A 109,040-nucleotide genomic window follows, 5' to 3' on the forward strand; every position below is an offset into this window, starting at 1 on the left:
CAGGGGGAAGTTGCCCGGAATGGCGACTAGCGGGCGGGCGGTCTTGTCGGCGCCGGGAAGCGGGATCGAGCGGAAGAGCGCCTGCGTGTAGGGGTGGCGCATCCGGTCGAAAACGTCCGCCACCGAGCCGCGCTCGACTGCTTCGCCCGAGTACATGACGCAGATCCGGTCGCATGTCTCGAGGACCAACCCCAGGTTATGACTGATGAAAAGCATCGAGGTGCCGTACTTGCGGCCCAAGTCCTTCACGAGGTCGACGACCGCGGCTTCGACGGTCACGTCGAGGGCGGTGGTGGGTTCGTCGAGGATCAGGAGCGAGGGTTTGGACATCAGCGCCATGGCGATGACGATGCGCTGCTGCTGGCCGCCGGAGAGCTGGTGAGGATAGCTGTCGAGCACCCTTTCGGGGTCGGGGAGGCGGACGTCGGTGACGACTTCCAGGGCGCGTTTGCGAGCCTCCTTCTCGCCGATGCCTTCGTGGATCATGGGGACTTCCATGAGCTGCCGGCCGATCTTCATGGCTGGGTTCAGGGAGGCCATAGGCTCTTGATATATCATGGCAATTTCGCTGCCGCGGATATCGCGGAGCTGCGCGTCGGTCATGTCGTTCAGGTTCTTGCCCTTGAACTTGATGGTTCCGCCGACGATGCGGCCGTTGACGCCGAGATCCTGCATGACGCCAAGCGCCACGGTGGATTTGCCGCAGCCGGATTCACCAACGAGGCCAAGGGCTTCGCCGGGCATGACGGTGCAGGAGAAGTCCATCACCGCGGGAATTTCGCGGAGGCGGGTGAAGAAGCTGATCGAGAGGTTGTCGATCTCGAGGATGGGGCCGTCGGTCGCCGGATCGGTCATGTTCGGCCTTTCGGTATCACGTCGGTATTGCGTCGGTATCGCGTCGGTGCACCGCACCGGGGGCAGGCCCGGTGGCGCGGTGCGTATTTGGGGCAAGATGAAGCGGCATCAGTCCCTCAGGCTTTCTTCGCGGAGCCCGTCGGCGAGGAGATTGAGGCCAAGGACGAGGCTCATCAGCGCGAGCGCGGGGGCGAGTGCCGGGTGGGGGTAGATCGACAGGAGCTTGCGGCCGTCGTTGATCGTCGAGCCCCAGTCCGGGCTTTCGGGCGAGAGACCGAGGCCGAAGAAGCCGAGGGTGCCGAGGAGGATCGTGGTGTAGCCGATGCGGAGGCAGAAATCGACGATCAGGGGACCGCGCGCGTTGGGCAGGATCTCCCACAGCATGATGTACCAGGGCCCCTCGCCCCGCGTCTGGGCGGCGGCGACGTAATCACGCGTCTTGATGTCGAGGGCGAGGCCCCGGACGATGCGGAAAACCGTAGGGGCGTTCACGAAGACGACCGAGACGAAGACGACGAGGAGGTTCGGCGGGAAGTCGATGATGCCGAGCGGGTCGGCGTCCCAGGCGATGCCGAGGTAGAGCCACAGCCCGATGGCGAGTGCGATGGTCAGGTAGATCGCGTCCTTGCGGAGGTCGGTGAAGTGGCGCGAGTGGATCAGGACTGCGACGAAGACGATCGGCAGGAGGAACAGCACCGCCGCCATGTAGGTGGGCAAGCCGGTCTGCACGATCTCGGGCGTGACGAGGAGGTAGAACAGCAGGATCACCGGGAAGGCCAGGATCAGGTTCGCGAGGAAGGTGAGGAAGGTGTCGAGCTTGCCGCCGTAGTAGGCCGCCGGGAGGCCGAGGGTGATGCCGACCATGAAGGCGAAGAGCGTGGCGAAGGGCGCGATGCGGACCACGACCCAGGCGCCCTTGACCATGCGGCTGAACACGTCGCGGGCGAGGTTGTCGCCGCCGAGGAGGTAGTAGGGATAGACGCCCTCTTGCGTGACGGCCGAACCGGGCACCGCGTTCTTCATGCCCGACAGTTGTGCCAGTGGGTCGTGCGTCACGATCAGGTCCATCGCGCCGAAGATCGCGGTGAAGACCCAAAACATGACGATGGCGAAACCTGCCATGCCGATGGTCGAGTCGAAGAGCTTGCCGTAGAGGCCGAGGCGGCGCTTGAAGGTCAGCGACAGGGCGAAGGTGGCGGCAAGCGCCAGCCAGACCGGCAGGAAGCGCGTGGCCAGGATGCCGAGGATGCCCTTCTGCTGCGGATCCTGCAGGGCGATGCCGCCGATCAGGTAGGCGAACGTCACGAGTGCGACGAGGGCGAGGCCCGCGGTGACGCCGAGGCTTGCCCAGCTTGCGGCGCTGATGCGGGTCGGCGCGGACGCTCCGGCGGATATGGCGCGTTCGACGGAGAAGGCGGACACGACCGACGACACGACGAAGGCAACGATGAGAAAGGCCCATGCCCCGACGAAGAGCGGGTTCAGGATCGCGAGGCTTCCGGTCCAGGTCAGCGGTTCCATCGGGGTGCCTCCTGTATCACGAGATCCGGATCCGGGGATTGAGGAAGACGTAGCCGATGTCGGAGATGAGTTGCGTCACGAGAACGACCGCAACGGCCACGACCGAACAGGCGAGCAGGAGGTCGATGTCGTTGTTGCCCGCCGCCTCGACCAGGGTCCAGCCGAAGCCCTTGTAGTTGAAGAGCGTCTCGACGATCACCACGCCGTTCAGAAGCCAGGGAAACTGGAGCATGATGACGGTGAAGGGCGCGATGAGCGCGTTCCTGAGCGCATGCTTCAGGACGATGTTGCGGAAGCTCACGCCCTTGAGCCGCGCGGTGCGGATGTATTGCGCCGTCATCACCTCGGTCATCGATGCACGGGTCATGCGGGCGATGTAGCCCGTCCCGTAAAGCGCGATGGTGAGGACGGGGAGGAAGAAGTTCTCGAAGGTCGCGTTCTCGGCCGCACTGGTCGCCGTGCCCTTGAAGATCTTCCAGCCCGACGACGAGGCGAGGAGCGTGATGAGGATGACGCCGGAGACGTATTCGGGGGTGGCCGTCGAGGCGATGGAGAAGGTCGAGAGCGACCGGTCGAGCCGGGTGCCTTCGCGCATCCCGGCGAGGACGCCGATCAGGAGCGCCGAGGGGACCATCAGGACCATGACCCAGAACATGAGCTTGCCGGTGAGGACGAGGCGCGTCGTGATGATGCCCCCCACGTCGTTGCGGAAGACGGTCGAATAACCCCAGTCGCCCTGGAGGAGGCCGCAGAAGCGCGGCGTCGCCTCGTCGGGCGTCGCGTGGCCGGCGCAGCGGGCGCGGACGGTGCCGTCGGCGCCTTCGATGACATAGCCGGGGACGAGGCCCAGCCATTCGCCGTAGTTGCGGAAGAGACGGGCGTCGAAGCCGGTGATGGCCTCCGAGAACTCCTCGCGCGGGACGTCGCCGCTGCGGGCGCCGGCCAGAAGCTGGGCGTCGGGCATAGTGCGGTAGCCGCGGGAGGCCAGCCAGGTCGAGACCTCGACGTCGGACATGCGCTGGCTGCCCTGCGTCTTGGCGACCTTCTCGAGGTTCGGATAGAGGTTGGTGAGGTAGAAGACGACGAAGGTCAGGCAGAGCGCCGTGAGGATCATCACCGCGAAGCGGCGGAGGATGAACAGTCCCATCTAGACCCTCCCCCCGATCTTCGGATGTCGGGGCGCCGGCACGGTGCTGGCGCCCCCGGTCATTGCGATCAGGCAGCCATCGCCCACTTGTAGTGGTGATGCTCGAAGGTGATGTGCTGGTCGACGTTCACCAGCCCCTCGCGGTAGTGCCGGTAGAGCGAGCGCCAGTAGGGCTGGATCGTGACGCCTTCCTGCTGGATCAGCGCCTCGCCCCTGGCGACGATCTCGCGCCGGGTGTCGGCGTCGGCGATGGACAGCGCCTGGGTCAGAAGCTCGTCGAACTCGGGGTTGGACCAGCCGAATTCGTTCCAGGCTTCGCCCGAGCGGTAGGCCAGCGCCCAGATCTGGACGCCCAAGGGGCGGTGGTTCCAGTTGGTCGAGGAGTAGGGATAGGTCAGCCAGTCGTTCCAGAAGGTCGAGCCGGGCAGGATCGTGCGCTTGACCTCGAAGCCGGCGTCGCGAAGCTGGGCGGCGACGGCGTCGGTGGTGTTCTTCATCCAGTCGTCGTCGATCGAGATGATCTCGTGCTCGAAGTCCATCATGCCGGCCTCGGTCATCAGAGCGACGGCTTCCTCGACGTTGCGCTCGACGGGCGGCAGCTCGGCATAGTCGGGGTGGACGGGGGCGACGTGGTGGTTCTCGGCCACGCGGCCGCGGTCGCCGTAGCCCAGTTCGAGGCAGACGGCGTTGTCGACGGCGAGTTGCAGCGCGCGGCGGACGCGGACGTCCTCGTAGACGCGCTTGCCGTCGAATTCGGAAAGCTGGTTCGGACGGACGACGATGGTGGCGGCGGTCACGACCTCGGACTTCTGGAGGCCGATGTCGTCCATGACGTCGATGAATTCGCCGACCGACTCGTAGAGCATGTCGACCTCTTCGGATTCGATCGCGGCCAGCCAGGCGGCGGGGTCGGTGCCGAAGTCGATGTACTCGATGCGGTCGAGGTAGGGGCCGCCGTAGACCTCGGTGCCCCACCACTGGAAGTCGGGGTTCCTGACGAGGGTGGCGCGGACGCCGACCTCCATCTCCTCCAGCAGATAGGGGCCGGTGCCGACGAAGGTGTTCGGGGTGTCCGGGTCGTAGTTCTCGTGGACGACGGCGGCAGGGTAGTCGGCCATGCCCGCGATGAGCGAGATGTCGGGGCGGGGCAGCGTCAGGGTCACGGTGGCGTCGTCGACGACCGTGATCGCGCCGTCGATCGCCTTGTTGGTGTCGGGGTCGATGATGGTGGCGAAGCGACCAGCCATCGAGTTGGCCTCGACCTCCTTGTCGCACCAGCGCTCGATGTTGCGGGCGACGTCCTGGGCGGTGAAGGGGTCGCCGTTGTTCCAGGTGACGCCGGGGCGGACCTTGAGGGTGTAGAGGGTGGCGTTCTCGTTGACCTCCCACCCGTCCAGCAGCATGCCCCGGAAGGAGCCGTCGTTGTTGTACTCGACGAGGTACTCGAGCGTACCGCGTGTGACGTTGGCGATCTCGGACCAGTCGGCGGTGCGGGTGTCCTTGAGCGCCTTGATCTGCATCTGGCAGCGAAGCGTGCCGCCCGGCTGCATGTGCGCCTCGGACCGCGCGGGCGTCGCCGCGCCGATCAGGCCGTAGGCGGCCGCCGCCGACACGCCGAGCGAGGTCGAGCGGGCGAGAAATTCGCGGCGGCTCAGGCGGCCCTCGCGGAATTCGTCCGCATACATGAACGCGGCAGGATGAACGGTCCCGCGCGTGGCGGCTTCTTTCACCATCGGTATCTTCTCCCTGTGGGCCGGGCCCGATCCGAGTCGGGCCTCTGTAGGACATGTTGCGGGCATTTCGTCATGTCGGGTCCCTCAGGTCAACCGTAACTACCTGAAAGTGGGGGATCGTCCGGGACGAAGACCGACCGTCAGACCCCGTGGCGAAACTCGGACGGGCTCTGTCCGGTGCGGGACCGGAAGGCGCGGGTGAAGTAGGCGGCCGAGGCGAAGCCGCAGTGGCGGGCGACCTGCGCGACCCGGATATCGGTGTCGCGGAGAAGGCGCCTGGCCTCGAAATGCCGCCGGTCGGTGAGGATGTCGAGCGCGGGACGGCCCGCGATCTTGCGACAGACGCGCGACAGGTGCGTGGGCGTCACGCCGAGAAGTGCCGCGTAGTGCTGGACGCCGTCGGGCCGGTTGAAGTCGCGCTCGACGAGCGAGGTGAAGGCCTCGGCCAGCCGGTGCGCGGCGGTGTCGAGCCGGGTCGCCTGCGAGGGGTTCGGTGCGTCGGCATACTGGTCCGCGACGCGCGCAAGCCAGACCGACAGAAGCCCGGCGTGGCAGGACAGGGCGCGGGCGGAGTGAAGGCCCTTGCCGTCGGCCTCGCGCTGCATGGCGTCGATCATGCCGGTCAGCTCGCGCTGGAGCTGGACCTCGTTGAGACGAAGGTGCAGCGGCTCCATCGGCCAGTCGTACTCCTCGCCGTCCGGCAGGAACACGACGAAGCCCAGAACCGGGCCGGAGGTGGTGAAGCCGTGCATCGTGCGGGGCGGCAGGAAGACGAGGTTGTGGGGGCTGTAGCCCGAACTGCGGCCCGAGATCGTCAGCCGGCCCTGCCCGCGCGTGAACCACACGAGCACGGGACGGTCGTAGCTGCGCATGGCCTCGGTGCGCCAGCGCCCGCCCTGAGCGAGGCGCGTCACAGACACGACCTCGACCGGCAGCCGGTCAGGCTGCGGCGCGGGCGTCGGCACGCGCGAGATTTGCGCCTCCGTCCCACCAGGCTGCGGGAGAAGCGTCAGACGATGCAACGACATGAACCGTTACCCCAGGCCCCAGACGGTAAATACGGCAAAATTGTGGCGCACCTTCCGCTTCCGGTCAACGAAGCCGTCATGACCCTCCGTCGAACACCTGCGAATTAGTGGTATTAACTGCGAATTGTGACTTCACGCCACGCTATCTGCCGGACACGAGGCAAGATCCGCAGCACGCGACACGTTCCGAAGCCGTTCAGTACGTCGTCGATTCGCGGTTTGAAGCGCAAAGCTTGGGCTGGAGTTGTTTCCAGGTCGTCTTCCGCAGAGGCACGTGGTCATGCTTTCTGCCGATGCGACCGCCGCTGCCACAGCACGAGTGGCCAAAGAACCGCGACCAAGAGCAGGCGAAGCGGCGGCCTCGCCCTGAGCATCATTTTGACAGCATAGACGTTGGCCTCGGCTTCCTGCGTCGCGACCTGTCCGCCCTCGAGATGGCCGCAGGCATGATGGCCCACCTCGTGGTAGAACGTATGTTCGGCATCCAGCCGACGCCACCAAAGCCGGATACCTGACACCCGGTCGACCGGCCACGTCAGGACGATGCCGGAGAGTTGCACGTCGTAGCAACCAAGGAAGTCGAGTGCCGGATGTCGCGCAAGGACGTCGATCCGTGTTACTTCGTCCAAGTTCAGGCCCCTGACCCTGCTCCATCGCCGAACGTTGTCGGCGACCAGGTCTGGTTCGCTTATCTCGTCTGCGACATAGACCGGGATGCCTCCCCCGACCTGAGTCACGGGCTTGTCGTTCTGTCGGCGCGACAAGATCTCAAGTGTCTTGCGGTGTAGCGGATGCAGCGGAATGTCGTTCAGCCGATCGACTTCGCGAACGAAGATGTCGCGATCCAACTCGTGAAGAGCGGCAAGCAGAACCCCGAAGTATTTCCCCGACGGTCCATGCGGCTTTTCCTGCCAGGCGCTGGAGTCCAGCTTCCGGCACAGGTCGACCACGGAGACTTCTCTATCACGAAGAACGTCGCGCCACGCGTCCATCACGGTCTCTGCGTGGTCTGTCGAGACGCCTCTCAGCAGTCTCTCGACGGGGTTCCTGGCTGCGGTGTCCATGACGCCCCCTCTAGCCGAGAACTGTGGCAACGGCAGGACAGTGCCGCGACGTCCCTAGCCCTCCATCGCTTCCAACTCGTCGATGAAGCCCGAGATCATGCCGAGGCCCTTGTCCCAGAAGGCGGGGTCGGAGGCGTCGAGGCCGAAGGGGGCCAGAAGCTCCTTGTGGTGCTTCGAGCCGCCGGCCTTGAGCATGTCGAAGTACTTCTTCTGGAAGTCGGCGTCGCCTTCCTCGTAGACCGCGTAGAGCGCGTTCACGAGGCCGTCGCCGAAGGCGTAGGCATAGACGTAGAAGGGCGAGTGGACGAAGTGGGGGACGTAGGACCAGAAGGTCTCGTAGCCCTCCATGAAGTCGAAGGCGGGTCCGAGGCTCTCGCCCTGCACGCTCATCCACAACTCGCCGATGTCATCGGGCGTCAGCTCGCCATTGCGGCGGGCGGCGTGGAGCTTGCATTCGAAATCGTAGAAGGCGATCTGGCGGACGACCGTGTTGATCATGTCCTCGACCTTGCCGGCGAGGAGGACCTTGCGTTCCTTCTGCGAGGGCGCGTCCTTGAGGAGACGGCGGAAGGTCAGCATCTCGCCGAAGACGCTGGCGGTTTCGGCCAGGGTGAGGGGCGTCGAGGCCAGAAGCTCGCCCTGCCCGGCCGCGAGGCGCTGGTGGACGCCGTGGCCAAGCTCGTGGGCCAGCGTCATCACGTCGCGCGGTTTGCCGAGGTAGTTGAGCATGACGTAGGGGTGGACATTCGACACGGTCGGGTGCGCGAAGGCGCCGGGGGCCTTGCCGGGCTTCACCGGGGCGTCGATCCAGCCGTCGTCGAAGAAGGGTTGCGCCAGGCGCGCCATCTCGGGGTCGAAGCCGGCGTAGGCGGATAGCACCGTCTCGCGCGCCTCGTCCCAGCCGATCCTGCGGTCGCTTTCCATCGGCAGGGGCGCGTTGCGGTCCCAGACCTGCATCCGGTCGAGGCCGAGCCAGCCGCGCTTCAATTCGTAGTAGCGGTGCGAGAGTTTCGGATAGGCGTTGACGACGGCGTTGCGCAGGGCCTCGACCACCTCGGGCTCGACCTGGTTCGACAGGTGGCGGCCGGTCTGGGGTGTGGGCATTCCACGCCAGCGGTCCTCGATCTCCTTCTCCTTCGACAGCGTGTTGTGGACGCGGGCGAAGAGCTTGACGTTCTCGCCGAAGACGCGGGACAGCTCGCGCGCCGCCGTCTCGCGCTTGGCGCGGTCCTGGTCGGAGAGGTCGTTCAGCGTGGCTTCCAGTCCGCGCGTCTCGTCGCCGATGACGAACTCGAGACCCGAGATGGTCTCGTCGAAGAGACGGTTCCAGGCGGCGGCGCCGACAGTGGACTGGTCGTGGAGGAACTTCTCGAGCTCGTCCGACAGCTGGTAGGGACGCATCAGGCGGAGGCGGTCGAAGATCGGCTTGTAGCGGGCGAGGTCGGCGTTTCCGGCGAACCAGCCGTCGAGGACGGCGTCGTCGATGCGGTTGACCTCGAGCGAGAAGAACACGAGCGGCGTGGTGAAGGCGGTGATCCGGTCCTGCGCGTCGGACATGGCCTTGGCGCGTTCGGCGTCGGTCGTGTTCTGGTAATAGCGCAGGCCGATGAAGGACATGATGCGGCCGGCGACCATGTCGATCTTCTCGTAGCGCAGGACGCAGTCGAGCATCCCCTGTGCGCCGAGACCGGCGAGATGGCCCTCGTAGTCGGCGGCGAAGTCGGCGCAGGCCTGTTCCAGCCAGTCCATGTCGCGCTTCAGCTCGGGCGCGTCGGGGCTGGAGTAGAGGTCGGAGAGGTTCCATTCGGGCAGGTCGCCCAGGTTGCCCGCGCCGGAGGCGTTCGCGTCGAAAACGGGGGTCTGCATGTCGGCTCCTCGTGTCGTGGTCGGGTGAGAGATAGAGGCTGCGGGCGGCGATTGGAACCCGAGGCGCGCCTCGCGGGATCGTTTTGCCAGAGCGCTGCAACGCAGCTAGCATAGGCCGGATGATGACCCTCGAGTTCCTTCGCGGCTGGCTGACGGCCCTTCCGGGCGGCAGCGGCCCCTTCGTCGCGGCGCTGCTGGCCGTGGCGGTGGCGCTGATGGCGCACTGGCTGTGGCACCGGGTGGCGACGCGGATCGTGGCGGGACGCGACCTGTTCTGGCGCAGCCTCGTCCAGCGCACGCGGCGGCCGGTGCGGCTGGCCTTCGTCACGCTGGCGCTGTTTCTCGCGCTCGCGCCGTTCGATCTGCCGGACGGCCTCAACGTCTTCGTCCGGCGCGCGCTGACGGTGCTGACGATCGTGCTGATCGCCTGGTGGCTGAGGATGGCGTTCAGCATCTGGATGACGATCCACTTGCGGCAGTTCAGCCTCGACAGCGAGGATAACCTCAACGCGCGCAAGCACATCACACAGGGCCGCATCCTGCAGCGGATCGGGAACATCCTGATCTATGTGGGCGCGCTGGCCGCCGTGCTGATGACCTTCGAGACGGTGCGCCACTATGGGGTGTCGCTGCTGGCCTCGGCGGGGGCGGCGGGGATCGTGGTGGGCTTCGCGCTGCAGCCGCTTCTGAAGAACCTGATCGCGGGGATCCAGCTTGCCGTGACCCAGCCCATCCGCATCGACGACGCGCTGATCGTCGAGGGCGAGTGGGGCCAGGTCGAGGAGATCACCTCGACCTATGTCGTCATCAAGATCTGGGACTGGCGGCGGCTGATCGTGCCCCTGAACTATTTCATCGAGCAGCCGTTCCAGAACTGGACCCGCGAGACCGCCTCTCTTATCGGGGCGGTGATGCTTTACGTCGATCACACCGCCGACGTCGCCCGCCTGCGCGAGAAGGCGCGGGAGGTGGTCGAGGCCTCGCCCCGCTGGGACCGCAACGTCTTCGCGGTTCAGGTGACGGACATCCGCGAGACGGTAATGGAGGTCCGCGTCATCGCCTCGGGGCGGAACGCCGGCCTGGTCTACGACCTGCGCTGCGACATCCGCGAGGCGCTGGTGGCCTGGCTCCAGGCCGAGATGCCGGGGGCGCTGCCGCGGACGAGGGCGGAGGTGACGAGCGACCCAGATCGGAGGCCTTCGGCGGCTGCCGAGGTGGACGAAGGGTAGGCGTTTTTATCGGTCTCGAAGTATCCGGCCTTATGGAGGAAACGCACCACGCGATCAGCCGTCCGGCGGGAGGGCTGACACATGATTGGTGCCCTGCAGATTTTTTTTTGCGATCAATCTCCCTGCCCAAGGCGGAGAAATCTCTGAACTCTGTAGTCTCGCCGTCGACCAAGAGGGCGTTGCCAGCGAATTCTGCGCTTTCGGTGATGGTCTTACCGTCCAAACAAAAGACATCTTCGTAACGGACCTTCACCAGCAAAAGCATAATAACACGCGTGTCCGAACCTGTGGCGAACCGAAGGTCATCGGCGCGGGTCAGGAGCTCTACGGAGTCCCGTTTACTTTTACCTGCGGCGATGTCTGGCCAGACGCCCTTGGCAAGCCCGGTGTCGCCGCCGACCCGAGATACCTCGATCATCACACTTCTAGCAGGCGACTGCCCCGTATTTCGGACGGTCAACGCGATGTCCCAGTCGACGTAGAATTGTTCTGCTCGGGGCGTGACAGAAACCTTCTCAATAGTCAGATAGGCACGGACCTGCGCTTCTCCGATGCGGGTGGTTTCCAGCACCATTTTTCGGGTGTCAGCGGCCATTCTTTGAGTAGCCACCAGAGTGCCAACCAAAAGCCCCGCCGCTACTATAGTGAAGAAAGACATTACCCACTGAGCAAGTGTGTCCTCAGACGCAACAAGACGCCGGGTCCACCACCACCATTGTGGTTCATCGTCGGCTTCAAAGCGACCGGCGTATCCGTTACACTGATCGCGAGCTATGCAATCTACAAAATCGTAGATGCCGCTACCCCAGATCAATATGACAGTGGCCGCGGAAAGCCCGAAACCTAGCCCAACCGCAAATCCGTTACGCCAACGGTTTTCAGGCATTGCAGGAAAAAGGCGGCACTGAATTTGCCTCGTGACAGTTTGTTGCGAATGTTGACTTCCTTATCGCCGATCATGTCGGCAAGCTGACCGTAAGTCACCCCCTGGCGCTTCAGTTCGGCCTTGAGGCCCCTCCCCTCACCCATAAGCCGCCAGCATCGCCCTCAGATCCTCCATCGTGTTCGCCTCGTAGGCGGGCTTATCCGTTCGCCACCGCGCCATGCGGGGAAAGCGGAGCGCCACGCCGGACTTGTGGCGGGTCTGTTTTGCTGAGCCTTTGAAGGCGATCTCGAAGACGCGGACGGGGCCGCAGCCCCCGGTGAAAGCTACCAGCGCCTCGCCCTTCCGGACGGCCCCTCAAGCAGTGCGGCGCCCTCCGGTGTGGCGGGCGAGGCGGGCTTCGAGTTGCACGAGCGCGTCGTAGATCAGGACGGCGAAGAGCCCCACGATGATCCCGCCCTGCAGCACGTAGGCGGTGTTGCTGGTGAGCAGGCCCGCGATGATCACCTCGCCCAGCGTGCGGGCGGCCACGGTGGATCCGATCGTCGCGGTGCCAAGCGCGATCACGACCGACAGGCGGATGCCCGTCAGGATCACGGGAAACGCGAGCGGCAGTTCGACCTGCACCAGCCTTTGCCAGCGATTGAGCCCCATTCCGCGTGCCGCCTCCATCGTGGCGGGCGGAAGCGTCGAGAGCGCGATGGTGGCGTTCTCGAAGATCGGCAGCAGACCATAGAGGAAAAGCGCCACCAGCGTCGGACCCGCGCCGAAGCCGAGGGCCGGCACGGCCAGGGCCAGCACGGCGACCGGGGGGAAGGTCTGGCCCATGTTCGTCACCGTGCGCGAGAGGGGGCGGAAGGCTTCGCCCGCAGGCCGGGTCACCAGGATCGCAAGCGTCACCGCGACCAGCGTGGCCGCAGCCGTGGCGGCTGCCACAAGCCCCAGATGGCTGAGCGACAGCGACAGAAGCGAGCTGCGTGCATAGATCGCCGGTGCGCCCTCGGGGGCGAGCGGCCGGAAGACCGGGGCGAACCAGTCCGGCCTCAAGACCAGGGCCAGCAGCAGCAGGACCAGAGCGGGGCGCAGGATGGTCCCGACCCCGATCCTCATGCGCGAAGCTCTGCGCGGGCGCGGATCGCGTCGAATGTCACCCGGCCCACCACGTCGCCGTCGCGCTCGACCGGCACGGCCGACCGACCGGTCCACAGGCAGGCCGCGAGCGCGTCGCGCAGGCTGGCGTCGGCCGGCAGAGCGGCGCCCGGCGCGTCCCCGTCCTCGACCAGATCGCACAGCGGGATCAGCGACAGGAGCCTCAGGGGTCGCTCGACCTCGCCCACCATGTTGGCGACGAAGTCGGTCGCCGGCTGGGCGATTATCTCGGCGGGGGTGCCGTGCTGGACCAGCTTGCCGCCGTCCATCACCGCGACCCGGTCTCCCAGGCGGATCGCCTCCTCCATGTCGTGCGTGACCAGCATTATGGTCGAACCGAGCGCCTTCTGGATCCGGCGCAGATCGTCCTGGGCCCGCGCGCGGATGATCGGGTCGAGCGCGCCGAAGGGTTCATCCATCAGCAGGAGATCGGGACGCGAGGCAAGTGCCCGCGCCACGCCCACGCGCTGCTGCTGTCCTCCCGACAACTCGGCCGGATAGCGGTCCCGGAATTGCGCGGGGTCCATCGAGAACAGGGTCAGCAACTCGTCGACACGGGCCTCGATCTTGTCCTTCGGCCAGTCAAGAAGCCGGGGCACCGCACCGATGTTGCGCGCCACCGTGTGATGGGGAAAGAGCCCGTGGCCCTGGATCGCGTAGCCGATCCGGCGCCGCAACAGATGCGGCTTCGTCGCAAGGGTCGACACGCCGTTGATCCGCACCTCTCCCGAGGTGGGCTCCTCGAGACGGTTTATCATCCGCAGGAGCGTGGTCTTGCCAGAGCCCGAGGTGCCCACGATGACGGTGATCGTGCCGGTTTCGACCGTCATCGTCACGGCATCGACCGCCTTGACGCCGTTGTAGGTCTTGGTGATGCGGTCGATCTCGATCATGCGGTTCCCTGCGGTGTCGGAGAGGCCAGTTCGACCAGGATGTCCATGACGATGGCCGAGACGAGGGCCAGTGCGACGGTGGGCAGCGCGCCCAGCAGGATCAGGTCGGTGGCCGTCTGGTTCAGACCCTGGAACACGAAGGTCCCGAAGCCGCCGCCTCCGATCAGCCCGGCGATGACGGCCAGTCCGACGTTCTGCACCAGCACGATGCGCAGCCCGGTCAGGATGATCGGCAGGCCCAGCGGCAGTTCGACCTGCCACAGCCGCTGGCGCGGCGTCATGCCCATCCCGCGCGCGGCCTCGAGCGCCGAGGGGGGCGTCGCGGCAAGCCCCGTCACGGTGTTTCCGACCACCGGCAGCAGCGAGTACAGCACCAGCGCCAGAAAGGCCGGCGCAAAGCCGATCCCGGCGATGCCGATGGCCTGCGCACCGGGCACGCTGTCCCCGACCCAGCCGAGGATCGGGATCATCAGGCCGAACATCGCAAGCGACGGTATCGTCTGGAGGAAGCTCAGGACCGGCAGGGTCGTGGTGCGCAGGCTCGATCGCCGGTGACACAGGATACCCAGCGGAAAGCCGATCGCCGCCGCCGTCGCGAGCGAGCCGAAGGCCAGCGCCAGGTGCCGCACGGCCGCATCGGCGAAGGCCTCCCTGCGGCCGGCGTATTCCTGCAGGATCGACAGTTGCGACAGCGTCCCCGACCACAGGATCAGCGCCAGCGTTCCCAGCACCGCCGCCAGGAGCGCGCCGCGCGCCAGCGACCCCGGCGCCAGCTGGGCGAGCGCGTCGGCCATCAGCAGCATCAGGATCAGCAGGAGGCACCAGAAGCCGATGGCGGGCGAAACCCGCGCATAGTCTCCGGCCCCGACCAGCAGCGCGGGCGCGCCCTGCATCAGCAGCCAGAGCAGGCCGGCCAGTCCGAGGATCGACCCGGCGAACCGCAGGCGCGGCCACGCCGACGGCAGGCCGAGAAGCAGGCCCGCCATCACGGCAGCCGTTCCGGGAAGGGTCACCGCCGGCGCAGCCAGGCGCCAGGGCAACACGCCGTCGCCGGCGACGATGCGATTGGCAGCGACGGTCAGGAAAGGAAGCAGGAGCGCGCCCAGTCCAAGGACGGCGAACAGAACGCCGGGCGGGGACAATCCCCACCCGGCGCGTCCCACCGGTATGGTTGCGCTGGTCAGTCCAGTACTCCGGCCTGGGTCAGGTAGTCGCGCGCCACGGCTTCGGCCGGTTCGCCGCCGACCTGGATGCGGCCGTTCAGCTTTTGAAGCGTCGCCATGTCCAAGTTGCCGAAGATCGGGTTCAGCACGTCCGGGATCGACGGATACTCTTCCAGAACCTCGGCCCGGACGATGGGCGTCGGCTCATAGACGGGCTGTACCCCCTCGTCGTCCTCCATGACCACGAGGCCCGTCGCGCCGACCCCGCCGTCGGTGCCATAGACCATTGCGGCGTTCACGCCCGACGTGCCGCGTGCGGCCGCCTGGATGGTGGCTGCGGTGTCGCCACCCGACAGTATCACCGTCTGGTCCTGCGAGAGCTGGAACCCGTAGGTCTCCTGCATCGCGGGCAGGACAGCGGGAGACGACACGAATTCGGTCGAGGCGGCCAGCTTGACTTCGCCCCCCCCCGAGACCCACGCGCCGAAATCGGACATCGTGGTCAGGTTGTTCTCTTCGGCAACCGGGCCCGTCACGGCGATGGCCCAGGTGTTGTTGGCCGGAGCACTTTCAAGCCAGGTGACGTTGTTCGCCTCTGCGTCCAGTTCGGACGCGCGATCGTGGGCCGCCTGGGCATCCTTCCAGACTTCGCTGTCGGCCTCGTTGAAGAAGAAAGCGGCGTTGCCGGTGTATTCGGGATAGATGTCGATCTGGTCCGCCAGCAGCGCCTCGCGTACGACCTGCGTGCCGCCCAGTTGCAGCCGGCGCTCGACCGGCAGACCGGCATCCTCGAGAGCGAGCGCTATGATGTTGCCGAGCAGTCCGCCCTCGGTGTCGATCTTGGAGGAGACGGTGATGTCGGCCTGTGCGCTGGCAGTGAAAGCGCCGACGACTCCGGCGGCAAGGATCAGGGGGGTTTTCATGGTGTGGGCAGCTCCCGGCTGGATTGTTTCGAACGCGTGCACTGTCGGTGCGCGAGACAATATAGGGGAATGACACCGTGTTCCAAATTTGGCAGTTCGCCGTTCGCCAGTCGAAGGGAAAAGTCGGGCAGGCAAAGTCGGACAGGCAACAAAGCGGAGAGGATCGCGCGCGCCCTCCTCTCACCCATAAGCGGCCAGCATCGCGCGCAGATCTTCCATCGTGTTCGCCTCGGACGCGGGCTTGTCCGTCCGCCAGCGGGCCATGCGGGGAAAGCGCAGCGCCACGCCGGACTTGTGGCGGGTGCTCTGTTGGATGCCTTCGAAGGCGATTTCGAAGACGTGGTGGGGTTTGACCGCGCGGACGGGGCCGTAGCGTTCCAGCGTGTTCTTCCGGACCCAGGCGGTGATCGAGCGGAACTCGGCGTCGGTGAGGCCGGAGTAGGCCTTGGTGAAGGGCACCAGCGCCTCGCCCTCCCAGACGGCGAAGGTGAAGTCGGTAAAGAGGTTCGCGCGGCGGCCGTGGCCGGACTGGGCGTAGATCATCACCGCGTCGATGGTCAGGGGATCGACCTTCCATTTCCACCAGTCGCCCTTGCGCCGGCCGTCGCGGTAGGGGCTGTCGAGGCGCTTGAGCATGACGCCCTCGGCCCCGATCGCACGCGAGGCTTCGCGTGTGGCGGCGAGGCTGCCCCATGTGTCGAAGTCGAGAAGCGGCGAGAGGCGGAGGGGCATGTCGTCGGGCACGGCCTCTGCGAGCGCATGGAGCCGGGCGCGGCGTTCGGAAAAGGGCAGCGCGCGGATGTCGGCGCCCTCGTGCTCCAGGAGGTCGTAGGCACGAAGGATGACGGGGGCCCCGGCCAAAAGCGCCTTCGGCACGGTCTTACGGCCGATGCGCTTTTGCAGCGCGTTGAAGCTCATGGGCAGTTCGGTGGCGCTGTCCCAGGCCAGCACCTCGCCATCAAGCACGGTGCCGTCGGGCAGGAAGTCGGTGAGGGTCGCAAGCTCGGGGAAGCGGTCGGTCATCAGCTCTTCGCCGCGCGACCAGGCGAAGTGCTGGCCGCCGCGCAGGATGAGCTGGCCGCGGATGCCGTCCCACTTGTGTTCCGCCGCCCAGTCGGAGGGATCGCCCAGGGTCTCGACCGGATCGTCGAGCTGATAGGCGAGGTAGAAGGGATAAGGTTTCGAGAGGTCGGATCCGGGATCGGGGGTCAGGACGAGGGCGTCGAAGGTGGTGCGGTCGGGCGACCAGTCGCCCATGAGGCGGTGCGCGAGTTCGGGTTCCTCGACGCCGGTGGCACGCGACAGGGCGCGGGTCATCAGCTTCTGGCTGACCCCCATGCGAAAGCCGCCGGTAATGAGCTTGTTGAAGACGAAGCGTTCGATCTTGGGGAGCGCGTCCCAGGCGGCGAGAACGCGGGTCTTGCGGTCCTCGTCGGGGAGCGCGGAAAGGGCGCGGATCTCGCCGATCCAGTCGCCGAGGGTGCGGTCCGAGGCGTTCCGGGGCTCGGGCAGGACAAGGGCGATGGTCTCGGCCAGATCGCCGACGATGGGGTAACTTTCCTCGAAGAGCCAGAGCGGGATGCCCGAGACCTCGGCGGCCCATTCGCGGAGGCGGGTCGCGGTGACGGTACGCTTGGGGCGGCGGCCCGAGAGAAGCGCCATCGTCCAGAGCCGGTCTTCCACGGGCGCGGTCGAGAAATAGTCGGCCAGCGCGTCGACCTTGGCGTTGGTCTTCGTCGTCTGGTCCAGCGCCGTGAACAGCGCCGCGAAGCGTTTCATCTGGAGGGCCCTCCGCCGGGGCGGAGGGCCGGGATCCTGTGCGGTCTCATGCACGGGAGTCTAGCGCGAGGCGCGCGGCCGTCACATCATCATGCGGCGGCGTTCGCGGGCGATGCGGTGCAGTTCGTGCGCCGCGTTGACCGAGAGCGGAAGGTTGGCTGCGGACCGCACCTCGCCCCGCGTCACGCCGATGTCGTGGAGGATGTGATCGTCGAGGTCGAGCAGCGTGCGGAAGTGTCGGCGGCGCAGGCGTTCGGCGATCCGGCGCGCGAGGCTGTCGGCCAGCGCGTGGAGGGGGTGGCCGTGGGAGGAGGAGGTGTCGGAGGCGTGCATGGCGATGATCCTTTTCAGCCTGGTGTGTCTCTCTGGAGGTAAGGTGGCGTCTTGACGTACATCAATCAAACGAATAGATTTGACCTCATCATGCAGTTTTACTGACGGCTCGCTATGAACGCCCCCACCCTTCCGACCATCCCTCTTCTGGACCTCGACCTGCTGCGCACGCTTGTCGCCATCGCCGAGACCGGCAGCTTTTCGGCCGCCGCCGCGCGGGTGCACCGGACGCCGTCGGCGGTGTCGATGCAGGTGAAGAAGATCGAAGATATCCTCGGACGCCCGATGTTCCTGCGCGACAGCCGGTCGGTCGAGCTGACGGCGGACGGCGGCTTTCTGGTGGAACACGCACGGCGGATGCTGGCGATGAACCGCGAGGCGGTGGCGCGTTTCGTGCAGCCCGACATCCGGGGCGTAGTGCGCATGGGCGCGCCTGACGACGCGGCCGAGCGGCATCTGCCCGGGATGCTCCGGCGGTTCGCCGAGACGCATCCCGGCGTGACGGTGGACGTGGTGATCGACTCGTCCGTTCGGATGATGGACATGCTGCGCGCCGGCCAACTGGACCTGACGCTTCTGACCTACGGACCCGATGCGCAGTCGCGGGGGGCCGAGATCCTGATGCGCGAACAGCTTGTGTGGGCCGCCTGCAAGGGCGGGACTGCGGCGACGCGGGACCCCCTGCCGGTCAGCGTCTGGGAGGAAGGCTGCGCCTGGCGGAAGGCGGGGCTCGACGCGCTGGAATCGCAGAAGCGGCCGTGGCGGGTCGCGTTCCAGAGCGCGCATATCTCGGGACAGCGGGCGGCGATCCTGGCCGACCTGGCCGTCGCGCCCATACCGGCCTCGTCCATCGGGGGCGATATCGTCGAGGCTTCGGGTCGGCACGGGCTGCCGCCCTTGCCGACCTACGCGCTGGGGATGCTGGTGCCGGAGGATCCGAGCCCGGCCGTGGCTGCGGCGGCGGATCACCTGCGGGCGTGCTTCGCTGCGCGGACGCGCTGAGGATCAGACGCCCAACCTGTCGCGCAGCGCGAACCATGTCATGGCGAGGGTGAGAAGCGGCGCGCGGGCGTGGCGGCCGCCGGGGAAGGGTGTGACGGGCAGTCTCGACATGAGGTCGAAACGGCCCGCCTGGCCTGCGACGGCTTCGGCCATCACCTTGCCTGCGAGGCCCGTGAGCGCCACGCCGTGGCCGGAGAACCCGCCCGCCGCGAGCGTCGTGGGGCCGAGGCGGCGCAGCATGGGGAGGCGATGCATCGTGATGCCGAGCGTGCCGCCCCAGTGGTGGTCGACGCGCACGCCGGCCAGTTGCGGGAACAGCCTCTCCATCCGCGCGCGGAGCGCCGTCAGGATGTCCTGCGGGAAGCCCAGACCGTAATTCTCGCGCCCGCCGAAGAGTAGGCGGCGGTCCTCGCTCAGGCGGAAGTAGTTCACCACGAACTTGTCGTCGGCGACGGCGATGTCCTTGGCCAGCACATCGGTCGCGCGGTCGCCCAGGGGTTCGGTCGCGGCGATGAAGCTGTTGATCGGCATGACGCGGGCGGCGACGTCCTTCGAGATGGGCGAGAGGTAGCCGTTGCCCGCGACGACGATGTGGCCGGCGCGAATACGGCCTGTGGGCGTGGTCACGACGCCCTCTTCGATCTTCGTCGCCTCGGTCCGCTCGAAGATGCGCGCGCCTGCCGCCTCGGCGCCTCGCGCTAGGCCGAGGCAGTAGCGCATCGGGTGGATGTGGCCTGCATCCCAGTCGAGGAGGCCCCCCCGGTAGACGTCGGTCTTCACGACGGAACGCACGGCGTCGCGGTCGAGGTATTCGGTCTCGAAGCCGTAGCGGTCGCGGAGGAAATCGCCGTAGTTGCGGGCCTCGTCCGCGCCCGCGTCGGTCCATTCGCCGTGGAGCACGCCGGGCTTGTAGGCGGCGTCGGGGGCAAGGCGGGTCGAGAGGTCGCGGACCATCGCCTTGGCCTCCAGCGACAGCTCCCAGAGCTTTCGCGCGTCGTCACGGCCGAGCCGCGCTTCCAGCCAGTGCTGGTCCTTGTTCCAGCCGGTGCCCACCTGCCCGCCGTTCCGCCCGGACGCGCCGAAGCCGACGCGGTGCGCGTCGATGACGACGACGTCGAGACCCTTCTCGGCGGCGTGGAGGGCGGTCGAGAGGCCGGTGTAGCCCGCGCCGATGACGGCGAGATCGCAGGTCACGTCGCCGTCGAGCGGGGTGCGGTCAGCGGGGATCTCGGAGGTGGCGACATACCACGAGGGCGGCAGCACGCCTGGCTTGTCGTTGCGGTAGAGCGGGTTCATCACACGCTCAGGAGCAGGTGCTCGCGCTCCCACGGCGAGATGACGCGGAGGAAGTCGTCGTACTCCGACAGCTTCACCGCCTCGTAGACCCGGCAAAAGTGCTCGCCCAGGACCTCGCGCAGGGGCTGTGCGGCGGCAAATTCCTCGAGGGCGGCATAGACGCCGCGCGGAAGCTCTTCCTCGGCGTGGTAGGCGTCGCCGATGTATTCGGGCTTGGGCTCGACCTCCTTGACCATGCCGATGTAGCCACAGGCGAGCGAGGCTGCGATGCCGAGGTAGGGGTTGCAATCCATGCCGGGGAGGCGGTTCTCGATCCGCCGCGCCTCGGGCGACGCCACGGGCACGCGGATCGCGGTGGTGCGGTTGTCGCGGCCCCATTCCAGGTTGATGGGCGCCGCGTTGTCCTTGACGAAGCGGCGGAAGGAATTGACGTAGGGCGCGAAGACGCAGGTCGCTGGCGAGAGGTAGGTCTGCAGCCCGCCGATGAAGTGGCGGAAGAGGTCGGTCTCTCCGCCATCTTCCGCCACGAAAAGGTTCTTTCCGGTCGATGTCGAGAGCACCGAGTGGTGGATGTGCATGGCCGAGCCGGGCTCGCCCTCGATGGGCTTCGCCATGAAGGTGGCGAAGCAGTTGTGGCGCAGCGCGGCCTCGCGGATCAGGCGCTTGAAGTAGAAGATCTCGTCCGCGAGCTTGATCGGATTGCCGTGGCGAAGGTTGATCTCGAGCTGGCCCGCGCCGCCTTCCTGGGTGATGCCGTCGATCTCGAGGCCCTGCTCCTCGGCGAAGTCGTAGATGTCGTCGATGACGGGGCCGAACTCGTCGACGGCGCTGATCGAATAGGCCTGGCGCGCGGCGGCGGGCCGGCCGGAGCGGCCGACCATCGCCTCGATGCTCTTGGCGGGGTCGATGTTGCGGGCGACGAGGTAGAACTCCATCTCGGGGGCGACGACGGGCTTCCAGCCCTTCTCCTCGTAGAGCTTCATCACGCGGCGGAGGACGTTGCGCGGAGCGTAGGGCACCGGCTCTCCCGCCTTGTCGAAGGCATCGTGGATGACCTGAAGCGTCGTGTCCGCCGTCCAGGGCGCGGCGCTGGCGGTCGAGTAGTCGGGCCGCAGCACCATGTCGGGTTCGGTGAACTCCTCCTGCGCGGCCTCGTCGGCCCACTCGCCGGTGATCGTCTGGTAGAAGATCGAGTTTGGCAGGTAGAAGTGCGTCTGGTGCGCGAACTTCGAGGCGGGCATCGCCTTGCCGCGTGCCACGCCCGAGAGGTCGGCGATGAGGCATTCGACCTCGTCCACGCGGCCGCCGTCGAGGTGGGCCAGGGCGGATTCGGGAACCTGTGTCAGCCAGTCAGCCACGGCTGTTCTCCTTGAAGAAGTCGGCGATGCGGTCGGCGGCGGCAGCGTTCGCGACAGGGCTGTCGATGCGGGCGAGCGCTGCGTCGATGCGGTCGGGATCGACGACGCCGGGGGCGCGGGCCTTCAACAGCAGATCGACGGCGTCCCGGTCGAATTCGGGATGGGGCTGGATCGTCATGGCATGGCCGTCGTAGAGGAAGGCGGCGTACCTGCAAGCCTCGCTGCTTGCGACCGTCCTTGCGCCTTTGGGCGGCTCGACCACCTGGTCCTGGTGCCAGGCGTTGAGCGGCACCGTCTCGCCGTCGAAGTCGTAATCGGTGGGGCCGATGGACCAGCCGCCCGCGAATTTCTCGACGCGTCCGCCCATGGCCTGCGCGATGATCTGGTGGCCGAAGCAGATGCCGACCAAGGGCACCTTTTCGGCGAAGGCGTCGCGGATGAAGTCCTCGAGCGGGGCGATGAAGGGCAGGTCTTCGTAGGCGCCGTGGCGCGAGCCGGTGACGAGCCAGCCTTCGGCGTCATGGACGCTGTCGGGGAACTCCATGTCGACCACGCTCCAGGTGCGGAAGGTCAGGCCGCGTCCGGCGAGAAGCGAGGAGTAGAGGTCGGTGTAGGTTCGTTCGGGATAGCCGTCGACCTTCGGGAAATGGCCGCACTGCAGGATGCCGATGAGCATGAACCACCATAAAAACGGGATGCCCCGAACCTAGGCGCGGGATTCGCGGCGAACAAGTGTTTTGATCAAATCGTCAGGCGGCCGACTCGCGCGGGCCGAGGAGATACCAGGCGACGAAGCCGAGACCGGGAAGCAGAAGGATAACGAGCCAGAGGGTACGTGTCGTCAGGGGCGCTTTCGAGCGTAGGACGGAGATGAGCGCCCACATGTTGAGCGTGAGCGCCAACAGCACCCAAAGGCCGAGATACTGGATCACCGGATCAGTCCAGGCGGACCGAGGGGCTGGACTGGACCTGCTGCGACGAGAAGTCGGCCTCCTCGAGCCCGAAGTCCGCGGCGACGGCGATCACGAAGATCATCGCGAAGGCGGCGAGCATGGCTTTCATGGGGTCATCCCTTTCATGTGTTGTCCTTGAGGAACTCGATCAGGTCCTGGCGGTCCTCGGGCCTCGTGATCCTCTGCATAGGCATTTTCGAGCCCGGGATGAAGTGGTCGGGGCCAAGATCGAAAAGCTTGTCGACCGTGTCTTCGGTCCAGGCGAAGCCGAGGCGCTGGACGGTCTCGGAATAGCTGTAGTCCGGGAGGCTGCCAGCCTTGCGGCCAAAGAGCCCGGCCAGCGTCGGTCCGGCGCGGCGGGTGTCGTCGTCGGCGAGGCTGTGGCAGATCGAGCACTTCCGCTGGAACTGGCGCTCACCGTTCGACATCTTGGCTGGATCGTTCAGGAAGGCGCGCGTCTCGGTCGCCATGATCGGCGCGTCGAGCGCGTTGTGGGCCGGAAAGACGTAGGCCGTGTCGTCGATGCCGCCTGCGATCAGGCTCTTGCCGTCGGACGTATAGGACAATGCCCAGACCGGACCGTTGGCGGCGGCACGGTAGTCGCCGATAAGATCCCAGCTCGTCGTGTCGACGGTCATCACGAAGCCCTGCCCGTCGCCCACGGACAGTTCGGAGCCGTCGGGCGACAGCGCCATCGTCAGGATCGGACGGCGGTCGAGGGTCAGGTCGGCGAGGTCGTCGCCGGTTGTCGCGTCGATCACGCGGGTGCCGCCGTCGACCGCGCCGTAGGCAAGCCAAGCGTCGCCCAGGGTCAGGGTGTTCACGCCGAAGCCGTGCCGCACGACGAGGCGCTTCTCGGCGCCGGTGGCGATGTCCCAGAGGCGTACCGTGCCATCGGCGGAGGCGGACCAGAGCGAGGCGCCGTCGTCCGAGAAGACGACGTCGTTCACCGCGCCGTCGTGTCCCATCAGCCAGCCCGTCCGCTCCCCAGTGGCGATGTCCCAGAGGCCGATCGCGCCGTCCCAGCCCGCCGAGGCGAGGCGGGTGCCGTCGGGCGAGACGGCAAGCGCCGCGACCTGGCCTTCGTGGCCTTCAAGCCGGGTGCGGAGGGTGCCCGTGACAACGTCCCACAGGAGGATCGCGAAGTCGTCGCCGCCCGAGGCCGCCAGACCGCCGGGCAGAAAGATCGCTGTCTTGACGGCGGCGGCATGGCCTTCCAGCCAGCGCACCTCGTCGTTGCCGAGGGTCCACAGACCGACGGAGTTGTCGAAGCTGGCGGTCAGCGCCCTGGTTCCGTCCGCCGACACGTCGGCCGACATCACCGGGCCGCCGTGCCCTTCGAGGATGCGGAAGTCGGCGGCGAAGACGGGTGCCGCGACAAGCGCCATGACAAGCGCGAGGGCGCGCATCTCACTCGGCGGGCGTCGCCGTGGGCGGCGCCGCGCCTTGCTTGGCCTGCTCCTCTTCGACCCAGAGGCTGTGGTGCTCCTTGGCCCAGTTCAGGTCGACCTCGCCGGACCCCATGGCGTCATAGGCGCCCTCCATCCCGAGCGTGCCGATGTAGATGTGCGCGAAGACGATCCCCATCAGCACGAAGGCGATGATGGAGTGCCAGAGCTGGGCGTACTGCATCTCGGCGTGGGGCGTCAGCGCCTCGGGCAGAGGCTCGCGTCCGACCAGCTCGGGCAGGCCGAGCGCGTTGATGTGGTGGAAGGTCGAGGCGAACATCGGCATGTCGAAGGGGAACAGAAGCGACAGGCCCGAGACCGAGATCGACGCGCCAAGGACGATGACGGACCAGAAGATCAGCTTCTGACCCGCATTGAACTTCTTCGCCGGCGGGTGGCCCTTCGTGAAGATGCCGCCACCCTTGGCAAACCACGTCAGGTCGGTCCGATCCGGCAGGTTGTGCCAGACCCAGAGGACGAAGACGAAGATGAGGGCCAGCATGAAGGCCCAGCTCACGTTGTTGTGGATCCATTTCGAGCCGATCGCGAGCGTGGCGTAACCCTCCTTCCCCATCCAGGGGATCATGCCGACCCGGCCGAAGAGGCTGATGAGTCCGGTCACGCCGAGAAGGATGAACGACCCGGCAAGAAGCCAGTGCGAGAACCTCTCGAAGGCGCGGAAGCGGGTGATCTTGACGCCCGACTTGCCGTGGTCGATCCGGATGCGGCCCCGAATGAGGTAGAACAGCGCAAGGAGCCCAAGGACGCCGAGGAGGAAGTAGCCTCCCCAGGTCCGCAGTGGGCCTTCGCGGAACTGAAGCCACCACATGCCCTCGTCCTGCACCAGAAGCGTGGCGGCGGGCGAGCGGACCTGGCTGGAGACATTGGCCGTGCCGTAGCGCAGCGCGCGCCACAGCTCGGGGTCCGACTGGCCCCCGAGCGTGCCGAGCGGTGCGGTGGGCGGCGCGGCGGAGTCAGGGTCACCCGTCGCCTCGGACCGGAAGGTCGGATCGACCTCGAGGCCCTGCTGGCGGCGCAGGATGTCGTCGAGCGTCTGCGCCCCGCCGGTTTCGGCGCGCGGCGCGTCAGACGGGACCTCCTGCGCGAGGGCGTTCTGCATGGACGCCACGGCAAGCGCGAGCGCGATCAGGATTGCACGGATCATCGGTTCCTCCCCAGCCTCATCTCATCCGCATGTCGTCTTGTAGACGCCATGCAAGTTTGTGTTGTTCCAGCGCAGCCTTGTAGTCGCCGGCGGTTTCGAAGCATTCGGCCATGTCGAGCGCGATCCCCTTGCGCAGGACCGCGTAGTTCTCGCGCTTGGCGATACGCGCGGCCTCGCGCAGAAGGGTCTGCGCCTCGTCCGTGTTCTTTTCCGAGCGCGCCACGCTCGCCAGTCCCGTGTGGACGATGCAGTCGATGAAGAGGTCGCCCGCGGCCTTGCCCAGCTTGCGGGCCTGCGCGAAGGACAGCCGCGCCTCATAAGGGTGACCCTCGGCCGTGTGAACGGATGCCTGCACGGCATGGGCATAGGACAGCATCACGCCGTTTCCGTCCCGCGATGCGAGATCGACGGACCGTGCGGCGTGATCGGCTGCCTTCACCATGTCGCCGTCCGATAGAAGCCATCGTGCGGTGCAGTATTCGACGAGGGGCATGTGTTCCTCGGGCGCCAGTTCCCGCGCGCGGCTGAGCGTGATCCCAGCGCGCGCCCGTTCGCCCCCGAGCCGCTGCACGGTGGCGCGGGCCAGCAGAAGGCTGGTCTGCGCGGGCGCGGCTTCGCCGTCGGTCATGTCCTTGAGAAGCCACAGGCCGCGGTCGACCGCGCAGGTCGCCAGGTCGAGCCGACCCCGCGTATAATGCACCACCGCGAGAAGCGCGTAGATGCCCGCGCGCGCGTCCCGGTGCTGACTTTCGGGCAGGTATCCCTCGGCCTTCAGGCAGTGCTGCATGGCCGTGTCCATATGGCCGGTCCAGAGCGCGTGCCAGGCCAGCGTCCGCAGGGCCAGGCCCTGCTCGGCCCGGCTGCGCTTGCCGCTTCCGGCCTTCGCCTTGAGCTGCGCCTCGGTCGCGTATTCGAGGCTCGAGTCGCGCTCCACCCACCGACGCGCCCAGGCGATGCGGTTGAGCAGAGCGGGATCGCCGCTCGGCAGTTCGGAATGGACCTTCTTGCGTATGGCTGGCATCGACATCTGCGACCGAAAGAAAAATGACGCCCCGAGGGCTTCGGGACGTCATGGGATCATAGCAGAAGGTCGGCGGTCTCAACCACCTTTCTGATCGTAGGCCGTTCCCCAGCCCCAGGCGCCCGAGCCGAAGCCGCGTGCGACGACCCTTTCACGGTAGATGTCCGAGACGTCATCGCCGTCCCCGGCGAGCAGCGCCTTGGTCGAGCACATCTCGGCGCAGATCGGCAGCTTGCCTTCGGCGAGACGGTTGCGGCCGTATTTCGAGAACTCGACCTGGCTCATGTCTTCTTCGGGTCCGCCCGAGCAGAAGGTGCATTTGTCCATCTTGCCGCGCGAGCCGAAGTTGCCGGCCTGCGGATACTGCGGCGCGCCGAAGGGGCAGGCGTAGAAGCAGTAGCCGCAGCCGATGCAGAGGTCCTTGGAGTGCAGGACCACGCCATCGGCGGTCTGGTAGAAGCAGTCGACCGGGCAGACCGCCATGCAAGGCGCGTCCGAACAGTGCATGCAGGCGACCGAGATCGAGCGTTCGCCCGGATCGCCGTCGTTGATCGTCACGACCCTGCGGCGGTTGATGCCCCAGGGGATCTCGTGCTCGTTCTTGCAGGCGGTGACGCAGGCGTTGCATTCGATGCAGCGTTCGGCGTCGACGAGGAATTTAACTCGTGCCATTTTCTTTTCTCCTCCTTACGCCGCGGTGATCTTGCAGAGGGTGGCTTTCGTCTCCTGCATCTGCGTCACGGAGTCGTAGCCGTAGGTCTGCGCGGTGTTCGAGCTTTCGCCCAGCACATAGGGGTCAGCCCCCTTCGGATACTTGGACCTGCGGTCCTCGCCCTGGAAGTAGCCGCCGAAGTGGAAGGGCATGAAGGCCACGCCCTCGCCCACCCGGTTGGTCAGCATGGCCATGACCTTGACCTTGCCGCCCTCGGGTCCCTCGACCCAGACCTGTGCGCCGTCCCTGACACCGATGTTGTTCGCGGTGCGCGGGTTGATCTCGACGAACATGTCCTGTTGCAATTCGGCCAGCCAGGGGTTCGACCGGGTCTCGTCGCCGCCGCCCTCGTACTCGACCAGCCGGCCCGAGGTGAGGATGATCGGATAGCTTTCCGAGAAGTCCTTGTCCTGGATCGACTTGTAGAGCGTCGGCACCCGCCAGAAGGTCTTGTCTTCGTAGGTCGGGTAGTCGGCCACGAGGTCGCGGCGGTTAGAGTAGAGCGGCTCGCGATGGGTCGGCACGGGGTCCGGGAAGGTCCAGACGACCGCACGGGCCTTGGCGTTGCCGAAGGGTGCGCATTCGTGGAGGATCGCGACGCGCTGGATGCCGCCCGAAAGGTCGGTCTTCCAGTTGACGCCACCGATCTTTTCCTTCCAGTCGGCGGGATAGGGACCGGTCTGGTCCTGCTCGCCCACTTCCTCGCCCTGCCCGGTCAGCTTGCCCTCGGCGTCGCGATAGCCTGCGACGCGTTCGATCGACTGGCGCTCTTCGGGGCTGAGATCGGAGTCCCAGCCGAGATCCTGGAGCATCTGCATCGTGAACTCGGGATATCCGTCCTGGATTTCCGATCCCACGCTGTAGACGCCTTCTGCCAGAAGGTTGTCACCCTCGTGCTCGACCCCGAAGCGGGCGCGGAACGTCAGGCCGCCCTTCGAGACCGGCATCGACATGTCGTAGAGGTTCGCCGTGCCGGGGTGGTTCATCTCGGGCGTGCCCCAGCAAGGCCAGGGCATCCCGTAGAAGTCGCCGTCGGCCGGACCGCCGATCGCGCGCAGCGTCGTCTTGTCGAACGTGTGCTGGTTCGCCATGTGCAGCTTCAGCCGCTCGGGCGACTGGCCGGTATAGCCGATCGTCCACATGCCGCGGTTCACTTCGCGGGTGATGTCCTCGACGTTGGGCTCGCCGTTCTCGATCGCGATGTTGCGGAACATGCGGTCGGCGAATCCGAACTTGTCGGCGAACTTGGCGAGGATCGTGTGGTCGGGCAGCGATTCGAACAGCGGCTCCACCACCTTCTCGCGCCACTGGAGCGAGCGGTTGGACGCGGTGACAGAACCGTAGGTCTCGAACTGCGTGGCGGCGGGGAGAAGGTAAACCCCGTCGGTCCGGTCCTGCATCACCGCCGAGACGGTGGGATAGGGATCGACCACGACCATGAGGTCGAGTTTCTCCATCGCCGTCTTCATCTCGACCATGCGAGTCTGCGAGTTGGGCGCGTGGCCCCAGAGGACCATCGCCCGGGTGTTGTCGGGCTGGAGGATGTTCTCCTTGTCCTCGAGCACGCCGTCGATCCAGCGCGAGACCGGGATGCCGGTCTCGTACATCATCTCGAGATCGGTGCCGTCCTTGCCCCTGCCGGGCATCTTGGCGAAGCGGGACTTCAGCCAGTCCAGGTCCTCGCCCCAGACGCGGGCGAAGTGAGCCCAGGATCCGGGCGCCAGGCCATAGTAGCCGGGCAGCGTGTCGGCGAGGACGCCGAGGTCGGTCGCGCCCTGCACGTTGTCGTGGCCGCGGAAGATGTTCGTGCCGCCACCCGCGACGCCCATGTTGCCGAGCGCGAGCTGCAGAATGCAGTAGGCGCGGGTGTTGTTGTTGCCGTTGGTGTGCTGGGTGCCGCCCATGCACCAGATGACGGTGCCGGGGCGGTTGTTGGCCATCGTGCGCGCGACGCGCTCAAGCTGGGTGCCGGGCACGCCGGTGACGCGCTCGGTCTCTTCGGGGTCCCACTTGGCGACCTCGGTGCGGATCTGGTCCATGCCCCAGGTGCGGGTGCGAAGGAATTCCTTCTCCTCCCATCCGTTCTCGAAGATGTGCCAGAGGATGCCCCAGATCAGCGCGACGTCCGAACCGGGCCGGAAGCGGACGTATTCGTCCGCATGGGCTGCGGTGCGCGTGAAGCGCGGGTCGCAGACGATGAGCGGCGCGTTGTTCTGCTCCTTCGCCCGCAGGACGTGCAGGAGCGAGACAGGGTGCGCCTCGGCCGGGTTTCCGCCGATGATGAAGATCGCGCGGCTGTTGTGGATGTCGTTGTAGCTGTTCGTCATGGCGCCGTAGCCCCATGTGTTCGCGACGCCCGCGACCGTGGTCGAGTGGCAGATGCGCGCCTGGTGGTCGACGTTGTTCGTCCCCCAGTAGGCCGCAAACTTGCGGAACAGGTAGGCCTGTTCGTTCGAGTGCTTGGCCGAGCCGAGCCAGTAGACCGAATCCGGACCCGACTCTTCGCGGATCGCCATCATCTGGTCGCCGATCTCGTTGATCGCCTCGTCCCAGCTCAGGCGCTGCCATTCGCCGCCGACGAGCTTCATCGGATACTTCAGGCGGCGTTCGCCGTGCGCGTGCTCGCGGACGGACGCGCCCTTGGCGCAGTGGGCGCCCAGGTTGAACGGGCTGTCCCAGGCGGGCTCCTGCCCGACCCACACGCCGTTGTCGACTTCGGCCAGAACCGTGCAGCCGACCGAGCAATGGGTGCAGACCGATTTCTTGATCTCGATGTTGCCGGTCGCGGCGGCCGCCTGGGCGGCGGCGGGCGTCACCCGGCCCACGCCTGAGGCGAGGGCTGCGAGACCGCCCACGGCCAGACCCGACCCACGCAGGAAGCTGCGGCGGTCGACGTTCTTGCCGGCAACGCGGCCGAGGATGGGAGCGGCGCGGCCGCGGCCCTGGATGGATGTCTTCTTTCTCAGCATCTGGTGGCCTCCCTCAGAAGCGCGCGGAGGCCAGATAGGCCTTCACATGCTCGGTCTTGCGGTATCCCGATCCCTGCGGCGCCTCTTCGGCGGCGGCCTCGGCCGGCGCGATTGCGGCTGCGGCGACGGCGGCGGGGGCCGAGGCGCCCGCCAGTTTCAGGAAGTCGCGACGGCTGGTCCCGTCCTTCTTCTTGTCGTCCATCTCTGGTCCTCCCTATGCCTCTTGACGGGGGTCCGGATCCCCCCGCGTCAGGCTTCCATCCTGAAGGCTTCGATCTCGATCTCCATGAAGGCGCGTCCGATCTTACCGACCGGCGCGTAGAGGACCGAGCCTTCGGCGGCCTCCAGATCCGTAAAGAAGTGCGACGCCCAGGTCGCGATATGCGTATTGAAGAATGCGTGCTGGTCGCCGACCGAAAGGGGCGTCCCGTAGTCGCCGCGAATGAGGCCCGCCATGATCTCGCAGAGCGTGGCGATGTGGTCCTCGGGTTCCTTGACGCCGTCGTTCCGGGCGATGCCGAACTGCGCCATGTGGGTGCGCAGACGGGCGAGCGGCTTTTCATTGAGAAAGCCGGTCAGGTAGAAACTCGCGTAGGGCAGAAGCTCGCCGCGTCCGAGGCCGATGAAGAGCGCGTTGTATTCGCGCTTGGCGGCAGCGGGCTGGGTCGCGGCGGCGACCAGCGCCAGCGCAGCGATTCCCTGCCCCAGATCCGATCCGTCGCCGTCGAGCGCGGCAAGCGCATCGAGCGTGGCACTGTCAGGGGCAGAGGCCAGAAGCCGGGCGAGCATGGAATAGAGATCGGCGCGCAGAAGGTCTTCTTCCGCAGCCCCCTCCCTGATGGTCGCCGATTGGCTTTTTAGGCTCACGTCCGCCCGCCTTGTTCCGGTCTGCCATCACCCTAGGAAACGCCCGCAAATTGGGCAATTCATTTTTCCAATCGCAGGTGCGACGGATCAACCCGCCTGGTCAGGTCGTGAAGCGCATCCGCTTGGGATTGAAGGAGATTTCCTCGTTTTCGTCGCCATCGATCAACTCTTCGTCGATTTCGGTCGAGGTGACAGCGGAAATGTCCGGTTCCTCAAGCGTCGCATGGGCAATATCGGCTTCAGCTAGCGCCTCAGCCTGTATATTAGTGTCGTTATCCTGCAAAATTTTCGGAACATGCGCGGCCTTTAGGAAACCTTGCCCAACGCGGTAGGCGGTCGCCAGGACCTTGGCGTTCATCTCGGGCGAGCGGTAGTCGATGTCGTAGTCGTTCAGCCCGTCCAGATTTGCCAACAGGGGATTCGACCGCCACAGCATCCGAAGGGCCCTTCGCCGCAGGAAGTCCGGGACGCCCGCGCGCATGAAGATCGAGAAGTCGTCGCCGGCCTTGAGGCTTTCCGGCAGCGGCAGCTTCAGCCGTTCAAGAAGCAGTCGTTCGTCTTCCGGTGTCTCGGGCTCGGGCTCTTCCGGCACGTCGGGTTCGGGCGCCGGAGTGGGCTCCGCGGCGCGGGTTTCCTCTTCGGCCACAGCCCGGCGCCGGCGCGACCAGCGGCGGAAGAGGTCGTCGTCCTCGTCAGTCATCCTCGCGCCTCGCCTTCTGGGTGGCGGGGCTGCGATACACGTCCGCCGCCTGCCTTATCCTCGGGTCGCCGACGCCGTCCTCGACGCGGTCGACGCGGGCGGCGTCGCGGCGGCGCTTCACGAATTCTGTCTCCTCGAAATGGGCCTCGCAGAAATCGCGGACCAATGTCGCAAGCGACGCGGGCATGGCCACGGGGTCGACGATCATCTCGGAGCTGTCCTGCCAGTTCTGGCCGCGGTCTGCGGAGACAGTGACGGCGTGGACGTCGATGCCATATTCGTTGGGGGCGTCCTTCTGCAGGACGACGAAGACGGACGGAGGGGTCATCATAAGCGAGGTGCGATAGCTTTCGACCTCGGCGCGGTGCAGGTCCATGGGCAGGGTCGCAGCGTGAAAGTCGGTCACGCCGTCCTCCTCGCGAAGGACGCGAAAGCCTCCGGGACCGGCGTTCGGCAGGACCGCAATTGCCGACCACGACCACTTCGCCCAGCGCGTCACGCCGGGGCGACGTCTGAGGACGACGCCGAGAGGTATGTCCATCTGGTGCGGAAATGGGGTCATGGCCCGGCAGGAAACACCCCCCGATTGCCTTTGACAAGACGAGGCCGCATCATGGCCTTCGCTCTGACGCCTTGGGGAGGACCGATGACCGCACCGAAACGCCTTCTTCTTTGCACCTGCGAAGATACCCAGGCCGTGGATCCCCAGACCGCATCGACCGCGCTTGGCGGCATCGATGTGCGAACGGTCCGCGCCTTGTGCATGGGCAATGTCGACGCGGCGGCGAAGGCTCTGGCTCAGGAGGGCGAGACGCTGATCGCCTGCGGGCAGATGTCGGCGTTCTTCGAGGATCTGGCCGAGGAACTGGGTGCGCCCGAACGCCTCGCCACGGTCGACATCCGCGACCGAGCGGGCTGGACGGACACCGGCACGGCGTTTCCGAAGCAGGCCGCGCTGCTGGCCGAGTCGCTGGTCGCCCGGCCGGACACGCCGACGCGCGACGTCACAAGCGAGGGCACCTGCCTGATCCTCGGCCCGGCCCACGTGGCCGTGCCCGCGGCCGAGAGCCTGGCAGGATCGCTCGCGGTGACGTGCCTTGTCGCCGAGGACCCCGGCGACATGGCGCCTCCCGCGACCTACGACCTGGCGCTCGGCCGTCTGAAGAAGGCTGGCGGCGCCCTTGGGCGTTTCGCGGTCGAGGTCGACGGCTATCGTGCCGCCGATCCGGGCGGACGGGGCGCCGTAAGGTTCGGCCCGGCGGCGGACGGCGCGAAATCGACCTGCGACATCCTCCTCGACCTGAGGGGAGAGGGGCCACTGTTCTCGGCCGACCACAAGCGCGAGGGCTATGTCCGCGCCGATCCGGGCGATCCCATTGCCGTCGCGCGCGCGGTGGCCGAGGCGCGCGAGTTGCAGGGCGTGTTCGAGAAGCCGCTCTACATCCGTTTCGATCCGGGTCTCTGCGCCCATTCGCGGGCCAGCCAGCCCGGCTGCGCGCGCTGCCTGTCGGTCTGCCCGACGGGGGCCATCACCTCGGCGGGCGACACCGTCGTCATCGACACCGACGTCTGCGCGGGCTGCGGCGAATGCGCCGCCGTCTGTCCCTCCGGCGCGGCGAGCTATGACGACCCCCCGGTGTCGGTCCTTTTCGCCCGCCTGCGCACCCTGGCGTCCGAGTTCCGCCGCGCGGGCGGACAGGCGCCGCGTGCGCTGTTCCACGAGGCCGACTGGGGCGGCGAGATGATCCGCCTCTCCGCCCGCTTCGGACGCGGGCTGCCGCCCGACGTGATCCCCGTCGAGGTCTCCTCGATCGAGGGCGTGGGACATGCCGAGACGCTGGCCGCGCTCGGCGTGGGCTTCGCCTCTGTCGCGGTGATGCCGGGACCGCGAAGCGATACCGGGGTGATCCTGCGCGAACTGGCGCTTGCCGAGGCCATCGCCGGTCAGGGGCGTCTGTCCGTCCTGGACGTGTCGGACCCCGACGCGATGGAGGCGGCGCTATGGGATGCCGAAATTGCGCAGCCCGTCGCCGATCCGATCCTGCCGCTCGGCGGACGGCGCGAGGTGACGCGACTGGCGGGAACGGCGCTGAACGTGCCCGACGCCGTGCTCGAACTGCCCGAGGGTGCGCCTTATGGCGCCGTGGTGATCGACACCGAGGCCTGCACGCTGTGCCTCGCCTGCGTGTCGCTCTGCCCGGTCGCGGCGCTCGGCGACAATCCCGACAAGCCGCAGGTGACCTTCCGCGAGGCGGCCTGCCTGCAATGCGGCATCTGCGCGTCGACCTGTCCCGAGGACGCCATTACTCTCGCGCCCCGGTTGGACCTGTCGAAAGAGGCGCTGGCGCCGCGCGTCCTGAACGAAGAAGAGCCTTTCGACTGCATCAACTGCGGCAAGCCCTTCGGCGTCCGCTCGACCATCGAGAAAATCGTCGAGAAGCTCGAGGACAAGCACTGGATGTTCAAGGGCTCGGACAACGTGAAGCTGATCCAAATGTGCGACGACTGCCGGATCTCGGCGCAGTATCATCAGGAAGGATCTCCGTTCCGCATGGGCGACCGTCCGAAGCCTCGCACGACCGACGACTATCTCAAGGAGCGGAAGCCGCACTGAGGCTGTCACGGTCGCGCGACCTTGCCTTGCCTTGGACCGGCGACCGGTCCATTTCACCGGCATGATCCAGCGCCGCCGTTTCCTTGCCGTCTCCACCGCCGCCGTCGCGGCACCGTCGTTCCTTCGCGCCCAGAGCGATCCTTTCGCGGAGGCGGTCGCCGCAGCACGGACGCTGCAACAGCTTCACACGCTGCTCGTCGTCCGTGACGGCGAGACGGTTGTCGAGGAGACCTTCGGCGGGCCAGGCCCGGATGGGCTTGCCAACGTGAAGTCGGTTTCGAAAACCATCGTGGCGACCCTTCTCGGTGCCGCCATCGACAAGGGCGAGGTGCCGGGGGTCGAGGCATCGCTCGGCGAGGTCGCTCCGGGGCTGATCCCGAACGAGGCGGACCCGAAGGTAGCCGAGATCACTCTCGAGGATCTGGTGACGCTGCGCGCGGGGCTGGAGCGCACCTCCGGCCCCAATTACGGGTCTTGGGTCAACAGCCGGAACTGGGTCGCCAATGCGCTGTCGCGGCCCTTCGTCGCCGAACCGGGGGCGCGGATGCTTTATTCCACCGGATCGACCCACGTGCTTGGCGCGGCTCTGGCCGAGGCGTCCGGCCGCTCACTTCTCGAGCTGGCACGCGACTGGATCGGAGAGCCGCTGGGCATCGAGATTCCGGCCTGGACGCGCGATCCGCAGGGCTTCTACCTGGGCGGAAACGAGATGGCACTGACGCCCCGCGCGATGGCGCGCTTCGGCGAGGCGATCCGCAGGGGCGGAGCCATCGACGGAGTGCGGATCGTCAGCGAAGAGTGGGTGCGCCGGTCGCTGTCGCCCGTCACCCGCTCGCCCTTCTCTGGACTGGGCTACGGCTACGGCTGGTTCACGGGCACGCACGGCGGGACGGACTTCGCATTGGCCAGAGGCTACGGCGGCCAGGTGATCTGCATCGCGCCGGCGAAGGCGCTGACCGTCGTCATCACGTCCGATCCGACCCAGCCCGCACGCTCGGGCGGATACTTCGGCGACCTTCTCCGCCTCACCGGCGCGATCATCGACGCGGCCTGACCTTCAGTTCGACTGGACGCCGCCCCCGAGGTCCTTGGGCTTCAGCGTCGCCACGAAGGCGGTGATCGCCTCGATTTCGTCCAGCGTGATCTCGACGGGCACGATGTGGACCTGCCGGTCGGGACCGAAGGGTTCGGTCACGCCCTCGACCTGCGTGAAGGACGGGTGCGGGTTCTCGGCGTAGAACGCGAGGAACAGGGTCGACCAGTCCGGCCGACCGCGCATCGCCTCGAACGAGGGAGTGGAGCCGATGCCGCCCATGCGATTGCGGTCGTCGACGACGTGGCAGCGCCCGCAATGGACGAGCGCGAGGCGGGCGCCGACCTGCGTATCGCCGTCGAAGGTCTCCTTGACCACGACCTCGCTTGCCGCCTCTGTTGCGGCGTAGACCGGCTTTCCGTCGACTTCGAAGCTCTCGACGGCGGCGATGCCGGGGTCCGACCTCAGCCAGTCAAGAAAGAGGTCGGCCTCGGGCGATGGCATGGCGATGTCCAGCCGCACCTCGTCGCCACCTATGATCTGGAACACCCGCTCGCCCTGATCGCCCAAGGCCATGTCGGCCTCGCCCTCGGTCACCGGGGCCACGTCGACGCGATGCTTGAACTTGAAACGCGGGAGGATCTGCTTGTCGAAGCCGGACGCCAGCATCTCGTCGGGCATCCGGAGCGTCAGATCCTGCGCGCTCGATCCCGCTCCCCAGAGCGCGGCGCTGGCGGCGGCGGCGATGATGCGTGGAAACCCGATCTTGCACCTCCCTTGCGATCTGAGATTATCCCGCCTCTGACACAAGACAAGACCACACAGGGGAGAGCGATGTCCGAAGAAGCATTCAACATGAGCCTGAGGAAGTTCCTCAAGACCGTCGGCGTCACCTCGCAGCGCGAGATCGAGGAGGCCGTGCGCGCCGCATCGGGCACACCCGCCGGCAAGGTGAAGGCCAAGGTCGTGCTGACCATCGGCGATCTCGGCCTGACCCACGAGGTTACGGGCGACATCGAGATGCCGGGCGAGAACTGAGTGGCCGACATCGAGGCCGTTCGCGCGGCACTGTCACGCATCGTCGATCCCGCACGGGGCGAGGACATCCTGTCGGCCGGCATGGTCAAGGGACTTGCGGTCCGGGACGGAGCCGTCAGTTTCGTGCTGGAGGTGGACCCGGCGCGGGCGAGCGGCATGGAGCCGTTGCGCAAGGCGGCTGAAGCCGCCGCGGCGTCCGTCGAAGGCGTCACCGGCGTGTCCGCCATCCTGACGGCGCACGCGCCGCAGGGTACGGCACGGCAGGCGCCCAAGATGGCCGTTCCCGATCTGGGCCTGAAGGACTTCACGCCGAAGCCGAAGGCTCCAGAGGGGCCGCAACCCTTGCCCGGCGTCCGCCACGTCGTCGCCATCGCCTCGGGCAAGGGAGGCGTCGGCAAGTCTACCGTCTCGTCGAACCTCGCCGTCGCCCTCGCCGCGCGCGGGCTTCGGGTCGGGCTTCTGGACGCAGACGTCTACGGTCCATCGCAGCCCCGGATGCTGGGGATCACCGGGCGGCCGTCCGCCCCCAGCCCCGGCGTCATCCTGCCGCTGAGGAACCACGGCGTTGCGGTGATGTCGCTCGGCTTCATGGTCGAGGAAGGCGAGGCCCTCGTCTGGCGCGGACCGATGCTGATGGGCGCGCTCCAGCAGATGCTGGCGCAGGTGCAGTGGGGGACGCTCGACGTCCTGCTGATCGACCTGCCGCCGGGCACGGGTGACGTTCAGATGACCCTCTGCCAGAAGACCGAAGTTGCCGGTGCGGTGATCGTCTCGACGCCGCAGGACATCGCGCTGATCGACGCTCGCAAGGGCATCGACATGTTCAACCGGATGGGGACGCCGATCCTGGGCCTCGTCGAGAACATGGCGAGCTTCGTCTGCGACGGCTGCGGCAAGGCGCATCACCCCTTCGGTCACGGCGGCGCGCGGAAGGAGGCGGAGAAACTTCGCGTGCCTTTCCTGGGCGAGATTCCCCTTCACCTCGGCATCCGCGTTGCGGGCGACGCCGGTGCGCCGATCGTGGCGCAGAAGCCGGAAAGCGAGGAAGCGAAGGCGTTCTGGTCCATCGCCGACGGTCTCGTAGCCACGCTCGCGGCGCGGGGCTGACATGCCGGTCGACTTTCCGCCGCTTCTCACCGGCCGCGCTGTTGCCGACGATCCCTTCGAGGTCGCCTGCGTCGCCGCAGGGGAAGCCGATCCGGGAACGGTCTTCTACAGCCCCGATCCGGACAGGATGCGCGCGGCGATCCTGCTGGCGCCCGAGGTTCCCCTGCGCGAGGCGGCGGGCGTCAGCTTCGCCGTGTCCCTCGGTCTCAACGATGCGGTCGGCGCCCTCGCCCCGCCCGAAGTGGGCGTTCACCTCGAGTGGCCGGACCGCATCCGGGTGAACGGCGCGCGCGCGGGACGGTTGAGGATGGCCGCGTCGACGGCAGACCCCGAGGTCGAACCCGAGTGGCTGGCCGTAGGCGTCGAACTTGCGGTGCGGTCCCAGTCTTCCGACGCGCCGGGTCTGACGCCGGACGAGACCTGCCTGCACGAGGAAGGCTGCGGCGAGATCGGCACGCCCGACCTGATCGAGGCCTGGGCCCGCCACATGATGAACTGGCTGCACATCTACCTTACCGATGGCTTCTCCGAACTGCACGAAGAGTGGCGCGCGAAGGCGCATCGCCTCGGTGGTGCGGTCGAGTATCCGGAGCCGGGAACTTTCGTCGGGCTCGACGAGTGGGGAGGCATGATCCTGAAGGACGGAGATGCGACGCGCATCCTGCCGCTTACCCGAATGATGGAGGTCCGATGTTCGCCCGCGTGATCCGTCTCGACGACAGCGACCTGAACGTCTTCGACCTGGCGGCCGAGCCGGGCGAATGGGCCGTGCCGGGGACCTTCGCCTTCTCGAACTGGTCCGAGGACGACCTGAGCGGCAAGTCGCGTCAGGCCTTTGCGCACGGCTGGCTTGGCCTCTCGAGCTTCGGGCGCGCCTCGGTCGTCGCGGTCACGCCGATCACGGCGGCCGAGAAGGCGGCGCTGGCGGACGCACTCGCCGCGCATTTCGTCGCCGCCTGGGGAGCGCCCGACCTTGACGCCGCGCGGCCTGTGGCGGGCGAGGAGATCGCTCACATGGCCGCGCTCTGCGAGGGGCACCCCGAGAACAGCCTGATCGTCCTGGAGCGCGAGCTGACAGGGGCAGGCGTCCGCGACCGCTTCCGCATCGTGCCGCCGCAGGGAGCAGCGCTGGAAACCTTCGCGGTTCACGGCGACTGATGCCGAGCATCGACCAGCTCCTGCGCGAGTTCATCACGCTTTTCGTGGTCATCGACCCCATCGGAACGCTGCCGGTGTTCTACTTCGCGGCCGCGGGCGTGCCCCGGCACCTGCACTGGCGCCTCGCGACGCGCGCGGTCGTCGTGGCGGGCGTCGTCCTTCTGGGCTTTCTCGTCGCGGGGCAGCTCCTTCTGGAAGGGCTGGGCCTGCGGTTCGGGTCGTTCCAGATCGCGGGCGGGATCGTGCTGTTCCTTTTCGCGATGACGATGATCTTCGGGGAATCGCGCCCCGAGGAGGTGATCCACGAGGCCGAGCGCGCATCGCTGTCCGGTGCCGTCTTTCCGCTGGCCATCCCCTCCATCGCCTCGCCCGGGGCCATGCTCGCCATCGTCATCCTGACCGACAACCACACGAACCCCGTCTTCGACCAGTTCGTGACGGCGGTCGTGCTCTGTGCTGTTCTCGGTTTCACACTGGTGCTTCTGCTCCTCGCAGCGCGCCTGAAACGGGTGCTGGGCGAGACCGGAGCCAGCGTCATCAGCCGGGTGATGGGGATCATCCTCGCCACGGTGGCGGTGGATTCGGTCCTGGGAGGGCTGAATGCGGTCGGCGTCCTGACCCTGCCCGAAGGGGGAGCCCTGGAAATCACGTCCCCGGCGGAGTGACAAAAAAAGGCCGGGCTGAAAGCCCGGCCAGTCCAACAGGGAGGTACCATGCCATAACCCGGACATGGAAACGGGATCCGTAAACGCGTCAGGCGACCAAACGGTAACCGCCCGACTCGGTCACCAGTAAACGCGCATTCGAGGGGTCCGGTTCGATTTTTTGTCGCAGCCGGTAAATATGTGTCTCGAGTGTGTGCGTTGTGACACCCGCATTGTATCCCCAGACCTCGTGCAGAAGGATGTCGCGCGGCACGACGCCCTCGCTGGCACGGTAGAGGAACTTGAGGATGTTCGTCTCTTTCTCGGTGAGACGGATCTTCTTTTCGTCCTCGGTAATCAACATCTTCTGCGCTGGCTGGAACGTGTAGGGCCCGAGTTGGAAGACGGCGTCCTCGGACTGTTCATGCTGCCTCAGCTGCGCCCGGATGCGAGCGAGAAGGACGGGAAACTTGAAGGGCTTCGTGACGTAGTCATTCGCACCCGCATCGAGGCCGAGGATGGTGTCGGCGTCCGAATCATGTCCCGTCAGCATCAGGACCGGGCACTTCACGCCATGCTTGCGCAGCACGCGGCACAGCTCGCGCCCGTCCGTATCCGGCAGCCCCACATCGAGGATGACGAGGTCGTAGATGCCCTGGCGAACCCGCTCCAGCGCCTCGGCGCCGTTGCCGGCTTCGAAGACGTCGAAGTCTTCGGTCATCACGAGTTGCTCGCCGAGCGCCTCGCGCAGGTCTTCGTCGTCGTCCACCAAAAGAATTTTCTTGAGGTTCTGAGCCATGTCACACTTCTCCGTGAACCGATGGTGAGGAAATGAGCGCGGATCCGCGATCTTGCAAGGATTGCTGCAAAAACTCACAGGCTCGTGTCGCCGTCGGGGGAAATGTTTCAAATCCTTGACGGAAGGCGTAAACGACAGGTGAGCCGCCCGGAGACGCGATGTCCCTGTTACCCACCCTTATGGAGCGCATCGCCCGTGCGCGGACGGACCTTCGGCTTGGCCTTCCGGTCGTGCTTCAGGGGGACGGGCGGTCGGTCCTGGCCCTTGCCGCCGAAGGTCTCGACGCGGACCGGTTCGCGGACCTGCGCGCGCTCGGCGATCCGGTGCTTGCCGTGACGGCCCGGCGCGCGGCGACGCTGAACGCCCGCGCCTATGACGGGGACATGGCCCGCATCGTCCTGCCGCGCGACGTCACGACGGACTGGATCCGCGCCGTGGCCGACCCCCAGGATGACCTGTCGGCGCCGATGAAGGGACCTTTCGTCGCGATGCGCGATGGTCCGGCCGACCTGCACCGGGTGGCCCTCTCGCTGGCCAAGTCCGCGCGCCTTCTGCCCGCGGCACTGGTTCTCCACGTCGATGCCGTCCCCGATGACCTGACCCGGCTCGACGCCGCCCTGACGCTGCAGGCGCTGTCGGACCCCGCGCACCACACCCGCGTCGTGACGGGGAACGTGCCGCTTGCCGTGACGGGCGCCGGTCGCGTTCACGTCTTTCGTCCCGAGGACGGCGGCGAAGAGCATGTCGTCTGCGAGATCGGTCGTCCGTCGCGCTCCGAGCCGGTTCTGGTGCGCCTGCACTCGGCCTGTTTCACGGGCGACGTCCTGGGCTCGCTCAAATGCGATTGCGGGCCGCAGCTTCATGCCGCGCTGGCGCAGATGGGGGCCGAGGGCCAAGGCATCCTGCTCTACCTCAACCAGGAGGGCCGAGGCATCGGCCTCGCCAACAAGATGCGCGCCTACGCCCTTCAGGATCAGGGCTTCGACACGGTCGAGGCGAACCACCGGTTGGGCTTCGAGGACGACGAGCGCGACTTCCGCACCGGCGCGGACCTTCTGAAGCGGCTTGGCTTCTCGAAGGTCCGCCTGATGACCAACAACCCCGCCAAGGTCGAGATGATGGCGGCGCAGGGCATCGAGGTGACCGAGCGCGTGCCGCTGCAAGCGGGTCGCAACCCGCTGAACACGGCCTATCTCGACGTCAAGGCCCGGAAATCGGGCCATATTCTCTGAGGGACGAATGCCGCACAAGAGCCACATCTTCGGGGTCGTGGGCCTCGGCAACTTCGGAAGCACGGTCGCGACCGAGCTCATGCGCTTCGGCAACAGTGTCATCGCCGTCGACGTGAACGAGCGCGCGGTGGGCCTTCACGCCGACAAGGTGACCGAGGCGCTGATCGTCGACGCGCGCGACGAGGAGGCGCTGCGCGAGGCGGGCTTCGGCGAATGCTACGGCGCGGTCATCGCCATCGCGAACGACATCGAAAGCTCGATCCTGGCCGCCATGAACCTCAAGCTCATCGGCGTGAAGACGATCTGGGCCAAGGCGGTGTCGAAGACGCACCACCGGATCCTCTCCCGCATCGGTGTGGACCGGGTGATCCATCCCCAGGTCGACATCGGGCAGTACGTCGCACAGGTCCTGAACAACCCGCTGATCCGCGATTACGTCAGCCTCGGAAACGGCTACCACGTCGTCAACTTCCGCGTTCCCGACAGCCTCGAGGGGCACAGCCTGTCCGAGATCAAGTCGATCTCCCGGCACGACCTGCGCTGCATCGGCGTCATGCGGGGAACCGAGTTCGTCGGATCGGGCGCGGATGGCTGCGTGCTCCAGTCCGACGACCTTCTCCTGCTTCTGGGAGAACGGAAGAAGCTGAGCGACTTCGCGGCCTCGCTCTGAGACGCGGCGCAGGATGTTTCCCTCCCGCCCTTTCCTCGCCAGGCTGGCGCGCATTCCCGCCCCGGCGATCCTGGCGCTCTCCTACTCGACCCTGATCGTCATAGGCTCGGTCGTGCTCTGGCTGCCGGTGTCGACGGTCGAGCATGTCAGCTTCGCCGACGCGCTCTTCACCTCGGCTTCGGCGGTGACCGTGACCGGCCTCGTCGTCGTCGATCCGGGCAGCACCTTCACCTTCTTCGGCCAGGCGGTCATCGCCTTCCTGATCGAATGCGGCGGCCTGGGGCTGATGACCTTCGCCACGCTCGTCTTCTCGGCGCTCGGTATTCAGGTGGGGCTGCCGCACCGCTATATCCTGCGGGAAGACCTCAACCAGACCTCGATCGCCTCACTGCCTCGACTGGTGAAGACGGTCCTGAAGGTCGCCTTTGCCTTCCAGGCGGCAGGTGCCGTCGTTCTCGCCTTCGTCTTCGTGCCCGAGTTCGGTTGGGCTCAGGGGCTATGGTATGCAGTCTTCCACGCGATCTCGGCCTTCAACAACGCCGGCTTCGCGCTGTTTCCCGACTCGCTGTCGCAATGGGTCGGCCATCCGGTCGTCAACCTGATCGTGCCGACCCTCTTCATCATCGGTGGCGTCGGCTTCATCGTGCTCGAGGACATCTGGCGCCAACGCGGCTGGCGTCGACTGACGGCGCATTCCAAGATCACGCTGGCCGGAACCGCCATCCTCATCGTCCTGCCGTTCCTCGTCTTCGCCGCGCTCGAATGGCGCAATCCCCAGACGCTTGCCGAGCTTTCGACGGGCGACAAGCTGTGGGCGAGCTGGTTCCAGGCGGTCACGCCGCGCACCGCAGGGTTCAACACCATTCCCACGGGCGGGATGCACGACGCGACCACGCTGATGACGATGACGCTGATGCTCATCGGGGGCGGCAGCACCTCGACCGCGGGCGGGATCAAGGTCACGACCTTCTTCGTCCTGCTGCTCGCCACCATCGCCTTCTTCCGCCGTCGCTCGACGCCACACGTCTTCAGCCGCAGCATCGAGGCCGAGGACATCCTCAAGGTCCTGGCCCTCGTCACCATTTCCAGTCTCGTCATCTTCACGGGCATCTTCATTGCCTCGATCTCGCACGACGGCGAGTTCCTGAACCTGTCCTTTGAGGTCGTCTCGGCCTTCGGCACCACCGGCCTGTCGCGCGGGGCGACGACCGAGCTCGATTCAATCGGACGGACGGTCATTATCCTGATGATGTTCCTCGGGCGCGTCGGCCCGTTGACGCTCGGCTTCTTCCTCGCCACGCGGTCGGCGCCCCGGGTGCGATATCCCAAGGGGCGGATCTATCTTGGCTGACCTCCGCCTTACGCCGACCGGCCTGCGCCTCGGGCCGCATCGCTGGCCCTGCACGGTGGGACGTGGCGGCCTGACATCGGCGAAGCGCGAGGGCGACGGGGCGACGCCGCGGGGCACGCACCGGATCGTCGGGATGTTCTGGCGTCCCGACCGCCTGCCCCGGCCTGCGCCCTGGGCCGAGCCGATCCGACCGGGCGACCTCTGGTGCGACGATCCGCGCCATCCGCTCTACAACCACCTCGCCCGCGCGCCGATGACGGCGTCTCACGAACGGATGCGGCGAGCGGATCGGCTCTACGACCTCGTCCTCGTCACCGACTGGAACTGGCCCGAGGCGACGCCGGGCGCGGGCAGCGCCATCTTCCTGCATCGCTGGCGCGGCCCCGGCCGCCCGACCGAAGGCTGCATCGCGCTGCGGTCCGATCACCTTCTGGACTTCGCCCGCCGCCTCGAGCCGGGCACCAGGCTGATCGTCCCCTAGCGCCGGTTCATCCATGCAAGGCGCAGAAGCGCGCGCTCCATCACAGCCATCTCCGGCACCTCGGCGGTCGACCGCAGCGTGAGGTCGGTGTCCAGAAGCAGCGACAGCGCCTTCTCGAGACGGTGCATTCCCCAGTCCGAGGCCTGACGCTGGATCCGGTCCCGACGCGGTCCGAAGACCGGCGGCCTCAGCCTGCCGATGCCCGACCCTGCGCCGCTGGGGTCGGAGGCGACCGCGTGCAGCGTCCGAAAGTGCCGCGTCGCCCCGATGCAAAGGCCGACCGGCCCCACGCCCTGCGCTTCCAGTCGCCGCAGAACAGGTCCGATCTCATGCGCCTTGCCTTCGGCGGCGAGGTTCAGGACATCGTCCAGCGCCGCCTCGACCGACGCCGGGGCGGACAGGGCGACCTCCTCGGGCGTCAGCGGAGAGGCATCACCGATCTTGTAGAGCGCGATCTTCTCGAGGGTCTGCCGGAAGTCGCCGGGCGAGAGGCTTCGCGCCAGGTCGGTCAATGCGGCCATCGCGTCGCCCGAGATGTCCCGCAAACCCGCCGCCTTCAGCGCCGCTTCGATCTCGGCCCGACCGGGAGGGTCGTCGTAGATCGCGGCGGCGTAGGTTCCGCGGTGATCCTCGAAAAGCTTCCGCAGTTTCGACTTCGCGGCAAGCTGGCCCGCCGTCACCACGATCTGAGCGTCGCCCTCGCGCCAGTCCGCCAGCGCCGCCGCGAAGGTATCGGCCAGACCGTCGCCGGCGTCCTCGACGAAGGCAACGCGGGGTCCGGGAAAAAAGCCCTGCGCCTTCACAGCGTCAAGAAGAAGGGCGGGATCCTTGCGAAGGTCGGAGGCGGGGATCCGCGTCAGGCGCATCTCTTCCTCGCCTGCGGCACCGACGAGCGCCTTCACGACCTCCTGCCGCCGCAAGGCGACGCGCATCGCGTCCACCCCGTGGATCAGAAGACCTGTGGCCGCGGCATCGGGCTTCGCGAAATAAGCCGGCGCGTCGCGGGCCGACAGCTTCACGGGACGCGCGTCATCAGGTCCGCGACGATCCGGTCGGCGAGGATCACCATCAGCCGGCGGCGCGCGTCGCGGGCGGCGAAGGCCGTGGCGACGGTGGTCGATGTGGCCGAGTAGCTGGTGAAACTCTGCTCGCTGCCCGTGGCCACGACCGTATCGTTGCCTTTCCGCGTCAGCCGCCATTCGACCCGGCCGGAGACGTTGTAGCGGCTGATCTCGCCATCCGGCAGGAAACCGACGGCGTCCTCCGACAGACGGATGTCGGCGGTCAGCGCAAGGTCGCCCTCCTCGGACGCGCCGAGCCTGTCCTCGAGACGGCGGACGAGCACATAGCCTGCCTCGTCGACGGGCGGTCCGACGTCGATGCGGCCCCGCAATCCTTCCGCGCTGCCGCCCGGCCCGTAGACCGGCGTGAAGCCGCAGCCCGCCAGCGCGAGGAACGACAGAAGAAGGGTGCGGCGGTCAGATGACGACATTGACGATGCGGCCCGGCACGACGATCAGTTTCCTGGGCTGGCCACCCGCCAGCGCCTTCGCGACAGCATCGTCGGCCAGCACCAGCTTTTCAACCTCGTCGGTCGGCACGTCCTTGCCCACGGTGATCTCGCTGCGCCGCTTGCCGTTGATCTGAATGGGCAGCGTCACGCTGTCCTCGACAAGCAGGCTTTCGTCCGCCACCGGCCAGGGCGCGTCGGCGATCAGGCCCTCGCCGCCCAGCATCGCCCAACAGTCCTCGGCGAGGTGCGGCGTCATCGGAGACATCAGCAGCGCCAGCGTCATCGCCGCCTCGCGCCGCGCCGCGTTCGAAGCCTGCGCCTTCGAAAGCGCGTTGCTGAAGGCATAGAGCTTGGCGATGGCCGCGTTGAAGCCGAAGCTTTCGATCCCGAGCGTCACGTCGCGCATCGCGCGGTGCGTCTCCTTCCGCAGCACATCGTCGTCCGCTCCGGTGTCGCCTCCCTCGGCGATCTCGCTCGCGATGCGGTGAACGCGGGAGAGGTGCCTGAACGCCGCCTCGGCACCGGCCGCGGTCCATTCCACGTCGCGCTCGGGCGGGGAGTCGGAGAGAACGAACCAGCGCGCGGTGTCGGCGCCGTACTGGTCGATGATGGCAACGGGGTCGACGACGTTGAGTTTGGATTTGGACATCTTGGTGGAAGGCTCGACGTTGATCCTCTCACCCGTTTCCTTGAGCGTGTAATTCCCACGGCCGTCATCCTGGACGTCATCCGGGAAGTGATAAATCTTCCGATTGTTCGGATCCAAACGTTCGGCGTTAGAATAAGCCGCATGCGTCACCATCCCCTGCGTGAAGAGCGCCTCGAACGGCTCCTTCGACTTCGCGGGCAGGTGGCCGCAGATGTGCATCGCGCGGGCGAAGAACCGCGAATAGAGCAGGTGCAGGATCGCGTGCTCGATGCCGCCGATGTACTGGTCGACGTTCATCCAGTAGTCGGCGTCGGCCATGACCGTGGGCGTGTCGGCCCGTGGCGCGGTGAAGCGGGCGAAGTACCAGGACGAATCCACGAAGGTGTCCATCGTGTCGGTCTCGCGCTTCGCCGCCTTGCCGCAGGACGGGCAGGGCACGTCGCGCCAGGTCGGATGCCGGTCGAGAGGGTTGCCCGGCACGTCGAAGGTCACGTCGTCGGGCAGCCGGACGGGCAGGTTCTCCTTTCGCTCCGGCACCACGCCGCAATCCGCGCAATGCACCACCGGGATCGGACAGCCCCAGTAGCGCTGGCGCGACAGGCCCCAGTCCCGCAGGCGGTACTTGGTGACGCCCCGGCCCCAGCCCTCGGCCTCGGCCCGCGCTATGGCGGCGTCGATCGCCTCGTCGCCGGTCGCCGTCTCGTCCCAGCCAAAGGGCTTCAGCCAGCGGACCGTCTCTCCCTTCGGCGGCACGAAGGCTTCGGAACCGACCGGCGCGCCGCCGTAGGCGGCCACGAAGGTGTCGATCACCGGCAGCCCGTACTTCCGACAGAAGTCCAGGTCGCGCTGGTCATGCGCGGGACAGCCGAAAATGGCGCCCGTGCCGTAGTCCATCAGGATGAAGTTCGCGATCCAGACGGGCAATTCCCAATTCGGTTCCAGCGGATGCCTCACCCGGATGCCGGTATCAAAGCCCAGCTTCTCGGCCTTCTCCAGCGCTTCCTCGGTCGTCCCGCCCTTCGAGGCTTCCGCTCGGAAAGCAGCGGCCCCGGGGTTCGTCTCCGCCAGTTCCTTCGCCAGCGGATGGTCGGGCGAGATACCCACGAACGACGCCCCCATCAGCGTGTCGGGCCGGGTCGTGTAGACCTCGATGGCCTCGCCGCCGTCGGCGCGCTCGAAGCCGAATTGCAGCCCGCGCGACTTGCCGATCCAGTTCCGCTGCATCAGCTTCACCTTCGCCGGCCAGTCGTCCAGCGCGTCGATGGCCTCCAGCAGCTCCTCGGCGAAATCGCTGATCTTGAAGAACCACTGCGTCAGCTCGCGGCGCTCGACCTCAGCGCCCGACCGCCAGCCCTTGCCGTCGATCACCTGCTCGTTCGCCAGCACCGTCATGTCGACCGGGTCCCAGTTGACCACCGCATTCCGGCGATAAACGAGGCCCTTGTCCATGAAATCGATGAACATCGACTGCTGCTGGCCATAGTACTCGGGATCGCAGGTCGCGAACATCCGCGACCAGTCCAGAGAGAAGCCCAGCGGCTTCATCTGCTGGACCATCGTTTCGATGTTGCCGTAGGTCCAGTCCTTGGGGTGGCCTCCCGACGCCATCGCCGCGTTCTCGGCCGGCATCCCGAAGGCGTCGAACCCCATGGGGTGCAGCACGTTGTGTCCCGTCGCCCGCATGTAGCGCGCGATCACGTCGCCCATGGTGTAATTCCGAACGTGCCCGATGTGGATGCGCCCCGATGGGTAGGGGAACATTTCCAGCACATAGTACTTCGGCTTCGACTCGTCGCGCTCGGCCCGGAAGGTCTGCGCCTCGTCCCAGGCGGCCTGCCATTTCGGCTCGATGTTCTTGGTATCGTATCGGGACATGCGAAGGGTCCTCGGGGAAACGGAAAACGCCGGGCGATGGCCCGGCGTGGTTTAGTCGCGCGGACGCGGAACGTCTAGAGACGCATGTCCTGCATCCGAAGCTGGCGGGCGCGCGTCAGGATAGCGTCCTCGACGGCGCGGGCCGTCGCCGTCGGCACGGGGCCCGAGCGCGTGGCCAGCGCGATGGACAGCGACCGCGCTTCCAGCGCCGGGTCGCGGACGTAGATCGTGGCGCGATATGCGGTGCCGCCGCCGGGAGGCGTGCCGTATCCGGTCGAGATCACGCCAGTGAAGGGATCGGCCGACTGGATCGGCAGGAAGTTCAGCACGTCGAGCGAGGCGTTCCAGAGGTACTTGTTGACCTCGACCGTCACGTTCGGATCGGCGTCGTTCAGGAATATGTCGGTGATCGAGGTGCCCGTGCGTGCCTCCCGCTCGATAGGAGTCGAGGCGAAGCGACCGCATCCGGACAGGGTGAGAGCCACCATCAGGACTGCCAGGACGGCGCGCGTCGGTCTGTCTGCCGGAAGTCCCATCAACGCCCCCTCTCCTAGGTCCAGACATGACTACCCGACGCCCCCGTGACCGACAAGGTCTTTCCCTGCTTGATGAAAACGGTTGGCCGGGCAAATTCACTGTGGCAAGAAGAACACCATCCGCTTGGAGTCTGGAAAGGGCCGGGGAGGCTTGCTTGCAATCTAGGTCGGGTGGAGGGAAATACGGTGTCAATCAGTTCGGTGCGACCGGATTGAGACGCACCTTTTACACACGAGGGAAAAAAACGATGAAAAAGGTTCTTCTGGCTTCGACCGCCCTGGTATTCTGGGCTGGTCTCGCCGCTGCGGAAGTTACGGTCGGCGGTAAGGCTGGCATCTGGCTGCAAGACAACGGCGTTGTTGCCGACGACATCGACATCGACGGCGACGCCGAAGACGTGGTCGTCAACTACGACCTGGATATCAGCTTCTCGGCTGAAGGCACCACGGACACCGGCCTGACCTTCGGTCTGGACCTGCTGCTTCTCGAAGACCTCGAGATCGACAACCAGGAAGTCTACATCTCCGGCGCGTTCGGCAAACTGACCGTCGGCGACGTGGATGACGCGCTCCAGAAGGTCGCTGGTCTGGCCGACATCGGCTACGACGGCATCGGCATCGACAACGTGGCCGAGCAGGCCCGTGGCGATGGCACCTCCGGTGGCGACTCGGTCCTGTATCAGTATCAGGCCGGCGACTTCGGTCTGTTCCTGTCGCACAGCCGTGACACCGGTGCCGAAGACGTCGCAGTCGGCGTCAAGGTTGGCCTTGGTGACTTCGCGGTCGGCGTCGGCTACGAAGACCAGACCGATGCGGGCAACGGCGACACCTACGCCGTCGACCTGAGCGGCACCTTCTCGGGCGCTGGCTTCGACATCTACTACGAAGACTCTGACGGCCTTGGCTCGGGCTACGGCGTTGTCCTGTCCTACGGCATGGGCGCCACCACCGTGACCTTCGGCTACTCGGACCACGACAACTCGACCGACGCTGCGATGGGTCTCGGCTTTGCCTACGATCTCGGCGGCGCGGAACTCGCTGGCGGTGTCGGCGACAACGGCTTCGAAACCGTGTGGGACCTCGGTGTCTCGATGGAATTCTGATCCTTCCAGGATCGGATGACGGAAAGAGCGGGCCTTGCGCCCGCTCTTTTCTTTTTGGCAGATGGGGGCATGAGCCTTTCGGACATCCGCGACCGCCTCGAAGCCGCCTGCGCCCGCCACGGGCGTGATCCGTCCGGCGTCACCCTTATCGCCGTGTCCAAGGTCCAGCCGCTCGACCGGGTCGAGGCTGTGCTGGCCGAGGGTCACCGCATCTTCGGCGAGAACCGCGTACAGGAAGCGCAGGGTAAGTGGCCCGCCCTCCGCGAGGAATTCGATGGCGTCGAGCTTCACCTGATAGGTCCGCTCCAGACCAACAAGGCCCGCGCCGCGATGGAGCTTTTCGACGCCATCCACACGGTCGACCGCCCGAAGCTCGCGCAAACCATCGCGCGTCTCGCCGAAGAGATGGGGAGGTGTGCCGACATCTTCGTCCAGGTGAACACCGGCGGCGAGGACCAGAAGGCCGGCTGTCACATCGATGAAGCCGACGCTCTGGTCGCGCTCTGCCGCAATCTGAAACTCCCGCCGAGAGGCCTCATGTGCATCCCGCCGGTCGACGACGCGCCGGCTCCCCACTTCGCGGCTCTGGCGAAAATTGCAGAGCGCAACGGCCTCACCGGCCTCAGCATGGGCATGTCGGGAGATTTCGAGGAAGCCATCGCCCATGGCGCCACCCATGTCCGTGTCGGTTCGGCCATCTTCGGCGACCGCGTTCCGGGCTGACCTTGATCAAGGCGCCGCCGCCCGGCCTGCGCCATCGTCGAAACGGAAAAGGAGACCTGCCAATGTCCTGCATCTATACCGAAGACAAATCCCTGCCCGTGGCCGAGATCCAGGTGCTGGGCCGTGTCACCGAACACGACATGGACGAAATCCTTCCCAAGCTGGAAGCCTTCATCGAAAAGCACGGCACCATCCGCATCGTGGAGGTCATCGAACGCTTCGAGGGCTTCGACCCGACCACGGTGCTCGACGGCGTGAAGTTCGACATCAAGCACCTCCGCAATGTCAGCCATGCCGCCGTCGTGTCGGATATTCCCTGGATCGGCTTCATGACCCGCGCCGCGAGCACGGTGATGCCGCTGACGGTCCGCACCTTTGCCATGTCCGATCTGGAAGCGGCCCGCGCCTGGGCCCGCGCGCCCGGCGCCTGAAGCCTCAGAGCATGTCCTTGATCTCCGCCACATGGCGGGGGTCGGCCGCCAGGACGTCGGCGGCAAGCGCACGGGCCGCCGCCAGCGGGTCCTCGTCGATCCGGTCGATCAGGCCCATCGCCAACGCCTCCGCCGCGCCGATCTTCTGACCCGCCATCAGGATCAGCTTCGCCCGCGCCGGGCCGACCAGTGCGGCCAGCCTTTCGGGGTCCGACGGCTGGGGAAGGAAACCCAGCCGCATCACCGGGTAGAAGATCGACGCGGTCGGCACGGCCACCCGCAGGTCGCAGGCCAGCACCATCCCCAGTGCCCCGCCCGCCGCCGTGCCGTTCAGCGCCGCAATCGTCAGGATCGGCGCCAGGGCGATGGCGCCCGACAGCCGCTCCCACGCCGGGTCGGTGGCCAGGCCCGCCCGTGCCGCCTCGAGGTCCGCGCCGGCCGAGAACACCTTGCCCCTCCCGGTCAGCACAAGTGCCTTCACCGCCTCGTCCGAGGCCGCCTCCTCGACCTGCTCGGCAAGCGCCACGAGCATCTCGCGGGTCAGCGCGTTCGCCTTCTCCTGCCGGTCGAGCGTCAGGATGCGCAGCCCGCCCTCGGTCGCCACGTCGATCATCGCGCCAGCCCCAGCCGGGCGCGGATGCCCTCGTCCCTCAACGAGATCTCCTGTCCCAGGAACTCGTCCGCTTCCGGGCCGCACATCCACAAAAGAGCCTTCGCCGGCCACTCGGGCGGGACGTGGTCCGACCACTCCAGCCGAGAGACCGGGTTGATCCCGCTTGCCTTGATCTCGCGCTGCATTTCGGTCGCCACCGTTCCGGGCGACAGCCCCATGACCCGCACGCCGGACGGCCCGGCCTCAAGATGCGCGGACCGCGTCAGCATCGCCGCCCCCGCCTTCGACGCGCAATAATGCGACCAGGCCTCGACCGGGCTGTGGGCCGCGCCCGACGACACGGTCAGGATCGTCCCCCGCCCGCGAGCGATCATGCCGGGCAGGACGGCGCGCATCCCGTGGTAGACACCCTTCAGGTTGACGTCGATCGCCGTGCCCCATCCTGCCGGGTCGGACGACGCGAGATGCGCGATCGGCTCGATCACCCCCGCGTTGTTGACGAGGACGTCTACCGGCCCGAATTTCGCCTCGGCCTCGGCCACCGCGCCCGCCACCTCGTCGTAGCGCGCCACGTCGCACGGCACGGCAAGCGCCGCCTCGCCCAGACGCCCGGCCAGATCGCGAATGGCATCCGCGCCACGCGCCAACAGGACGACACGCGCACCCGCGCCGACGAACGTCTCGGCCGCCGCGGCGCCTATGCCTCGGCTCGCTCCCGAAATGATCACGGTTTTGCCATCGGCTTCCATATATTTTGCCTCCTTTTGGCCGCACTGCGTGCTATCACGGTCACGTTCGGCCTGTCGACGGCGCGAGGGTCAGGGTTTTCTTGACCGCTCGGGTTCCGCCTCGGAACGTCGCCGATATTAAACGCAATCAGATCACCGGATAACGCCTATGACTTTTCACCGCACCCTGACGATGACCTCCGTGCTGGCCCTGATGGCCGGCCCTGCGCTGGCCGACCTGACCGCCGAGGAGGTTCTTGCCGACCAGATCAGCCAGATCGAGATGTACGGCTTCACCGCCGAGGTCATGGACCAGAACCGCTCGGGCGACACCCTGAGCGTCGGATCGCTCGTCGCCTCGGCTATGGCGGGCGAGGGCAATTTCAAGGTCAGCATGGGCGGCGTCCGCCTCGTCGAGCAAGGCGACGGCACGGTCAAGGTCGAGTACCCGGCAGTGATGCCGATGACCGTCAGCGGCACGTCTGAGGATGGCGAGACGTTCGAGATGTCGATCTCGATCAGCCTGACCGGGGCGGACGTGACGGCGTCGGGCTCGACCGAGCTGATCCGCTACGACTTCGACATCGAGCGCGTCGCGGTGACCGAGATCGAGTTCCTCGCGCCCGAGGAAGCCAAGGACATGGACATGTCCGTCGACGTGGCTTTCGTGAACCTCACCGGCTTCACCGAGCTCGCGGCGGGCGCCGTGCGCGACTATACGGCCGAGTTCGCAACCGAGAGCCTCACCTTCGCCGTCGACGCCAATGTCGAGGAGGGCGAGGAGCCGGGCCATTTCCGCTTCGAAGGATCGAGCCAGGACCTGACCAGCAGCTACAGCGGCTCGGTCGGGCAGCAGGACCTGATGGCCTCCTTCGCCGAATCGATCAGAAACGGCAACCGGACCGAGGGCACCGCCGCCTTCGGCCCCACGACCTATACCTTCAACGTCGATTCCCCCGATGGCACGATGGAAGGCGCGGTCGCGGTCGCCGAGGGCGACTTCCAGTTCAAGATGAACGAGGACGGTCTCGACTATGGCGGCATGAACCGCGACATCACTCTGACCGTCGGCGGATCGTCGATCCCCTTCCCGCCGATGACCTTCAAGCTGGCCGAGTCCGAGGGCCGTTTCGCCATGCCCGTGGTGCCAGGCGAGGAAAGCCAGGACTTCGGCCTTCGCATGGCGATGAAGGGCCTCGAGATCGATCCGATGATCTGGAACATGTTCGATCCCGCCGGCCAGCTTGCGCATGACCCGGCGACGCTAATCATCGACATCGACGGCGAGGGCGTGCTGTCGGCCGACGTGTTCGACCCCGAATTCGCGGACAGCGGCGAGGTTCCGGGCCAGCTCGACGCTCTCAACGTCAACGAGATCGAGCTGTCCGTCGCGGGCGCGCGGCTCACGGGCGACGGCGACTTCACCTTCGACAACTCCTCGCCGATGCCCGTGCCGTCTGGCGTTCTCAACATGATGCTGACGGGCGGCAACGGCCTTCTCGACACTCTGGTCGGCATGGGCCTCGTGCCCGAAGATCAGGCCATGGGCGCACGCATGATGATGGGCCTCTTCGCCCGTCCGGGCGATGGCGACGACACCCTTGTCTCGACCATCGAGTTCAATGAAGACGGCTCGATCATGGCGAACGGCCAGCGCATCAAGTGACGCGGGACGGGCCCGCGCCGCAAGGCCGGGCCCGTTGCCTTCGCTCCATGCGACGGACCCTCGCCGCCCTTCTCTTCGCCGCTTCACCTTCGGCCGCCATCGCCCTGACGGCCGAAGACGCGCTGACCGAACACTTGAGCCTGCTCTCGCTCTTCGGCAACTTCGAGGTGGAGACGACCGGCACCGCGCGCGGCGCCGACCGCCTCGAGGTCCGGGGCTTCAAGCTCACCTCCGAGAACCCGGACGAGCGGACCGAGATCACCCTCGGCGGCGTCGACCTCGTCGAACAACCGGACGGCGCCGTCCGCTTCGTCTACCCCAACCGCCTGCCTGTCGAGATCCGTATCCAGTCCGGAACGGACCAGCCCGTACTCGTCAGCGCGAGCTTCCTCTTCGACGGCGTACGGCACATCGTATCGGGCACGCCGGGCGACCTGGGCCACGACCTTGTCGCCGGCAGCCTGAGCCTCGAAGGCGTCGACGTGACGGGGCTCGAGGACGACCGCGTCGAGGAAACGGCCTTCGACCTCGAGGACGTCGCGGCGACCTTCATGCGGTCGAACCAGGGCCGCGGAATGCACAGGATGACGCTCGATGTCGGGCACCTCTACGTTGCCAGCCTCTTCGACACGGCGAGCGGATCTGACGCATCCGGCATCGCGACCGGCGACGCAGACATCGCGGTGACCATCGGCAACCTGGCAGCCGCATCAAGCTACGAGGGCGGCGACATTCCGCGCCACAGTCTCGACCTCGCCTTGGGCAAGATCCTGTGGATCCAATCGTCGGACACGTCCGACGAGGATGGAAGGCTGGACATGGAAGCCAGGGGCACTGGCGTCCGTCTGGCCTGGGACGTGCGCGTGAACCACTCCGACGAGGACGGGGCGATCACCCCGCCGCTGCACAATGGCGAGCGCATCAGCGCCGACTTCGGATACGACAGCGTCGAGGCGACCGGGACGATCGAGATGCCGGAGGGTGCCGCCGCCTTTGCCTCGTCCGATCAGGGGGCGTCGGTCGAGCTCTCATTTTCCGAGGACAGGGCCCTGTTCTCGCTGGAGGCCCGGGGCAACGTCACGGATTATGCCCTCGCGGTCCCCGACGTGCCCGTGGACCGGCTGTCCTATGCCCTCGACGCCTTCGAGGTCGCCATCGAGTTCCCGCTCCTCGCAAAGGCCGAACCTCAGCCCTATTCGATGCGCTTCGGGCTTGCCGGCTTGACCTTCAACGACGAGATGTGGTCGCTGTTCGATCCGATCCGCAAGATCCCCCGCGATCCCATCTCTCTCGCGCTGGACATTGCGGGAACCACCATCGTCGCCATCGACTTCTTCGATGAGGACGCAACCGCGAGGCCCTACCCTGAAATCGTCGCGAAACTAAAGACCCTCCGCGTCCTGGGCGCCGGTCTCGACCTCACCGGCTCGGGAGAGATCACCAGCCGGATCGAGGGGGCGACGCTCTCTACCGAGGGTCGTCTCGACGCGCGGCTCGTAGGGCTCAACGGGCTCCTCGACAGCCTGGCCGACCTCGAGCTTCTCTCCTCCGAGGAGACGATGGGTCTGAGGATGATGTTGGGCGTCTTCACCCGGCCCGGAGCCGGCTCGGACACGCTGGTCTCGACGATCGAGTTCGCGCCGGACGGAACGGTCAACGCCAACGGGCAGCGCATCAAGTGATGCCCCGCCCGCCGCAGGTCGCTTGAAGCGCCTGTCCTCAGGGACTACCTCGTCGCCATGCAGAACCTCTCCCAGCTCACAGCAGACCTCCTGACCGCCGCCCGCAAGGCCGGGGCCGACGCCGCCGACGCCATCGCGACCGACGGGCGCGCCGTGTCGATCGACGTGCGCGCCGGGGCCCTCGAACAGGCCGAGCGCGCCGAAGGCGTCGAGATCGGCCTCCGCGTCCTCCTTGGGCAAAGGCAGGCCTGCGTCTCGGCCTCGGACACCAAGCCCGAGACTCTGGCTGAAATGGCCGAACGTGCCGTGGCAATGGCGCGGATCGCGCCCGAGGATCCCTTCATCGGCCTCGCCGATCCCGCAGAGCTGTCCGATACCCGCGACGCAATCGGCCTCGACCTTTGCGAGGACGCGCCCGAACCCTCCCCCGCCGACCTGGAAGACGCCGCCCGCCGTGCCGAGGCGACCGCCCTGTCGCACGAGGGCATCGCACAGGTCCAGTCCGCCGCCGCCTCCTACCACCGCACCCGCATCCACCTCGCCGCCACCAACGGCTTTTCGGGCGGATACGCGCGGTCGTCGCACTCGCTCTATTGCGTGGCCATCACGGGCGAAGGCACGAAGATGGAGCGTGACCACTACGGCGAGGCGCGGATCTACGGCGCCGACCTGCCCACGCCCGAAGAGGTGGGTCGCCTCGCTGCCGAGCGCACACTGTCGCGCGCGGGGGCGCGGAAGCCGAAGACCGGCGCCTTCCCCGTCCTCTACGACGAACGTGTCGCGGCGGGGCTGATCGGGCACCTCCTCTCGGCCGCCAACGGCGCTTCCGTCGCGCGCGGCAGCTCCTGGCTGCGTGGCCTCCTGGGCGAGCAGGTTCTGCCGGATACCCTCTCCATCGTCGAGGAACCGCACCGCGTCCGCACGTCGGGCTCGAAGCCTTTCGACGGCGAGGGCCTTCGGACGGCCCGCCGCGAGATCGTCACCGACGGACGCCTCAATGGCTGGACGCTCGACCTCGCCACCGCCCGCCAACTCGGGATGCAAAGCACGGCCAGCGCCGGGCGTGGCCCGTCCTCGCCGCCGTCTCCCACCCTCAGCAACATCGCGCTGACTCAGGGCGACGCCACGCGCGACGACCTGATCCGCGACATGGGCACCGGGCTTCTGGTGACCTCGCTCATCGGCTCGTCGATCAACGCGACGACGGGCGATTACTCGCGCGGCGCTTCGGGGTTCTGGATCGAGAAGGGGCAGATCGCCTATCCGGTCAACGAATGCACCATCGCGGGCAACCTGCGCGACATGCTGCGCTCTATCGTGCCGGCGAACGACGCCCGGCCGTGGACGGGCCGCGTCGTGCCGTCGCTCCTGGTTGAAGGTCTTGTCCTTGCCGGCGACTGACCTTGACCTCCTGCACGAGACCGCGCTCGAAGCGGGCGAGATCGCCCGGCGCTTCTGGCGCGAGGATCCGCAAGTCTGGGACAAGGGCGGCGACGATCCGGTTTCCGAGGCCGACTTCGCCGTCGACACTCACCTGAAGCAGCGCCTCCTGGCCGCGCGGCCCGACTATGGCTGGGTCAGCGAGGAGACCGCCGACGACATGAGCCGGCTCGACCGCGAGCGGGTGTTCATCATCGACCCCATCGACGGCACCCGAGCCTTCGTGGCGGGCGAGAAGACCTGGGCGCACTCCCTCGCCATCGCCGAGGCGGGACGCATCATCGCCGCCTGCGTCTACCTGCCGGTCCGCGACAAGCTCTACCTCGCCCGCAAAGGCGGCGGCGCGACCCTGAACGGCGCATCGGTCATGGCGTCCGAGCGCGGCGAACTCGACGGCGCGACTGTCTTAAGCCCAAAGGTCAGCTTCCGCCCCGAGTTCTGGACTGCCGGCCCGCCGCCCGTCGAACGGCACTTCCGCCCGTCCCTGGCCTATCGCATGGCGCTGGTCGCCGAAGGCCGCTTCGACGCCATGATGACGCTTCGCCCGGCCTGGGAATGGGACATCGCCGCCGGGGCGCTTCTGGTCGCCGAGGCAGGGGGCGAGGTCACCGACCGGCGCGGCCGCCCGCTGACCTTCAACAGCCCCGCCCGCCAGACCGAGGGCGTCGTCACCGCAGGCGGCGCGGTCCACGCGGCGCTCTTGTCGGGCCTCGCCTAGTGCCAATAGCCCCCGGCCGGTCCAGCCTGAGAGATTACCACCCGTCAAGCTGCAGGAGCCCATCATCACCGGTTCACCGTACGGCACGCGTTTGTGGACCAACGGAATGCATCGAACGTGATTCACCGTAAGACGTCATTCGACGAATAGGATTCTAATCCTTTCTGCTAAAATGCACTTTGTACGAAATTAACAAAAGAATTAACCCCACGGCTGCTCCAGCGCAAAACATATAAAACAAATCGTTTGGCTCCACAGAGCCAGAAAAGTACGACAGTAAGGTCAATAGGGTTAAAACCAAAATGATGTTCAAGATCAGCAGCGCTACGGCTTGGCTTCTGTGATCTTTGATTGTCAGGCTTGCTATAATCATTAGCCCGCCCAAAACGCTCGGCGTTAAGAGAAAAATCACCCACGTGTTCAATCTTTTCTTCCTTGCGCAGTTCCAGCCTAGCCCGTCGTCACCGCCGGAGGTGCCAGTCGTGGCCACGTTATTGTCGGGCCTGGGCTAGCGCCAATAGCCCCCGGCAGTCTCCGCCCTGTCATACTCCAGGTAGAACTCGTCGAGCTGCGGCGGCGCCACGCCCGCGTCCTGAAGCTGGACGTGCGCCTGCCCCCGGTGATGCACCTGGTGCTGGACGAGGTGGAGGATCAGGGCCGCGACGGTCTCCTCGATCCGGCCCACGTCGCGCTCGGTCACCCGCGTCTCACTCAACCGCTCCGGCGTCATCGCGCGGCAGAAGGCCGCGAAGCGCATGTCGGCCTCGGCCTGTAGGACGGAAAGCGTGGCGGCATCGCGCACCTCATCTCGGTCGTAGACGGCAAGACCCCGCCCGCCGGCCTCCAACGCGTCGATGTAGTAGAGGTCGACCTCGTAGACGTGGTTCAGCGTCTTCCAGAGGGATCTAAAGAACCCCGGTCGGTCCGCGATAAACGCGTCCTGAGACAGCCCCTTCACTGCATCGTAAAGCGTCCGGTTCGCCCAGGCGTTGTTCAGCGCCATGGCGAGCCAGGGATTTTCGCCTGCGTCCATCAAGCCGTCCTCCCGAAACTTCTGGACGGACTCCGGCCCCTGTGATTCCGTCGCGCCATGCATCGATCCTATACGCCCCACCTCGTCACCGCAGCGGTCATCGCCCTCTCGGCGCTGTACCTACTGTGGATCGGGCGCGTCCCCTGGTGCGAATGCGGCTACGTCAAGCTGTGGCACGGCGAGACGATGTCGAGCGAGAACAGCCAGCACATCTCGGACTGGTACACCCCCAGCCACATCATCCACGGCCTCTTGTTCTACGCGGGTCTCTGGCTGGTCGCGCGGAGGCTGTCCTTCGGCTGGCGCCTGACCATCGCCACCGTGATCGAATGCGCCTGGGAGATCATCGAGAACTCCGACGCCATCATCGAGCGCTACCGCGCCGTCACGATCTCGCTCGACTACTACGGGGACAGCGTGCTGAACACGGTCGCGGACGTCCTCGCCATGATCCTGGGCTTCTGGCTGGCCCGCGTGCTTCCCGTCTGGGTCAGCGTCGCGCTCGTAATCTTCTTCGAGGTGCTGACGGCCTGGGTGATCCGGGACGGCCTCGTCCTGAACGTGTTGATGTTGCTCTGGCCGCTCGAAGGTGTCATGGAGTGGCAGTCGGGCGGCTAGGCAAGCCCCCTGCCTCTAGCATCCCGCACTTCAGTGTTAGCGCTAGTTGGCCCCCGCCTCGTCACGGATGGTCGCCTGAAAGTTGCCGTCGATCGTGACGCCGACCTGCGGATCGACCACGAGCCCACCAGTGGGATCGGGCGTCAGGGTGGCGACAACACTGCCCGCCAGCACCAGGTCACCGCCTGTCGATTGGAAGGCGTTCAGGGACAGGTCGACATTCTCGCTTCCGGCAACCAACGTTCCATCGGTCCGCTGAAGTTCGACCCGCGCATCGATTGCCCGCGCTTCCACCGGCCCAGCCAGAACCTGCATCTCGATGGTCAGCGTTCCGGGACCGCCGTCACCTTCGGGGTCGGGCGTCCCGACCAGACGAACCTCGACTCTACCGTCGTTCTCCGTCCAGGTGCTGGTCGGCCCTTCTCCCGCACTGGCGACGATCCAGCGCGCGGGATCCAGATCCAGCGTTCCAGTGATCGAGCCGGTGCCGCTTTGTGCAACGAGGGGACCGGCCAGAAGGCAGATGGCAAGAGGGGCGGCCAGGCGTTTCATGCGTCCTTTCCCATGTCCGGGGCATCGGCAATCACAACCGATTGCCGCGACGCATGTTCCCGCCGTACCGGGAAGTGCGGCTTTTCAGCCGCCGGCACTACTTCCTCCGGCCCTGAAGCCAGCGGAAGAAGAAGAACAGCGCCACCAGTGCCACGATCCAGAACAGCAGGTCCATGAGGTTACTCCCAGTCGAGGACGATCTTGCCTGACTTGCCCGACTTCATCGTCTCGAAGCCGCGGCGGAAGTCGTCGACGTGCATCCGGTGCGTGATGACACGGCGTATGTCCAGCCCGTCCTCCAGCATCGCAATCATCTTGTACCAGGTCTCGAAGATCTCGCGGCCGTAGACGCCCTTCAGCGTGATCGCCTTGAACACGATGCGCGACCAGTCGACCGGCGACTTGCCGGGCGGGATGCCCAGGAGAGCGATCCGCCCGCCCATCACCATCGCCTCGACCATCTGGTCGAGCGCCCTCTGGTTGCCCGACATCTCGAGGCCCACGTCGAAGCCTTCCTTCATCTTGAGCCCCGCCATGACCTCGCGCAGATCCTCTTCGGCCACGTTGACGGGGACCACGTCCGTCACCTGCTCGGCCAGCGCCAGCCGGTCCGGGTTCACGTCCGTGATGACGACATGCCGCGCGCCGACATGCTGCGCCACCGCCGCCGCCATGATGCCGATAGGGCCGGCCCCGGTGATGAGGACATCCTCGCCCACGAGGTCGAAGGACAGCGCGGTGTGGACCGCGTTGCCGAGCGGATCGAGGATCGCGCCGATCTCGTCATCGATGGCGTCGGGCAGCGGTATGGCGTTGAACGCCGGCAGCCGCAGGTACTCCGCGAAGGCCCCCTGCTCGTTCACCCCGATGCCCCGCGTCTCGGGGTCGAGGTGGAAGCGTCCCGACCGCGACTGCCGCGAGTGCTTGCCGATCAGGTGCCCCTCGCCGCTGACGCGCTGGCCAAGGTGCAGGTCATCGACGTTCTTCCCCAGTTCCACGATCTCGCCCGCGAACTCGTGGCCGGTGATCAGCGGCACCGGAACCGTTCGCGCCGCCCAGTCGTCCCAGTCCCAGATGTGGATATCCGTCCCGCAGATGCCTGTCTTCTTCACCCGGATCAGCACGTCATCCGGCCCGATCTCGGGCACCGGCGCGCGGATCATGTCGAGGCCGGGGGCGGGGGCCGTCTTGGCCAGCGCCTTCATCTCGTTGCTCATAGCGCCCCCACCTCGCGTCCCGCCTGCACGAATGCCTCCGCCGCGCGATCCAGATCCTCCCGCGTCAGGGCCGCGTTCATCTGCGTCCGGATCCGCGCCTGCCCCTTAGGCACGACCGGAAAGAAGAACCCCGCGACATAGACCCCCAGCTCTCCCAGCCGCGCCGCCATGTCCTGCGCCAGCCGCGCTTCGCCCAGCATCACGGGCACAATGGGATGCGCGCCGGGCAGAAGGTCGAACCCGGACCGCTCCAGGTGCGACCGCCACAGCGCCGTATTCTCGAACAGCCGCGCCCGCAGGGTATCGCCCTCCTCCACCAGCTTGATCGCCTCGATCCCCGCCGCAACGACCATCGGAGGCAGCGCGTTCGAGAAAAGATAAGGCCGCGCCCTCTGCCGCAGAAGGTCGACCACCTTCTGTGAGGCGGCGACATACCCGCCGATAGCCCCGCCCAGCGCCTTCCCCAGAGTCCCCGTCAGGATGTCGACTTCCACGCCGTGATGCGACGGCGTCCCCGCCCCCCTCGGCCCCATGAAGCCCGTCGCATGGCAGTCGTCCACCATCACCAGCGCGTCGTACCTGTCGGCCAGCGCGCGGATCTCGGGCAGCTTCGCCAGATACCCATCCATCGAGAACACGCCATCCGTCGCGATCATGACGAACCGCGCGCCGTCCGCCCGCGCCTGCTTCAGTTGCGCTTCGAGGTCGTCCATGTCCGAGTTTGCGTAACGATACCGCTTCGCCTTGCAGAGCCGGATCCCGTCGATGATCGAGGCGTGGTTCAGCGCATCCGAAACGATCGCATCCTCCGGTCCGAGCAAAGGCTCGAACACCCCGCCATTCGCGTCGAAGCAGGCGGCGAAGAGGATCGAGTCCTCCATCCCCAGAAACTCCGCCAGCCGTGTCTCCAGCTCGCGGTGCAAGTCCTGCGTCCCGCAGATGAAACGCACCGAGGCCATGCCGAAGCCGTGGTCGTCCATCGCCGCCTTAGCGGCTGCGATCAGCCGCGGATGGTCGGCAAGACCGAGGTAGTTGTTGGCGCAGAGGTTCAGCATCTCGCGCCCCGCGACCGTGATGTGTGTGCCCTGGGGCGAGGTCAGAGGCCGCTCCTGCTTGGTCAGGCCCTCGGCCTCGATCCCCGCAAGAACGTCGTCAAGGTGATCGTCGAAGGACGTCATGCCGTCTCCTTCGTCAGGCCACGGGCGTCACCGCGGCAAGGGATGGCTCGCCGAGGTGTAGGCGCGCCAATCGGTTATCTCGGGATAGAACGTCTTCCGCCACTGGCGCACAAGGGGGTTCATCCGCCGCCGCCACAACGGCGGGACCAGCGCGAGGATGCCCATCACCGCGTAACCGAAGGGAAGCTGTGGCGCCTCGTGCGCGCCATATGTCTGCAACAGCGGAAACCGCCGGTCGGGCCGCGCATGGTGGTCCGAATGGCGCTGGAGGTTGATGAGCAGCCAGTTCGTCGCCCGGTGCGAGGCGTTCCAGCTATGGTGCGGCCGGACGTGTTCATACTTGCCGCCGCCCAAATACTTCCGCGTCAGCCCGTAGTGCTCCATGTAATTCACCAGCTCCAGCTGCCAGATCGCCGTCAGCGCCGCGAAAAGATACAGCCCAAGCCCGGTCCAGCCGCCCACGATGACGGCAGCCAGCACGAAAAGAAGCTGCTGCGTCGCATAGCGCCAGAACGGATTCGACCGATCCCACGAAGGGAGCGCCTTCCGCCGCAAGCGCTCGGCCTCTGCGCGCCACGCGGATCGCAGCGACTGCGGCAGCACCCGGAAGAAGAAGCGATGGAAGCTCTCGTTGTAACGCGCCGTCACCGCGTCCCTCGGCGTGCCGACATGGCGGTGATGCACGATCAGGTGCTCGCTCCGGAAATGGCCATACTGCGCCATGGCGAGCAGGACGTCGCCCAGCCAGCGCTCGAACCGGCTGCGCTGATGCATCAGCTCATGCGCATAGACGATGCCCACGGCCCCCATCAGGATACCCAGCCCGAAGGCGTTGACGACCATCTCCCAGGTCTCCAGATGCCCCGCCCGCACCATGTAGCCTATCGCGCCGAACACCGTCACCAATTGCGCCGGCGCCCAGATCACCGTGATCGCGCGGTGCCAGAACAGGTCCTCTTCGGGCGTCTCGACATCGGCATTGCCAAGGTGCAGCCCGCCGATGGCGTCGAGAAGCGAGAACAACCCCCACGATCCCAGCGGCACAAGGACCACCGTCCAGCCGCCCTGGATCGCAGACACCCAGGCCAGCGGCAATAGGATCAGCGAGGCCCAGAACGGCAAGGCCCCGGCAAGTCCGGCAAGAAGCGGTTTCGGCATCGTCCTCGTCCATCGCGGGCCGAAAAGACCCTCTGCCCGGATTAAGATTGCACCAGCGCCCGCGACGCAAGATCGAAGGCCTTCCGCATGACCGTCGGCAGCTCCGACCGCCGCAGGTCGGGCCGGAACGCGCCCCTCTCCGCCATCGCGTCGAGAGGCACCTCGGCCACCCTCAGCGCCAGCGCCAGGTGGAAATGCGTGAAGGTGTGCCGCACCTCTCCGCCCGGATCGCGCCACTCCGCCTCGACCGGCGGCGCGTGCTTCGGCGCGGCCTCGTCCCACTCGGTCCCCGGGAAACCCGTCATGCCACCCAGAAGCCCCCGGTCGGGCCGCGTCTCGACCAGCCAGGCCCCGTCCTCGCGCCGCGCGAGATAGGCGATCCCGAAGCGCACCGGCTTCGCCTTCTTCGCGGCCTTCAAGGGAAGCTCCGCCTGCACGCCCACCGCCCGTGCCCGGCAGCCCTCCATCCACGGGCAGATCCCGCAGGCCGGCGACCGCGGCGTGCAGACCGTGGCGCCCAGGTCCATCACCGCCTGCGCATAGTCTCCCGGCCGCTCCCTAGGCGTCAGCCGCGCCGCCAGTGCCGTCAGCTCGCCCTTCGCCGCCGGCAAAGGCGTCTCGACCCGGAACACCCGCGCCATGACGCGCTCGACGTTCCCGTCGACCACCGTCTCGGGCCGGTCGAAGGCGATGGCCGCGACCGCCGACGCGGTATAGGGCCCCACCCCCGGCAGCGTCAGCAACCCGTCGCGCGTCTCGGGAAAGCGCCCGCCGTGCTCCGCCACCACCGCCCGCGCACCCTTCAGCAGGTTCCGCGCCCGCGCGTAATACCCAAGCCCCGCCCACTCGCCCATGACGGCCGCATCCTGCGCCGCCGCCAGACCCGCGACCGTCGGCCAAAGCGTCGTGAACCGCTCGAAATACGCCTTTACCGCCGCGACGGTGGTCTGCTGCAGCATGATTTCGCTCAGCCACACGCGGTAGGGATCCGGCATCACGCCCACCCGCCGGTCGGCCGGAGACACCCGCCAGGGCAGCACGCGGGCGTGCCGGTCGTACCAGGTCAGCAGATCGTCCGCGCTTGGGTCACGCAATCTTTACGGCTCCTCAACGGGCTTTCGGCTGGCGCGCTGGCCACCGATCCCTAGAATGTGCCCGACTTTCGGGATTGCAAGCGCAGGACCACGATGACCCGCGACAAACGAGACGGACGAAGGATGAAGGGCTTCGAGAGGGCCTCGAGCCTCGTCGCCTCGCGCATCCGCACCGCCGGCGAAAGCCGCGGTTTCGCCGTCTCGCGCCTTCTCACCCACTGGGCCGAGGTCGCAGGCCCCGACATCGCCCGCATCGCCCGCCCCGTCGACGTCACCTACGGACGCGGCGGTCTCGGGGCGACGCTCACGCTCCTGACCACGGGCGCCGAGGCGCCGATGCTCGAGATGCAGAAGGAAACGCTGCGCGAGCGCGTCAACGCCTGCTACGGCTACGCCGCTATCTCGCGCATCCGCATCACCCAGACCGCCGCCACCGGCTTCGCGGAAGGCCGCGCCGCCTTCGATCCGGCGCCCCGGCAGCACCCCGATCAGGCGCCCGTCACGCCCGAAGTCGCCCGGACCGCCGCAGAGGTGCAGGACACCGCCCTGCGCGATGCCCTTGAACGCCTGGGTGCGAACGTCCTATCTCACAGCAAACGGTAAACAAGGTAACCTTTCCCATGACCCGCAGACTGACGCTTATCGCAGCCCTCGCCCTCGTGGCGCTCGGAGGCTTCTTCCTCTACGGCCAGCGCGCCGCGACCGGCGCCGACCCGATGGCGGCCTACGCTCAGGACGCGGCCAGCGTCGACACCTCGATGATTGCCGACATGACGCTCGGCGACCAGAACGCGCCGGTGAAGCTGATCGAGTACGCCTCGTTCACCTGCCCGCACTGCGCCAACTTCCACGCCGAGAACTTCAAGAAGCTCAAGGCCGAATACATCGACACCGGCAAGGTCGCCTTCACCTACCGCGAGGTCTACTTCGACCGCCCGGGCCTCTGGGCCTCGATCGTGGCGCGCTGCGGCGAGAACGCCGAAAGCCGCTATTTCGGCATCGCCGAGATGCTCTACGCCCAGCAGCAGGACTGGGCCCGCAAGGAAACCCCGGCCGAGATCGTCGATTCGCTCCGCCGCATCGGCAAGACGGCGGGCCTGGCCGACGCCGACCTCGACCAGTGCCTGCAGGACGCCGACAACGCCCAGGCGCTCTATGCCTATTACATGAAGAACGTGCAGGCCGACGGCATCGACTCGACGCCCTCCTTCATCATCGACGGCACCAAGTACTCGAACATGCCCTGGGAAGAATTCCAGGCGACGCTCGACAAAGCGCTCGCCGAGGGATGACCCCCCTTCACGGCCTGAAGGTCATCGAACTCGCGCGCGTGCTGGCCGGCCCCTGGGCCGGTCAGACGCTCGCGGACCTGGGCGCCGAGGTCATCAAGGTCGAAAGCCCCGAAGGCGACGACACCCGCAAGTGGGGTCCGCCCTTCATCGAGCACGACGGCGACGTCTCGGCCGCCTACTACCACTCCACGAACCGCGGCAAGGCGTCCGTCACCGCCGACTTCAAGACCCCCGAGGGCCGCGCGCTGGTCGAGAACCTCGTCCGCGACGCCGATGTCCTGATCGAGAACTTCAAGGTCGGCGGCCTCGCCAAGTACGGCCTCGACTACGAGAGTCTCGCAAGGATCAACCCCCGCCTCGTCTACTGCTCGATCACCGGCTTCGGCCAGACCGGACCCTACGCCCATCGGGCGGGCTACGACTACATCATCCAGGGCATGTGCGGGCTCATGTCGATCACCGGCGACACGGTCGGCCAGCCCCAGAAGGCCGGCATCGCCGTCACCGACATCTTCACCGGCCTCTACGCCGTCATCGCGATCCAGGCCGCGCTGGTCCAGCGCCAGACGACCGGTCGGGGCCAGCACATCGACATGGCGCTCCTCGACTGCGGCGTGGCGATCATGGCGAACCAGGCGCTGAACTACCTCGCCTCGGGCACGCCGCCGACCCGGATGGGCAACGCGCACCAGAACCTCGTGCCCTACCAGGTTTTCGACTGCGCCGACGGCTGGATCGTCATCGCCACCGGCAACGACGCCCAGTATCGTCGACTCTGCGCCATTCTCGGCCGCGACGACCTCGCGACCGACCCGGCCTATGCCTCCAACGCCGGCAGGGTCGCGGGGCGCGAGACCCTGATCGCCGCCCTGACCGACGAAACGAAGAAGCGCGACAAGGCCGACATCCTCGCCGCCTGCGAGGCCCACGGCATCCCCGCCGGCCCCATCAACGATCTCGCCGAGGTCTTCGCCGACCCCCAGGTGCAGGCGCGCGGCCTTAGGGCCGAGGACAGCGGCGTCCCCCTCGTCCGGCCGCCCTTCCGCTTCTCCGACGCCGAGACCGCACCCCTCCGCGCTGCCCCCGGCCTCGACGCGGACGGCGACCGGATCAGAGGCGCCTGAGACTGCGCGTCTTGCCGTGTCGAACGGCGTCGGGCTTCTTCCCGCCCAGCACGCCTGGCACAAGCACGCCCGAAGCAGCGCCTCTACGTGCGCCGGGGTCTCGCCGTCCGCCGGATAAACGGCTTACGCAACGTCAACAGTTCGTTGTTTATCGACCTGTCCTGCAATACCCTGCTCCTCAAGGCGCTTACACGCCTTGTACTCCCGGCGATCCCGCGCCCCTCCTCAATAGGCGTGGGATCGCTTCTATCTTGCCGGGCTGAAAGCAGCTTGGCTCAGGGCCGGGACGGGGGCAGAGCCCCCTTACAAGCCCAACCGCCCCAACGCCGTCTCCAGCGCCGCGGCCTCGTCGAACCTCAGCCGCACCGGCAGCGTCAGCACCTTCTGGCGGAACGACGACGGCAGCCGCACCGCATCCTTCTCGGTCGTCACGAGTTGCGCGCCCAGCGCCGCCGCCTCGATCTCGAGCCGCTTCATCAGCGCATCCGACAGCGGCTGGTGGTCGTCCAGCGCCTCCGCCCGCAGAAGCTCGGCACCCTCGGCCCGTAGAGTGGCGAAGAACTTCTCTGGCCGCCCGATCCCCGCGAAGGCCATCACCCGCAGGCCGGCCCAGTCCATGCCTGTCCGCAGAACCTCCAGATGCGCCGTCGCGCGCGGCACGGTGACGGCCCCGCCCCAGGTCGCGCCGAACCGCTCCTGCGCCGCCGCCCCGCCGATGGTCAGCACGAGGTCGGCGCGTGCCATGCCCGCCGCCACCGGCTCGCGCAGCGGTCCCGCCGGGATCACCCGTCCGTTCCCAAACCCCACCTCCGCATCGACCACGACGACCGACAGCGTCTTCGCCACCGCAGGATTCTGAAGCCCGTCATCCAGAAGGATGACACCCGCACCCGCGGCCTCCGCGGCCCGAACACCCGCAGCGCGGTCCTTCGCCACCCAGACGGGCGCGAAGGCCGAGAGAAGAAGCGGCTCGTCCCCCACCTCGCCCGCGCCGTGCTGCCGTTCGTCGACGCGCAGCGGACCCTCGGCGCTCCCGCCATAGCCGCGCGTCACCACGTGCGCGGCCTGTGCGCCCAACCGCTCCAGAAGGGCGATGACCGTCGGCGTCTTGCCGGTTCCGCCCGCCGTCAGGTTGCCGACGCAGATCACCGGCACCCCTGCCGTCACCTCCGGGGGACGCGCCACACGCCTCGCCGTGGCACCCGCATAGATCGACGCAAGGGGGGCGAGCGCCAGCGCCTGCCATCCGGGCCGCGCAGGCGGGTTCGACCAGAACCCGGGCGCCCTCACTTCGTCCCTTCCCCATCAAGCGCCACGTCGATGTCCTCGGTCAGCCACTCGACGACATGGGCGCTTTCCGTCGTCACCGCCCAGCCCGCCTGCGCCAGCGACGCGGCCTTGTCGGGCGCCAGAAGCGTCACCACCGCCTCGCCCAGAGCATCGGGCGACTCGACGGCCATCACCGCGCCCGACGCCTTCAGCCGGTCGAAGCGCGAGGTCGCCTGACCGATCGCCGGCCCGTGCAGCACCGCCGAACCCAGCGCCGCCGGATCGAAGGGATCCGCCAGCGGAGGCCCGTCCGTCAGCGTGCCGCCGATATAGGTCGCGGGAGCCAGCCGGTACCACAGCCCCATCTCGTCCTCGCCGTCGGCGACATAGACCTGCACCTCGGGGTCGGGCTCGCCGCCTTCGCTCCTCAGGCTGGTGCGCCAGTTCCCGGCCTCGAACCGCGCGCGGATCGCCAGCGCTTCGGAGGGATCGGCGGGCGTCACGATCAGCAGCAGGCGATGCGCCGAGCGGAACGCCTTGCGGTGCGCCGCCTCGATCACGTCGGTCTCGTGCGCGCGCACCTGCGCCGCCAGCCACACCGGCCGCCCGCCCAGAAGCTGGGCCAGCGTGTCGCATTCGGCCTGGTTGCAGCGTTGCGCGAGGATGGTGTCGCAGAGAGGCCCCGTGATCTCGATCCGCGTCCCGGTTCCGCCCAGCGAGCGTCGAAGCACCTGCGCCTCGCTTGCCGACACCGCGAGGCAAGCCCTGAACGCGCCCAGGTAGTCCGGATAGCGCCGCCGCGCTCCCACCGCCTCGCGCGAGGGCGAGACGTGGTAGAGCGGCACATCGCGGCGGGCCATCGCGGCGAACAGCTTCGGACGGTCCGTCACCCCCATCTCCACCGCCACGTCCGGACGCCAGTGGTCGAGAAACCGCTGGATCGCCGCCGAGCTTTCGTCCGGAGCGGCATGATGGATGGCCTCGGCGACGAGCGACGGCAGAAGCGGCCCGTAGGCGTCCGTGGTGACGAGACAGGACACCGGCTCTTGCCGCAGCCGCGACAGCGCGCGCGCCAGGGCGGGGGCGGGCCCCGCCTCGGGCGGGGTGCTGGCGTGCATCCACAGAAGCAGTCCCTCGGGGCGCGCGCGGCTTGGCTGTCCGCGCCGCTCCGTCTCGCTGAAGGCGGTCACCGTCTCCGGCTCATCCGGCGTCGTGCCCCGCAGCCGCGCCGCGGCCCGGCCCAGACGCTTCAGGATCCAGCCGTCCTCCAGGTTCAGGATCCCAGCTCCTCGGTCGGGGACACCTCGGCCTCTTCGTCCCTCAGGCGGTGAATATGCGCGATGTAATAGCGCATGTGCGCGTTGTCGACGGTCCGCTGCGCCTCGGCCTTCCAGGCGTTGTAGGCGCTTTGGTAGTCGGGAAACATGCCGACGATGTGCAGCGCGTCGACATCTCGGAAGACGTTCTTCGCGGGATCGACAAGCTCCCCGCCGAACACGAGGTGCAGTCTCTGGGCCATTCCTTCGGTCTCCTGTTTCGTTCCACTGCGGGATCATGCCCCGCGCGGCTTGACGATCGGTGAGCGTGGCACCTTCAACTTCTGACGCCCGTCCACCCGCAGCGCGAAGACGTCCTTGCCGTCGAAGACCACCGGGATCAGATCATGCCCCCACCCCGCGCCCGTGTCGACGTTGACCCGGTTGCCGTAATGCGTCGGCTCGTCCACCGGCGTGTGGCCGTGGACGATCAGCGCCTCGTGGTCGCCCAGGTGCCACAGGAAATCGTCGCGGATCCACATCAGGTCGTCGGGCTCCTGCGCCTCCAGCGGGAAGCCGGGCCGGATCCCGGCGTGAACGAAGATCCGCCCGTCCTTGCGATACCACAGGGGAAGGGTGCGAAGGAAATCCGTATGCGCCTCGGGCACGACGCGCCGCAGCCTCTTGAGAAGCGACGCGTCTCCCTCCAGCAGCTTCTTCCTGACCCCATAGGATTCCAGCGTCGACTTCCCGCCCAAAGCGTGGCTCGGCCACGAGATCCCCGCCCGCATCCGCGCGTGCGTCCCGTCGCCGCCATCAAGCGTGTCGAGGAACAGTCGGTCGTGGTTGCCGCAGAGCACGATCCAGTCCTCGCCCCGCGCGATGCCGTCGATCAGGAACTGGATGACGCCGCGCGACTCCGGACCGCGGTCGACGAGGTCGCCGATGTGGACAACGCGCGGCCGCGCTACGCCGGCACGCCTGGCGTCCTCCGCAATGAGGTCATGGCCTGCCCTCAGCTTGTCGAGGTGGCCGTGGATGTCGCCGATCGCATAGATCATGGGGTGCTCATATTCGGAATGAAGGGAACGGGCCAGACCTGACCCGGTTCCTCGCCCCGCCCCCTCCTCCCGATCCGTGGCGCGCCCGTCACGCCCCGCCCGTCAGACCTCGAACACCAGCGGCCGGATCTGCTCGAACAGCCCCGTCGCCTTCAGCTTTCCGATGACCGGAGCCGGCACCGGCTCGTCGACGTAGAGAAGCGCGATGGCGTCGCCGTTCTTCTGCGACCGGCCAAGGGTGAAGTTGGCGATGTTCACGCCGTTTTCGCCCATGGTCTGCCCCAGCGCGCCGATGATGCCCGGCACGTCCTCGTTCGTGGTGTAAAGCATGTGCGCCCCGATCTCGGCGTCGATGGTGATGCCCTTGATCTGGATGAAGCGCGGCTTGCCGTCCGAATAGACCGTCCCGGCAATGGACCTCTCGCGCTTGTCGGTGGCAACGGTCAGCTTCATGTAGCTGTCGAACACCCCGGACTTCTCCTGCGTCGTCGTCGACAGCGCGATACCGCGATCCTTCGCGATCACGGGGGCCGACACCATGTTCACCTCGGGATTGTGGGCCTTGAGGATCCCCGCCACGGCGGCCGCGTTCAGCGCGGCGGTGTTCATCTCGGCGACCTCGCCGTTGTAGAGGATGTTGACCGCCCGGATCGGCTCGTCCGTCAGTTGCCCCGCGAAGGCGCCCAGGTGCCCGGCGAGCTTCACCCAGGGGCCCATGATCTTGGCCTCTTCCGCCGTCACCGACGGCATGTTCAGCGCGTTCTGCACCGCCCCCGTCAGCAGGTAGTCCGACATCTGTTCGGCGACCTGAAGGGCCACGTTCTCCTGCGCCTCCGTCGTCGACGCGCCCAGGTGCGGCGTCACCACCACGTTCGGCAGGTTGAACAGGGGCGAGTTGACGGCAGGCTCCTCGGCGAAGACGTCGAACGCGGCCCCGGCCACCCGGCCCTCCTTCAGCGCCAGCGCCAGCGCGTCCTCGTCGACCAGCCCGCCACGGGCGCAGTTGATGATCCGCACACCCGGCTTCATCCCCGCGATGGCCTCGGCCGACAGGATGTTCCGCGTCTTCTCGGTCAGGGGAACGTGCAGCGTGATGAAGTCCGCGCGGCGCAAAAGCTCGTCCAGCTCGACCTTCTCGACCCCCAGCTTGTCGGCCCGCTCCTCGGACAGGAAGGGATCGTAGGCCACCACCTTCATGTGCAGGCCCAGCGCCCGCTCGATCACGATCGAGCCGATGTTGCCCGCCCCGATCACGCCCAGCGTCTTGTTGAACAGCTCGACGCCCATGAAGCGGTTCTTCTCCCACTTGCCGGAGTGGGTCGAGGTCGAGGCCTCGGGGATCTGCCGCGCCACGGCGAACATCATCGCGATGGCGTGCTCGGCGGTGGTGATCGAGTTGCCGAAGGGCGTGTTCATCACGATCACGCCTTTCTTCGAGGCGGCCGGGATGTCGACGTTGTCGACCCCGATCCCGGCGCGCGCGACGACCTTCAGCTTCGTCGCGGCCTCCAGCACCTTCTCGGTGACTTTCGTCGCCGACCGGATGGCCAGGCCGTCATACTCGCCGATGACGGACAGGAGCTTGTCCTTGTCCTTCCCGAGGGACGGATCGAACGTCACGTCGATCCCCCGGTCGCGGAAGATCTGGACGGCGGTCTCGCTCAGCGCGTCGCTGACGAGGACTTTGGGTTTCTGTGTCATGGTCTCATCCGTGTCTGTGTGCGCACCGACGCAATACCGACGTGATACCGACGTATTACCGATGCACCAAAATGGGGTTGGATGGCACTCAGGCCGCCTGCGTCTGCGCCGCGATCTCGGTCTCGAAGGCCCACTCGATCCAGGGCACCAAGGCCTCCACATCCGAGGTCTCGACCGTCGCACCGCACCAGATCCGAAGGCCCGGAGGCGCGTCGCGATAATAGGCCGCGTCGTAGGCCACGCCCTCAGCCTCCAGCCGCTTCGCCACCGCCTTCGCAAAGGCAGCACCGTCCCGGATGCGGTCATCGGTGAACTTCAGGCAAACGCTGGTGTTGGACCAAGCCTCGGGAGTCACAGCCAGATTCTCGATCCAAGGCGTCCGCTCGCAAAAGTCCCACAGGACCTGCGCATTGGCGTTCGCCCGCGCCTTCAGCCCCTCCAGACCACCCACCGACTCCGCCCAATCGAGCGCGAAGAGATAATCCTCGACGCACAGCATCGACGGCGTGTTGATCGTCTCGCCCCTGAAGATCCCGTCGATCAGCTTGCCGCCCTTGGTCAGCCGGAAAATCTTCGGCAGCGGCCAGGAAGGCGCATAATTTTCAAGGCGTTGCACGGCGCGGGGCGACAGGATCAGCATCCCGTGCGCCGCCTCGCCGCCCAGCACCTTCTGCCAGGAGTACGTCACGACATCGAGCCGGTCCCACGGCAGATCCTGCGCGAAGGCCGCGCTCGTCGCGTCCACGATCACGAGCCCCTCGCGGTCCGCCGGGATCTCCACGCTGTCGGGCACACGCACGCCTGATGTGGTGCCGTTCCAGGTCATCACCACGTCCGCATCCCAGTCGACAGCATCGAAATCGACGATCTGCCCATAGTCGGCGGTCGTCACTTTCGCGTCGAGTTTCAACTGCTTGACCGCGTCCGTGACCCAGCCTGACCCGAAGCTTTCCCAGGCCAGCATCTCGACCTTGCGAGCGCCCAGCAGGTTCCACATCGCCATCTCGACCGCGCCGGTGTCCGACGCGGGCACGATGGCGATCAGGTAATCGGCCGGAACACCCAGGATTCCGCGCGTCCGCTCGATGGCCGCGAGAAGCTTCGCCTTGCCGATGGCGGCACGGTGCGACCGGCCCAGAGGCGCGTCGTTAAGCTTTTCCAGCTTGAATGTCGGGGGTTTGGCGCAAGGGCCGGAGGAAAACCGCGGATTGACCGGCCGCGATGCCGGTTTCGTCATATTCATCTCTGAATACCCTCTCAGATATACGCCCCTCGTTGGGGAGGGGTGTCCCGCCGACGGAGTTACGCCTGCCCCGACCCTTCCGCAAGCGGGGAAATGACGCTAAGCGGGCGCGATGCGTCGGAATCCGGCGCCGCCCGCTCACGATCGGAATTCGCTGCCCATGCCCGTCATCTCGCTGATCGCCCGTCCCGGCACTCTCGATCCCGCGCTGGTGTCGACGCTGCAGGGCGCATTCGGCGCGACCGGCGACGCGGTCTGGCTCTCGCCTGATGAGGCTTGCGAGTTTCCCGTGGCCGCGACGCCCCTCAATGTCGCGCAGGTCCATTCCGAGGTCGGTGCCATGCGCGTCGATCTGAACTGTCTGCCCGACGGCGACCGCAAGAAGGCCCTCCTGATCGCCGACATGGATTCCACGATGATCGGCCAGGAATGCATCGACGAGCTGGCCGACGAAGCAGGTGTCGGCGTGCGCGTGTCCGAAATCACCGCCCGCGCGATGAACGGCGAGCTGGACTTCGAGGCGGCGCTCCTCGAACGCGTCGGCCTTCTCAAGGGCCTCCCCGTCTCGGTCATCGAGCGCGTGATCGAAAGCCGCATCACCCTCGCTCCCGGCGGCGAGACGCTGGTGCGCACCATGAAGGCGCACGGTGCCACCACCGCCCTCGTGTCCGGCGGCTTCACCCAGTTCACGGGGCGCATTGGCGAACGCCTCGGCTTCGACACGACGCGCGCGAATACCCTGCTGGAGCAGGACGGCAAGCTGACCGGCGACGTCGCCCGCCCCATCCTGGGCCGCGAAGCGAAAGTGGCAGCGCTGCGCGAGCTGTCCCCCGACACATCCCGCGCCATCGCGGTCGGCGACGGCGCCAACGACCTCGGCATGATCGAGCTTGCGGGCCTCGGCGTCGCCCTTCACGCGAAACCTGTCGTGGCCGCGTCCGCGCCGCAAAGGATCGACCACTGCGACCTGACGTCGCTTCTCTTTCTGCAAGGCTACAGCCGCGCCGACTTCCTTATTTCCTGACCTCGTTAATTAACGCTTGCGTTAAATAAAGAATCGGTCGAGGTTTAGCCCATGACCGATCTCAACCGCATCTTCGCCGCCCTCGCCGACGAGACCCGCTTCAAGGTCGTCGAGCACCTGATGGCCCAAGGCGAACAGCCCGCCGGCTCCCTCACCGAGCTGGCCGGCCTCTCGGCCCCCGCCGTCTCTCGCCACCTCAAGGTGCTGCGCGAGGCGAACCTCGTCTCGCAGCGTGTCGAGGGCACACATCGCTATTACTCAGTCCGCTCGGAAGCGCTTCGCTCGATCTCGGACTGGACCCTCGAACACCGCGCCTTCTGGGCCGGCAGCCTCGACCGCCTCGACACGCTTCTCGCCCTCGACCCCGATGGAAAGGACACCGCATGACCGACGCACCCGCCGTCACCGAGATCGAGTTCATCCGCGACTACAAGGTCAGCGTGGACCGCCTGTGGAACGCGGTCACCGCGCCAGACCAGGTCGTGCAGTGGTTCGGCACCGAGGGTGTCCGTCTCGAGGAGTGTCACATGGACCTCTCGCGGACCGGACCCTGGGGCTGCGTGATGGTGGGCAAGGACAGCGGCAACCGTTTCAAGGTCACCGGCCAGGTCACTCACGTCCGCCCGCCCGACAGCGGCGAAGGCTCGGTCGGCCTGACCTGGGGCTGGCACGATCCCGAGGACCGGCGAGGGTCCGAAAGCCACGTCATCTTCGAGATCTCCGGACACGGCGATGGCGCCCGCCTGCGTGTCGTCCACCGCAATCTCGAAGCCGGCGAGGAAGCGCAAAGCCACAGCCGCGGCTGGATCGGCACTCTCATCAAACTGGACGCGCTCCTCGCGTCCTGACCCACGGCAGAAAGGAGAACCCATGCCGGACTTCATGTTCGTCTACCACGGAGGCAAGCCGCCCGAGAGCCAGGAGGCCATCGACAAGGCCATGGCGGCCTGGGGCAAGTGGATGCAGGACCACGGCCCCGCCCTCACCGATGCCGGCAATCCCGTCGGCATGTCGAAGACCGTCACATCGTCGGGCACCACCGACAACGGCGGCGCGAATCCGGTGTCCGGCTACTCCATCGTCTCGGCCGCCGACATCGCCGAAGCCTGCCGGATCGCGTCGTCCAATCCCATGGTCGCCGGCGGCGGTTCGGTCGAGGTGGCCGAGATCGTCCCCATCTCGATGTAGGTCACTCCAGATAACGCCGGACGGCTTCGGACGGCGCATCGAAGAATGCCTTCGTCGGCACGGGAGGGGCGACGCGCCCCTCCTCCACGAAGATCACCTGCTGCGCCACACGCAGCGCATCGTCCGGATCGTGCGTCACCATCAGGATCGTCGCGTCGGGCAGCAGGTCTCTCACCAGATCGAGCATCTCGCCCCGCAGGGCCGGACCGAGCGCCGAGAAAGCCTCGTCCATCAGCACCACGGGCCGGTCGGTCAGCAGCACCCGCGCCAGCGCCGCCCGGCTTTGCTGGCCGCCAGACAACGCGCCGGGCCTGCGATCCTCGAACCCGGTCAATCCCACGCGTTCAAGCGCCGCCCTCGCGCGGGACACATCCTCCGACGTGGGGCGCGTCCGGGGCGCCAGGCCGAGTGCGACGTTGGCGAGAACATCGAGATGCGGGAAGAGGTTGTTATCCTGGAACAGCACCGCCACCAGCCGCGCACCCGGAGCCAGCGGGCCAAGGTCGCGCCTGTCCCACAGGACACGACCCCGGTCCGGCACCTCGAACCCCGCGATCAGCGACAGGAGCGTGGACTTGCCTCCACCCGACGGGCCGATCACCGCCGTGATGCCGCTCGGAACCGAGATGTCGGCGGCAAGCCGGAACCCGCCCCGAGCGAACTCGACCCCCTCAAGCCTCAGCACGCCGCGCCCCCCTGTCGAAGGCCCAGAACGCGGCGAAACTGAGCCCCAGAAGCAGGACAGACGCGCCCGCCGCCTCGTCCATGCGATAGGACCCCATCAGCCGGTAGACCTGCAAGGGAAGCGTCGCCGCCTCGGGGTCGGCGAACAGCGCCACGACGCCAAGGTCCCCCATGCTCAAGGCCGCCGCCAGACCGGCCGAGAAGCCCAGAGGCCGGGACAGGCGCGGCAGGATCAGCACCCGCATCCGACTCCACCCCTGAAGGTCCAGGCTGTCCGCCAGGCGTCCGAAGTCGGCCTCGACCCTCCGCAGCGCGGGGATGAGCGCACGCAGCGCGAAGGGCAGGGTCGAAATCGCATTGACCAGCGCCGTCACCGGAAGCGCCAGGCGCTCGGGGTTGGCGAAAGGAAAGACAAGCAGGAACAGCCCCGTCCCGATGACGAGAGGCGAGGCCGCGATGGCCGTCAGCCCCGCCGCCTCGATCCATCCGCCTCGCGCGCCAAGGCGCACAGCCGCCACGGCCATCGTCAAGGCCAGCGCGGTGACGAGGACCGTCGACGCACCAGCTACGGCGAGCGACCGCAGCGCCGATGTCCAGACCGACTGGGGCAGGGACGGCACTTCCATCACCCCCCGCAGGATCACGGCGCCGATCGGCAGGATGAGGAAAAGCGTCGCGACAAGGATGACCCCGGCATCCTGCGCCCGCAGGATCCGCGTCCGCGCCTCCCACCTGTCGGCGGGCCGGTCCAGACCAGCCGCCAGGTCCGTCGACCCCACGCTCCGAAACGCCAGCAGCGCGACCGTCACCGTCAGGCCAAGCTGCACCAGCGACAGAAGCGCCGCCCGCGACAGGTCGAATTCGAACCGGACCGCCTGGTAGATCGCCAGTTCCACAGTCGTCGCCCTCGGCCCGCCGCCAAGCGTCAGGGCGACGGCGAAGCTCGTCAGGCACAGCACGAACACGACGACCGCCGCCCCCGGCACCACCGACAGAAGCATCGGCCGCTCCAGATGCCGAGCGACAGCACCCGCGTCCATGTCGAGCGTCGCCGCCAGCCGGAACCGTTCGGCGGGAATCTCCTGCCAGCCCTGAAGGATCAGCCGCGTTGCAAGCGGGATGTTGAAGAAGACATGCGCCAGCACGACGCCATGCAGGCCGTAGACCGACACCGCCGGAAGCCCCGCCAGCGCCAGCGCGCCGTTCAACAGGCCGTTCCGCCCGAAGATCGCGATGAGTCCGAAGACCGCGACGATCACTGGCAACAGAAAAGGCGCGCCCAGAAGCGTCACCAGCGCACCGCGTCCGACGAACCGCCGCCGCGAAAGCGCGCGGGCAACGGGAATGGCCAGACCGACACTCAGGACAGCGGAGAGGACCGCCTGCCAGAGCGTGAACCGGATCGCCGCCCAGTCGGAGGGCGACAGCCCCGAGCCCGGCTCGGCCCGCCAGACCAGTGCGCCGGTACAGGCCAGGATCAGGACGGGGATCGCGGCGGCGCCCGCGACCCCGGCCCATCCTCCGGGACCTAGCGGCTGAGCGCGGTCAGCCATTCGTCCAGCGCCGGATCGCGCGCCTCGCGCGCGTCCTCGGGCGCCAGCAGAAGCGCCGTTTCCGGCTCGAGAAGCGTCTCGAACCCTTGGGGAAGTCCGGCCTCGGGCGTGACGGCCGGGTACATCCAGTTCGTCGTCGGGATCGCGGACTGGAACGCCTCGGTCAGCATGAAGGCGAGGAAGTCTTCGGCCAGGTCCGGCTGGTCGGTCGCGGCCAGCTTGCCGGCGACCTCGACCTGAAGGTAGTGCCCCTCCTCGAACGCGGCGGCGGCCTTGGTGTCATCCTCCTCGGCGATCAGGTGATAGGCGGGCGAGGTCGTGTAGGACAGCACCATGTCCGCCTCGCCTTCCAGGAACAGGCCATAGGCCTCGGACCAGCCCGGAGTCACGGTCACGATGTTGTCGGCCAGGCCCTCCCAGATCGAGGCCGCCTCGTCGCCGTAGGCCGCCTTGACCCACATCAGCAGACCGAGGCCCGGTGTCGACGAACGCGGATCCTGGATCACCACGCGGACGTCACTCTCGGCCAGGTCGCGGAACGAAGTCGGCACATTCGCCATCTCCTTGTCATGGACGAAGGCGAAGAAGCCCCAGTCGTAGGGCAGGAAGGTGTCGTCCTCCCAGGTCACGGGCATGTCGAGCGCAGGCACCGAAAGCCCGTGCGGCGCGAACAGACCCGTCGTCTCGGCTTCGGCCGTCAGGTTGGTGTCGAGGCCCAGGACGACGTCCGCTTCGCTCCGCTCGCCCTCCAGCTTGACGCGCGCCAGAAGCGCCGCGCCGTCGCCCGCCGCGACGAAGCGCAGGTCGCAGGCGCAGGTCTCTTCGAAGGCAGCTTCGACGGCGGGGCCGGGACCCCATTCGGACACGAAACTGTCGTAGGTCATCACGGTCAGGACGGGCTTGTCCTGCGCGAACGCAGAAGACGTTGCCAGAAGCCCTGCCGCAAGGATGGTCGGGAAACGCATGGTCTCTCTCCTTGTCAGTGGGCGGGGGGACAAAGGATGAGGATCGCTCGACCTTCCCTCCGCCGGTGCTAGCCGGTTCAGGTTCAACGGGTTCGCCGATGCGGCATCTCAGCTTCGATGGAAGCACCCCGAGGTAGGGGTTAGGTAGCGCGAGCACCCAATACCCGCAAGCCCTCCCCCTTCATCTTGCCCCAAATACGCGGCCTGCCCGCGACGCCCGATGCGACGCGGGGACTGTTCCTCGCCCTTCTGTCCGGCTAAGAGCGAACCCATGAGCCTGAACACCTACGGACACCTTTTCCGCGTCACCACCTGGGGCGAAAGCCACGGACCCGCCCTCGGCGCCACCGTCGACGGCTGCCCTCCCGGCGTGCCGCTGAACGAGGCCGACCTCCAGGTCTGGCTCGATCGCAGGAAGCCGGGCCAGAACAAGTTCACCACGCAGCGGCAGGAGGCCGACGCGGTCGAGATCCTGTCCGGCGTCTTCGAGGGCCTGACCACGGGCACGCCGATCCAGCTCATGATCCGCAACACGGACCAGCGATCCAAGGACTATGGCGACATTTCCGAGAAATTCCGTCCGGGTCACGCCGACATCACCTACTGGCAGAAGTACGGCATCCGCGACTATCGCGGCGGCGGACGATCGTCGGCGCGCGAGACGGCCTCGCGCGTTGCGGCGGGCGGCGTCGCGCGACAGGCGCTCGGCGCTCTCGTCCCCTCGATGACCATCACCGGCTACATGGTGGGCATGGGCGGGAAGGACATCGACCGGTCGCGCTTCGACTGGGACGAGATCGCGCGCAATCCGTTCTGGACCCCCGACGCGCAGGCCGCGGCCGAGTGGGAGGAGTACCTCGGCGCGCTGCGCAAGTCCGGTTCGTCGATCGGCGCGACGATCGAGGTGACGATCCGCGGGTGCCCTCCCGGCCTTGGCGCGCCCGTGTACGGCAAGCTCGACACAGGCCTCGCCGCCGCGATGATGTCGATCAACGCCGTGAAGGGCGTCGAGATCGGCGAGGGCATGGCGGCCGCGCGTCTGACGGGCGAAGCCAATGCCGACGAGATCGCGATGGGTCCGGACGGTCCGGTCTACGCTTCGAACCACGCGGGCGGCATCCTCGGCGGCATATCGACCGGGCAGGACATCGTCGTGCGCTTCGCCGTCAAGCCGACCTCGTCGATCCTGACGCCGCGCAAGACGATCACCAAATCGGGTGAGGCGACCGAGATCGTCACCAAGGGCCGCCACGACCCCTGCGTCGGCATCCGCGCCGTCCCGGTGGCCGAGGCGATGGCGGCGGCGGTCATCCTCGACCACCTCCTTCTCGACCGGGCGCAGACGGGCGGTACGCGAGGGAAGATCGGATGAGTTCCGGCTTCATCGCCCTCATCCCCGCGGATCCGAAGGCGCGTCTTGACGCCGACACCGCCGCCAGGCTCGAGACCGCCCACGCCGAGATCGTCGGCAGCACCGAGACGTGGTTCAAGGACTATGGCGCGCGCCTTCAGTTCATCGACTGCGGCGGCAACTTCGAAGCCATCCTCTGCCCCGCCTGCGGCAAGCCCGCCGAAACCGACTGGTGGGGCCAGCGGATGGATCACGCCTGGAACGCGGACCACGGCTTTCATCTTTGCGACTTCGCCATGCCCTGCTGCAAAGCGCCGGCGCGGCTCGACACCCTCGTCTACCAGCCGCAACAGGGTTTCGCGACGTGGTTCCTGTCGGCCCGAAACGAGACGCGCGGTCCCCTGAACGCGGGCGAACTGGCACGGCTGGAGCATGTCGCCGGACTGCCCCTCAAGGTGATCTATCAGCACTACTGAATTGGATCTCGCCAAGGCCGGATCGCTCGCCGATAGTCGCCGCCGCATGACCCGCCGCACGACGATCCTCTCGATCTTCTTCCTCCAGGCCTTCGCCGCCGGAGGTCTCTTTCCCCGCATTTCGGACATCCAGACAGGGCTCGGTCTCGACAAGGCGACGCTCGGAATCGCGCTGACTGCGGCCGCCGCCGGCGGGTTGGCGACGAACCTCGCCGCAGGCCGCCTGGTCCAAGGCCTGGGCACGCGCGTCATCCTTGGCGTGGGAGTGCCGCTTCTCGCCGCGACGACGGCCGGGGTCGCGCTGGCGCCGACGCTTCCCCTGCTCTTCGCCGCGCTGCTGGCCGTGGGGACCTGCTTCACACTGACGAATATCGCGATGAACCTCGAAGCCGACCGCGTCGAGTCCGAAACCGGCCGCCGCGTGATGAATCGCTGCCACGGGTTCTGGAGTGCGGGAATGCTCCTCGCCGCGCTGACCGGCACGTTCGCCCGTGGCATTCCGCTTCCAGCAACGCTGCACCTGTCTCTCGTGGTTCCGGTCGTCTGCGCGTTCCTCCTGCCCCTCGCCTTCCGAATGCGACCCGCCCCGCCCGCACCCGACGACAAGCTCGACGGGCCGCGCTTCGCCATGCCCTCGCGCCGCACGCTTGGCCTGATGCTTTTCGGCATCTCGGGCGGCATCGCCCAAAGCGCCACGCAGAACTGGTCCGTGATATACGTCGAGCAGACCTTCGCCACCGCCGGCTGGATCGCCACGCTGCCGTTGTCGGCCTTCCTCGTCGCGATGACTCTCGGCCGGATGCTCGCCGACGGCTGGAGCGAGCGTCATGGCCCCCTGCGGACGACGAACGCGCTTGCCTGTCTTGCGCTGTTCGGCGCGCTTTGCGTCGTACTGGCGCCGTCGGTCTGGGTAGCAATGGCGGGCTTCGCCTTCATGGGGACAGGCATCGCCGCGCTCTTCCCGTTGATGATCTCGGGGGCGGCGCGGTCTGGAAACCGCCCCGCCGCCGAAAGCGTGGCGGCGGTGCTCGTTTTGTCGGGCCTCGTCATGCTGGCCGTGCCCGCGCTCATGGGCTCGATCGCGGAAAGCTTCGGGCTGAGGGTCGCCTTCTGGGCGCTGGTCCCGCCGTTCCTCGTGACGCTCGCACTCGTGCGCCGAACGGTCGCCGCCAGCCTCCCGTCCTCGACGAGATGAGACCGGCGAACGCGCCGTGCGGTTCGGCCTGAAAGGCCTAGCAAGAACTCAACCCGCTTTCAGAAGCCGGGCGTCTTCGTCGGCGACGAGGCGCATGGCCGGACGCGAACCGCACCGCACGACCCAATCCTTGACGGCAGCGTCGTCCGGTATCAGGTGCGGAGCCCATTGGAACGTCGAGGCGACGATCAGGTCGGCAACGGTGTAACGATTCCCGGCCAGCCATGTCCGCCCGTCCGCGAAGGCCTCGACCAGACGCGCTTGAGCTTCAGGCAGACCGCGAAACGTGAGTTGCAGCAGCGGATGCTCGATCTTGCCGAAGGCGAAGACGACCACAGGCTCCAGCACATCGCCGTACCACGCCAGCCACGACAGCATCAGGCCGCGCTCGGGATGATCGACGGGCAGCGCGAGACCCGCTTGGGGAAAGAGCTCGGCCAGGTGAAGCGCGATTGCGGCGGACTCGCGGATTGCCACCCCGTCCTGAATCAGCAAGGGCACCTTTCCTTCGGGATGCGGGTTCCGCGCGTCGGCGCCGTCCGTTCCGTCCATCCTCGCGATCGAGATGGTCTGGACCTGGACGCGGTCGCGGATCCCCAGCTCCTCGATCAAGGCTACGATGCGGGACGAGCGGCTTTGGGGGGCGTGGTAGAGGGTCAACATGGCGAGCATCCTTGATTTGCGTCTTGCGATGAATCCATTCTGCCGTGACCCTGTTGCCAGTTTCCGTCAGCAGCCCATGCCTCGCACCGATCGCCTCTTCACCCTTCTCCAGACCCTGCGGACCCTTCCGCAGCCCGTTACCGCTGCGCGGTTGGCCGAGGAGACGGACGTATCCCGCCGCACGCTTTACCGCGACATCGAGAGCCTCCGCGCCGCCGGCGCCGTGATCGACGGCGAACCGGGCTTCGGCTACCGGCTGACCGAGGATCCTGCCATGCCGCCCCAACTGCTCGACCGGATCGAGGTCGAGGCGCTGGTGCTGGGCCTTGCCGAGGTGGAGGCCAGCGGCGACCCCGCCCTTGCAAGCGCGGCGCGATCGGCCCTTTCCAAGATCACCGCCCGCCTGCCCGAGAGGGTCGCCCGCGAGGCCGCGCATGCCGTCTCCTTGGTTTACCGTTACGAGAAAGCCCCGCCACCGCCCGGGTGCCTGCCGGTCCTGCGCGGCGCTTCGTGGGACGAGACGGCGCTCGATCTCGACTATCGCGATGCGGACGGCACGCCGACGCAGCGCCGTGTGCTGCCTCTGGCCGTCGTGTTCCTCGAGAACACGCAGGTTCTCCTGGCCTGGTGCTGCCTGCGCGAGGATTTCCGGAAGTTCAGGCTGGACCGCATCGAAACCGCGAAAGCGACCGGCCAGTCCTTCCGCCCGCGCCGCGTTCCGCTTCTGCGCGAATACATCGCGCGCTTGCGCAGCGGGGGCTGACGCCGACCGCCAGACGCGCTATGGCCGCCGAAAGACACGAGGCGGGACATGGACTTCAAGGCGATCCTAGCGGGGCTGACCTTCGCGCTCATCTGGTCATCTGCCTTCACCTCGGCCCGGATCATCGTACAGGCGGCTCCGCCGCTCACCGTCTCCGCCATCCGCTTCACGCTTGCGGGCGTCATCGCCGTGACGCTCGCCCGCGCCCTCGGCCAGACCTGGAAGCTGACCCCGCAGCAATGGCGGCTGACGGTATTGTTCGGCATTTGCCAGAACGCGCTTTACCTCGGGCTGAACTTCGTCGCGATGCAGACGGTCGAGGCCTCGCTCGCCGCCATCATCGCCTCGTCCCTGCCCCTGATCGTCGCGGCGCTCGGCTGGATCGTTCTCGGCGACCGGGTCCGGCCTCTCGGTCTTGCGGGCCTGATCGCGGGCTTCGCAGGCGTGGCGCTCATCATGGGGACGCGGCTGACCGGCGGCGTCGATCCGGTCGGCGTGGCGCTTTGCTGTTTCGGCGCGCTGGCGCTGGCGACGGCAACCCTGGCGCTCAAGGGTGCGTCCTCGGGCGGCAACCTCGTCATGGTGGTCGGTTTGCAGATGCTGGTCGGCGGCGCGGCGCTCTGGGTGCCCGCCCTGCTGTTCGAGACCTGGACAGTCACCTGGTCGCCCCTCCTGGTCGGCGCGTTCCTCTACACGGTAATCATGCCGGGTCTCGTCGCGACCGTCCTGTGGTTCTGGCTGGTCGGCCGGATCGGCGCAGTCCGCGCGGCGACCTTCCACTTCCTGAACCCGTTCTTCGGCGTCGCCATAGCAGCAGCACTTCTGGGCGAGGCGCTGAGACCCCTCGACGTCATCGGCGTCGCGGTCATCGCCTTCGGGATCCTCGCGGTGCAGCTATCGCGCGTTCCGCGGACCTGACATGAAAAAGGGCCGCGCAGTCGCGGCCCCTTCACGCAACGTCCGATCCCTTGGGATCAGTCGTTCACGCTGTCCTTCAGCGCCTTGGCGATGGTCATCTTCACGACCTTGTCGGCATCCTTCTTGATCTGCTCGCCCGTCGCCGGGTTGCGGACCATGCGCGAGGGACGCTCGCGGCAGTAGATCTTGCCGACGCCCGGAAGGGTGACGGCGCCGCCCTTCGACACTTCGTCGGTGATGACGGCGGTCAGCGCGTCGAGGGCGGCGGTTGCCGACTTCTTGTCGCTTTCCATCTTGTCCGCGAGAGCGGAGACCAGCTGGGTCTTGGTCAGGGGTTTTGCCATGATGAATACTCCTCGTTCTGGCCTGTTCTAGTGGCTCATTGCCCTTATTTAACTGGATATCGTGGCACTACACAACGATTTGTGGCACGTAAACCGACTTTTTGGCCGATCTCGAGGCCGGAATTCCGATGGAAGCACAGGGCAGGTCCGATTACCTCAACGATAACTGCACGTTAGAGTTCCGCCGCTGAAGCGCCGTCGCGCGCGCCCGAAGGCCGATTTTCGCGCAAACCCCAAGGAAACAAGGGAGCATAGCCTAGAGGAAGGCCGTTTCCTCGAAGCTTCTGAGCTTTCGTGAGTGGATCCGCTCGATCGGCATCTCGCGGATTTTCTCCATCGCGCGGATACCGATCAACAGGTGCTGGGCAACCTGCGTGCGATAGAATTCGGACGCCATGCCCGGCAGCTTGAGCTCACCGTGCAGGGGCTTGTCCGACACGCAGAGAAGCGTGCCATACGGCACCCGGAAGCGAAATCCGTTGGCGGCGATGGTAGCAGATTCCATGTCGAGAGCGATGGCGCGGGACTGGCTCAGGCGCTGGACGGGGCCGGACTGGTCCCGCAGCTCCCAGTTCCGGTTGTCGATGGTGGCGACGGTGCCCGTCCGCATGATCCGCTTCAGCTCATAGCCCTGGTACTCGGTGACGTCCGCCACCGCTTCCTCCAGCGCCACCTGGATCTCGGCCAGCGCCGGAATGGGCATCCACACCGGCAGATCGTCGTCGAGAACGTGATCCTCGCGCAGGTAGCCGTGGGCGAGAACGAAGTCGCCGAGCCTTTGTGAATTTCTCAATCCCGCACAGTGACCAACCATGAGCCAGGCATGGGGACGCAGGACCGCGATGTGGTCCGTCGCGGTCTTGGCGTTCGACGGGCCGACGCCGATGTTGACCAGCGTGATGCCCGCACCGCCCTCGCGCTTGAGGTGGAAGGTCGGCATCTGCGGCAGCTTCGTGGGCAGGGGTAGAGGCGCGTCGGGCTCGGTGATCTCGATATTGCCGGGACCGACGAACGAGGTATAGCCGCCCGTGGCCGAGGCCAGCTCGGCGCGCGCGTAGGCTTCGAACTCCTCGACGTAGAACTGGTAGTTGGTGAACAGGACGTGGTTCTGGAAATGCTCGGGCGTCGTGGCTGTGTAATGCGCAAGCCGCGCCAGCGAATAATCGACCCGCTGCGCCGTGAAGGGCGCCAGGGGCCGCGAACCGTCCTGGTATTTGAACCCGTAGCCGTTGACGATGTCGTCGTTCATCGTCGACAGCTCGGGCACATCGAAGATGTCACGCAGGTTGAAGTCGACTGCGCCCTCTTGCGGCACCGTCAGGGTCGGATCGTTCGCCACCGCGAAGTGGATCGGGATAGGCGTTGCCGACAGTCCGATATGGACCGGCATGTCGTGGTTGCGGACAAGCAGGCCGATCTGCTGCCGCAGGTAATTGGCGAAGAGGTCGGGTCGCGTGATCGTCGTCGAATAGCGGCCGGGCTCGGTGACATGACCGAAGCTGAGCCGCGTATCGGTGAAGTTGAAGGTGGTCGTCGCAATCCGGATCTCGGGGTAGAAGGCGCGATAGCGCTTGTCCGGCCGACCCTTCATGATGACCGCCGCGAAACGGTCGCAGAGGAACTGCGTCGAGCCGTTGTAAAGCTCGATGAGCCGGGCAACCGCAGCGTCGGCGTCATCGAAGGCCTCGTGCTCGGAGGCTTCGGGGCTTTCGATGGCAAGTCGGCCGTCGGTCATTCGGTGTCTCCGAAAAGGTCGGTCAACTCGAAGCGGTCGACGTCGACAAGGCCCAGGTCGCTGATCCGCAGCGAGGGGATGACGACAAGCGCCAGGAGCGAGTGCTGCATGTAGGCGTTGTTGAGCGTGCAGCCGCACTCCGCCATCGCCTCGACCATCCGCTGCGCCTTCGCCGCCACCTCGCCCGCCGGGCTGTCGGACATCAGGCCCGCGATCGGCAATTCGACCAGAGCGATCTCGGCCCCGTCCTTCCAGACCGTCACACCACCGCCCACCTCACCCAGACGGTTCGAGGCCGCCGCCATCATCTCGCGGTCGGTGCCCACGACGATCATGTGATGGCTGTCGTGCGCGACGGTCGAGGCGATGGCCATGCGTCCCTCGTAGCCGAAGCCTGAAACAAATCCATTAACCACGTCGCCCGTGGCCCGATGCCGTTCCACCAGCGCGATCTGGCAAACGCCGCCTTCGCCTTCCACCACGCCGTCGACCACCGGAAGCTCGGCCGTCAGCGCCTTTGTCGGCGCCTGGTTTTCGACCACGCCGATCACGCGCACCGTCACCGCGTTGCGTCCCTCAGGCGCGACGATGCGGAAGTCCATCGCCGCCAGGGTCTTGCCAAGGTGAACCGTATTCCGGGCGGTTTCGGGCCAGTCGAGATGCGGACACTCCACCCGGATTTCGCCGTCCTCCGCGACTGTCACACCCCGTGCAATCACATGCTCCACCGGCAGGGTCCGCAGGTCCGATGTCAGGATCACGTCCGCCCGCCGCCCCGGTGCGATGCTCCCCAGCTCCCGCTCGAGCCCGAAGTGGGTTGCCGTATTGATCGTCGCCATCTGGAGCGCGACCAGCGGATCGCAGCCGCAGGCGATGGCGTGCCGCACCACGCGGTTCATGTGCCCCTCGTTCAGCAGCGTCCCCGAATGGCAGTCGTCGGTGCAGAGGATGAAGTTGCGCGGGTCGAGACCCTTCTCCGTCACCGCCGTGATCTGGCTTTCCACGTCGTACCAGGCCGACCCCAGCCGCAGCATCGACCGCATCCCCTGCCGCGCCCGCGCGATGGCGTCAGCCTCGGCCGTCCCCTCGTGGTCGTCCGCCGGCCCGCCCGCCGCATAGGCGTGAAACGGGATCCCTCGGTCAGCGCTCGCATAGTGCCCACCCACGGTCTTGCCCGCCCGCTGCGTCGCCGCGATCTCGGCCAGCATCTTTGGATCGCCGTTGATGACGCCGGGAAAGTTCATCATCTCTCCCAGTCCGACGATTCCGGGCCATGTCATCGCCTCGGCGACATCCTCGGGCGAGATTTCGAACCCCGTCGTCTCGAGCCCCGGCGCTGAGGGTGCGCAACTCGGCATCTGGGTGAAGATGCTGACGGGCTGCATCAGCGCCTCGTCGTGCATCAGCCGCACCCCCTCCAGCCCCAGGACGTTGGCGATCTCGTGCGGGTCGGTGAACATCGTCGTCGTGCCGTGCGGGATCACCGCGGCGGCGAATTCGGCGGGAGTCAGCATCCCGCTTTCGATGTGCATGTGCCCGTCGATCAGGCCCGGGATCAGGTATCGCCCCTCGGCTTCGATCACCCGCGTATCGGGTCCGATGCAATGTGACGCGTCCGGCCCGACAAAGGCGAACCGCCCCTCGGCCACCGCCACGTCCCAGCCGTCCAGCACCTCGCGCGACTGCACGTTGACCAGCCGGCCGCCCCGGATGACGAGGTCCGCGGGCTCGCGTCCTGCGGCGACGGCGACAAGGCGGGGGGCCGCATCGGCCCATGAGGAGATCGGGGTCTGCATGGCTCAAGGTTTCATCCCTGACCGTGCCATGCAAGGGGCCGCGCGAGACGCCCTCCACTCGAGAAACCTTTCACCACGACGTGCGTTTGATCGAAATGAACGCCGCACCCGCCAGCCTCACCTACTATCCCGACAACCGACCCGGCATCCGGCGCGAGCGGAAGGGGCGGGGATTTTCCTACATCGCTCCCGACGGCACACGCATTTCGCGCGGCGCGGAACGCCAGCGGATCGAGTCCCTCGCGGTCCCGCCTGCCTACGAGAACGTCTGGATCTGTCCCAAGCCGAACGGCCATCTTCAGGCCACCGGCTATGACGTGCGCGAGCGGAAGCAGTATCGCTATCACCCCGACTGGACCACGTTCAGGTCCGAGCGGAAATTCGAGCGTCTCGCCGACTTCGGCCGCTGCCTTCCCGGCATCCGCCGGCGCGTGTCCAAGCACCTGAACCTCGACGCGGGAGAGCAGGGCTTCGCCATAGCCGCCGTCGTCGCCATGATGGACTGCCTGTCGCTCCGCGTCGGCAATCCCGAATACGCCGACGAGAACGGCACCTACGGCGCGACGACGCTGAAGTCGAAGCACCTGCGCCTTCAGGATCACGCCCTCCACCTCAACTATGTCGCAAAGGGCAACAAGAAGGTCATGCGACAGGTCGGCAATCGCAAGCTGATGGAGACGCTGCAGAAGCTGCACGACCTTCCGGGGGCGGAACTGGTCACCTGGATCGACGAGGATGGAGACGCGCGCGCCGTCAGCTCGGATCAGGTCAATGCCTGGATTCAAGAGGCGACCGGCCAGCCCGACCTGACCGCCAAGACGTTCAGAACCTGGGCAGGGTCGGTTGCCGCGCTCGAAGCGGCCGCGAAGGCCGATAGGGTGACCATCAAGGGCATGTCCGAGGCCGCGGCCGAACGGCTTGCCAACACGCCCACCATCGCGCGCACCTCCTACATCCATCCCGCCGTCATCGCGTTGGCCGAGACGCCCGAGGCGCTGCAGGTCGAAGCGGAGGATCTCAGGGGTCTTCGAGCGTCCGAACGCAAACTTCTGGGTCTTCTCGACTACTGGAAGGGTTGATCCTTGAAGGCAGCCCGCGAATGATCGCGGCATGAGTGGTACTCTTCTCTCCATCGGTCACGGCTTTTCGGCCCGCGCTCTGACGCCTCACCTTCTTGCCGAGGGCTGGACCATCCTCGGCACCACGCGATCCACCGACAAGGCGGAACGGCTAGCAGAGGAAGGCGTCGAGCCGATCCTCTGGCCGGGCGCTCCCCTGCCCTTCGACCGGACGACGCATCTTCTCACGTCGGTCGCGCCTGACACTACGGGCGATCCGGTCTTGAACGAAGCGCGACATGCGATCCGTGAGGCGCGCCACCTCGAGTGGGTCGGATATTTGTCGACCACCGGCGTCTATGGCGACCACGAGGGTGAATGGGTGGACGAAACCGCGCCCCTCACGCCCGCGACCCGGCGCGGTCAGGCGCGCGTCGCGGCCGAGGCCGAATGGCAGGCCCTCGGGCTTCCCCTTCACATCTTCCGCCTCGCCGGCATCTACGGCCCGGGTCGCGGCCCGTTCGAGAAGGTCCGCAACGGCACCGCGCGGAGGATCATCAAGGAGGGTCAGGTCTTCAGCCGCATCCACGTCGACGATATCGCGCAGGTTCTCCTGGCTTCGATCCGGCATCCCAACCCAGGTGCGATCTACAACGTCTGCGACGACGATCCCGCTCCGCCACAGGACGTCATCGCCCACGCCGCGGAGCTTCTCGGCCTTCCACTGCCGCCGTCGATTAGATTCGAGGAGGCGGACCTGACCCCGATGGCGCGCAGCTTCTATGCAGAGTCGAAGAAGGTGCGGAACGACCGGATCAAGTCCGAGCTCGGCGTGAAGCTTCTCTATCCATCCTACCGCGAGGGACTGCCCGCACTGATGGCGGCCGAGCGCGGCTGATTTGCCGCTCACGTCGGAACCGCGATGGCCCGACCCCGTTCATATGCCATGACCGAGGCTGCAGTTTCCGAAGAAGACCCGCTCCAATCGCTCCTGGCCCGCCTCCGCGGCGCCGCCAAGGGACGCGACGTATCGGTGCAGGACCTCGTCGAATCGACAGGCGAGAACAGCTTTGCCACCCTACTCTTCGTCGTGTCCCTGATTATGGTCACGCCCCTGTCCGGCATTCCTACGGCGCCCACTATCGGTGCCGTCATCATCGCCCTCATCGTCGGGCAATGGGCGCTAGGTCGCGACCACCTGTGGTTGCCGGGCTGGATTGCCCGCCGCGAAGTGTCGTCCGAGAAGTTCTGCAAGGGCCTCGACTGGGCCGGGAAGCCGGCTGCGTTCATCGGCCGCCATACCCGCGCCCGCCTGACGCCGCTCGCGCGTCGGCCCCTCAAGGTCCTGCCGCTGGCTGCGATCCTACTGATCGTGGCCACCTGGCCATTCCTCGAGATCCTGCCGTTCTTCACGACGCTATGCGCGGTGGCCGTCGCGCTTTTCGCCTTCGGGCTGATGGTCAAGGACGGGCTCTACGTGCTGGCAGGCTATGCCTACGTCGCCGTCCTGGGACTGATCGCCGGAAGCTACTGGCTGATCTGAGACGTCACGCCCGGCGCGAGATGTCCGCGATACCCAGGACCTCGAGAACCTTCGCCTCGATCTGTGGCGCGTTCATGGCCGCAACGTCGTACATCGCCTTCGGGCTGGCCTGGTCGATGAACACGTCGGGAAGCACCATCGAGCGATAGCGAAGCCCCCGGTCGAAGACGCCCTCGTCGGCCAGAAGCTGTGCCACGTGGCTGCCGAAGCCTCCGACGGCGCCTTCCTCGATGGTGATGAGCGCCTCGTGGCTGGCTGCAAGCGACAGGATCAGGTCGCGGTCGAGTGGTTTTGCGAAGCGCGCGTCCGCGACGGTCGGCTTGATGCCCCGGGCGCCCAATGCCTCGGCGGCGGCCTCGACCTCGGACAGGCGCGTGCCGAACGACAGAAGCGCGACGCGTCCACCCTCCCGCACGATCCGGCCCTTGCCGATTTCCAGCACCCGGCCCTGTTCGGGCATCTCGACGCCGACGCCTTCGCCTCGCGGATAACGGAAGGCGATCGGCCCCGTGTCATGCGCCGCAGCGGTCGCGACCATGTGGACCAGTTCGGCCTCGTCAGCGGCCGCCATCACCACGAAACCCGGCAGGTTCGACAGGTAGGCCACGTCGAAGGCACCCGCGTGCGTCGCGCCATCGGCACCGACCAGCCCGGCGCGGTCGATGGCGAAGCGCACCGGCAGGCGCTGGATGGCTACATCGTGGACAACCTGATCATACCCGCGCTGAAGAAAGGTCGAGTAGATCGTGCAGAATGGCTTCATGCCTCCCGCCGCCAGCCCGGCGCAGAAGGTGACCGCGTGTTGCTCGGCGATGCCCACGTCGAACATCCGACGCGGGAACCTCTCGCCGAATAGGTCGAGCCCCGTGCCGTCCGGCATCGCCGCGGTCACCGCCACGATCCTGTCGTCCCGGCTCGCCTCTTCGATCAGCGCCCGGGCGAAGACTTTGGTATATGCCGGCGCGTTCGACGGCGCCTTCTTCTGCTCGCCCGTCATGACGTCAAAGGTCGACACGCCGTGGCCGCGGTCGCGCGCCCGTTCGGCCGGGGCATAGCCCTTGCCCTTCTTGGTGATGACGTGGATCAGGATCGGCCCCGTGGCCCGCGCCTTGACGGTGCGCAGAACCGGCAGAAGCTGGTCCAGGTCGTGGCCGTCTATGGGGCCGACGTAGCTGAAACCCAGTTCCTCGAACAGCGTCCCGCCCACCATCGTGTGCTTCAGCATGTCCTTCGCGCGCCGCGCTCCCTCGCGGAAGGGCTCGGGCAACAGGCTGACCGCACCCTTGGCGGCAGACTTCAGTTCCTGAAACGGCGCCCCGGCATAGAGCCGCGACAGGTACGAAGACATCGCCCCCACGGGCGGCGCGATGGACATCTCGTTGTCGTTCAGGATGACGAACATCCGCTTGCCCAGGTGACCCGCGTTGTTCAGCGCCTCATAGGCCATGCCCGCGCTGATCGCCCCGTCGCCGATGACCGCTATCGCGTCGCCAAGCCCGCCATCGGTGGTCCCGCCCAGATCGCGCGCCACGGCAAAGCCGAGCGCCGCGCTGATCGAGGTCGAAGAGTGCGCCGCGCCGAAGGGGTCGTAGACGGACTCGGATCGCTTCGTGAAGCCCGACAGGCCACCTTCCTTGCGCAGCGTCCGGATGCGATCGCGCCGGCCCGTCACGATCTTGTGCGGATAGGTCTGGTGGCTGACGTCCCACACCAGCTTGTCGCGCGGCGTGTCGAAGACGGCGTGCAGCGCCACGGTCAACTCGACCACACCCAGGCCCGCGCCCAGGTGCCCGCCAGTTTCGCTGACGGCGCTGATCGTCTCCGCCCGCAGTTCGTCGGCAACCTCGCGCAGCTCGGCATCGGACAGGCGCCTGAGGTCGGCGGGAGAGGCGACGCGGTCCAGGATGGGTGTGGCGGGTTTATCCGACATGACGTCTCCGGGCATTCAGAACTCGCGCGAGATAACGAACCGGGCCGCCTCCCGCAAGGCATCGGCTTCAGGACCATATGGGGCGAGCATGTGCAGCGCCTCCGCAACCAATGCACGCGCCCGATCTTTCGCGCCGTCCGTCCCGAGGTGCGAAACGAAGGTGGCCTTGCCCGCCGCCGCGTCCTTGCCGACGCGCTTGCCGGCCTTCACTTCGTCCCCGGTTGCATCAAGAATGTCGTCCGCGATCTGAAAGGCAAGTCCCAGGCAGCGCGCGAAGTGGCACATGGTGGTGCTGTCCGCGCCGGACATGAGCGGGCCGGCCGCGCAACTCCACTCGATCAGCGCGCCGGTTTTTCCCGCCTGAAGGCTTTCGATCTCGTCGAGCGTGAACGGTTCCGTAGCCGTCTCGGCCGCGATATCCATCGCCTGCCCCCGGATCAGTCCGCGGCCCCCCGCCTCGAAGGCGAGCGCGGCCGAAAGGTCCAGCCGCCGCTCGGCCGGCAGACCACCGCTCGCGACCATCTCGAACGCCAGGGCCTGAAGGGCGTCGCCGACCAGAACCGCCGTCGCCTCGTCCCACTTGACGTGAACCGTGGGCTGACCGCGCCGCAGGTCATCGTCGTCCATGCAGGGCAGGTCGTCGTGGACAAGGCTGTAGGCGTGCAGCGCCTCGATCGCCGCAGCGGCGTGGACGGCGTCCTCCGCTGGCACGCCGTGCAGCGCCGCACTCTCCAGCACCAGAAAGCCGCGGAGCCGTTTGCCGCCGTGAAGCGCGTGGCGCATCCCCGCCGTGATCCGGTTATCGGGGAAATCGCGCATCGCCTCATCGAGCCGCGCCTCGATGCGGGCCGCGTGCGCGTCTCGCTTGGCCTCGAAGGTCACTTTATATCAGCGGGCTGAAGCCCCTTGGGGTTGCCGTCCGCATCGGTTGTGATCAGCGCGACCTTCTCCTCGGCCTCCGCCAGCTTCTTCTGGCAGTGATCCTTCAGCGCAGCGCCGCGCTCGTAGAGCTTGATGGAATCCTCGAGAGGCACGTCGCCCGACTCAAGCCGCCCCACCACGGCCTCGAGTTCCTTCATCGCTTCCTCGAAGCTCATCTCGGCGACCGGTGTCCCGTTCATGCTGCGTGCTCCCTCAGAACCTCGACGTGCGCGCGCGTGCTCGCGGCGAGAGCGTCCAGATCATAACCGCCTTCCAAAGTCGAGACCACGCGCCCGCCGCACCGGTCGTCCGCCAGCTTGCAGATCTCCTGCGTGAGCCAGCGGAAGTCGTCCTCGTGCCAGTTCAGGTTCGCCAGCGGATCGGCGGCATGGGCGTCGAAGCCGGCCGAGACGATGATGAGCTCCGGCGCGAAATCGTCGACGGCAGGAAGCAGAATGTCGCCCCAGGCGCGCCGCATCTCGCGCCCGCCCGTCATCGGGGCAAGGGGCGCGTTCAGGACGTTATCGCAGGCGCCTGTCTCATGCGCGCCGCCGCTGCCGGGATAAAGCGGCATCTGGTGCGACGAGCAGAACAGCGTGCGCGCCTCCGACCAGAGAAGGTCCTGCGTTCCGTTGCCGTGGTGGACGTCGAAGTCGAGGACCGCGACCTTGGACAGCCCATGCTCGTCCAGCGCCCTCTTCGCCGCGATGGCGGCGGTTCCGAACAGACAGAAGCCCATGGCGCGCTCGGTTTCGGCATGGTGGCCGGGGGGACGCATCGCGACGAAGGCCGTCTTCGCCTCGCCCGCCATCACGGCATCGACCGCCGCACCGCATCCTCCGACGGCACGCAGGGCGGCATCGAGAGACCCGGCAGAAAGATGCGTGTCCGCATCGAGGGAGACGTACGATGACGTCGGCACCGCCTTGGCGATGCGGTCGAAATACCGCTCGGGATGGCAACGCGTCACGTCGGCCCGCGTCGCCAGCGGCGCCTCGCGCCAGTCGAGGCCGTCCATAGCGGACAGCGTCGCCTTCACCGTCCGCGCACGGTCGACGCGCTCGGGGTGTCCGGGCGGGGTGACATGCTCCAGCGCGGCATCGTGCCAATAGATCAGGGTCATGTCCCTTGGTCTCAAATCCGTCCGCCGCAGGCAAGCCCCGTCGGCCGGATGCCGCGCGGAAGGCGGATCAGTCCGGCGCCAGAAGGTAGCCCGCGCCCCGAACGGTCTGAAGATAGCGCGGCTGGCGCGGGTCGACTTCGATCTTCCGCCGCAGCCGCGTGATCTGCACGTCGACCGCCCGCTCCTGCGCCTGTCCGCCGTCGCGCCCCAGATCCTCGACCAGCTTCGCCCGCGACAGCGCCTCTCCGGGCTGCGACGCGAAGATCCGCATCAGCTGCGCCTCGGTCGCCGTCAGCCGCACCGGCCGGTCGCCCTCCCACATCGCGCCCTTCTCGACGTCATAGCGCAGCGCGCCAAGCGTCAGCACCTTGGGATGGATGTCCGACGGCTCGGGCGCCGGGACGCGACGCAAGATCGAATTGATGCGCAACAGCAGCTCGCGCGGCTCGAAGGGTTTCGCGAGGTAATCGTCCGCCCCGGCCTCGAGCCCCGCGATCCGGTCTGCGGTGTCGCCCTTCGCGGTCAGAAGCAGGATCGGCACGTCCCGCGTCTCGCGCAGGCGGCGGCAGAAGCTGACGCCGTCCTCGCCCGGCATCATCACGTCCAGCACGATCAGGTCGAAGTCGAGCCCCGACAGGATGCGCTGCGCGTGCGCGGCCTCGCGCGCGGCGGTCACGAGGAAGCCCTGACGCATCAGGAACTTCTGGAGAAGCCCGCGAATACGCTCGTCGTCGTCCACGATCAGAAGGTGTGCGTCGGTGTCCATGTCGTCAGCCCGTCTCGGTGAGCTTGGCGTAGTGTCGGCGCATGTCGCTGTCCATCATTGCTTCCAGGACCTGACGAAAGCCCACCACCGCCTCGGGACCCGCCTGCCGGAAGGCCGCCCGCATCCGCTTGCGTTGCGCGTTCGACAATTCACGCTCCAGAACCTCTCCCGTCTCGGTCAGGTAGAGATGCCGTTCTCGCTTGTCCCGCGTGCCCACGTCGCTGCGGACAAGCCCGTCGTCGATCAGGGTCCGCAGTACCCGGTTCAGCGACTGCTTCGTCACGCCGAGGATCGACAGAAGGTTGTTGACCGTCGTTCCGGGCGAGCGGTTGATGAAGTGGATCGCCCGATGATGCGCCCGGCCGTAACCCTTGTCCTCCAGGATGCGATCGGGGTCGGCGGTGAAGCCGCGATAGGCGAAGAACATCGCCTCGATCCCCTTACGAAGCTGATCGTCCGTGAGGAAGAGAAGCGTCTCTCCTCCCCCCGCGCTGCTACCGCTTTCCGCCATGCCGTCTCCCTGCCCTCACCGGGGATTTTATGTCAGCCTTGTTGACATTCCAAGAATCAATTGGTAGCGATGCTCGAATTTTCCGCAACAAAATGTCCGAAGCGGAACTATTTGGGCAACTTTTGCAAATCTGGAGGCTGACATGGCCGGATATGACGATCGCGACGGGTTGATCTGGATGGACGGCAAGATGGTGCCGTGGCGCGATGCAGAGGTGCATATCCTGACGCACGCGCTCCACTACGCCTCTTCCGTGTTCGAGGGCGAGCGCGCCTACAACGGCAAGATCTTCCTCAGCCGCAAGCATTCCGAACGCCTGCATTTCTCGGCCGGCGAGCTGGACTTCAAGATCCCCTACACCGTCGACGAAATCGAAGCTGCGAAGCAGGAGGTGCTGACCGCGAACGGCCTGACCGACGCCTATGTCCGTGCGCTCTCATGGCGCGGCGCGGGCGAGGATATGGGCGTCAGCTCGGCCCGCAACCCCGTCCGCCTCGCCATCGCCGCCTGGGGCTGGGGCAACTATTACGGCGACGCCAAGATGAAAGGTGCGAAGCTCGACATCTCGAAGTGGAAGCGCCCTTCGCCCGAGACGATCCCGGTCCATGCCAAGGCCGCGGGCCTCTACATGATCTGCACCACCTCGAAGCACGCTGCCGAGGCCAAGGGCTGCTCGGACGCGCTCTTCATGGACTATCGCGGCTACGTCGCCGAGGCGACCGGCGCGAACATCTTCTTCGTGAAGGACGGAGAGGTGCATACGCCCAAGCCCGACTGCTTCCTCAATGGTCTGACCCGCCAGACCGTCATCGGGATGCTGAAGGACCGCCAGATCCAGGTCCACGAGCGGCACATCGAGCCCGGCGAAATGGAGGGCTTCCAGCAGTGCTGGCTCACCGGCACCGCTGCCGAGGTGACGCCCGTCGGCCAGATCGGGGATTACACCTTCGAAGTGGGCGCGCTCACCCGCGACATTTCGGAAAGCTACGAGAAACTCGTGCGGCAGTAGCCTGCGCGACACCGGCGACGGAAGCGGCCTGCGGGCCGCTTTTTCGTTTCAGCCGTACTTCGTCACGATCTGGCGCGCCTTGCCGCGCTGAAGCTTGAGTTGCCGTTCGCGCAGGATGATGAGCACCCCCGCCGCGATGACGACCGCCGCCCCCACCATCTGCTGCGCCGTCGGCACTTCCGAGAAGACGGTGTATCCGATCCCGACCGCGAACAGCATCGAGGCATATTCGAAGGGTGCGATCACGCCTGTATCGGCGAAGCGATAGGCGCTCGTCAGCAGGATCTGCCCCACGCCGCCGATCAGCCCCGCGCCGATCAGCATGACGGCGGCGCGCGGCGAAGGAACCGCCCAGCCGAAGGGCAGGGTCAGCAGCGCCAGCATCGTCGCAGTTAGCGAGAACCAGAACACGATGGCGGCGGTCTGCTCGGTCTCGACCATACGGCGGACGTGGATCTGCGCGAAGGCGGCGCAGAGCGACCCCGACAGGACGACCATCGCGCCGAAGGCCAGCTTCTCGTCGGCGCTGCCGTCGGTGAAGGCGGTCAGTCGCGGCCAGAGCACGATCAGCACGCCGATCAGCCCCATGAACACGGCCGTCAGACGCACCTTCCGCACCTTCTCGCCCAGCATCAGAGCGGCAAGGACGACAACGAAGAGGGGCGAGGCATACTGGATCGCCTTCACCTCGTAGAGCGGCAGGATCGCCAGTCCCGCAAAGGACAACGCCATTGCCGAGGTCCCGATCAGACCGCGAAAGACATGGGCGCGCACGCTCGTGGTTCTGAACCCTGTCTTGAGCTCCCCGCGCGACGCCAGCCAGGCGACGATGACCGGAATGGCGAAGAGCGACCGGAAGAACACCGCCTCGCCCGGCGGCACCTCCTCGGAGGCCACCTTGATGAGCGAGGCCATGATGACGAAGAGAAAGACAGACGAGACCTTCAGCGAAATGGCTCGAGCCGGGTTGTCGATCTCGGGGTGCATGTCGATTGCCTACCAGCGCGGCCCGAACGCCGCCAGACGCGACAGCGCCCATTGCCCCGCATCCGCCACGGCCGGGTCCGCGTCGCGTGCAAGCGCCTCGGCAACCGGCCGCAGCGACGGGTCGCCGGAGTTGCCGATGGCGTAGCCCACATTGCGCACGAACCTGTTGCGCCCGCTCCGCTTGATCGGCGAGCCAGAGAACCGCGCGCGGAATGCCGCATCGTCCAGCCTTGCCAACTCGGCCAGCGGCGGAAGGTCGGTTTCGGCGCGAGCGGCATAGCGCGCGTCCCGTCCTGCGACGGCGAACTTGTTCCAGGGGCACACGGCGAGGCAGTCGTCGCAGCCATAGATGCGGTTGCCCAGTCCGGGCCTCAACGCCGGATCGACCGGCCCCTCGTGCTCGATCGTCAGGTAGGAAATGCAGCGCCGCGCATCGAGCTGGAAGGGCGCCGGAAACGCATCCGTCGGGCAGATGTCGAGACACTTTCGGCACGTTCCGCAGTGCTCGTCCTCGGGCGGGTCGGGCGGCAGATCCGCCGTCGTGAAGATCGCGCCAAGGAAGAACCAGTTGCCAAGCCTCCGCGACAGAAGGTTCGTGTGCTTGCCCTGCCAGCCCAGCCCCGCCGCCTGTCCAAGCGCCTTTTCGGGCACGGGTGCGGTGTCGACGAAGACCTTCACCTCGCACCCCGCCTCGGCAACCAGCCAGCGCGCGACCCGCTTCAGCCGCTTCTTGACGACGTCGTGGTAGTCCCGGCCCTGCGCATAGACCGAGATCACGCCCCGATCCGTCGCCGCGAGATCCTCGAGCGGATCGTGGTCGGGCGTATAGGGCTCGGCCAGCATCACCACCGACCGCGCCTCGGGCCAGAGCGCCGAGGGATCGCCCCGCCAGTGCGCCCGCTCGGCGAGCCAGCCCATCTGCCCGTGCCGCCCCTCAGCCAGAAAGGCCGCCAGCCGCTTCGCCACCTCGGGCACCGCGTCCGGCCGACAGATCCGCGCTTCGGCAAAACCCGCGTCCACCGCCTCGGCCACCAGTCGGGCCTTGAGCGCGTCAGCGTCCATCGAACGCTGCAGGCGGCGGGGGCGGAACGCCCTCAGAAATCCAGGTCGGCATAATGCGCCGGCGGCGGAAAGCCCGGCACCGCGTCGGCCAGCAGGCTTCGGAACGCCGGGCGCGACTTGATCTTGGCGTACCAGTCCCGGACCGTGGGGTTCAGGTTCCAGTCGACGTCCGAGATGTAATCCAGCGACGAGAGGTGCGCCGCAGCGGCGAAGTCCGCGAGCGTCAACTCGGGCCCCGCGAGCCAGCGCCGCTCGTCCAGAAGCCAGCCCAGATACTGGAGGTGGAACTTGATCGCGCGCGCCCCCGCCTTGACGTTGCCGCTGTCTGGATAGCCCTGCTTGGTGATCTTCTTGTTCACCCTCTCGTACAGCAGCTTCGAGGTCACCTCGTTGTGGAACTTGTCGTCGAACCAGCCGACCAGGCGGCGGACCTCGTGGCGTGCCGCCGGGTTGCGCGGCATCAGCGGCGGGTCGGGATAGCGTTCCTCGAGGTATTCGCAGATCGCCGCGCTCTCGCTCAGGGTCAGCCCGTCGATCTTCAGGATCGGCACCTTGCCGGCCGGGTTGCGGCGGATGAAGTCCGGGTCTCGCTCCCAATAGCGTTCCTCGACCAACTCGACCTCGAGACGCTTTTCGGCCAGCGAGAGCCGCACCTTGCGGCAGAAGGGAGAGAGAGGGACGTGGTAGAGGCGTATCATCGCGGCAAATCCAGATCGTGCGACGCTCGACCCTCAATGCCCAAGACTTGGGCCGGATTCAAGCGCTGCGGGTCAGAAACAGTCGGCACGCCCGTCCCGTTCGATGGTCGCCGCCCCGTCCTCGATGGCGCGAGCCCGCTTCTGCACGGCGTCCGACGGCTTCGACGCGCTCCGCTCGCGTGGGTTGGGCAGGACGGCGGCCAGCAGGGCCGCCTGCCGCGCGGTCAACTCGCTTGCGCCGACCCCGAAGTGATGCCGCGCCGCCGCCTCGATCCCGAACACGCCCTCGTCGAACTCGGCGACGTTCAGGTACAATTCGACGATGCGGCGCTTGCTCCAGAAAAGCTCGGCGAGCGGGGTCATCAACCCTTCCAGCGCCTTCCGCGGCCAGCTCCGCCCCTGCCAGAGGTAAAGGTTCTTGACCGTCTGCTGCGTCACGGTCGAGCCGCCGCGCTGCCCGCCTTCGGAAATGGCGTCGCGCAGCGCGTTCATGTCTACGCCCCAGTGCAGGCAGAAGTTCGCGTCCTCGGCGGCGACGACGGATCGCGCGACCACAGGCGCGATCCTCTCGAAGGGCACCCAGATCCGCTCGACCGACCTCAGCCGAAGACCTTCCGACAGGATGTAGGGCGTGGTTGGCGGCGTCAGCACGGCATAGGCCGCGACCATCAGCACCAATGCCAGCGCAAAGGACCACAGCCCCCGCACCAGCCAGCGTCCGGGCGCAAACCTGCGGCCGCGCCGGGCGGGCGTCTTGGCCGTTGTTTTTCTTTTCCTGCTCGTCGTCTTCCGGGCCATGCGATCACGTCGCACGACATCCCGTTTCAGGCAAGCCTACTCGGCCGCCGCTCGGTCCGGCTTGCCCGGCTCCGCCATCTCCATGCGGCGCGAGATGACCTTCTCGCGCTTCTTGGCGAAGCGCTTCTTCAGCCGCGCGACGCGCGCCTTCTGGTAGGCTGCGATCAGCGGGTTCGACAGGATGTAGGTCGCGATGCCCGCCGCCAGTCCGGGAAGGATGCCGCCCACGGTGTAGGGAAGGAAGACGCGGCGCCAGAACAGGGCCAGCCCGCTCCAGTTGGCCGGCTCGCCCGAGAAGATCGCCGTCGCGTTTCGCCACAGGTCGAGCGCCGCATCCGAGAAGGACGCCAGCACCAGCGGAAGTGGCAGGCCCGGATAGCCCAGCATCCAGGACCCCAGTTCCATCGACACGGCGGCGATCAGCGGGAAGGTCAGCGGGTTGCCGATGAACGTGCCCAGAAGGGCGGCGATGACGTTGCCCCGGATCAGAAGCGACAGCACACCCGCGATCAGGAAATGCAGCCCGAAGAACGGCGTGAACGAGGTGAAGACACCGGCGGCGATCCCGCGGCTGATCTTGTGGGCCGGATCGGGAAGGCGGCGCAGGCGGTACATGACGTACCACGACGCCCGCCGCCACCCACCCCTGGGATAGAAGCTTTCACTGACGATCTCGACATAGGTCCTTGGCTTGCGCCGCTTGAAGACCAAAACCTTTCCCCTCAGGGCTTGCGTTCAAGATCCCGGTGCCTGACCAGCGATGCGACGTCGCTGTCCGCCTCCAAGGCAAGCATGACTGCGTGCAGGTGTTCAACATCTCGAAGGTCTACGTCAACAATAAGACGGTAAAAGTCCGGTTTCCTGTCGATGAAGACAAGGTCCGAAATGTTGGCCCCCTGCTCCCCGATCAGGGTGCAGATACGGCCCAGGACACCGCTGTCGTTGGCGATCGTCATGTCGAGGCTGACGTTGTGGACAGGCGGATGTCTGCCGTCCTGCCAGTGCAGGTCGACCCATCTGTCCGAGTCGTTCTGGAGCTCGGCCAGCGCCTCGCAGTCGATGGCGTGGACGATGACGCCGCGGCCGCGATAGCTGATGCCGACGATCCGCTCGCCCGGCACCGGCTGGCAGCATGCCGCGCGGCTGAAGGTCTGGCTGGGCTTCAGGCCAACCACCGCGCGGCTCACGTCCACCTCGTCGCCGGTCTTGCCCGATGGGCCGGGATAAAGCGTCTCGATCACGTCGCGCGAAGGTATTTCGGCCGATCCGATGCGGGCCAACAGTTCGCGGCTGCCGTCGATGCCGATCTGCTTGGCCGCGATCCGCAACGCCTTCTCGGTCGGCCGTTTGCCGACGTGATCGAAGGCCACGCGAACCAGCTCGCGCCCCAGCTTGATGAAGCGCTCGCGGTCCTCTTCGCGCAGGGACCGCCGGATGGCGGCCTTGGCGCGTCCCGTCGCCACGATGTCGATCCACGTCGCCTGCGGGCGCTGGCCCTCGGCCGTCATGATGTCGACCGACTGCCCGTTGCGCAGCCGCGTCCACAGCGGCACGCGGATGCCGTCGACCTTGGCGCCGACGCAGCTGTCGCCGATCCGGGTATGGATGGCATAGGCGAAGTCCAGCGGGGTCGCGCCCTTCGGCAACTTCACCACCTCGCCCTTCGGCGTGAAGCAGAAGACCTGGTCGGCGTACATCTCCATCTTGACGTGTTCGAGGAACTCGTCGTGGTCGTCCTCGGTGTCGAAGCGCTCGGACAGCGAGGCGATCCACTTCGCCGGGTCGACGGCGAAGGGGTTCTCGGCCCGGACGCCGTCGCGATAGGACCAGTGCGCCGCAACGCCCGCCTCGGCGACCTCGTGCATCTCGCGCGTGCGGATCTGGATTTCGACCCTCTTGCCGTCGCGCCCCGAGACCGTCGTGTGGATCGAGCGATAGCCGTTCGACTTGGGCTGGCTGATGTAGTCCTTGAACCGGCCCGGTACCGCCCGCCAGCGGCGGTGGACGACGCCGAGCGCGGCGTAGCATTCGTCCTCCTTGCTGACGATCACGCGGAAGCCATAGATGTCCGACAGCCGGGAGAAGCCGATCTTCTTCTCTTCCATCTTGCGCCAGATCGAGTGCGGCTTCTTCGCTCGCCCGAAGACCTGCGCGTCGATGCCCGCCTTCTCGAGTTCGCCCTCGAGGTCGCGGGTGATCTTCTGGATCACGTCGCCCGATTCCCGCTGAAGCGTGATGAACCGCCGGATGATCGAGTTGCGTGCTTCCGGATTCAGGACGCGGAACGCCAGATCCTCCAGCTCCTCGCGCATCCACTGCATCCCCATGCGCCCGGCAAGCGGCGCATAGATGTCCATCGTCTCGCGCGCCTTCTGCAGCTGCTTGTCGGGCCGCATGGCCCGGATGGTGCGCATGTTGTGCAGACGGTCGGCCAGCTTGACGAGGATGACCCGCAGGTCTTTCGACATCGCCATGAACAGCTTGCGGAAGTTCTCGGACTGTTTCGTCTCCGAGGACGACAACTGAAGGTTGGTCAGCTTGGTGACGCCGTCGACCAGCCCGGCGATCTCGGCGCCGAACTGACGCTCGACCTCGGAATAGGTCGACCGAGTGTCCTCGATGGTGTCGTGCAGAAGGGCGGTGACGATGGTGGCGTCGTCGAGCTGCTGCTCGGTCAGGATCGCCGCCACCGCGACGGGATGCGTGAAATAGCTCTCGCCCGAATGGCGCAGCTGGCCGTCGTGCATCTTGTCGCCATAGGCATAGGCCCGGCGGATCAGGTCGGCGTTGGTCTTCGGGTTATAGTTCTGGACCAGAGCGATCAGGTCGTCGGCGTCGATCATCCGGCCCCCACCCCCAGGGGGTGAAACCCTACGGCTGTCCCTGAGCTTCCATCAGGGCGCGAAGAAGCTTTTCCTCGCTCAGGTCGTCTTCGACCGGCTTGTCGCTCTCGGCGCCCATCAGAAGCGCCATGGCGTCCTCTTCGGGCTCGTCGACCTCGATCTGGGTCTGGTTCGCCTCGATCATCCGCTCGCGCAGATCCTCGGCCGACTGCGTCTCGTCGGCGATCTCGCGAAGGCTCACGACAGGGTTCTTGTCGTTGTCCCGGTCGACCGTCAGAGGCGATCCCGTCGCGATCTCTCGCGCCCGATGCGCGGCAAGCATCACCAGCTCGAACCGGTTCGGAACCTTGTCAACGCAGTCTTCAACCGTCACGCGGGCCATAACGAGGTCTCCGTCTTGAATGGGATCAGGGCGTCTACGTATTGAAGCGGTCCCTGAAACACAAGGGCAAACTGAGCCTGCAGGGCAGGTTTCGCGCGATCGTGACGACGCGACGTTCCGCAGATGACGCGACGCTCCTACGCAAAAGGATAGTTGAATGTCAGAGGGTTTAACTCATATTAACGCGCACTCGGGCATGGACGTTTCGTCCGCTCACGGTGTCGGGGAAATTCTGAAAGGACGTTCTCGTATGTTTTACAAGGACGAACGGCTTGCGCTGTTCATCGACGGATCCAATTTGTATGCGTCGGCGAAGGCTCTCGGTTTCGACATTGATTATAAGCTTTTACGGCAGGAATTCATGCGTCGCGGCAAGCTGCTGCGGGCCTTCTATTACACCGCCCTGCTGGAAAACGACGAATATTCCCCCATTCGGCCCTTGGTCGACTGGCTGCATTACAACGGCTTCAGCATGGTCACGAAGCCCGCCAAGGAATTCACCGACGGCCAGGGTCGGCGCAAGATCAAGGGCAACATGGACATCGAGCTTGCGGTCGACGCCATGGAGCTGGCCCCTCGCGTCGATCACATCGTCCTCTTCTCGGGCGACGGCGATTTCCGCCCTCTGGTCGAAAGCCTCCAGCGCCAGGGCGTGCGCGTCTCGGTCGTCTCGACGATCCGCTCGCAGCCGCCCATGATCGCCGACGAACTGCGCCGCCAGGCCGACAACTTCATCGAGCTGGATGAACTCAAGGACGTGATCGGCCGTCCGCCGCGCGAGCCCCGCGATACTGGCGGCGACAGCTAGGCCCGACTGGACGCTGGCGCCCAAAGCGCATACCTCTCTCCGCGACATGACGAAACCACTGCTGACCCTCTACCTCGCCGCGCCGCGCGGCTTCTGCGCCGGCGTCGACCGCGCCATCAAGATCGTGGAACTCGCGCTCGAGAAATGGGGCGCGCCGGTCTATGTCCGTCACGAGATCGTCCACAACCGCTATGTCGTCGACGAGCTTCGCGGCAAGGGAGCGGTCTTCGTCGAAGAGCTGGACGAGTGCCCCGCTGACCGCCCGGTCATCTTCTCGGCCCACGGCGTCCCGCGCGCGATCCCGGCCGAGGCCGAGCGCCGGAACATGGTCTACGTCGACGCCACCTGCCCCCTCGTCTCGAAGGTCCACATCGAGGCCGAGCGCCATTACGCGAACGGCCTCCAGATGGTGATGATCGGCCACGCCGGTCACCCCGAGACGCTCGGCACCATGGGCCAGTTGCCCGAGGGCGAGGTGATCCTTGTCGAGACGGTCGACGACGTGGCCTCCATCGCGCCCCGCGATCCGACCCGCCTCGCTTTCATCACGCAGACGACGCTGTCGGTCGACGACACCGCCGACATCGTCGCAGCGCTTCAGGCCCGCTTCCCCTCCATCGTCGGGCCGCACAAGGAAGACATCTGCTACGCCACCACCAACCGTCAGGAAGCCGTGAAGCGGATCGCGCCCGTGATCGACGCCCTTCTCGTGATCGGTGCGCCGAATTCGTCCAACTCCAAGCGCCTCGTCGAGGTGGGCCGCGCCGCGGGGTGCGGCTATGCCCAGCTCGTCCAGCGCGCCGACGAGATCGACTGGCGCGCGCTCGGCGACATCCGGTCCATCGGCCTCACCGCGGGCGCCAGCGCGCCCGAGGTGCTCGTGAACGAGGTCATAGACGCCTTCCGCGACCGCTTCGACGTCACCGTCGAGATGGTCGAGACCGCCATCGAAACCGTCAACTTCAAGGTGCCCCGCGTGTTGCGCAAGGCCAGCGCCTGATGCCGGACGCCGAGACGCTTGCGGCCTACGCGCTGCGCGCCGACGACTATGCCGACCGCTTCGCCAAAGGGCGGCCCGACCGTCATCTCGAAGCCTTCATCGCCGCTCTTCCCGCGTCAGCCCGCATCCTCGACCTCGGCTGCGGACCCGGCCGCGCGGCGTCCCGCATGATGCGAGAGGGCTTCGAGGTCGACGCCTGGGATGCCTCCCCTGAAATGGCGCGCGTCGCGCTCGACCGCTTCGGCATCGACGTCCGCATCGCCACCTTCGACGACCTGGACGCGACCGCCGTCTACGACGGCATCTGGGCCAACTTCTCGCTCCTGCACGCGCCCCGCGCCGAGATGCCTGTCCACCTCGCCCGGATTTCTCGCGCGCTGAAGCCGGGGGGCTTCTTCCATCTCGGCCTCAAGACAGGAACCGGCGAGGCGCGAGACAGCCTCGGCCGCTTCTACACATTCTACGGCGAGGACGAGCTCGACGGCCTTCTCGCCGACGCAGGTTTCACAGTCCTCGACCGGACCACCGGCGCCGAGAAGGGCCTCGGCGGTACGACAGACCCCTTCATCATCCTCAGGGCACGCCGGAATGACTGACCTCACGCTCTATTCGATGCCGTCCTCGGGCAACTCCTACAAGGTGCGACTCCTCCTTGCGCTTCTTGGTCGGCCATACCGCCACCTCGGGATGGAGTACGAGTCGACCGCCCTCGCAGCGGCGCACAGCATGGGTGCGTTGCCCCTGAAGAAACTGCCGGTCCTCGAACTCGCTGACGGCACGCGCATCCCGGAATCGAACGCGATCCTCTGCTACCTCGCGGACGGCACCGACTGGATGCCCTCCGACCCCGTCGAGCGCGCGCTGACCCTCGGCTGGATGTTCTGGGAGCAGAACCAGCACGAGGGCGTCATCGCCGTTCGCGCCGCGATCCTGTCCTATGAAAGCCGCCGACACCTGCGCACCCCCGAACGGCTGGGCGAACTTCTCGACCGCGGGCACGCCCTCCTCGCCATCATGGACGAGGCCCTTCGCACCCGCGACTGGATCGCCATCGACCGTCCGACCGTCGCCGACATCTCGCTCTACGGCTACACCCATTCGGCGGGAACCAAGGGCGGCTTCGACCTCGCCCGCTTTCCGGCCGTCCAAGCCTGGCTCGCGCGCGTCGAGGCGCTCCCCGGGCACGTCGGATTGATCGACATCCCGGCATGAGCGAACTTTTCGCCTACACCGACGGGGCCTGTTCAGGAAACCCCGGACCCGGCGGCTGGGGCGTCCTGATGGTCGCCCGCGACGGCGATGCCGTTCTAAAGACCCGCGAGTTGAACGGCGGCGAAGCGGCGACGACGAACAACCGGATGGAGCTCATGGCCGCCATCGGCGCGCTCGAGGCGCTGACGCGACCCTCCGTCATTACGGTCGTGACCGACTCGGTCTACGTCCGCAACGGCGTCACCGAATGGATCCATAGCTGGAAGCGGAACGGCTGGCGCACCTCGGCGAAGAAGCCCGTCAAGAACGACGACCTCTGGCGTCGGCTGGACGAAGCGCGTGGCCGGCACCAGGTGACCTGGGAGTGGATCAAGGGCCATGCCGGCCACCCCGAGAACGAACGCGCCGACGAACTCGCGCGGGAAGGCATGGCCCCCTTCAAGCCGCAGAGGGTGCGGGACTGACGTTGGCCGTTAACCGGACCACCCACCGACGCAATACCGACGTGATACCGACGCGATACCGAATGGCCGTTTCGCACCAACGGCCTGAAAGTTAACGCCGGTTCCGCCGCTTCCGCACGACCGCCTCGGACGGGATCAGGATCAGCGCCCCCGCCGCCCCGATGATCGCGTCGACGCCAGGCCGGCCGAACGACAAACCGAACATCACCTTGGCCATGAACAGAAGGATGACGCCGCCAAGGGCGATGATGATCGCCTGAATGACGCCGTGGTGCGTCAGATCCCATTTCTCGGCCAGGTAGGCGACGATCCCGCCGATCACCAGCGACCCGAAGAAGGAAAAGAACATCTGCGCGACTCCTCGTTTTGCGGCGCAGTCTAGACCGGCCGCTCCCCGTCGGAAAGCGGCCCGACCCGCAAACGAAAAGGGCAGGCGCTGCCGCCTGCCCTTTCCCTAAAGATGAACGATTCCGGTCAGTTGCCGGTGGCGCTCGCCACGTCGACCGACACGCCCGGACCCATGGTCGAGGACAGGGCGACCTTCTTCATGTAGGTACCCTTCGCGCCCGCCGGACGAGCCTTCGAGACCGCGTCGACGAACGCGCGAATGTTCTCGATCAGCTTGGCCTCGTCGAACGACGCCTTGCCGACACCGGCATGGATCACGCCGGCCTTCTCGGCCTTGAACTGGACCTGTCCGCCCTTGGCGGCCTCGATGGCCTCCTTGACGTCCATTGTCACCGTGCCGACCTTCGGGTTCGGCATCAGGTTGCGGGGGCCCAGAACCTTGCCCAGGCGACCGACGATCGGCATCATGTCCGGGGTCGCGATGCAGCGATCGAACTCGATCTTGCCCGACTGGACCGTCTCCATCAGGTCTTCCGCACCAACGATGTCGGCGCCGGCGGCCTTGGCCTCGTCGGCCTTGGCGCCGCGCGCGAAGACGGCGACGCGAACGGTCTTGCCGGTGCCGTTCGGCAGGTTGACCGTGCCGCGGACCATCTGGTCGGCATGGCGCGGGTCGACGCCGAGGTTCATCGCGATTTCAACGGTTTCGTCGAACTTCGCCGTCGCGTTGGACTTCACCAGGGCGACGGCATCCTCGACCGTAAGGTTCTCCTTGCCGACGAAGGCTTCGCGGGCGGAGGTTGTGCGTTTACCGAGCTTGGCCATGACTTATCCCCTCACCTCGATACCCATGGACCGCGCAGAGCCCAGGATGATCTTCATTGCCTGTTCGACGTCGTTCGCGCTGAGGTCCTTCATCTTGGCCTCGGCGATCTCGCGCAGCTGAGCGGTCGTGACGGTGCCAACGGTTTCCCGCGAGGGGGTCTTGGCGCCCGAAGACAACTTGGCGGCCTTCTTCAGGAGGTACGACGCCGGGGGCGTCTTGATGTCCATCGTGAAGGACTTGTCCTGGTAGTAGGTGATCACGGTCGGGCAGGGCGCACCCGGCTCCATCTCCTGCGTCTTGGCGTTGAACGCCTTGCAGAATTCCATGATGTTGATGCCGCGCTGACCCAGCGCCGGTCCGACCGGCGGGGAGGGGTTCGCTTGCCCGGCTTTTACTTGGAGCTTGAGTTGCCCCATGACTTTCTTGGCCATTGGCCGTCTCCTGTTTCAACGGCTTCGAAACGCGTTCCGAAACCTTTGGTTGACGTGGTCCGGTCCGGCGGTCGCGACCGCCTCGCCTCCCACGGAGGGTGCCGCCCCTTGGGCGACCGGCGGGGGATATCCGCACCCGGCCTGAAAAGCAAGAGCCGGAATTACCCGGCGCCCGAGACTTCCGAGCAAAAAGGTGAGCGTCAGCCGTTCTTCGAAACCTGAGTGAACTCGAGCTCGACCGGCGTCGCGCGTCCGAAGATCGACACCGTCACCTTCAGGCGCTGGTGGTCCTCGTCCACTTCCTCGACCGTGCCTTCGAAATCCTCGAACGGACCGTCGTTGACCTTCACCTTCTCGCCGATGTCGAAGCTGATCATCAGCTTCGGCTGGCTCTCGCCTTCCTCGACACGGTTGAGGATCGCGTTGACCTCGTCGTCCCGCATCGGCATCGGGCGACCTTGCGGGCCCAGGAAGCCGGTCACGCGGTTGATCGAGGTGATGAGGTGATAGCCTTCGTCGGTCATCTCCATCCGCACCAGGACATAGCCGGGCATGAAACGCCGCTCGGCAGTCACCTTCTTGCCGCGTCTGATCTCGATGACCTCTTCGGTCGGAACCAGCACTTCCTCGATCTGCTCCTGAAGACTGGCGTCCTCCACTGCATGACGGATCTGCTCCGCGACCTTCTTTTCGAAGTTCGACAGCACGCTCACGGAATACCAGCGCTTCGCCATGGGTCAGGTCCTCTTGCAGATGCGGCGAAAGCGCCGCCCGGAAATGAAAGCGGCGTGCAACAGGTGCACGCCTCTACAGGATCGCCAGATACCCGCATGGAACTCGGATGACAAGTCCCAAGGCCTCTGCGGTGCAGAGCGCCGTTCAGCCGAAGAAGGTGAGGATGCCCTTCAGGCCTTCACGGATGATCAGGTCGATGATGAGAAAGAAGGTGGCCGTCAGCATCGCCAGGATGAAGACCATCACCGAGGTCAGAACAACTTCGCGGCGCGC

At 66.9% G+C, this 109,040-nt stretch carries 117 protein-coding genes, 1 pseudogene and 1 riboswitch (2 of these 119 cut by a window edge); of the genes and pseudogenes, 43 read left to right on the forward strand and 75 right to left on the reverse strand.

Features of this window, described 5'->3' with window-relative positions; genetic code table 11:
- From C8D95_RS17840 to C8D95_RS17870, 7 genes are all read right to left on the reverse strand, one after another.
- Positions 1-855 carry the beginning of a dipeptide ABC transporter ATP-binding protein gene (locus C8D95_RS17840; RefSeq protein ID WP_109760560.1) on the reverse strand. Its footprint begins 1,230 nt before the window's first position, so only the first 855 of its 2,085 coding nucleotides appear in the window; its start codon is at positions 853-855; its stop codon lies beyond the left edge, outside the window.
- 108 nt (positions 856-963) lie between these two features.
- Positions 964-2,376 carry an ABC transporter permease gene (locus C8D95_RS17845; RefSeq protein WP_109760561.1) on the reverse strand — a complete coding sequence of 471 codons (1,413 nt, stop codon included), beginning with the start codon at positions 2,374-2,376 and terminating at the stop codon, positions 964-966.
- A 16-nt stretch (positions 2,377-2,392) separates the two neighbouring features.
- On the reverse strand, positions 2,393-3,523 hold the full coding sequence (locus C8D95_RS17850) for an ABC transporter permease (protein WP_109760562.1): 1,131 nt from the start codon (positions 3,521-3,523) through the stop codon (positions 2,393-2,395).
- 68 nt (positions 3,524-3,591) lie between these two features.
- Complete coding sequence (locus C8D95_RS17855) at positions 3,592-5,256, reverse strand: ABC transporter substrate-binding protein (RefSeq protein WP_109760563.1); 1,665 nt, start codon at positions 5,254-5,256, stop codon at positions 3,592-3,594.
- Positions 5,257-5,396: 140 nt separating this feature from the next.
- Positions 5,397-6,284 carry a helix-turn-helix transcriptional regulator gene (locus C8D95_RS17860; RefSeq protein ID WP_109760564.1) on the reverse strand — a complete coding sequence of 296 codons (888 nt, stop codon included), beginning with the start codon at positions 6,282-6,284 and terminating at the stop codon, positions 5,397-5,399.
- 278 nt (positions 6,285-6,562) lie between these two features.
- Positions 6,563-7,276: a M48 family metalloprotease gene (locus C8D95_RS17865; RefSeq protein WP_126918452.1), complete on the reverse strand. Its 714-nt coding sequence runs from the start codon at positions 7,274-7,276 to the stop codon at positions 6,563-6,565.
- A gap of 126 nt (positions 7,277-7,402) precedes the next feature.
- Entirely contained in the window at positions 7,403-9,214 is a 1,812-nt protein-coding gene (locus C8D95_RS17870) for a M3 family oligoendopeptidase (protein ID WP_109760566.1), read from the reverse strand.
- Positions 9,215-9,333: 119 nt separating this feature from the next.
- Between C8D95_RS17870 and C8D95_RS17875 the strand changes: the two genes are divergently transcribed.
- On the forward strand, positions 9,334-10,443 hold the full coding sequence (locus C8D95_RS17875) for a mechanosensitive ion channel family protein (protein ID WP_109760567.1): 1,110 nt from the start codon (positions 9,334-9,336) through the stop codon (positions 10,441-10,443).
- 85 nt (positions 10,444-10,528) lie between these two features.
- Positions 10,529-11,290 (forward strand): hypothetical protein, encoded by a 762-nt coding sequence (locus tag C8D95_RS21810; RefSeq protein ID WP_126918451.1) that lies wholly within the window; start codon positions 10,529-10,531, stop codon positions 11,288-11,290.
- Here the strand turns inward: C8D95_RS21810 and C8D95_RS22790 are convergent.
- The 8 genes and pseudogenes from C8D95_RS22790 to C8D95_RS17910 form a co-directional block, all read right to left on the reverse strand.
- Positions 11,287-11,472, reverse strand: coding sequence for a DUF6471 domain-containing protein (locus C8D95_RS22790; RefSeq protein ID WP_109760568.1), 186 nt, complete (start codon positions 11,470-11,472; stop codon positions 11,287-11,289). The two genes, C8D95_RS21810 and C8D95_RS22790, sit on opposite strands and share 4 nt — an antisense overlap.
- Positions 11,465-11,635: pseudogene (locus C8D95_RS22985) on the reverse strand (ATP-dependent DNA ligase); the annotation flags it as partial. The pseudogene C8D95_RS22985 and the gene C8D95_RS22790, both read right to left, overlap by 8 nt.
- Before the next feature lie 48 nt (positions 11,636-11,683).
- Entirely contained in the window at positions 11,684-12,430 is a 747-nt protein-coding gene (locus C8D95_RS17885) for an ABC transporter permease (protein WP_109760669.1), read from the reverse strand.
- A 2-nt stretch (positions 12,431-12,432) separates the two neighbouring features.
- On the reverse strand, positions 12,433-13,368 hold the full coding sequence (locus tag C8D95_RS17890) for an ABC transporter ATP-binding protein (RefSeq protein ID WP_109760569.1): 936 nt from the start codon (positions 13,366-13,368) through the stop codon (positions 12,433-12,435).
- Entirely contained in the window at positions 13,365-14,510 is a 1,146-nt protein-coding gene (locus C8D95_RS17895) for an ABC transporter permease (protein WP_109760570.1), read from the reverse strand. Before C8D95_RS17895 ends, C8D95_RS17890 begins: the two co-directional genes overlap by 4 nt.
- Positions 14,511-14,548: 38 nt before the next feature.
- Positions 14,549-15,454: a glycine betaine ABC transporter substrate-binding protein OsmF gene (osmF, locus tag C8D95_RS17900; protein WP_109760571.1), complete on the reverse strand. Its 906-nt coding sequence runs from the start codon at positions 15,452-15,454 to the stop codon at positions 14,549-14,551.
- Positions 15,455-15,634: 180 nt separating this feature from the next.
- The gene (locus C8D95_RS17905) at positions 15,635-17,233 is read right to left on the reverse strand and encodes an ATP-dependent DNA ligase (protein ID WP_109760572.1); all 1,599 of its coding nucleotides are present in this window, start codon (positions 17,231-17,233) and stop codon (positions 15,635-15,637) included.
- Between the two features lie 81 nt (positions 17,234-17,314).
- Positions 17,315-17,566, reverse strand: coding sequence for a YjiS-like domain-containing protein (locus C8D95_RS17910; RefSeq protein WP_109760573.1), 252 nt, complete (start codon positions 17,564-17,566; stop codon positions 17,315-17,317).
- A 114-nt stretch (positions 17,567-17,680) separates the two neighbouring features.
- On the opposite strand from C8D95_RS17910, the gene C8D95_RS17915 reads away from it, so the two are divergent.
- The gene (locus C8D95_RS17915) at positions 17,681-18,568 is read left to right on the forward strand and encodes a LysR substrate-binding domain-containing protein (RefSeq protein ID WP_109760574.1); all 888 of its coding nucleotides are present in this window, start codon (positions 17,681-17,683) and stop codon (positions 18,566-18,568) included.
- A 3-nt stretch (positions 18,569-18,571) separates the two neighbouring features.
- Here C8D95_RS17915 and C8D95_RS17920 read toward each other — a convergent pair whose 3' ends face one another.
- The 14 genes from C8D95_RS17920 to C8D95_RS17980 form a co-directional block, all read right to left on the reverse strand.
- Positions 18,572-19,864, reverse strand: coding sequence for an NAD(P)/FAD-dependent oxidoreductase (locus C8D95_RS17920; RefSeq protein WP_109760575.1), 1,293 nt, complete (start codon positions 19,862-19,864; stop codon positions 18,572-18,574).
- Positions 19,864-21,222: a glutamine synthetase family protein gene (locus C8D95_RS17925; protein WP_109760576.1), complete on the reverse strand. Its 1,359-nt coding sequence runs from the start codon at positions 21,220-21,222 to the stop codon at positions 19,864-19,866. The genes C8D95_RS17920 and C8D95_RS17925 overlap by 1 nt, the downstream gene beginning before the upstream one ends.
- Positions 21,215-21,898, reverse strand: a complete 684-nt coding sequence (locus C8D95_RS17930) for a type 1 glutamine amidotransferase (RefSeq protein ID WP_109760577.1) — start codon at positions 21,896-21,898, stop codon at positions 21,215-21,217. Before C8D95_RS17930 ends, C8D95_RS17925 begins: the two co-directional genes overlap by 8 nt.
- Positions 21,899-21,971: 73 nt before the next feature.
- Complete coding sequence (locus C8D95_RS17935) at positions 21,972-22,154, reverse strand: PLDc N-terminal domain-containing protein (protein WP_241239762.1); 183 nt, start codon at positions 22,152-22,154, stop codon at positions 21,972-21,974.
- A gap of 4 nt (positions 22,155-22,158) precedes the next feature.
- Positions 22,159-22,284, reverse strand: a complete 126-nt coding sequence (locus C8D95_RS22795) for a hypothetical protein (RefSeq protein WP_277601029.1) — start codon at positions 22,282-22,284, stop codon at positions 22,159-22,161.
- Positions 22,285-22,297: 13 nt separating this feature from the next.
- On the reverse strand, positions 22,298-23,584 hold the full coding sequence (locus C8D95_RS17940) for a c-type cytochrome (RefSeq protein ID WP_109760578.1): 1,287 nt from the start codon (positions 23,582-23,584) through the stop codon (positions 22,298-22,300).
- Position 23,585: 1 nt separating this feature from the next.
- Positions 23,586-24,788, reverse strand: coding sequence for a formate dehydrogenase subunit gamma (locus C8D95_RS17945; RefSeq protein ID WP_109760579.1), 1,203 nt, complete (start codon positions 24,786-24,788; stop codon positions 23,586-23,588).
- Positions 24,789-24,804: 16 nt separating this feature from the next.
- Positions 24,805-25,809, reverse strand: a complete 1,005-nt coding sequence (locus tag C8D95_RS17950; protein WP_109760580.1) for a tetratricopeptide repeat protein — start codon at positions 25,807-25,809, stop codon at positions 24,805-24,807.
- 78 nt (positions 25,810-25,887) lie between these two features.
- The gene (fdh3B, locus tag C8D95_RS17955; RefSeq protein WP_109760581.1) at positions 25,888-26,481 is read right to left on the reverse strand and encodes a formate dehydrogenase FDH3 subunit beta; all 594 of its coding nucleotides are present in this window, start codon (positions 26,479-26,481) and stop codon (positions 25,888-25,890) included.
- Between the two features lie 15 nt (positions 26,482-26,496).
- On the reverse strand, positions 26,497-29,490 hold the full coding sequence (locus C8D95_RS17960) for a formate dehydrogenase subunit alpha (protein WP_109760582.1): 2,994 nt from the start codon (positions 29,488-29,490) through the stop codon (positions 26,497-26,499).
- A gap of 13 nt (positions 29,491-29,503) precedes the next feature.
- The gene (locus C8D95_RS17965) at positions 29,504-29,692 is read right to left on the reverse strand and encodes a ubiquinol-cytochrome c reductase iron-sulfur subunit N-terminal domain-containing protein (RefSeq protein ID WP_109760583.1); all 189 of its coding nucleotides are present in this window, start codon (positions 29,690-29,692) and stop codon (positions 29,504-29,506) included.
- Positions 29,693-29,739: 47 nt separating this feature from the next.
- Entirely contained in the window at positions 29,740-30,279 is a 540-nt protein-coding gene (locus C8D95_RS17970; RefSeq protein ID WP_109760671.1) for a TorD/DmsD family molecular chaperone, read from the reverse strand.
- A 178-nt stretch (positions 30,280-30,457) separates the two neighbouring features.
- Positions 30,458-31,057: a DUF3306 domain-containing protein gene (locus tag C8D95_RS17975; RefSeq protein ID WP_109760584.1), complete on the reverse strand. Its 600-nt coding sequence runs from the start codon at positions 31,055-31,057 to the stop codon at positions 30,458-30,460.
- Positions 31,050-31,619: a DUF3305 domain-containing protein gene (locus C8D95_RS17980; RefSeq protein WP_109760585.1), complete on the reverse strand. Its 570-nt coding sequence runs from the start codon at positions 31,617-31,619 to the stop codon at positions 31,050-31,052. The genes C8D95_RS17975 and C8D95_RS17980 overlap by 8 nt, the downstream gene beginning before the upstream one ends.
- An 84-nt stretch (positions 31,620-31,703) precedes the next feature.
- Between C8D95_RS17980 and C8D95_RS17985 the strand changes: the two genes are divergently transcribed.
- Entirely contained in the window at positions 31,704-33,671 is a 1,968-nt protein-coding gene (locus tag C8D95_RS17985) for a 4Fe-4S dicluster domain-containing protein (RefSeq protein ID WP_109760672.1), read from the forward strand.
- 61 nt (positions 33,672-33,732) lie between these two features.
- The gene (locus C8D95_RS17990) at positions 33,733-34,725 is read left to right on the forward strand and encodes a serine hydrolase domain-containing protein (RefSeq protein WP_109760673.1); all 993 of its coding nucleotides are present in this window, start codon (positions 33,733-33,735) and stop codon (positions 34,723-34,725) included.
- A 3-nt stretch (positions 34,726-34,728) separates the two neighbouring features.
- Here the strand turns inward: C8D95_RS17990 and C8D95_RS17995 are convergent, their stop codons facing one another.
- Positions 34,729-35,385 carry a cytochrome c family protein gene (locus tag C8D95_RS17995; protein ID WP_109760586.1) on the reverse strand — a complete coding sequence of 219 codons (657 nt, stop codon included), beginning with the start codon at positions 35,383-35,385 and terminating at the stop codon, positions 34,729-34,731.
- A 153-nt stretch (positions 35,386-35,538) separates the two neighbouring features.
- Between C8D95_RS17995 and C8D95_RS18000 the strand changes: the two genes are divergently transcribed.
- The 5 genes from C8D95_RS18000 to C8D95_RS18020 are packed head-to-tail and all read left to right on the forward strand — an operon-like array spanning position 35,539 to position 38,672.
- The gene (locus C8D95_RS18000; RefSeq protein ID WP_109760587.1) at positions 35,539-35,742 is read left to right on the forward strand and encodes a DUF6494 family protein; all 204 of its coding nucleotides are present in this window, start codon (positions 35,539-35,541) and stop codon (positions 35,740-35,742) included.
- Positions 35,743-36,849, forward strand: coding sequence for an Mrp/NBP35 family ATP-binding protein (locus tag C8D95_RS18005; protein WP_109760588.1), 1,107 nt, complete (start codon positions 35,743-35,745; stop codon positions 36,847-36,849).
- 1 nt (position 36,850) lies between these two features.
- Positions 36,851-37,555: a biotin/lipoate--protein ligase family protein gene (locus tag C8D95_RS18010; protein ID WP_109760589.1), complete on the forward strand. Its 705-nt coding sequence runs from the start codon at positions 36,851-36,853 to the stop codon at positions 37,553-37,555.
- The gene (locus C8D95_RS18015) at positions 37,540-38,007 is read left to right on the forward strand and encodes a DUF6505 family protein (RefSeq protein ID WP_109760590.1); all 468 of its coding nucleotides are present in this window, start codon (positions 37,540-37,542) and stop codon (positions 38,005-38,007) included. Before C8D95_RS18010 ends, C8D95_RS18015 begins: the two co-directional genes overlap by 16 nt.
- Positions 38,007-38,672, forward strand: a complete 666-nt coding sequence (locus C8D95_RS18020; protein ID WP_109760591.1) for a MarC family protein — start codon at positions 38,007-38,009, stop codon at positions 38,670-38,672. The genes C8D95_RS18015 and C8D95_RS18020 overlap by 1 nt, the downstream gene beginning before the upstream one ends.
- 88 nt (positions 38,673-38,760) lie before the next feature.
- Here the strand turns inward: C8D95_RS18020 and C8D95_RS18025 are convergent, their stop codons facing one another.
- On the reverse strand, positions 38,761-39,450 hold the full coding sequence (locus tag C8D95_RS18025; protein ID WP_109760592.1) for a response regulator transcription factor: 690 nt from the start codon (positions 39,448-39,450) through the stop codon (positions 38,761-38,763).
- A gap of 158 nt (positions 39,451-39,608) precedes the next feature.
- Between C8D95_RS18025 and ribA the strand changes: the two genes are divergently transcribed.
- From ribA to C8D95_RS18045, 4 genes are read left to right on the forward strand one after another with little or no spacing between them, the layout of a single operon-like run.
- Positions 39,609-40,682 carry a GTP cyclohydrolase II gene (ribA, locus tag C8D95_RS18030; protein ID WP_109760593.1) on the forward strand — a complete coding sequence of 358 codons (1,074 nt, stop codon included), beginning with the start codon at positions 39,609-39,611 and terminating at the stop codon, positions 40,680-40,682.
- Between the two features lie 7 nt (positions 40,683-40,689).
- Positions 40,690-41,352 carry a potassium channel family protein gene (locus C8D95_RS18035; RefSeq protein ID WP_109760594.1) on the forward strand — a complete coding sequence of 221 codons (663 nt, stop codon included), beginning with the start codon at positions 40,690-40,692 and terminating at the stop codon, positions 41,350-41,352.
- A gap of 13 nt (positions 41,353-41,365) precedes the next feature.
- The gene (locus tag C8D95_RS18040) at positions 41,366-42,703 is read left to right on the forward strand and encodes a TrkH family potassium uptake protein (RefSeq protein WP_206508390.1); all 1,338 of its coding nucleotides are present in this window, start codon (positions 41,366-41,368) and stop codon (positions 42,701-42,703) included.
- On the forward strand, positions 42,696-43,184 hold the full coding sequence (locus C8D95_RS18045; protein WP_241239760.1) for a L,D-transpeptidase family protein: 489 nt from the start codon (positions 42,696-42,698) through the stop codon (positions 43,182-43,184). Before C8D95_RS18040 ends, C8D95_RS18045 begins: the two co-directional genes overlap by 8 nt.
- On the opposite strand, the gene holA is transcribed toward C8D95_RS18045, so the two are convergent.
- From holA to C8D95_RS18065, 4 genes are all read right to left on the reverse strand, one after another.
- Positions 43,181-44,203 carry a DNA polymerase III subunit delta gene (holA, locus tag C8D95_RS18050; protein ID WP_109760596.1) on the reverse strand — a complete coding sequence of 341 codons (1,023 nt, stop codon included), beginning with the start codon at positions 44,201-44,203 and terminating at the stop codon, positions 43,181-43,183. The two genes, C8D95_RS18045 and holA, sit on opposite strands and share 4 nt — an antisense overlap.
- Complete coding sequence (lptE, locus tag C8D95_RS18055) at positions 44,200-44,676, reverse strand: LPS assembly lipoprotein LptE (RefSeq protein ID WP_109760597.1); 477 nt, start codon at positions 44,674-44,676, stop codon at positions 44,200-44,202. The genes holA and lptE overlap by 4 nt, the downstream gene beginning before the upstream one ends.
- The gene (leuS, locus tag C8D95_RS18060; protein WP_109760598.1) at positions 44,663-47,221 is read right to left on the reverse strand and encodes a leucine--tRNA ligase; all 2,559 of its coding nucleotides are present in this window, start codon (positions 47,219-47,221) and stop codon (positions 44,663-44,665) included. The genes lptE and leuS overlap by 14 nt, the downstream gene beginning before the upstream one ends.
- A 74-nt stretch (positions 47,222-47,295) precedes the next feature.
- Complete coding sequence (locus tag C8D95_RS18065; RefSeq protein ID WP_109760599.1) at positions 47,296-47,757, reverse strand: DUF3576 domain-containing protein; 462 nt, start codon at positions 47,755-47,757, stop codon at positions 47,296-47,298.
- A 248-nt stretch (positions 47,758-48,005) separates the two neighbouring features.
- Here C8D95_RS18065 and C8D95_RS18070 point away from each other — a divergent pair, with 248 nt between their 5' ends.
- From C8D95_RS18070 to C8D95_RS18080, 3 genes are all read left to right on the forward strand, one after another.
- Positions 48,006-48,860 carry a porin gene (locus tag C8D95_RS18070; protein ID WP_164721531.1) on the forward strand — a complete coding sequence of 285 codons (855 nt, stop codon included), beginning with the start codon at positions 48,006-48,008 and terminating at the stop codon, positions 48,858-48,860.
- A gap of 69 nt (positions 48,861-48,929) precedes the next feature.
- Positions 48,930-49,583 carry a YggS family pyridoxal phosphate-dependent enzyme gene (locus tag C8D95_RS18075; protein WP_109760675.1) on the forward strand — a complete coding sequence of 218 codons (654 nt, stop codon included), beginning with the start codon at positions 48,930-48,932 and terminating at the stop codon, positions 49,581-49,583.
- Between the two features lie 62 nt (positions 49,584-49,645).
- Positions 49,646-50,014, forward strand: coding sequence for a SpoIIAA family protein (locus tag C8D95_RS18080; RefSeq protein ID WP_109760601.1), 369 nt, complete (start codon positions 49,646-49,648; stop codon positions 50,012-50,014).
- Positions 50,015-50,018: 4 nt separating this feature from the next.
- Here C8D95_RS18080 and C8D95_RS18085 read toward each other — a convergent pair whose 3' ends face one another.
- On the reverse strand, positions 50,019-50,627 hold the full coding sequence (locus C8D95_RS18085) for an enoyl-CoA hydratase/isomerase family protein (RefSeq protein WP_109760602.1): 609 nt from the start codon (positions 50,625-50,627) through the stop codon (positions 50,019-50,021).
- Positions 50,624-51,376 (reverse strand): SDR family oxidoreductase, encoded by a 753-nt coding sequence (locus C8D95_RS18090; protein ID WP_109760603.1) that lies wholly within the window; start codon positions 51,374-51,376, stop codon positions 50,624-50,626. The genes C8D95_RS18085 and C8D95_RS18090 overlap by 4 nt, the downstream gene beginning before the upstream one ends.
- Positions 51,377-51,524: 148 nt before the next feature.
- Between C8D95_RS18090 and C8D95_RS18095 the strand changes: the two genes are divergently transcribed.
- The 4 genes from C8D95_RS18095 to C8D95_RS18110 are packed head-to-tail and all read left to right on the forward strand — an operon-like array spanning position 51,525 to position 56,861.
- Complete coding sequence (locus tag C8D95_RS18095) at positions 51,525-53,021, forward strand: DUF2125 domain-containing protein (protein WP_109760604.1); 1,497 nt, start codon at positions 51,525-51,527, stop codon at positions 53,019-53,021.
- A gap of 47 nt (positions 53,022-53,068) precedes the next feature.
- Positions 53,069-54,703: a hypothetical protein gene (locus C8D95_RS18100; RefSeq protein ID WP_109760605.1), complete on the forward strand. Its 1,635-nt coding sequence runs from the start codon at positions 53,069-53,071 to the stop codon at positions 54,701-54,703.
- Between the two features lie 57 nt (positions 54,704-54,760).
- On the forward strand, positions 54,761-56,104 hold the full coding sequence (locus C8D95_RS18105; RefSeq protein WP_109760606.1) for a TldD/PmbA family protein: 1,344 nt from the start codon (positions 54,761-54,763) through the stop codon (positions 56,102-56,104).
- On the forward strand, positions 56,091-56,861 hold the full coding sequence (locus tag C8D95_RS18110; RefSeq protein ID WP_109760607.1) for an inositol monophosphatase family protein: 771 nt from the start codon (positions 56,091-56,093) through the stop codon (positions 56,859-56,861). Before C8D95_RS18105 ends, C8D95_RS18110 begins: the two co-directional genes overlap by 14 nt.
- 167 nt (positions 56,862-57,028) lie before the next feature.
- On the opposite strand, the gene C8D95_RS18115 is transcribed toward C8D95_RS18110, so the two are convergent.
- Together C8D95_RS18115 and C8D95_RS18120 are read right to left on the reverse strand one after the other, a co-directional pair.
- Positions 57,029-57,277, reverse strand: a complete 249-nt coding sequence (locus C8D95_RS18115) for a hypothetical protein (protein WP_126918450.1) — start codon at positions 57,275-57,277, stop codon at positions 57,029-57,031.
- A gap of 92 nt (positions 57,278-57,369) precedes the next feature.
- Positions 57,370-57,894, reverse strand: coding sequence for a DinB family protein (locus tag C8D95_RS18120; RefSeq protein WP_109760676.1), 525 nt, complete (start codon positions 57,892-57,894; stop codon positions 57,370-57,372).
- Between the two features lie 57 nt (positions 57,895-57,951).
- Between C8D95_RS18120 and C8D95_RS18125 the strand changes: the two genes are divergently transcribed.
- Complete coding sequence (locus tag C8D95_RS18125; RefSeq protein WP_109760609.1) at positions 57,952-58,512, forward strand: DUF2585 domain-containing protein; 561 nt, start codon at positions 57,952-57,954, stop codon at positions 58,510-58,512.
- 42 nt (positions 58,513-58,554) lie between these two features.
- On the opposite strand, the gene C8D95_RS18130 is transcribed toward C8D95_RS18125, so the two are convergent.
- The 5 genes from C8D95_RS18130 to mutY form a co-directional block, all read right to left on the reverse strand.
- Entirely contained in the window at positions 58,555-59,064 is a 510-nt protein-coding gene (locus C8D95_RS18130; RefSeq protein WP_109760610.1) for a hypothetical protein, read from the reverse strand.
- A 179-nt stretch (positions 59,065-59,243) separates the two neighbouring features.
- Positions 59,244-60,281: an L-threonine 3-dehydrogenase gene (gene tdh / locus C8D95_RS18135; protein ID WP_109760611.1), complete on the reverse strand. Its 1,038-nt coding sequence runs from the start codon at positions 60,279-60,281 to the stop codon at positions 59,244-59,246.
- Complete coding sequence (locus C8D95_RS18140; protein ID WP_109760612.1) at positions 60,278-61,459, reverse strand: glycine C-acetyltransferase; 1,182 nt, start codon at positions 61,457-61,459, stop codon at positions 60,278-60,280. Before C8D95_RS18140 ends, tdh begins: the two co-directional genes overlap by 4 nt.
- 27 nt (positions 61,460-61,486) lie before the next feature.
- A complete protein-coding gene (locus C8D95_RS18145) occupies positions 61,487-62,617 on the reverse strand; it encodes an alkane 1-monooxygenase (protein ID WP_109760613.1) in 1,131 nt (376 codons plus the stop codon).
- A 41-nt stretch (positions 62,618-62,658) separates the two neighbouring features.
- Complete coding sequence (mutY, locus tag C8D95_RS18150) at positions 62,659-63,711, reverse strand: A/G-specific adenine glycosylase (RefSeq protein WP_109760614.1); 1,053 nt, start codon at positions 63,709-63,711, stop codon at positions 62,659-62,661.
- Positions 63,712-63,804: 93 nt separating this feature from the next.
- Between mutY and C8D95_RS18155 the strand changes: the two genes are divergently transcribed.
- From C8D95_RS18155 to C8D95_RS18165, 3 genes are read left to right on the forward strand one after another with little or no spacing between them, the layout of a single operon-like run.
- On the forward strand, positions 63,805-64,314 hold the full coding sequence (locus C8D95_RS18155) for a DUF721 domain-containing protein (protein WP_206508389.1): 510 nt from the start codon (positions 63,805-63,807) through the stop codon (positions 64,312-64,314).
- A gap of 17 nt (positions 64,315-64,331) precedes the next feature.
- Positions 64,332-65,003: a DsbA family protein gene (locus C8D95_RS18160; RefSeq protein ID WP_109760616.1), complete on the forward strand. Its 672-nt coding sequence runs from the start codon at positions 64,332-64,334 to the stop codon at positions 65,001-65,003.
- Positions 65,000-66,127 (forward strand): CaiB/BaiF CoA transferase family protein, encoded by a 1,128-nt coding sequence (locus C8D95_RS18165; RefSeq protein WP_109760617.1) that lies wholly within the window; start codon positions 65,000-65,002, stop codon positions 66,125-66,127. Before C8D95_RS18160 ends, C8D95_RS18165 begins: the two co-directional genes overlap by 4 nt.
- A 303-nt stretch (positions 66,128-66,430) precedes the next feature.
- Here C8D95_RS18165 and lpxK read toward each other — a convergent pair whose 3' ends face one another.
- From lpxK to C8D95_RS18195, 6 genes are all read right to left on the reverse strand, one after another.
- Positions 66,431-67,417, reverse strand: a complete 987-nt coding sequence (gene lpxK / locus C8D95_RS18170) for a tetraacyldisaccharide 4'-kinase (protein ID WP_109760618.1) — start codon at positions 67,415-67,417, stop codon at positions 66,431-66,433.
- Entirely contained in the window at positions 67,414-68,586 is a 1,173-nt protein-coding gene (locus C8D95_RS18175) for a 3-deoxy-D-manno-octulosonic acid transferase (RefSeq protein ID WP_109760619.1), read from the reverse strand. Before C8D95_RS18175 ends, lpxK begins: the two co-directional genes overlap by 4 nt.
- An 83-nt stretch (positions 68,587-68,669) precedes the next feature.
- Positions 68,670-68,915: a DUF4170 domain-containing protein gene (locus tag C8D95_RS18180; RefSeq protein WP_109760620.1), complete on the reverse strand. Its 246-nt coding sequence runs from the start codon at positions 68,913-68,915 to the stop codon at positions 68,670-68,672.
- Positions 68,916-68,948: 33 nt separating this feature from the next.
- Positions 68,949-69,713, reverse strand: coding sequence for a metallophosphoesterase (locus tag C8D95_RS18185; RefSeq protein WP_109760621.1), 765 nt, complete (start codon positions 69,711-69,713; stop codon positions 68,949-68,951).
- A 102-nt stretch (positions 69,714-69,815) separates the two neighbouring features.
- Positions 69,816-71,414, reverse strand: a complete 1,599-nt coding sequence (serA, locus tag C8D95_RS18190; RefSeq protein ID WP_109760622.1) for a phosphoglycerate dehydrogenase — start codon at positions 71,412-71,414, stop codon at positions 69,816-69,818.
- An 88-nt stretch (positions 71,415-71,502) separates the two neighbouring features.
- Positions 71,503-72,657 (reverse strand): phosphoserine transaminase, encoded by a 1,155-nt coding sequence (locus C8D95_RS18195; RefSeq protein WP_109760623.1) that lies wholly within the window; start codon positions 72,655-72,657, stop codon positions 71,503-71,505.
- A 160-nt stretch (positions 72,658-72,817) separates the two neighbouring features.
- On the opposite strand from C8D95_RS18195, the gene serB reads away from it, so the two are divergent.
- From serB to C8D95_RS18215, 4 genes are read left to right on the forward strand one after another with little or no spacing between them, the layout of a single operon-like run.
- Positions 72,818-73,681 carry a phosphoserine phosphatase SerB gene (serB, locus tag C8D95_RS18200; RefSeq protein WP_109760677.1) on the forward strand — a complete coding sequence of 288 codons (864 nt, stop codon included), beginning with the start codon at positions 72,818-72,820 and terminating at the stop codon, positions 73,679-73,681.
- A 51-nt stretch (positions 73,682-73,732) separates the two neighbouring features.
- Positions 73,733-74,068 carry an ArsR/SmtB family transcription factor gene (locus C8D95_RS18205; protein ID WP_109760624.1) on the forward strand — a complete coding sequence of 112 codons (336 nt, stop codon included), beginning with the start codon at positions 73,733-73,735 and terminating at the stop codon, positions 74,066-74,068.
- Positions 74,065-74,529 (forward strand): SRPBCC family protein, encoded by a 465-nt coding sequence (locus tag C8D95_RS18210; RefSeq protein WP_109760625.1) that lies wholly within the window; start codon positions 74,065-74,067, stop codon positions 74,527-74,529. Before C8D95_RS18205 ends, C8D95_RS18210 begins: the two co-directional genes overlap by 4 nt.
- A gap of 22 nt (positions 74,530-74,551) precedes the next feature.
- Positions 74,552-74,869 carry a YciI family protein gene (locus C8D95_RS18215; RefSeq protein ID WP_109760626.1) on the forward strand — a complete coding sequence of 106 codons (318 nt, stop codon included), beginning with the start codon at positions 74,552-74,554 and terminating at the stop codon, positions 74,867-74,869.
- 1 nt (position 74,870) lies between these two features.
- Here C8D95_RS18215 and C8D95_RS18220 read toward each other — a convergent pair whose 3' ends face one another.
- From C8D95_RS18220 to thiB, 3 genes are read right to left on the reverse strand one after another with little or no spacing between them, the layout of a single operon-like run.
- Positions 74,871-75,554 (reverse strand): thiamine ABC transporter ATP-binding protein, encoded by a 684-nt coding sequence (locus C8D95_RS18220; RefSeq protein ID WP_109760627.1) that lies wholly within the window; start codon positions 75,552-75,554, stop codon positions 74,871-74,873.
- Positions 75,541-77,106, reverse strand: coding sequence for a thiamine/thiamine pyrophosphate ABC transporter permease ThiP (locus C8D95_RS18225; protein WP_109760628.1), 1,566 nt, complete (start codon positions 77,104-77,106; stop codon positions 75,541-75,543). Before C8D95_RS18225 ends, C8D95_RS18220 begins: the two co-directional genes overlap by 14 nt.
- The gene (gene thiB / locus C8D95_RS18230; protein WP_109760629.1) at positions 77,082-78,071 is read right to left on the reverse strand and encodes a thiamine ABC transporter substrate binding subunit; all 990 of its coding nucleotides are present in this window, start codon (positions 78,069-78,071) and stop codon (positions 77,082-77,084) included. Before thiB ends, C8D95_RS18225 begins: the two co-directional genes overlap by 25 nt.
- 37 nt (positions 78,072-78,108) lie before the next feature.
- A riboswitch (TPP riboswitch) is annotated at positions 78,109-78,212 on the reverse strand.
- A 130-nt stretch (positions 78,213-78,342) separates the two neighbouring features.
- Between thiB and aroC the strand changes: the two genes are divergently transcribed.
- The 3 genes from aroC to C8D95_RS18245 are packed head-to-tail and all read left to right on the forward strand — an operon-like array spanning position 78,343 to position 81,093.
- On the forward strand, positions 78,343-79,443 hold the full coding sequence (gene aroC, locus C8D95_RS18235) for a chorismate synthase (RefSeq protein ID WP_109760630.1): 1,101 nt from the start codon (positions 78,343-78,345) through the stop codon (positions 79,441-79,443).
- Positions 79,440-79,898 carry a hypothetical protein gene (locus C8D95_RS18240; RefSeq protein WP_109760631.1) on the forward strand — a complete coding sequence of 153 codons (459 nt, stop codon included), beginning with the start codon at positions 79,440-79,442 and terminating at the stop codon, positions 79,896-79,898. The genes aroC and C8D95_RS18240 overlap by 4 nt, the downstream gene beginning before the upstream one ends.
- 46 nt (positions 79,899-79,944) lie before the next feature.
- Complete coding sequence (locus C8D95_RS18245) at positions 79,945-81,093, forward strand: MFS transporter (protein ID WP_126918449.1); 1,149 nt, start codon at positions 79,945-79,947, stop codon at positions 81,091-81,093.
- Positions 81,094-81,141: 48 nt separating this feature from the next.
- On the opposite strand, the gene C8D95_RS18250 is transcribed toward C8D95_RS18245, so the two are convergent.
- Positions 81,142-81,756: a glutathione S-transferase family protein gene (locus tag C8D95_RS18250; protein ID WP_109760633.1), complete on the reverse strand. Its 615-nt coding sequence runs from the start codon at positions 81,754-81,756 to the stop codon at positions 81,142-81,144.
- A gap of 76 nt (positions 81,757-81,832) precedes the next feature.
- Here C8D95_RS18250 and C8D95_RS18255 point away from each other — a divergent pair, with 76 nt between their 5' ends.
- Both C8D95_RS18255 and C8D95_RS18260 read left to right on the forward strand, forming a co-directional pair.
- Positions 81,833-82,519 carry a helix-turn-helix transcriptional regulator gene (locus C8D95_RS18255; RefSeq protein WP_109760678.1) on the forward strand — a complete coding sequence of 229 codons (687 nt, stop codon included), beginning with the start codon at positions 81,833-81,835 and terminating at the stop codon, positions 82,517-82,519.
- A 48-nt stretch (positions 82,520-82,567) separates the two neighbouring features.
- Positions 82,568-83,437 (forward strand): DMT family transporter, encoded by an 870-nt coding sequence (locus C8D95_RS18260; protein ID WP_109760634.1) that lies wholly within the window; start codon positions 82,568-82,570, stop codon positions 83,435-83,437.
- A 56-nt stretch (positions 83,438-83,493) separates the two neighbouring features.
- Here the strand turns inward: C8D95_RS18260 and C8D95_RS18265 are convergent, their stop codons facing one another.
- From C8D95_RS18265 to ade, 3 genes are all read right to left on the reverse strand, one after another.
- On the reverse strand, positions 83,494-83,781 hold the full coding sequence (locus tag C8D95_RS18265) for an HU family DNA-binding protein (RefSeq protein WP_109760635.1): 288 nt from the start codon (positions 83,779-83,781) through the stop codon (positions 83,494-83,496).
- A gap of 256 nt (positions 83,782-84,037) precedes the next feature.
- A complete protein-coding gene (locus tag C8D95_RS18270; protein WP_109760636.1) occupies positions 84,038-85,516 on the reverse strand; it encodes an AMP nucleosidase in 1,479 nt (492 codons plus the stop codon).
- Positions 85,513-87,312, reverse strand: a complete 1,800-nt coding sequence (gene ade / locus C8D95_RS18275) for an adenine deaminase (protein WP_109760637.1) — start codon at positions 87,310-87,312, stop codon at positions 85,513-85,515. The genes C8D95_RS18270 and ade overlap by 4 nt, the downstream gene beginning before the upstream one ends.
- Before the next feature lie 95 nt (positions 87,313-87,407).
- Between ade and C8D95_RS18280 the strand changes: the two genes are divergently transcribed.
- The 3 genes from C8D95_RS18280 to C8D95_RS18290 are packed head-to-tail and all read left to right on the forward strand — an operon-like array spanning position 87,408 to position 89,913.
- Positions 87,408-88,391, forward strand: a complete 984-nt coding sequence (locus tag C8D95_RS18280; protein WP_109760679.1) for a DNA topoisomerase IB — start codon at positions 87,408-87,410, stop codon at positions 88,389-88,391.
- A 31-nt stretch (positions 88,392-88,422) separates the two neighbouring features.
- Entirely contained in the window at positions 88,423-89,268 is an 846-nt protein-coding gene (locus C8D95_RS18285) for an SDR family oxidoreductase (RefSeq protein WP_109760638.1), read from the forward strand.
- A 48-nt stretch (positions 89,269-89,316) separates the two neighbouring features.
- Complete coding sequence (locus C8D95_RS18290) at positions 89,317-89,913, forward strand: exopolysaccharide biosynthesis protein (protein WP_164721530.1); 597 nt, start codon at positions 89,317-89,319, stop codon at positions 89,911-89,913.
- Positions 89,914-89,917: 4 nt separating this feature from the next.
- Here the strand turns inward: C8D95_RS18290 and dxs are convergent, their stop codons facing one another.
- The 6 genes from dxs to C8D95_RS18320 form a co-directional block, all read right to left on the reverse strand.
- The gene (dxs, locus tag C8D95_RS18295) at positions 89,918-91,843 is read right to left on the reverse strand and encodes a 1-deoxy-D-xylulose-5-phosphate synthase (RefSeq protein WP_109760680.1); all 1,926 of its coding nucleotides are present in this window, start codon (positions 91,841-91,843) and stop codon (positions 89,918-89,920) included.
- A 15-nt stretch (positions 91,844-91,858) separates the two neighbouring features.
- On the reverse strand, positions 91,859-92,725 hold the full coding sequence (locus tag C8D95_RS18300; RefSeq protein WP_420902649.1) for a polyprenyl synthetase family protein: 867 nt from the start codon (positions 92,723-92,725) through the stop codon (positions 91,859-91,861).
- The gene (locus C8D95_RS18305; protein ID WP_109760640.1) at positions 92,722-92,964 is read right to left on the reverse strand and encodes an exodeoxyribonuclease VII small subunit; all 243 of its coding nucleotides are present in this window, start codon (positions 92,962-92,964) and stop codon (positions 92,722-92,724) included. The genes C8D95_RS18300 and C8D95_RS18305 overlap by 4 nt, the downstream gene beginning before the upstream one ends.
- Positions 92,961-93,887 carry a histone deacetylase family protein gene (locus tag C8D95_RS18310; protein WP_109760641.1) on the reverse strand — a complete coding sequence of 309 codons (927 nt, stop codon included), beginning with the start codon at positions 93,885-93,887 and terminating at the stop codon, positions 92,961-92,963. Before C8D95_RS18310 ends, C8D95_RS18305 begins: the two co-directional genes overlap by 4 nt.
- Positions 93,888-93,954: 67 nt before the next feature.
- Entirely contained in the window at positions 93,955-94,653 is a 699-nt protein-coding gene (locus tag C8D95_RS18315) for a response regulator (RefSeq protein WP_109760642.1), read from the reverse strand.
- A 4-nt stretch (positions 94,654-94,657) separates the two neighbouring features.
- Positions 94,658-95,164 (reverse strand): MarR family winged helix-turn-helix transcriptional regulator, encoded by a 507-nt coding sequence (locus C8D95_RS18320; protein ID WP_109760643.1) that lies wholly within the window; start codon positions 95,162-95,164, stop codon positions 94,658-94,660.
- A gap of 142 nt (positions 95,165-95,306) precedes the next feature.
- Here C8D95_RS18320 and C8D95_RS18325 point away from each other — a divergent pair, with 142 nt between their 5' ends.
- On the forward strand, positions 95,307-96,173 hold the full coding sequence (locus C8D95_RS18325) for a branched-chain amino acid aminotransferase (protein ID WP_109760644.1): 867 nt from the start codon (positions 95,307-95,309) through the stop codon (positions 96,171-96,173).
- 48 nt (positions 96,174-96,221) lie between these two features.
- On the opposite strand, the gene C8D95_RS18330 is transcribed toward C8D95_RS18325, so the two are convergent.
- The 7 genes from C8D95_RS18330 to rpoZ all read right to left on the reverse strand — a co-directional run bounded on the left by C8D95_RS18330 (position 96,222) and on the right by rpoZ (position 102,943).
- Positions 96,222-97,160, reverse strand: a complete 939-nt coding sequence (locus C8D95_RS18330; protein ID WP_109760645.1) for a DMT family transporter — start codon at positions 97,158-97,160, stop codon at positions 96,222-96,224.
- Between the two features lie 9 nt (positions 97,161-97,169).
- On the reverse strand, positions 97,170-98,222 hold the full coding sequence (queG, locus tag C8D95_RS18335) for a tRNA epoxyqueuosine(34) reductase QueG (protein ID WP_109760646.1): 1,053 nt from the start codon (positions 98,220-98,222) through the stop codon (positions 97,170-97,172).
- A gap of 32 nt (positions 98,223-98,254) precedes the next feature.
- On the reverse strand, positions 98,255-98,920 hold the full coding sequence (gene fzlA, locus C8D95_RS18340; protein ID WP_109760647.1) for an FtsZ-binding protein FzlA: 666 nt from the start codon (positions 98,918-98,920) through the stop codon (positions 98,255-98,257).
- Positions 98,921-98,992: 72 nt separating this feature from the next.
- Positions 98,993-99,718, reverse strand: a complete 726-nt coding sequence (mtgA, locus tag C8D95_RS18345; RefSeq protein WP_109760648.1) for a monofunctional biosynthetic peptidoglycan transglycosylase — start codon at positions 99,716-99,718, stop codon at positions 98,993-98,995.
- 36 nt (positions 99,719-99,754) lie between these two features.
- Positions 99,755-100,429 (reverse strand): DUF2062 domain-containing protein, encoded by a 675-nt coding sequence (locus C8D95_RS18350; protein WP_109760649.1) that lies wholly within the window; start codon positions 100,427-100,429, stop codon positions 99,755-99,757.
- 11 nt (positions 100,430-100,440) lie between these two features.
- Complete coding sequence (locus C8D95_RS18355; RefSeq protein WP_109760650.1) at positions 100,441-102,561, reverse strand: RelA/SpoT family protein; 2,121 nt, start codon at positions 102,559-102,561, stop codon at positions 100,441-100,443.
- Positions 102,562-102,589: 28 nt separating this feature from the next.
- The gene (rpoZ, locus tag C8D95_RS18360; RefSeq protein WP_109760651.1) at positions 102,590-102,943 is read right to left on the reverse strand and encodes a DNA-directed RNA polymerase subunit omega; all 354 of its coding nucleotides are present in this window, start codon (positions 102,941-102,943) and stop codon (positions 102,590-102,592) included.
- A gap of 250 nt (positions 102,944-103,193) precedes the next feature.
- On the opposite strand from rpoZ, the gene C8D95_RS18365 reads away from it, so the two are divergent.
- From C8D95_RS18365 to rnhA, 5 genes are read left to right on the forward strand one after another with little or no spacing between them, the layout of a single operon-like run.
- A complete protein-coding gene (locus tag C8D95_RS18365; RefSeq protein ID WP_109760652.1) occupies positions 103,194-103,751 on the forward strand; it encodes a LabA-like NYN domain-containing protein in 558 nt (185 codons plus the stop codon).
- Between the two features lie 46 nt (positions 103,752-103,797).
- Entirely contained in the window at positions 103,798-104,751 is a 954-nt protein-coding gene (ispH, locus tag C8D95_RS18370) for a 4-hydroxy-3-methylbut-2-enyl diphosphate reductase (protein ID WP_109760653.1), read from the forward strand.
- Positions 104,751-105,347 (forward strand): class I SAM-dependent methyltransferase, encoded by a 597-nt coding sequence (locus C8D95_RS18375; RefSeq protein WP_109760654.1) that lies wholly within the window; start codon positions 104,751-104,753, stop codon positions 105,345-105,347. The genes ispH and C8D95_RS18375 overlap by 1 nt, the downstream gene beginning before the upstream one ends.
- Positions 105,340-105,963, forward strand: coding sequence for a glutathione S-transferase family protein (locus C8D95_RS18380; protein WP_109760655.1), 624 nt, complete (start codon positions 105,340-105,342; stop codon positions 105,961-105,963). Before C8D95_RS18375 ends, C8D95_RS18380 begins: the two co-directional genes overlap by 8 nt.
- The gene (rnhA, locus tag C8D95_RS18385) at positions 105,960-106,427 is read left to right on the forward strand and encodes a ribonuclease HI (protein WP_109760656.1); all 468 of its coding nucleotides are present in this window, start codon (positions 105,960-105,962) and stop codon (positions 106,425-106,427) included. The genes C8D95_RS18380 and rnhA overlap by 4 nt, the downstream gene beginning before the upstream one ends.
- Positions 106,428-106,518: 91 nt before the next feature.
- On the opposite strand, the gene C8D95_RS18390 is transcribed toward rnhA, so the two are convergent.
- The 5 genes from C8D95_RS18390 to secE form a co-directional block, all read right to left on the reverse strand.
- Positions 106,519-106,776, reverse strand: coding sequence for a hypothetical protein (locus C8D95_RS18390; RefSeq protein WP_109760657.1), 258 nt, complete (start codon positions 106,774-106,776; stop codon positions 106,519-106,521).
- 125 nt (positions 106,777-106,901) lie between these two features.
- Complete coding sequence (gene rplA, locus C8D95_RS18395; RefSeq protein ID WP_109760658.1) at positions 106,902-107,600, reverse strand: 50S ribosomal protein L1; 699 nt, start codon at positions 107,598-107,600, stop codon at positions 106,902-106,904.
- A gap of 3 nt (positions 107,601-107,603) precedes the next feature.
- Positions 107,604-108,032 (reverse strand): 50S ribosomal protein L11, encoded by a 429-nt coding sequence (gene rplK / locus C8D95_RS18400; protein WP_109760659.1) that lies wholly within the window; start codon positions 108,030-108,032, stop codon positions 107,604-107,606.
- A gap of 200 nt (positions 108,033-108,232) precedes the next feature.
- Positions 108,233-108,766 carry a transcription termination/antitermination protein NusG gene (gene nusG / locus C8D95_RS18405; protein ID WP_109760660.1) on the reverse strand — a complete coding sequence of 178 codons (534 nt, stop codon included), beginning with the start codon at positions 108,764-108,766 and terminating at the stop codon, positions 108,233-108,235.
- Positions 108,767-108,911: 145 nt separating this feature from the next.
- Positions 108,912-109,040, reverse strand: the 3' portion of a protein-coding gene (gene secE, locus C8D95_RS18410; protein WP_109760661.1) for a preprotein translocase subunit SecE. It continues 69 nt past the right edge of the window; 129 of the gene's 198 nt are visible here — the last part of the coding sequence; its start codon lies beyond the right edge, outside the window; its stop codon occupies positions 108,912-108,914.

The sequence above is a fragment of the Silicimonas algicola genome (genome assembly GCF_003148765.1).
GTDB classification, from domain to species: Bacteria; Pseudomonadota; Alphaproteobacteria; order Rhodobacterales; family Rhodobacteraceae; genus Silicimonas; species Silicimonas algicola.

Excerpts from the sequence above, each read along its gene's own strand:
- C8D95_RS17855 (WP_109760563.1), bottom strand. The coding sequence starts at position 5,256 with ATGGTGAAAGAAGCCGCCACGCGCGGGACCGTTCATCCTGCCGCGTTC.
- C8D95_RS17905 (WP_109760572.1), bottom strand. The coding sequence starts at position 17,233 with ATGAAACGCTTCGCGGCGCTGTTCACGGCGCTGGACCAGACGACGAAG.
- C8D95_RS18225 (WP_109760628.1), bottom strand. The coding sequence starts at position 77,106 with ATGGCTGACCGCGCTCAGCCGCTAGGTCCCGGAGGATGGGCCGGGGTC.
- C8D95_RS17945 (WP_109760579.1), bottom strand. The coding sequence starts at position 24,788 with ATGATCCGTGCAATCCTGATCGCGCTCGCGCTTGCCGTGGCGTCCATG.
- C8D95_RS18240 (WP_109760631.1), top strand. The coding sequence starts at position 79,440 with ATGAGTTCCGGCTTCATCGCCCTCATCCCCGCGGATCCGAAGGCGCGT.
- C8D95_RS17950 (WP_109760580.1), bottom strand. The coding sequence starts at position 25,809 with ATGCCAGCCATACGCAAGAAGGTCCATTCCGAACTGCCGAGCGGCGAT.
- C8D95_RS18330 (WP_109760645.1), bottom strand. The coding sequence starts at position 97,160 with ATGCACCCCGAGATCGACAACCCGGCTCGAGCCATTTCGCTGAAGGTC.
- C8D95_RS18145 (WP_109760613.1), bottom strand. The coding sequence starts at position 62,617 with ATGCCGAAACCGCTTCTTGCCGGACTTGCCGGGGCCTTGCCGTTCTGG.
- C8D95_RS17875 (WP_109760567.1), top strand. The coding sequence starts at position 9,334 with ATGATGACCCTCGAGTTCCTTCGCGGCTGGCTGACGGCCCTTCCGGGC.
- ade (WP_109760637.1), bottom strand. The coding sequence starts at position 87,312 with ATGCAGACCCCGATCTCCTCATGGGCCGATGCGGCCCCCCGCCTTGTC.
- C8D95_RS18320 (WP_109760643.1), bottom strand. The coding sequence starts at position 95,164 with ATGGCGGAAAGCGGTAGCAGCGCGGGGGGAGGAGAGACGCTTCTCTTC.
- C8D95_RS17995 (WP_109760586.1), bottom strand. The coding sequence starts at position 35,385 with ATGCCCGACGAGATGCTGGCGTCCGGCTTCGACAAGCAGATCCTCCCG.
- C8D95_RS18165 (WP_109760617.1), top strand. The coding sequence starts at position 65,000 with ATGACCCCCCTTCACGGCCTGAAGGTCATCGAACTCGCGCGCGTGCTG.
- C8D95_RS18010 (WP_109760589.1), top strand. The coding sequence starts at position 36,851 with ATGCCGGTCGACTTTCCGCCGCTTCTCACCGGCCGCGCTGTTGCCGAC.
- queG (WP_109760646.1), bottom strand. The coding sequence starts at position 98,222 with ATGGACGCTGACGCGCTCAAGGCCCGACTGGTGGCCGAGGCGGTGGAC.
- C8D95_RS18025 (WP_109760592.1), bottom strand. The coding sequence starts at position 39,450 with ATGGCTCAGAACCTCAAGAAAATTCTTTTGGTGGACGACGACGAAGAC.
- C8D95_RS18210 (WP_109760625.1), top strand. The coding sequence starts at position 74,065 with ATGACCGACGCACCCGCCGTCACCGAGATCGAGTTCATCCGCGACTAC.
- lptE (WP_109760597.1), bottom strand. The coding sequence starts at position 44,676 with ATGTCGTCATCTGACCGCCGCACCCTTCTTCTGTCGTTCCTCGCGCTG.
- C8D95_RS18390 (WP_109760657.1), bottom strand. The coding sequence starts at position 106,776 with ATGTTCTTTTCCTTCTTCGGGTCGCTGGTGATCGGCGGGATCGTCGCC.
- C8D95_RS18215 (WP_109760626.1), top strand. The coding sequence starts at position 74,552 with ATGCCGGACTTCATGTTCGTCTACCACGGAGGCAAGCCGCCCGAGAGC.
- C8D95_RS17980 (WP_109760585.1), bottom strand. The coding sequence starts at position 31,619 with ATGACCCCATTTCCGCACCAGATGGACATACCTCTCGGCGTCGTCCTC.
- fzlA (WP_109760647.1), bottom strand. The coding sequence starts at position 98,920 with ATGATACGCCTCTACCACGTCCCTCTCTCTCCCTTCTGCCGCAAGGTG.
- C8D95_RS18020 (WP_109760591.1), top strand. The coding sequence starts at position 38,007 with ATGCCGAGCATCGACCAGCTCCTGCGCGAGTTCATCACGCTTTTCGTG.
- C8D95_RS17865 (WP_126918452.1), bottom strand. The coding sequence starts at position 7,276 with ATGGACGCGTGGCGCGACGTTCTTCGTGATAGAGAAGTCTCCGTGGTC.
- C8D95_RS18305 (WP_109760640.1), bottom strand. The coding sequence starts at position 92,964 with ATGAACGGGACACCGGTCGCCGAGATGAGCTTCGAGGAAGCGATGAAG.
- C8D95_RS18075 (WP_109760675.1), top strand. The coding sequence starts at position 48,930 with ATGAGCCTTTCGGACATCCGCGACCGCCTCGAAGCCGCCTGCGCCCGC.
- rnhA (WP_109760656.1), top strand. The coding sequence starts at position 105,960 with ATGAGCGAACTTTTCGCCTACACCGACGGGGCCTGTTCAGGAAACCCC.
- C8D95_RS18080 (WP_109760601.1), top strand. The coding sequence starts at position 49,646 with ATGTCCTGCATCTATACCGAAGACAAATCCCTGCCCGTGGCCGAGATC.
- C8D95_RS18270 (WP_109760636.1), bottom strand. The coding sequence starts at position 85,516 with ATGACCGACGGCCGACTTGCCATCGAAAGCCCCGAAGCCTCCGAGCAC.
- C8D95_RS18040 (WP_206508390.1), top strand. The coding sequence starts at position 41,366 with ATGTTTCCCTCCCGCCCTTTCCTCGCCAGGCTGGCGCGCATTCCCGCC.
- mtgA (WP_109760648.1), bottom strand. The coding sequence starts at position 99,718 with ATGGCCCGGAAGACGACGAGCAGGAAAAGAAAAACAACGGCCAAGACG.
- C8D95_RS18310 (WP_109760641.1), bottom strand. The coding sequence starts at position 93,887 with ATGACCCTGATCTATTGGCACGATGCCGCGCTGGAGCATGTCACCCCG.
- tdh (WP_109760611.1), bottom strand. The coding sequence starts at position 60,281 with ATGAGCAACGAGATGAAGGCGCTGGCCAAGACGGCCCCCGCCCCCGGC.
- C8D95_RS18015 (WP_109760590.1), top strand. The coding sequence starts at position 37,540 with ATGTTCGCCCGCGTGATCCGTCTCGACGACAGCGACCTGAACGTCTTC.
- nusG (WP_109760660.1), bottom strand. The coding sequence starts at position 108,766 with ATGGCGAAGCGCTGGTATTCCGTGAGCGTGCTGTCGAACTTCGAAAAG.
- dxs (WP_109760680.1), bottom strand. The coding sequence starts at position 91,843 with ATGTCGGATAAACCCGCCACACCCATCCTGGACCGCGTCGCCTCTCCC.
- C8D95_RS17960 (WP_109760582.1), bottom strand. The coding sequence starts at position 29,490 with ATGCTGAGAAAGAAGACATCCATCCAGGGCCGCGGCCGCGCCGCTCCC.
- C8D95_RS17975 (WP_109760584.1), bottom strand. The coding sequence starts at position 31,057 with ATGACTGACGAGGACGACGACCTCTTCCGCCGCTGGTCGCGCCGGCGC.
- C8D95_RS18290 (WP_164721530.1), top strand. The coding sequence starts at position 89,317 with ATGACCGAGGCTGCAGTTTCCGAAGAAGACCCGCTCCAATCGCTCCTG.
- C8D95_RS17850 (WP_109760562.1), bottom strand. The coding sequence starts at position 3,523 with ATGGGACTGTTCATCCTCCGCCGCTTCGCGGTGATGATCCTCACGGCG.
- C8D95_RS18375 (WP_109760654.1), top strand. The coding sequence starts at position 104,751 with ATGCCGGACGCCGAGACGCTTGCGGCCTACGCGCTGCGCGCCGACGAC.
- C8D95_RS18255 (WP_109760678.1), top strand. The coding sequence starts at position 81,833 with ATGCCTCGCACCGATCGCCTCTTCACCCTTCTCCAGACCCTGCGGACC.
- C8D95_RS18245 (WP_126918449.1), top strand. The coding sequence starts at position 79,945 with ATGACCCGCCGCACGACGATCCTCTCGATCTTCTTCCTCCAGGCCTTC.
- C8D95_RS18105 (WP_109760606.1), top strand. The coding sequence starts at position 54,761 with ATGCAGAACCTCTCCCAGCTCACAGCAGACCTCCTGACCGCCGCCCGC.
- fdh3B (WP_109760581.1), bottom strand. The coding sequence starts at position 26,481 with ATGGCACGAGTTAAATTCCTCGTCGACGCCGAACGCTGCATCGAATGC.
- C8D95_RS18085 (WP_109760602.1), bottom strand. The coding sequence starts at position 50,627 with ATGATCGACGTGGCGACCGAGGGCGGGCTGCGCATCCTGACGCTCGAC.
- C8D95_RS18265 (WP_109760635.1), bottom strand. The coding sequence starts at position 83,781 with ATGGCAAAACCCCTGACCAAGACCCAGCTGGTCTCCGCTCTCGCGGAC.
- C8D95_RS18120 (WP_109760676.1), bottom strand. The coding sequence starts at position 57,894 with ATGGACGCAGGCGAAAATCCCTGGCTCGCCATGGCGCTGAACAACGCC.
- ispH (WP_109760653.1), top strand. The coding sequence starts at position 103,798 with ATGACGAAACCACTGCTGACCCTCTACCTCGCCGCGCCGCGCGGCTTC.
- C8D95_RS18315 (WP_109760642.1), bottom strand. The coding sequence starts at position 94,653 with ATGGACACCGACGCACACCTTCTGATCGTGGACGACGACGAGCGTATT.
- C8D95_RS18325 (WP_109760644.1), top strand. The coding sequence starts at position 95,307 with ATGGCCGGATATGACGATCGCGACGGGTTGATCTGGATGGACGGCAAG.
- C8D95_RS17920 (WP_109760575.1), bottom strand. The coding sequence starts at position 19,864 with ATGAACCCGCTCTACCGCAACGACAAGCCAGGCGTGCTGCCGCCCTCG.
- C8D95_RS18130 (WP_109760610.1), bottom strand. The coding sequence starts at position 59,064 with ATGAAACGCCTGGCCGCCCCTCTTGCCATCTGCCTTCTGGCCGGTCCC.
- C8D95_RS17860 (WP_109760564.1), bottom strand. The coding sequence starts at position 6,284 with ATGTCGTTGCATCGTCTGACGCTTCTCCCGCAGCCTGGTGGGACGGAG.
- C8D95_RS17930 (WP_109760577.1), bottom strand. The coding sequence starts at position 21,898 with ATGCTCATCGGCATCCTGCAGTGCGGCCATTTCCCGAAGGTCGACGGC.
- C8D95_RS18100 (WP_109760605.1), top strand. The coding sequence starts at position 53,069 with ATGCGACGGACCCTCGCCGCCCTTCTCTTCGCCGCTTCACCTTCGGCC.
- C8D95_RS17965 (WP_109760583.1), bottom strand. The coding sequence starts at position 29,692 with ATGGACGACAAGAAGAAGGACGGGACCAGCCGTCGCGACTTCCTGAAA.
- serA (WP_109760622.1), bottom strand. The coding sequence starts at position 71,414 with ATGACACAGAAACCCAAAGTCCTCGTCAGCGACGCGCTGAGCGAGACC.
- C8D95_RS18095 (WP_109760604.1), top strand. The coding sequence starts at position 51,525 with ATGACTTTTCACCGCACCCTGACGATGACCTCCGTGCTGGCCCTGATG.
- thiB (WP_109760629.1), bottom strand. The coding sequence starts at position 78,071 with ATGCGTTTCCCGACCATCCTTGCGGCAGGGCTTCTGGCAACGTCTTCT.
- serB (WP_109760677.1), top strand. The coding sequence starts at position 72,818 with ATGCCCGTCATCTCGCTGATCGCCCGTCCCGGCACTCTCGATCCCGCG.
- C8D95_RS18260 (WP_109760634.1), top strand. The coding sequence starts at position 82,568 with ATGGACTTCAAGGCGATCCTAGCGGGGCTGACCTTCGCGCTCATCTGG.
- C8D95_RS17890 (WP_109760569.1), bottom strand. The coding sequence starts at position 13,368 with ATGATCGAGATCGACCGCATCACCAAGACCTACAACGGCGTCAAGGCG.
- C8D95_RS18285 (WP_109760638.1), top strand. The coding sequence starts at position 88,423 with ATGAGTGGTACTCTTCTCTCCATCGGTCACGGCTTTTCGGCCCGCGCT.
- C8D95_RS17940 (WP_109760578.1), bottom strand. The coding sequence starts at position 23,584 with ATGCGCGCCCTCGCGCTTGTCATGGCGCTTGTCGCGGCACCCGTCTTC.
- C8D95_RS17915 (WP_109760574.1), top strand. The coding sequence starts at position 17,681 with ATGAACGCCCCCACCCTTCCGACCATCCCTCTTCTGGACCTCGACCTG.
- aroC (WP_109760630.1), top strand. The coding sequence starts at position 78,343 with ATGAGCCTGAACACCTACGGACACCTTTTCCGCGTCACCACCTGGGGC.
- C8D95_RS18000 (WP_109760587.1), top strand. The coding sequence starts at position 35,539 with ATGTCCGAAGAAGCATTCAACATGAGCCTGAGGAAGTTCCTCAAGACC.
- C8D95_RS18250 (WP_109760633.1), bottom strand. The coding sequence starts at position 81,756 with ATGTTGACCCTCTACCACGCCCCCCAAAGCCGCTCGTCCCGCATCGTA.
- C8D95_RS18180 (WP_109760620.1), bottom strand. The coding sequence starts at position 68,915 with ATGGCCCAGAGACTGCACCTCGTGTTCGGCGGGGAGCTTGTCGATCCC.
- C8D95_RS22790 (WP_109760568.1), bottom strand. The coding sequence starts at position 11,472 with ATGGGTGAGGGGAGGGGCCTCAAGGCCGAACTGAAGCGCCAGGGGGTG.
- C8D95_RS17910 (WP_109760573.1), bottom strand. The coding sequence starts at position 17,566 with ATGCACGCCTCCGACACCTCCTCCTCCCACGGCCACCCCCTCCACGCG.
- rplK (WP_109760659.1), bottom strand. The coding sequence starts at position 108,032 with ATGGCCAAGAAAGTCATGGGGCAACTCAAGCTCCAAGTAAAAGCCGGG.
- C8D95_RS18195 (WP_109760623.1), bottom strand. The coding sequence starts at position 72,657 with ATGAATATGACGAAACCGGCATCGCGGCCGGTCAATCCGCGGTTTTCC.
- rpoZ (WP_109760651.1), bottom strand. The coding sequence starts at position 102,943 with ATGGCCCGCGTGACGGTTGAAGACTGCGTTGACAAGGTTCCGAACCGG.
- C8D95_RS18205 (WP_109760624.1), top strand. The coding sequence starts at position 73,733 with ATGACCGATCTCAACCGCATCTTCGCCGCCCTCGCCGACGAGACCCGC.
- C8D95_RS18160 (WP_109760616.1), top strand. The coding sequence starts at position 64,332 with ATGACCCGCAGACTGACGCTTATCGCAGCCCTCGCCCTCGTGGCGCTC.
- C8D95_RS18070 (WP_164721531.1), top strand. The coding sequence starts at position 48,006 with ATGAAAAAGGTTCTTCTGGCTTCGACCGCCCTGGTATTCTGGGCTGGT.
- C8D95_RS17870 (WP_109760566.1), bottom strand. The coding sequence starts at position 9,214 with ATGCAGACCCCCGTTTTCGACGCGAACGCCTCCGGCGCGGGCAACCTG.
- C8D95_RS18090 (WP_109760603.1), bottom strand. The coding sequence starts at position 51,376 with ATGGAAGCCGATGGCAAAACCGTGATCATTTCGGGAGCGAGCCGAGGC.
- C8D95_RS18355 (WP_109760650.1), bottom strand. The coding sequence starts at position 102,561 with ATGATCGACGCCGACGACCTGATCGCTCTGGTCCAGAACTATAACCCG.
- C8D95_RS18155 (WP_206508389.1), top strand. The coding sequence starts at position 63,805 with ATGACCCGCGACAAACGAGACGGACGAAGGATGAAGGGCTTCGAGAGG.
- C8D95_RS18380 (WP_109760655.1), top strand. The coding sequence starts at position 105,340 with ATGACTGACCTCACGCTCTATTCGATGCCGTCCTCGGGCAACTCCTAC.
- C8D95_RS18140 (WP_109760612.1), bottom strand. The coding sequence starts at position 61,459 with ATGACGTCCTTCGACGATCACCTTGACGACGTTCTTGCGGGGATCGAG.
- C8D95_RS17970 (WP_109760671.1), bottom strand. The coding sequence starts at position 30,279 with ATGCTCGCCCGGCTTCTGGCCTCTGCCCCTGACAGTGCCACGCTCGAT.
- C8D95_RS18065 (WP_109760599.1), bottom strand. The coding sequence starts at position 47,757 with ATGGGACTTCCGGCAGACAGACCGACGCGCGCCGTCCTGGCAGTCCTG.
- C8D95_RS18125 (WP_109760609.1), top strand. The coding sequence starts at position 57,952 with ATGCATCGATCCTATACGCCCCACCTCGTCACCGCAGCGGTCATCGCC.
- osmF (WP_109760571.1), bottom strand. The coding sequence starts at position 15,454 with ATGAAAACCCCCCTGATCCTTGCCGCCGGAGTCGTCGGCGCTTTCACT.
- C8D95_RS18280 (WP_109760679.1), top strand. The coding sequence starts at position 87,408 with ATGAACGCCGCACCCGCCAGCCTCACCTACTATCCCGACAACCGACCC.
- C8D95_RS17985 (WP_109760672.1), top strand. The coding sequence starts at position 31,704 with ATGACCGCACCGAAACGCCTTCTTCTTTGCACCTGCGAAGATACCCAG.
- C8D95_RS22795 (WP_277601029.1), bottom strand. The coding sequence starts at position 22,284 with ATGAAAGCCATGCTCGCCGCCTTCGCGATGATCTTCGTGATCGCCGTC.
- C8D95_RS17845 (WP_109760561.1), bottom strand. The coding sequence starts at position 2,376 with ATGGAACCGCTGACCTGGACCGGAAGCCTCGCGATCCTGAACCCGCTC.
- C8D95_RS18035 (WP_109760594.1), top strand. The coding sequence starts at position 40,690 with ATGCCGCACAAGAGCCACATCTTCGGGGTCGTGGGCCTCGGCAACTTC.
- C8D95_RS17990 (WP_109760673.1), top strand. The coding sequence starts at position 33,733 with ATGATCCAGCGCCGCCGTTTCCTTGCCGTCTCCACCGCCGCCGTCGCG.
- rplA (WP_109760658.1), bottom strand. The coding sequence starts at position 107,600 with ATGGCCAAGCTCGGTAAACGCACAACCTCCGCCCGCGAAGCCTTCGTC.
- ribA (WP_109760593.1), top strand. The coding sequence starts at position 39,609 with ATGTCCCTGTTACCCACCCTTATGGAGCGCATCGCCCGTGCGCGGACG.
- C8D95_RS18365 (WP_109760652.1), top strand. The coding sequence starts at position 103,194 with ATGTTTTACAAGGACGAACGGCTTGCGCTGTTCATCGACGGATCCAAT.
- C8D95_RS18185 (WP_109760621.1), bottom strand. The coding sequence starts at position 69,713 with ATGATCTATGCGATCGGCGACATCCACGGCCACCTCGACAAGCTGAGG.
- leuS (WP_109760598.1), bottom strand. The coding sequence starts at position 47,221 with ATGTCCCGATACGATACCAAGAACATCGAGCCGAAATGGCAGGCCGCC.